The sequence below is a fragment of the Pseudomonas sp. EA_35y_Pfl2_R5 genome (assembly GCF_963970805.1).
Lineage (GTDB): Bacteria > Pseudomonadota > Gammaproteobacteria > Pseudomonadales > Pseudomonadaceae > Aquipseudomonas.
Map to the genome: position 1 here is coordinate 1 of NZ_CAXAOW010000003.1, position 110,745 is coordinate 110,745.

Sequence of the window (110,745 nt, forward strand, 5' to 3'; positions counted from 1 at the left end):
TTTCATGGTGTCGCCAGCCGCTACCTCCCGAACTACCTGGGCTGGCGCCGCATGCTTGAACGCTATCAGCAGCGTATTCAGCCCGTTCACTGTATCCAGGAGGCGGTTGGTCGGACCATGCAACACGCGATTGGGACATAGCCTAATAAAAGCACCCCCTCGGTCGCGCTTATCCAATCGCCGTCTGCAGATTGATCCTGGCCTGTTGCTCGTATCGATCCCGGAAGTGGCTTGTGCTGTAGAGGTGGTCGCGTGTGAGGAGGTGCTTGAGCACTGACTTGCGTTTGATGCGGTACAACAGGCCCGGCACCCAGCTGTATTCGGCGCGTACCTGGCGGTCGTATTCGTTAAAGCGCTCAGGCGTGGCACCGAGTATGGCCAGGTCTATATCGACGAGCAGTTGCTGATCGGCATCGCTGGGTGTGGCGTTATGGCGGGTCGCCATGATCAGGCCGTGAACGCGCGCCTGAGCCTGCGTTGTAGCTCCGCTTGCCGCCAATTCCTGCACGGCCCAGTCGGCGCTGCGCAGTTCATTGTCTGATCCGCGCAGCGCGTAGATCGCATCGTGAAACCACAGCGCGATTTCCACTTCGCCAGGTTCGGCCGCAAAAGCGAGCGCCGCATCGAAATGTTCGAGGCATTCCATGAGATGTTGCTGCGTGTGGTAGTGGCGATGCGGCTCGTTATAAGCGGCCAGCAGGCGTTCGAATAAACCGGCTGGTGCAGGCAGGTTCAGGTTGTGCCATCCGCGTTGCCAGGAGTGGGTGAGGTGGCCATGCGGCGGGGTTATGAGTGGCTTCATGATGTGTCTCAGTAAAAAGTGCTTCCGTGCAGCGCATGCCGACCGATATCAACTTTAGCGGGGCAGGGGCTGGATCTTTTTCACGGCTTCAAGCCAGTCCGAATAGAGTCGCGGCTGCTCGGTATCCATATCCAGCTCCTCCATGCGCTCCTTGTGCTTATTAATTTCCGCCACCACTTCACTGAGGGCACTGGTGTTGCCCTCAAGCTGGTGCATTTGGGTCAGGCCCAGGTGATAGAAGCGCAGCAGCTGCATGGCGGCGGGGTCGCGGGCGGCGACGCCGGCTTTGACGTGGTGCATCAGGTTGGTGATGCGCATCAGACTGCGTTTCAGGCTCCAACCGTATACGGCTGCAGCCATAAAGGGCTGTGGCCAGAGCAGCACGCGCACCAGGGCTACGGTCAGCACTAAGGCTGCGATAACCCCGCCGAGGTTCCAGCGGAAGTTGTCGCCGCCTGGGGTGCCGAACAGCAGCACGGCGCTGCTCGACAGCAGCATGGCCAGGGCGACGAAAATCGCCGCGATAGTCAGGGTGCTACGGCGGGTTTGCTGGCGGTAGATTTCAGGAGTGCGCTGCTGGATTTCAAACATCGGGGCCACGGTAATTCTCACTTGAGCGGTTGGTAGCGGCGTTGCTTACGGCTTGGATTGGGCAGGCCGGGTTTGCCGAGGTATACGCCAAACGCTGCAAATTATGCGCGATTGCCCGGCAACAGGTATCTTCGCCCATCCGTTGACTGCATCGCTTAAGGATTTATCGGGTTTATGAGTCGTACTGTGTTTCAGGCTGTGATTATTTGCGTGGCGGCGCTGTGTTCGAGCGCCGCGTTGGCCAAGGTCGAGGTGCAGGCCGGGCTGCATAAGAGTCTTGGGCGGATACTCGTGGCCAAGGTATCCGAGGATATTGCGCCGGGCGATTACGAGGCGCTGCTCAAGGGCATTAAAGCCAACCCCGGGCAGTATGCGAAGAAGTTCATCATGCTTGACAGCATCGGCGGCAGCTTGTCCGAGGCCATTCGCATGGGGCGCTTGCTGCGGGAAACCGGCTTCGATGCTCTGGTGCCGTCCACCGGGGTGTGCCAGGGCAGCTGCGTGTACCTGCTGGCGGCGGGCCACGCGAAGACTGTGCGCGGTTATGTGGGCATTCACCGGCCGTATTATGCGGGCAGCGATTCTGTGCATTCGGCGTCCGCCTATGGGCCGAGCCGGGGTACTCAGGCTGCTTACTTTAAAGAAATGCAGATTCCGCCGGAGTTGCTTGAGGCGATCAACAGCACCGAGCCACGGCGCATGCGTGTGCTGACGCCAGCGGAGCTGGCGCGCTACCGCTTGAAGTAAAGCAAGCACGGGCGGTCGCAGACCGACGCTGTTTGGCCTTGGTAACCGCGCCCTCGAACTGGACGAGGCCTTGGGGCCCAGTTGCACTTTTTACGCCGATATCCTGCTGGCCCTGGCGCCTGCTAGTTGGCGAACTGCACGGGGCAGCGCTCCGCGCCTTCCAGTTTGCGAATTTCATCGATCACCTGCGACCGTGCGTGGTGCAGCACCAGATGGCGTTGCTGGCTATGCAGGCGGCGCGCTTCCTGATGCAGCATGGTGATGCCGGCGTAGTCGATAAAGTTGATATGCCGCGCATCGATCATCACCCAAGGCGCGCAACTGCGTTGCAGGCGTTGCTGAAGGTAGTGGCAGGCGCCGAAGAAGATCGAACCTTCGATACACAGCCATTCCTGCTCGCCGTCCTGCCACTGGCGTATGCGCGGCTGCGAAGTGCGCTTGAGGTAGACGATCAGTGAAGCCAGCACGCCGGCATAGATGGCGCTTTGCAGCTCCAGCACCAGGGTTGCCAGCACGGTCAGCAGCATCACCAGAAACTCGCTACGGCTTACGCGCTTCAAGGCCTTGAAGGCGTTAAGGTCGAACAGCCCCCAGCAGATCAGCAGAATGCTTGCTGCCATGGCAGGGATCGGCACATAGGCGAACAGTCGGCTGCCGTATAGGGCAAACAGCGCCACCAGCAAGGCGGCGAACACCCCGGCCATCGGCGAGCATGCACCAGCTTGCTGGTTGAGCGCCGAGCGGGTGAAGGAGCCGGCCGACAGCGAGCCGCTGAACCAGGGCCCAATAATATTCGACAGGCCCTGGGCGCGAACTTCCTGATTGGCATCGAGCAGCTGTTGGGACTTATCCGCCAGAGCGCGGGCAATCGACAGGCTGGTGACCAGGCCGAGCAAGCCGCAGGCCACGGCTGCGGGCAGCAGTTGCAGGATGTGTGTAAGGTTGAAATCCAGCAGGGCGAAGGGCGGCAGGCTGCCTGCAAAACGGCTGACCAGCGCGACGTGCTCAAGCTGTTCAGGCCAGGCCACGACCAGCAGGCTGGCGGCAACAATACCAATAAGCAAGGCCGGCGCACGGGGCCACAGACGCCTGCTCAACAGGCTGATGCTTAAGGTGAAAAGTGCTACGGCCAGGGTGCGCCAATCACTCTCGGCCAGGTGCTCGCCCAGGCTGAGCAGGCTCATCAGCGCCGTGGCCTGGCTGGTGACGGTGAGACCAAGCAGGTTGGGCAGCTGACCGATGCCGATCACCAGTGCCGCGCCCAGGGTGAAGCCGAGCACCACTGAATGCGAAACGAAATTCACCAGCGCACCGAAGCGCAGCAGGCCGAGCAGCCATTGGCATACGCCAGCCAGCAGGGTCAGCAGCAGAATTAGGGCGATAAAGTTGTCGCTGCCCGGTGTCGCCATCGGGCTGACGCTGCTGAACAGCACAATGGAAATCGCGGCGGTTGGTCCGCAGATCAGAAAACTGGATGAGCCCCACAGGCAGGCAATCAGCACCGGCACGATAGCCGCGTACAGGCCATATTGCGGCGGCAGCCCGGCGATCAGGGCGTAGGCGATGGATTGCGGCAGCGCCAGGATGGCGCCGTTGAGCCCCGCCAGCAGGTCTTTACCGAGGCTGCGTTTGCTGCAATGCGGCAGCCAGCGCAGAAAGGGCAGCAGAGACTGAAGGAGGAACAATGGCATGCGTGGACTTCTTGTGCGGACGATGGACAAAGCCGCTGCATAGCAGCGGCCCGTCTACTTTAGGGAATCAAGCCGGCCGGTTCAAAGTTTGGCGTTGACTGCGGCCAGGCCATTATCGCCGCTGCGGCTGGTTACACCTTCGAGCCAGCCGGCCACCACCGCCGGATTGGCCTTGATCCAGGCCTTGATCGCCTCATCGTTGCTGGCCTGCTTGCTCAGCACTTTATCCATGATGGCGTTCTCCATCTCCTGGGTGAATTTCAGGTTGCTCAGCAGCTTGCCGACATTCGGGCACTGCGCGGCGTAGCCTTTACGGGCCAGGGTGTTGACGCTGCCGCTGGCGCCGAAGTACTTCTCGCCGCCCTTGAGGTAGCGCATGTCGTACTGCACGTTCATCGGGTGCGGCGTCCAGCCGAGGAACACCACAAACTGCTCGCGTTTCACCGCGCGGCCGACCTGCACCAACATGGCCTGTTCGCTGGACTCGACCAGGCTCCAGTCCTTGAGACCGAACTCGTCGGCCGCAATCATCTTCTGGATCGACTCGTTGGCCGGTGCGCCGGAACCGATACCGTAGATCTTGTGCTTGAATTTTTCGGCATGCTGGTCGAGATCGGCAAAGGTTTTCACCCCAGCCTCATAGGCGTAGGTGGGCACGGCCAGGGTGTACTCGGTGCCGCTGAGGTTTTCCACCACCTGGTCGACTTCACCGGTGGTCACGAACTTGTCGTAGTTGCTCTGCTGCGCCGGCATCCAGTTGCCGAGAAATACATCCACCTGACCTTTCTGCAGCCCGGCGAAGATGATCGGTACGGCCAGGGTCTGCGGCTGCGCCTTGTAGCCCAGACCATCGAGCAGGAAGCTGGCGATGCCATTGGTCACGGCAATATCACTCCAGCCCGGATCGCCGAGTTTCACCGTGGCGCAACTGGCGTCTTCGGCGAAGGTGTAGCTGCTGGTGGCCAGTAACAGGCCGCTGATAAGTGCTGTGCTGAATTTATGCATGGCATATGTCCTCTTAGTTATTAGTTTCGGATCAACGCGGCAGTGGTGTGCAATCAGGGTTGCGGAAAACGGGCGCGACGTTCGAGGTCGTCGAGATCAATGTGGTTGCGCATGTACTGCTGGCTGGCGTCGACCATCGGTTGATGGTCCCAACTTGTCAGGCGGCCGTGGGTCAGGGCGCTGGCAACAAAGCGCCGACGACGTTGGCTGGCCAGAGTGGCCTGATGAATCGCCGGCATATCCCAGCGCGCCTGTGCTTGGTTGATAAAGTCGGCCAGCAGGCTTTGATGCTCGGCGGACCCTGCGAGGTTTTCGCGCTCCTGCGGGTCGTGGCGCAGGTTGAACAGCAGCAGTGGATCCCGTTCGGAGTAGATAAATTTCCACTCGCCCTGGCGGATCATCATCAGCGGGCTGTTACTGCCTTCGGCCATGTATTCACCCAGTACCTCATCATGGCCACCGTTACCCTGCAGGTGTGGCAGCAGCGAACGCCCGTCTAGTGGCAGGTCGGCTTGCAGTGTGCCGCCGGCCAACTCCACGAGGGTTGGCAATAAGTCCATGGTGGATACGCTCTGACTGACCCGGTGCGTGGCGAAGTGCTTCGGTGCATGCACCAATAGCGGCACGCGGGCGGCCATTTCAAACCAGTGCATCTTGTACCAGAGGCCACGCTCACCCAGCATGTCGCCGTGGTCGCCAGAGAACACGATGATGGTGTCATCGCTCAGGTTGCAGTCCTTGAGGGTCTTCAGCAGCTTGCCGATGTTGCTGTCGATATAGCTGCAGGCGCCGAAGTAGGCGCGCCGCGCATCTTTGATCTTCTGCTCGGGCAATGGCTTGTCCCACAGGTCGATGACTTTCATCAGGCGCTGCGAGTGTGGGTCCTGTGCGGCCTGCGCGATGGTGTGGCGCGGCAGCGGGATGTCCTCGTCGCGGTATAGGTCCCAGAACTCGGCTGGGATGGTGTAGGGGTCATGCGGGTGGGTCATCGATACGGTCAGGCAGAACGGTTGCTCGCTGCCACTGCGCACGTGGTCATAGAGGTACTGCTGGGCCTTGAACACCACCTCTTCATCGAAGTCCAGCTGGTTGGTGCGCACGCACGGGCCTGCCTGCAGCACCGAGGACATGTTGTGGTACCAGCTGGCGCGCACGTCCGGTTCGTCCCAGTTCACCGCCCAGCCGTAATCTGCGGGGTAGATGTCGCTGGTCAGGCGCTCTTCATAACCATGCAGCTGGTCCGGGCCGCAGAAGTGCATCTTGCCCGACAGCGCGGTGCGGTACCCGAGGCTTCGCAGGTAGTGGGCGTAAGTTGGTACATCAGCGGGGAAGTCGGCGGCGTTGTCGTAGGCGCCGATCTTCGAGGGCAGCTGGCCGCTGACCAGGGTGAAGCGCGAAGGTGCACAAAGAGGGCTGTTGCAATAGGCAGCATCGAATACCACGGCATCGGCGGCCAGTTGCATCAGGTTGGGCATCTGGATCGGTGAGGCGGCATCGTGCAGCGGTAGAATCGGCGCGGCCATCTGATCGGCCATGATAAAGAGGATGTTCGGGCGTTTCATAGCAGCCGGTATTCCATATAAAAGATTTATGCGACAGTGCTGGCTTGATCATCCGGCTTAGTAAAAGCTGGGTAAACCTGCCGTCAGTAGATGCATTGGATAACCTGAGCTTATGTTTGAGCGCATCGATGGAGTGTCATTGGATGTGCTGCGGGTGTTCGAGTCCGCCGCACGCCAGCTGAGTTTTACTGCCGCTGCCAGTGAGCTGGGCACCAGCCAGCCGGCAATCAGCCAGCAGATCAAACGGCTGGAACAGCAACTGGCCACGCGCCTGTTTGATAGGGTTTACCGGGGCATTACCCTTACCGATGCCGGCGAGCTGTTGCTCAGTTATGTGCAGGATGGTCTGCAAAGTCTGGATGCCGGCCTGTTGGCGGTCACCGCGCAACAGCAACATGAGGTGCTGCAGGTGGCCACTGATTTTGCCTTTGCCGCGTACTGGTTGATGCCGCGCTTGCAACGCTTCCACCAGTTGCACCCGGAGGTGGATGTCAGCCTGATTACCAGCGAGCGTGATCAGGGCACATTGCCGGCGGAGATCGATGTGGCGATCAACTTCGGTGATGGGCGATTCAAGCATGCCGAGGCGCAACTGATGTTTTGCGAAGAAGTGTTCCCGGTGTGTAGCCCGCAACTGCTCAAGGGGCAAACGCTGCCTTTGCCACCCGCTGCGCTGGCTAGTTTGCCGCTGCTGCATTTGCGCCCGGAGAACCGCTCGCGCTGGTTCGATTGGGCGGGGCTGTTTCGCGCCTTTGGCCTGCAGCAGACGCCGAGTCCTGGCAGCCTGCGTTTCGATAACTACACGCTGCTGATTCAAGCAGCTATTGCCGGGCAAGGCGTGGCCATCGGCTGGCGGCACCTGGTCGATGAACTGCTGACGCAAAACCTGCTGTGCCGGGTCGGCGATGAAGTTGCGCATTCAGAGATGGGCTATTACCTGGTGCTGCCTGAGCGCAAACGTCGTCAGCGTTTGACTCAGGTGTTTGTTGATTGGCTACAGGTCGAGCTGGCCAAGGGACCGGGGAGGTAACTGCCCCCGGCCGTCAGATCTGGCTCGCTTACGGCAAGCTATTTGCGCTGCCATTTACCTTCAAGCTGGATGTACTGTCCGGCCGGCGTTTTATCGATGGCTTTCTGCCCAGCAATCGCTTCCACATCGCTGAGCTGGATGCCGTTCTGCGCCGCCAGCTTCTGGTATTCGGCGCGGCGCGCCTGGTTGATCAACAGGGCGATTTCGGCGGCCTGGCCGCTGTTACTCACCACACCCAAATAACCATTGGGCATTTCGCCCAATTGGCCGCTGGCTTTGGCGTTGCCCAGGGCGGACATGGCTTCGTTGAGGTTCAGGGCTACGGCCGGCAGGCTCAGGCTGAGCAGCAGCAACAGGCTGGCAAGGCGTTTATAGAGGTTCATGCTCGGGCTCCTTAGAACAATCCGCTGGATTCGCTGAACATGCTGTCCAGGGCTTTATCCACCTTGATATAGATTTCGTGCTCGATCTTCACATTGAGGTTGATGTTGATCGGCGCGTTGGGCATCGCCAGCTGCACGGTCGGGGTACAGGCCGTGCTGAGTAGCCCTAGTAGCAGGACGGCGAAACAACTACGCAAGCGCATGGCGCTTCTCCTTGGTCATGGCTCTGTTGGGGCCGTTTTGGCATTGCGTTCCAGCATACGCTGTTGCACACGCTGCTTGATGATATCGCTGACTTTGTCGGTCAGTTGCAGGCTGGCCAGCAGGGTCGGAATGTCCTCTTCCAGATTGATATTGAAGTGGATCGGCCGGCCCTGTTCGATGGCCGGATTCTGCCCCTCCAGGCGCATGGCCAGCGCCAACTTGCCTTGCTGATCGTAGTTGACTTGGCTGCTCAGGGTCGTAAAGCGAAAATCCTCCAGCGATTGGGTCACCAGTTGCATCGCCGGGTTGCTGCGGCCCAAGGCGCGGATACGTTCTGATTGGAACTGCAAGCGCCCACCGGGTTCGCGGGCTGCCAGCTGGCCTTGTTCGATGGTTATGCCTTGGCTGCTGATCTGCAGCGGCAAACGACCATCGAGGGTGCCTGTGCCTGCCAGCCCCTCTGTGGGGTAGAGGGTAAACAGCTGCTCAAGTTCCAGGCCCTGAACCTGTACGGGGAATAGCAGCGGCTCTGCGGCCAGGCTCCATTGGCCGGGTGCCAGTTGCAGCTTGCCGCCCATCAGCGCTGCTTCGACCTGGCGCAGCTGGAGTTGGCCTTGGGTCGGTGTTTGCAGCGCCGCGCTGTAGCTGCCGCTGAGCTGTACTGGGCCCAGCGGTATGCCAGGGTTGGCCTGAGCCAGCCGCAGCTCGCTCAATTCAAGCTGCAGCTGTTTGGGGTCGACTCGCACATTGATACGGCTGTCCAGGCCCTCCAGTGCGGTACGGTCATAAATCCCGTCCAGGCCCTTGCCGGTGAGTTCGAGTTTGACCGTGGGCAGCTGTTGATCACTGGCTAGGGTCAGGCTGGCGTTGGCATTCAGGCGACCGTTGTTCAGGTCCAACAGGGCAGGCCAGGCGGTGAAGCTGTCTTTTAAAGGGTTGCCGCCGCGCAGAAACAGCTCTGCCAATTGCGCTTGTAGGCTTAGGCCCTTGGTGCTGTTGTGCCGCGCCTGCAGCTTGAGTTGCAGTCCGGCATCGTTGCGCAGCGTGCCGTCCAGCTCCACCTGCACTTGGCTGGCATTCACGGGCCCTTTCCAGTGCCAGCGCTGGGGGTGTAATTGCCCATGCTGCAGCTGCGCACTGAGGTCAAGGGGACCTTTTAATTGCCAGTCTTGCAGCGCGCCTGCCGCCAGTTGTGCCTGCAGTTTCAGCCCGTTGCTACTGGCCTCAAGTTGCTGCGCCTGCACATCCGCACCGCGCAGGTGCTTCAAGCTGAGCTGTGAGCCTTTGTCGAGGGCAAGATCCAGCTGTTGTGCATCCAGAAACGCGTCGAGATGCAACTGCGCCTGCAGTGCGCCGATCTTCCAGCCGGCTAACTGAAATGCCGGGGTGGATGCGCTAAGGCTGCCACCCAGCAGCTGCAGCCCCCAAGGCATGCCATTGGCCAGGATCAACGTGCCCTTTAACTCGAATTGGCTACGCCCTTGGCCACTCAGCTGAAGTTGCAAGGGCAGGGCACGAGCAATCAGTTGTGCAGCCAGGTTGTCGGGTGTTTGCGTGGCCGGAATGGTGAGCTGCAACGCTTCGGGGTGCAGCTCTATCGGTACGTCGCTAATCAGGTCACTGGCAATCTGTTTGAGGTGGAGTTCGGCGCTTAGGCTATCGGCCAGCCACTGTCCATCCAACGCCTTGGCGGAAAGATCGAAGCGACCCTGCAACTGACCAATAGCGGGGATTGGCCACGGCTCCGGCAGGTCGGCGCTGACCTGCAATTGGCCGCTGACCTGCTGCAGCTGCGCCAAGTTAAGCGGGCCAGGCGCAAGCTGTAGCTGCCATCGCCCTTTAAGTTGCGCGGCCGTCGGCGCCCCCGGAAACTGGCCTGCAGCGGCGGGCAGCCATTGGCTTAGCCAGCTGTGCAGCGCTTTGCTTTGCTGCAAGTCGCCGGTGAAATCACCTTGCCAGAGTTGCCCGACGGCACTCTGTTGCAGGCTGCTGCTAAGCCGCAGCTGTGGTTCTTGATTGATCGCCAGGTTTAGTTGCAGCTCTGCCGCTGCACCGTCGTCCTGTAACTGCACGTGCCAGTTCAGTTGGTCCTGCTGGTGCTGCAGGTTGAGCTGCGCATCAAGCCACTCTGCATCTTTGACGAGCAACAGATCGCCCAGCAGTTGGCAGCGGGTGTCGGGGCAGGGCAGCTCGATCTGCAGTGCATCGATCTGTAAGCGTTGCGGCAATAGGTTGATAACGTCGCTGAGCTGCTCCAGTGGCAGCACAAAATCTGTGCGTTCGTCGGCTGCTGGCGCTGGTTGAGAGGGCAGGTACAGTTGCAGGCCCGTGATCTGCACCTGCTGCCAGAAGGGTAGCGTCAGGCTGAATCCACTCCAGCGCAATTGCACCTGTTGCAGCTGCAGTGTGCCGCTGGGGTGCTGCAGGCTGAGTTGTTCAAGCAGGATGCCCTGGGTGGATAGGCCCAGGCCGCGCCATTCGAGGTGTTTGATCTGCTCGCGTTCGAGCAGGCGGCTCAGGCTCAGATAACTGTAAGTGCTGAGCAGTATGAGCAGTAAAACCAAGCAACTGATAAGTCGCAGCCAGGTGCGCCGGCCGGGCATAAGCACTGATCCATAGTGAGGAGTTGCGTGGCAGGGACGTTAACCCATGTCTGGCAGGCTGCCAATCACAGGTTATTCTGTGCTGTGCAATCACATCATCTAGTGGTAGTTTTGCTGTAAACAGACATTGAGAGGTAGGAGGCCGTGATGAGCGCATTGATTCGACCGGTTGCCGACGCCGATGCGGTGCTGGCCAAGGCGCTGTTCAATACCCGCGAACAACTGGGCCTGACCCAACAAGAACTGGCGGACATCATTGGCGTACACCGTACAGCCATTTCACGCTGGGCCGAGGGTGGCCTGCGTGTGCACAGCAAGACTGGTGAACTGGCCCTGCTGCTCATTCGCGTATACCGCTCATTATTTGCCCTGTTCGGCGGCAACCTGGCGGATATGCAGCATTTTCTGCGCACCGATAACCGCCATCTGGATGCGCCGCCCTTATCCCTGATGATGCAGGTGCAGGGGCTGGTGCGGGTGGTCGAATACCTCGATGCGATTCGTGGCAAAGGCTAGAGCGCGCTGCACCCAACAATAATAAAGTTAAGGACAACGCCCCCTCATGGATATTTGGCAACACTGCCAAGGCCCGGCCCAGATCAAACCGCTACGTGGACGTCTGGTGCGTCTGGTCGAGAGTCAGACCCAGGTCGCCACCCTGCAGCTGGTGGATACTCTTGCCGAGCAGGCGCTCCTTGAGGAGTTGCTGGAAACCAGCAAGCCGCCGTTGCCGCAGAGCGCCGAGCCGCTGCATTACCTGCTGAAAACCCCATTCCGTTATCCGCCGCTGCGCTGGGGCTCGCGCTTTGGTTCAGTGCATGAGCCGAGCCTGTTCTATGGCGCGCTGCGTATCGACACCGCTATGGCCGAGGCGGCCTATTACCGCTTTCTGCTCTGGGATGGCATGAGCATCGCGCCGCCGAGTGGGCGCATCCTTTCCGAGCATTGCACCTTCGAGGCGCGCTATCAGGTTGAGCGTGGCATTCAGTTGCAGCATCCGCCGTTTGCGGACTTCCAGGCTGAGCTCTGTCATGCCAGCGCTTATCAACCTTGCCAGGCGGTGGGCGCAGCCATGCGTGAGGCAGGAGTTGAGGCATTTGAATACCGTTCGGCGCGTTGCCTGTTGGCGGGTAACAATGTTGCGCTATTCGTTCCTGGCGCTTTGGCAGAAAAGCGCCCGCGCAATCTGCTGAGCTGGCTTTGCGAAACCACCGATGAGTATGTCGCCTTCAAAAATGCCCAGGTTCCAGATACCCCCAGAGTATTCCGCCTGGATGCCTATCAGGTGGATGGCCGCCTGCCGCGCCCGGCTTAGGGTCGATGCCGTTTCGCAGCAATGCGGCCGCGACGAAACGGCATCAGACCCTATATAGGGCGGCTTTCTCAGGGCGTTTTGCCCTGAAAAAGGGCAGTGTGGCGGCGTGACGCAGCGACTTGTGCACAATTGCGATGCGCCTTGTCAAGCAGGATGCATTGCTTGACGTAAACCTTTGATTCTTTTTATTGATTTTATAAGCCAATGAAATATATGGTTTTTTTGTGCTGGTGAAAAAACCACCAGTTTGACCTTGGGCCCCATGCCATAGGCGCTGAGAGCGCTTGCTCCCATGTTATCCACGAAGTTATCCACAGCTTCTGTGGATTAAGCCCAGCGCTTGCTCTAGACCGCAGGTTGGCGCTTTTTGCAAGGCTTTACCTTGGCGAAAAAAGGAGTAGAGTTGCGCGCCTTTCCGGCTACCTCTGTTTTTTATGCCTCGCGCGATCACTCGATTACCTATCGCTGCAACCACTGTTCCTCGCCTGCCCACTCGTGTGGCGCTCTGGCTCCTGGACAGTCCTCGACTCGGCCATGCTCCCAGCGTCAAACGCTTTGCCGGGCATTTGCTCAAGCAGCCTGCCTTACAGGGTGTGGTGCAGGCGCAGAGCCGACTGGGGCAAATGCTCTGCCGTGATTGCGGCAACCCGCGTGATCGGCGCATGGGCTTTGAGCTGTTGCGTCAGGCTGCCCGCGCTGGTGATATGGGTGCCCAGCTGGAGCTTGGTCAGCTGTATAGCCAGCCGCGTAATAGTGAACCGCAGCAGGCCCGCCATTGGCTGGAGCTGGCTGCGGGGCAGGGTTCGCCAGAAGCGCAGCAACTGCTTAAACGGCTATAGAACCCGCTCAAAGCCTGCTGAGCGTCGGTCCTGCTGCGTTAAAAACAGGCTCGCGATCCTTTGAGCGGGCTCCGACGCAAGGGTCGCTCTGTAAGAATACTGGTTATACTGCCAGTGCTTTTATGCGGAGCTGCTTATGCCCATCGATCTGTCCACTGCACTGGCACCTGCGCTGCTCGGTTTTGCCAGCGCAGCACTTCCTCTTCTCTATATGGCTTGGTCGCTGCAGCGGCGTCTGGCTAGTCAACAGCTGGAGTTCAGCCTGCTGCAGGAGCGCTTGAATAACGCGCAGCTGGCCCATGCCGGCATCGCGGCGCAACTTGAGGACTGCCGCGAGGAGGTCGCCGAGGTCGGCGAGATCAAGGCTGATCAGCAAGCCGAGCTGGCGGCGCTGCGCCGCGAGGCTGACTTGTTGCAACAAGAGCGGCAAATTGCCCGCGAAGCCGCCCAGACTTGGGCCCGTCAGCGCGAACAGCAGGAAGGCGAAATCCGCCGTCTGGACGCCCAGCGCGCGGCCCTCAGCGCCGAGCTCAAAGAACAACAGGACAGCCATCAACAGCGCCTGAGCGACCTGCAAGGCTCGCGTGATGAGCTGCGCGCGCAGTTCGCTGAATTGGCCGGGAAGATCTTTGATGAGCGCGAGCAGCGTTTTGCCGAGACCAGTCAGCAGCAGCTCGGCCAGTTGCTCGACCCGCTCAAGGAGCGTATCCAGTTCTTCGAAAAACGTGTGGAAGAAAGTTATCAGCAGGAAGCCCGCGAGCGCTTTTCCCTGGGCAAGGAGCTGGAGCGTTTGCAGCAGCTCAACCAGCGTCTTGGCGATGAGGCTACCAACCTGACCCGCGCCCTCAAGGGCCAGAAAACCCAGGGCAACTGGGGCGAACTGGTGCTGGAGCGGGTGCTGGAGCACGCCGGCTTGGAGAAGGGACGCGAGTATCAGACCCAGGTCAGCCTAAAGAGCGCCGATGGCGAGCGCTTCCAGCCGGACGTGCTGATCCAGTTGCCCGGCGACAAGCAGGTGGTGGTGGACGCCAAGGTCAGCCTCACCGCTTACCAGCAATATATTGCTGCCGAGGACGACGCGAGCCGGCAGCTGTCGCTCAAGCAGCATGTACTGTCGCTGCGCAGCCATTTGAAGGGCTTGTCGCTCAAGGACTACCAGCGACTGGAAGGCCTGCACAGCCTGGATTTCGTCCTGCTCTTTGTGCCGATCGAAGCAGCCTTCGCCGCAGCATTGCAAGCCGATCCGGGTCTGTTTCAGGAGGCCTTTGATCAACATATCGTGATCGTCAGCCCGACTACGCTGCTGGCTACCTTGCGGGTGATCGACAGCCTGTGGCGGCAGGAACGGCAGAGCCAGAACGCCCGCGAGATTGCCGAGCGCGCCGGGGCGCTGTACGACAAGTTCGTCGCCTTTATCCAGGATCTGGATGAAATGGGCGCACGCCTGCAGCAGCTGGATAAAGCCTATGCCGGCGCGCGTAACAAGCTTTGTGAAGGTCGCGGCAATATCATCAGCCGGGTGGAAAACCTCAAGCTGCTCGGCGCCCGTGCCAGCAAGAGCCTGCCTACCGAGTTGCTCGAACAGGCCGCCGGGGTGGTGGTGCTGGATGATGAGGCGGCCGAGTAGGGCGGTATTACTGCCCGTGGTAGCGGCGGGAACGCCTCATTCATGTCCGCGCGGACGCGGACCATTTCGCGGCCGTGGGCCGCTCCTACAGGGCCAGCGTCTGTTCCTTCAGTGCGCGTTGCGCCGCAGGTGAGTTGGCCAGGTAGTCCAGCGCCACGCGGATATCGCCTTCGCTGCGTGGGTGATAACTGGGGTTGAAATAGCGCAATACTGAGCTGCCGATACTGCCCATGCGCGGCAGCAAGCCACGCTTGCCCAGGTGGTACCACAGGCGCAGAAAGCCTGGACGGTAACGGGTGACCGGGTCCTGGCGCATCATGGTTTTCATCCCGGTGCTGAACAGGAAGATCAGCGCTGGCGTGGCAATCAGCATATATACCCAGCGCATCAGCAGGCTGCCGCCGATATGTACGTGCAGGTCATGGGCCACGCTGCGGTGTTCGACTTCCTCTGCACCGTGCCAGCGCAGCAGGTCGAGCATTATCGGGTCGGCGTGATCCAGGCTGCGGGTGGTAATGATCCAGTCGCCCAGCACACAGGTGAAGTGTTCCACTGCTGCGATCAGGCCGACCCGCTGACGCAGCCACCAGGGCTGCAGGGCGCGGCTGATGGCGTTGTTGCCGAGGGGAAAGTCGCACAGCACGCGCTCGAATAGCCAGTGAATCGGCCCGGTGAACGGCGTTGGGTCGATGCCGTGGCGCAGCAGGTAGGGCGTTAGCGCGCTGTCGTGGGCACGGGCGTGTTGCGCTTCCTGTTTGACGAAACCTTGTACGTCTTCGCGCAACTGCGAGTCGGTGACGAGTGGCAGGGCCTTGTTGTAGACCCGGCAGAACCAGAACTCTCCAGCCGGCAGAATCAGGTGCAGGCTGTTCATGATATGAGAGGCTTCCGGCTCGTTCGGTACCCAGTGCAGCGGTGTGTTGGCAAAGTCGAAGCGTACTTTGCGTTGTTCCAGGCGGTGCTGTTCGCTCATCTCGACTCTCCTTATCAACTCGTCAGATTCACGCGGGCGGGCGTATTGCTGCCTGCGCCGCTTTGTACCTGAGCGGTGAACTCACGCAGCCAGGCTGCCAGTTGCAACGGCTCGGCCAGCAGTTGCCAATGCCCGGCATTTACCTCGCGCCGTTGCAGTTTCGGCGCCCAGTGCTGCAGCTGGTCGAACAGTTGCGGGCGCACGAAGCGGTCGCGGGTCGGCACGATCAGTTGCACAGGCACCTGGGTGTGGCGCTGACGCGGCTGCAACAGGCTGCGGATAAAGTTGGCGCGGTACAGCTTGACCCCGTGCACGCCATCGGAGCGTTGGCTGCGGCTGATCGGCACATTGCGTAGCCCTTCGACCTTGCGCAGCAGCTGCGGCCAGGCGCGGTCAAGGCCCAGACTCCAGGTCAGCTCGGGCAGCAGTGGGGTGTGAAACAGGGCGATATACCAGGAACTGAGCAGTTGTCCGAGCACCTGCAGCAGCGCGCGCGGAGTCTTCTGTTTGAGCCGGTCGCGCATCCAGTGGCCGACATGGTCCAGGCAAGGCCCGGAGATGCTGGTGTAGGAGGCCAGCAGAGGTTGAATTCGTGGTTCGGTAACCGCCTCCCAGGCCTGAATCGAACCCCAGTCATGGGCCACCAGGTGCACCGGCTGGTAGGGGCTGAGGGCCTTGATCACCGCCTCCAGATCATTGGCCAGTTTCTCCAGGTGATAGTCCAGGCGCTTGCGTGGAATATCCGATGCGCCAAAGCCACGCACGTCGTAGGCAATGATCTGGTAATCACCTGCCAGTTCGCGCACCAGTGGCAGCCAGATTTCGTGGCTGTCCGGGTAGCCGTGCACCAGCAGCAGAGTCGGGCCGTTTGGCTTGCCCCAGCGATAGGCCGCCAGCTGCACGCTATCGCCCTGAACCCACAGCTGTTCGGCCTGCAGCTCTTTATATGGCAGCACTGCTGGCGCGTTCATACGGCTGCCTTAAGCAGAGCGAGCGTTAGTGAGTAGCTCTGGGTGATAAAGGCGAGGTCGATGGGCATGCGGCGTCTCCGGATTGTCATGGCTGACCGTTACATCATTGGATGTCGCGGGCAGTGTTGGACGCTCGGGAGGTATCTGCCTAGCCAACTTTTGGGCTAACAGCAGGGCCTGTTACGGTGTTACTGAGGCGGTTGTAACCCCTCTGCAATAGGGCTATGCGCGGGTTGTGCGTGGGCAGATGAGCTGCTTGGCAAAGCAAGTCCAGCCCTTGGTTGGGGGCGTTTTACAGGGGCGGCTATGCGGGCAGCAGTAATGCCGCCGCGCCGGCCAGCAAGCCGGCAGCCATCACCGGCAGGGTCATTAGCGCCAGTTTGCGGCCACCGATCAGCGCGACCAGAAAGCCTTTTACCAGGCTGTTGCTTAGCGCTGCGAGAAAGATTCCCTGCACCGCTACCTGAGCATGCAATTCGCCCTTGGCGCTGCGGGCTAGCGACAGGGTGATGGCATCCACATCGGCCAGCCCCGAGAGCAGCGCCACCAGATAAACGCCGACATCGCCCAGCCAGTGTTGCGCGCCTTCGACCATCAATAGAATCAGCGCCAGCAACGCGGCAAAGCGCAGCGCCGGGCGCAGCTCGAAGGGGTTTTTCAGCGGCGGTTCGGCTTGTTCTTTACTCTCCGTGCCGGCGCGGCGGTAGTACAGCAGCGCGCCGCCCGCGTATACCAGAGTGGCGATGCCCAGCGGCCAGGCCAGCTGAGGCAGCAGGCTGGCATTGACCAGGCCAACCTCAAGCAGGATGCGCGGAAACATCAGCGCCGAGGTGGCGAGCAGTCCGCAGGCCAGAATGGCTTGTAGATTGCGGCCTGCTGCCAACCGAGCCAGGGTCACAGTCATGGCGGTGGAAGACACCATGCCGCCGAGTAGAGACGTGATCAACAGGCCGCTACGCATCCCCACCAGGCGAATTGCGACGTAGGCAGCAAAGCCGATACTTGCGATCAGCACCACCATCCACCAGATGGCGTAGGGATTGAAGGACTGCCAGGGGCCGTAGCCCTGGTTGGGCAGCGCCGGCAGCAACACCAGGGAAATAAACAGCAGTTTCAGTGCGCCAGACAGTTCCGCTTCGCTGAGCCGTTGCAGGGCACTGTGTAACGACTGTTTAAGGCTCAGCAGCAGGGCCACCGTTACGGCACCGCCTGCAGCCAGTCCGGCATAGCCGGCCATGGCCATACTGCCGAGCAGAAAGGTGATTAGTAGAGCCACTTCGCTGGTCAGGCCCAGATCACCCAGACGTTGCAGTTCGCCAAAGTAAGAGGCAATCACCAACAGGGCGAAGCCGGCGAAGCCGGCGAAGATCGCCGCCCAAGCGACCACGCCGAAGTGCTTGCCCAGGAGCATGGCGAAGGCGCCGAGCAGGCTGCTCAGGGCGAAAGTGCGGATTCCCGCAACCAGCTGGGAGTCCTCGGTATTACGCCCCTGCCAACCGCGTTCAGCGCCAATCAGCAGGCCGGCGGCCAGGGCACTGGCGAAATTCAGCAGGGTGTCGAGGGCTTCCGGCATGGGCGCGTCCTGGGTGAAGAGTGCTGGCAGTTTAGCCAGCGAGTACCTGGCTGTATTGCGGTAGGTCAGTTTGCGCTGTTATCCCTGCGCAAGATTGTTCAAGACGGCGCGGCCGCAATGCGCCAGGCTGTGCAGCAAAGGAGGGCGCATGAGCCGTTTACAGCAGTTTCTCTATGGAGTTCGCGACAGTATCCCGATGATTGTCGGCATTCTGCCGTTTGGTCTGATCTATGGCGCGCTGGCTAGCCTGGCTGGGCTGAGCCTGGGGCAGGCGGTCGGTATGTCGCTACTGGTGTATGCCGGCTCGGCGCAGTTTATTGCCATCAGCCTGCTGACCCTGGGCAGTGGCGCAGTGGTGATTCTGCTTACCACGCTGGTGGTCAATCTGCGCCATGTGCTCTACAGCGCGGCGTTGCAGCCTTATGTCGGCAGGTTGTCGCAGCGTTGGCGGGTGCCGTTGGCGTTTGGCTTGACTGATGAAACCTTCGCCGTGGTGCAGCGCCGTTACCTCGCCCGTGGCATGACCGAGCACGGCCAGTGGTATCACGCCGGTGTGGCGTTGGCGCTGTACCTGTCCTGGGTGTCCAGCTCGCTGGTCGGTGCGCTATTTGGCCAGAGCGTGCCGAACCTGGCGGGTTGGGGCCTGGACTTCGCCATGCTGGCGACCTTCATAGGCATCGTGGTGCCGGCGCTGCGCAGCCAACCGCAGATCGCTGCTGCCCTTGTAGCCGGTGCGGTGGCGCTGCTGTGCCACGCCTGGCCTTACAAGCTGGGGCTGATGGCGGCTGCCCTCAGCGGTATCTCGATTGGCGTATGGTTTGAGCGCGGTAAAGCGCCGGTCACTGCCGGGGAGGGCGCCTAATGGATATCTGGCTACTGATTTTCGGCATGGCGCTGATCACCTTTGCGATTCGCTACAGTCTGTTCGCCTTTCCCGATCTGTGTTTCCCGCCGCTGGTGCGTCAGGGCCTGCATTACGTGCCGACCGCCGTGCTGAGCGCCATTGTGCTGCCGGGCATGCTGATTCCCGATGGTCAGCAGTGGGCGTTCAGTCTGGACAATGCCTACCTGTTGGCCGGGCTGGCGACTATTGCCATCGCTGCGCTGACTCGGCATCTGCTCGCTACCATCGGCGGCGGTCTGCTGGTGTTCTTTATAGTGCGTTGGTTGTTGGGTCAGTTGCCCCTGTAAGCAGGGTTATTTGCCCCCTGCATTTGTAGAAAATGCAGCAAAAGGTATGTTTCGCTGTGGCTTTGTGAGGTGTTCTTGCAGTCAAATGCCTGACAACCCGCTTGGCCACTGCAGACAGGTACACGGACGATGACCGAACAATCACAATTCGCATTGCTGGGTAAAGAGCGCTTTTTGCCGTTTTTCATCACCCAGCTGTTGGGTGCTTTCAACGACAACATCTTCAAGCAATCACTGATTCTCGCCATTCTGTTCAAGATCAGCTCCGGGGCCGACAAGGCCTTGCTGATCAACCTCTGCGCACTGCTGTTTATCCTGCCGTTCTTCCTGTTCTCGGCCCTCGGCGGCCAGTTCGGGGAGAAGTTCGCCAAGGACTCGCTGATCCGCAAGATCAAGCTCGCCGAGATTGTGATCATGCTGCTCGGCGCCGTCGGTGTGCTGCTCGGCAACCTGCCAATAATGCTCGCGGTGCTGTTTGCCATGGGCACCCAGTCGGCGCTATTTGGTCCGGTGAAATATTCGATCTTGCCGCAGCACCTCGAAGAACAAGAGCTGGTGGGTGGCAACGCGCTGGTGGAAATGGGCACTTTCCTGGCCATTCTCGCTGGGACCATTGGTGCGGGCATCATTATGGCCAGCAGCGGCTACGCGCATATCGTCGCGGCCTGTGTGGTGCTGGTGGCGGTCCTCGGTTATCTGGCCAGTCGCGGTATTCCTGCAGCATCAGCGGCGATGCCGCAGCTCAAGCTGGATTGGAACATCCTGCGTCAGTCCTGGCTGATCATGAAGCTTGGCCTGGGCCAGCGTCCGGCGGTGTCGCGCTCGCTGGTGGGCAACTCCTGGTTCTGGTTTCTCGGCGCGGTGTACCTGACGCAAATACCGGCCTACGCCAAAGAGTGGTTATACGGCGATGAAAGCGTGGTCACGCTGATCCTCACCGTGTTCTCGGTGGGCATCGCACTGGGCTCGATGCTCTGTGAACGCATGAGCGGGCACAAGGTGGAGATCGGCCTGGTGCCATTCGGCTCGATCGGCCTGACCCTGTTCGGCATTCTGCTCTGGTGGTTCTCCGGCGGCTTCCCCGAAGCAGCGGCGGCGCATGACTGGCTGGCGGTGCTGAGCATTGGCCAGGCCTGGTGGATTCTCGGCTCGATTCTCGGCATCGGCCTGTTCGGCGGCTTTTATATCGTGCCGCTGTATGCGCTGATCCAGTCGCGCACGGTGGAGCATGAGCGGGCGCGGGTGATTGCGGCCAACAACATCCTCAATGCGCTGTTTATGGTGATCTCGGCGGTTGCCTCGATCCTGTTTCTCAGCGTCGCCGAGCTGTCGATTCCGCAGTTGTTCCTGACCATTTCGCTGATGAACATCGCGGTCAACAGCTACATCTTCAAGATCGTTCCCGAATTCAGCATGCGTTTTATGATCTGGCTGCTCAGTCACTCGATGTATCGGGTTGAGCACAAGGGGCTGGACGCGATCCCGGATGAAGGCGCGGCGGTGCTGGTGTGCAACCACGTGTCGTTTGTCGATGCGCTGCTGATCGGCGGTGCGGTGCGCCGGCCGGTGCGCTTTGTCATGTACTACAAAATCTACAACCTGCCGGTGCTCAACTTTATCTTCCGCACCGCCGGCACCGTGCCGATTGCCGGGCGCAACGAAGACCTACTGATCTATGACGCCGCGTTCAAGAAAATCGCCGAATACCTGCGCAATGGCGAAGTGGTGTGCATCTTCCCTGAGGGCAAGTTGACCACCGATGGCGAGCTGAATGAGTTCAAGAACGGCATCGAGCGCATCGTCGAGGCCAACCCGGTGCCAGTGATTCCCATGGCGCTGCAGGGCTTGTGGGGCAGCTTCTTCAGCCGTGACCCGCACAAGGGCTTGTTCAAGCGCCTGTGGTCGCGCATCACCCTGGTGGCCGGTACGCCGGTTGCGCCCGAGCTGGTCAAGCGCGAGTTGCTGCAGGCCCAGGTGGCTGAGTTGCGCGGTGAGCGGCGTTAAACCGCAGAGATGAAAAAGCCCGCCAATTTGGCGGGCTTTTTTGTGCGTTTTGAGTGGCTAGTGGCTGAGTTTTAGCCCGATCAGGCCACAGACGATCAGCGCCACGCTGGCGATACGCAGCAGCGTCACGGCCTCGCCAAACAGCATGATGCCGGCAATCACCGTACCCACGGCGCCAACACCGGTCCAGATTGCATAGGCGGTGCCCAGCGGCAATTCCTTCATGGCCAGGCCAAGCAATGCCAGGCTGACGATGATCGCCGCAACAGTCAGGAGAGTGGGGAGAGGGCGGGTAAAGCCGTCGGTGTATTTCAGGCCAACAGCCCAGCCTACTTCGAACAGGCCGGCCAACAGCAGAATGGACCAGGACATACAAACCTCCAAAACCAATAGAGGGGCCGTCCCGTGGTGATCACTCGCAGAGTGGTGAGGTCGTCCTCACGCTGTGCAGTATTTTGCACATTGGCGGGGTTAGGGCAAGCTGCAGAGGACCAGTGGTTCCTCTGCAGTCGTGCAGCGGTTTAGATCCCCTGCGGAATCTCTTCACCGCCCAGGGCTTCGAACAGCGCCGGGAGGAAGTCCACTAAGGTCAGCATCATCAGGGTGAAGCTGGCGTCCTGCTGGCCGAGGTCGTCGTCACCGCCGTCTTGTTCGGCCTGATCTTGCAGCAGGTCTTCGAAGCGCAAGCGCTTGACCACCAGCTTGTCGTCGAGCATGAAGGACAGCTTGTCCTGCCAGGCCAGGGACAGCTGAGTGACCTGCTTGCCTGAGCTCATGTGTAGCTGGATTTCGTCGCTGGTCAGGTCCTGACGCTTGCAGCGCACTACGCCGCCATCTTCATGGGTGTCACGCAGTTCGCACTCATCCAGCACATGGAAATCTGGCGCTGCTTGCTGAACTTTGACCCAGTCGGTGAGGGTCGCGCTGGGTGCGATCTTCACGGTCAGTGGGCGTACCGGCAGCGAGCCCATAGCTTCACGCAGGGTCGACAGCAGGTCTTCGGCGCGCTTGGCGCTGGCCGAGTCAACCAGGATCAGACCCTGTTTCGGCGCGATGGCGGCAAAGGTGGCGGATTTGCGGATAAAGGCGCGTGGCAGGAAGGTCTGCACGATGTCGTCCTTGAGCTGGTCGCGCTCCTTCTTGTAGACCTTGCGCATCTGCTTGGCTTCGATCTCGTCGACCTTATCCTTCAGCGCATCGCGCACCACGCTGCCGGGCAGGATGCGTTCTTCCTTGCGCGCGGCAATCAGCAGGAAATCACCGCTAACGTGCACCAGCGGCGCATCGCCGCCTTTACCGAAGGGCGCGATAAAGCCATAGGTGCTGAGTTCTTGACTGGCGCACGAGCGGGCCGGTTTGGCTGAGAGGGCCGTTTCGAGTGCCTCGGCATCAAACGGGATGTCCTGAGTGAGGCGATAGACCAGCAGGTTACGAAACCACATAAGAGGGTGTATCTCCATTAACAGACCTGCCGGCAGCGGCAGGTATCACAAGTCGTCAGTGCCCTATGCGGGTGCTGTATCAGGTTGGCCGCAGCGCTATGACCCGTTGGGCAACCTGTGTGTTGCATTCGGGGCGCATTATTCCCCCGAGTGGTGCCTGAGGCCAAGTCTGCGCTAAGCCTTTGCTGCATCAATAAAAAATTTTCAAAACAGTGCTTGCCAAGGTGAAGATCGCTCTCTAGAATGCGCCCCACTTCGAGAGTGAAGGGTGATTAGCTCAGCTGGGAGAGCATCTGCCTTACAAGCAGAGGGTCGGCGGTTCGATCCCGTCATCACCCACCAACTCGCTTTTTGAAGTTACGCGCAGCGGTAGTTCAGTCGGTTAGAATACCGGCCTGTCACGCCGGGGGTCGCGGGTTCGAGTCCCGTCCGCTGCGCCATTTTTCTCCTCGCTTCATCCCCTCTGTGACACATCGCAACGCCTCGCACAATCCTTTCTGAATAATCCGCTAAACATCTGAACTTATACGCATTTTCTGCCTCCTAACACGGTAGCCAGTGATCGCGACAGCCTGCTAAGCTCGCGCTTTCACACCATTAGCCCTAGGGCGCACCGGACAAGGAACAAGCATGAAACAGCATCGTTTAGCAGCGGCGGTCGCCCTGGTAGGTTTGGTTCTCGCGGGTTGCGATTCACAAACCAACAAAGTCACCCTGGAAACTCCGGCACAGAAAGCGTCCTACGGCATTGGCCTGAATATGGGTAAAAGTCTTGCTCAGGAAGGCATGGACGACTTGGACTCCAACGCCGTTGCCCAAGGCATCGAAGACGCCATTGGCAAGAAAGAGCAGCGTCTGAAAGATGAAGAGCTGATCGAAGCCTTTGCTTTCCTACAGAAGCGTGCCGAAGAGCGCATGGTTGCGCTGAACGAAGAGTCGTCCAAAGCAGGCAAAAAATTCCTCGAAGACAACGCCAAGCGTGATGGCGTAGTGACCACTGAATCGGGTCTGCAGTACGAAGTCGTGAAAAAGTCTGACGGCGCCCAGCCGAAAGCCACTGACGTGGTGACTGTTCATTACGAAGGCAAGCTGACTGATGGCAGCGTGTTCGACAGCTCGGTTGAGCGTGGCAGCCCGATTGATTTGCCAGTTAACGGTGTGATCCCTGGTTGGGTTGAAGGCCTGCAACTGATGCACGTTGGCGAGAAGTACAAACTCTACATCCCAAGCGAGCTGGCGTACGGCGAGCAGAGCCCGACTCCGGCGATTCCAGCCAACTCGGTGCTGGTGTTTGATCTGGAGCTGATTGCGATCAAAGACGCAGCCACTCAAGAGTAACGTCTAGCGTTTCCCGCAGCGCCCCGTCTCGACGGGGCGTTGTCGTTTCTGCGGGTCACAATCTGCACTTTTCGCTTGACTGGAGGGTCTTAAACGATATGTGTAGGGTGTGGGGTGTTACGGTTATGCACATTTCGCAGATTGGCCGTGACGGGTTAGGGTAACTCTCTTGCAGAAACCCTTTGCCATTTTTAACTCATTGATTTATATGGTCTTTTGCTGTGTGGGCAAAAAATGTCCGATCTGTGGTGAGGCCGCATGGGCTGGGCGTTTGCCAGGGTTATCGAGAAACTGTTCACAAGGTTATCCACAGCTTTAGTGGATAACCATAGCCAGCCCAGCGGGTGCGCGGGGTTGCTAGGAGAAAGCGATGAAAGCACCGAAAAATTTCGCGCGTTACCAGTTTTTGGCTAAGCGTTTCCTCAAGGCCGGACGGTTACCAGCGTTGCTTTTATCTGTCGCCCGAAAGCGTGAAAAACTTGGTAATGGCTTTGCCGAGTTGGCCGGCCAGCTAAAGCTGTTGCAGGCTCTTTGTCTGGCTTGGTGGCGCGGTGAGTATCGGGCCATCGATTCTCGAGCATTACTGGCCGTGGTGGCGGCTTTGCTGTATTTCGTTACGCCGCTGGATGCGATACCGGACTGGTTGTTTGGTTTCGGCCTGGTTGATGATCTGGCTGTGCTGGCCTGGGTGTTACGCACCTGGCAGGAGGAACTGGCTGCGTTTCAGCAGTGGCGCGCGGATCAGGCTCCAGAGGTGTTGCAGATCGTTGAGCGGTTGCCAGAGCTGGATGAATCGCTAGCGCCGCTGCAAGGGCGCGTGGAGTAGCGCGGGCGATGAATCAGGTATCGTTGAGCATCTGCTCGATCAGACCTTGGTCGCGCAACTGCTGCAGTGTCTTGTCCAATAACTCAGTGCTCACCGGCAATTGCGGGCTGTAGGTGCAATGCATGTCGTAGCGTTCGATCACCCAGGGATTTATCTGCAGCGGTGCATCCGTACGCTTGGCCAGTTGGAAGTTCAGCGGCCTGCGCATGTCGATGATCGCGTCCAGGCGTTGTTTGCGCAGTAGATTAAGCCCGGCGCTGTGGTCGCGCAGGTCCTGACGGATGATTTGCTTATTAGCGAATGCCGCCATTAACTCGCTGCTATAGACATATCCCAGCTGAGTGCCGAGGGTCTTGCCGCGTAGTTCATGGAAACTGTTGATCGGCGCATGCTGACGGTGCAGTAGCAGTACATCTTCTTCTCTGTAGAGGGGGGCGGACCAGCGATAGCGCTCGGGTTTGTCGATCCATTGCGGGTTGCTGTTACAGATCACATGAATGCGCCCGCGCTGCATATATTCGTCGATGCGCCTATTTGGGGTTTCGACAAACACTGCTTTGTAGCCGAGCTGCTGGCTTGCCAATAGGCCTAGTTTGTAAATGAAGCCACCGCGCAATTGCTGCTCGTGCACATCGACATAGGGCATGCCGTCAGCCGTGGCGAAGCCCCAGCGCAACTCATCAGCGCAGGCCCAGCCACTGCAGCCAATCAACAGCATGGTTATCAGTCTGCGCAAAGCCTGCCCTCAACTGCTGCTGAAATCATAGGGGCAGTATAGATCACGCTCTTTCTCGTGCCGGGCTGTTAAGATGACCGCCTGTTCTGGAGTTGCTGAGAGTGATGGAAGTGCTCTGCATGGAGATTTACAGATGAATGTGCAAGTGATCGAGCGCGATGGCCAGCCGGAGTACGCAGTGCTGCCTTGGGCGCAGTATCAGGCATTGCTGCAGGCCGCTGGGCGCACGCCTGAGGTGGCCGCGGTGGTGGTTGATGCTAGTAAGCCGGCCTTGAGCCAGTTGACGGCCCTGCGCGAAGCCAAGGGCATGAGCGCCGAACAGCTGGCGCGTAATGTCGGTATCAGCCCGCATTACCTGAGCATGATCGAGAGCGGCGAACGCCAGCCGGACGCCGCCATCCAGCGTGCGCTGGCTTGGCATCTTGGGGTTGATGGGTGGGAGGCGCAGTCTTGAGCGTAAGCATCAGTCGACAACATTGGCAGGCGTTGCTTGATGAGCTCGAAGATGCTCAGCGTCAGCGTCACCTGCTGACCTATCGTGCGTTGATCGAACGTCTGGCCTTGCCCAGCCCGGCCATGCAGACTTTAGCCGCTGCACTAGAGCACCTGGCCGCCCTGGATGCGCGTGCTGAGCGCCCGTTGCGTAGCGCATTGGTGATCAGTCAGGGGGCAAGCCGCTTGCCGCGCACCGGTTTTTTCGAATGCGTTAGTCGGCTGGGGCGTTTTAATGGTGCCTCCGATGGTATCGCCGCAGCCTCCTGGCATGCCGCCGAGGTGGCCCGCGTGTTCGAGTTCAGCTACCCGGAAGACGCCTGATGTTCGGCGCGCTGCGTGCGCGTATCGGCTACCTGCTGGCGCGCCGTCTGTTTCACTGGGGCTGGCTGGTCAAGCAGCCGCGAGCTTGGCGTTGGATGGAAGGGCAATTCGCTCGCATGGCTAACTTGGGTGATACCCAGGCGCAAAGCTTCTACGGGCATATTTTGCTGTTTCGCGGCCAGGGCTTGGGCGCACGTGATGAAGGGCGGCGCCTGCTTGGTTTGGCGGCCAAGGCCGGCGATGCCAAGGCGGCCTATCAACTTGGCGTTTTGAGTCTATCTGGTGATACCCAGCACGCTGTGGATGCGCCAAAGGCCATCGAATGGTGGACGCTGGCTGCACAGGGAGGCCACCCGGCAGCTGCCTATCGCTTGGCTGAGTTATACCGCAGCGGCGCTGCGGATGTTGCCGCTGATACTGCGCTAGCTGAGCATTTTGCCGCACTGTCCAACCGCCTCAGCGGCCTCTGATTTAGCAATCTGACTTCTGCCATCAGGCCGCCGTATCCGCCTGAGTGTCGATAATATGCAGGCTGTAACCCGGCACGGCCTTGGCATGACGCTTGGCCTCTGAGGCCATCGCCGCCAGCTGGCTGGCATCCAGCTGCGCACATTGCTCGGGGTGGACATGTACCACTCCTAGAGACAAGGACAGCAGCGCATATTCCTGGCGTTTGCCGTTGCGGTCATGGGCGACAAAGCAGCCCGCATGCAGGTCTTCTTCACGGTAGAAGCGTCGGCACTGACTCTGGAAGTCCTCCAGCAAGCGATTGAGCCGCGCGCGCCAGTCCTGTGAGCCGAGCACCAGCAGAAAGTCATCGCCACCGATATGGCCAACAAAGTCCCGCGTCGGGTCGACCCGCTCATTCAGGCACTGCGCCAGACTGAGCAGCACTTCATCGCCCTTGGCATAGCCGTAGATGTCGATGAGGGGATTTCACTATTTTGTCTGCATGCCAAAAGACCTAACGTTAATCGACCTAAAAGCTTATGTAGCTAAACACTTTAAGCGAATCCTGCTGCAACCGGTCGCAGCTGTACGGTGGTGACAGATGAGAAAGGGCTAGGAGCAGACATTTTTATTAGTGGAAATAATCTGCATACCTCCTCATTGACCTTAGGCTCAAGGCGCTATCCAGCGTCAACCTGCAAAGCAACGCTATACCACTTGGCATCGAAGAAATCTGCGGCTTCTATAGCCGGTGGGAGGAGGCTGGAAAATTCAGCCATTTTTTCCACTCCAAATGCATAATGGCATTATGCCCCTGCTGATTAAACGCAGACCCGAAGAATTGAATACTGCTCAAGGATGACCGAATGAGGTATCTAACGTCACTGTTCGCCAAAATACGCTCGATGAGCGTTTCAAAAAAAGGCTTTTCGAGCGTTACTGAAAATTCACCTAAAGATGAGACTTTTTTCGATCTCGCACCTGTAGATAACGTAAATGACAATGGCACGTATCGTCACGCTCTTGAATTTGCGATGCAAAATCCGGCAATTAGGAATATTGCTTTAACAGGGCCCTATGGGTCGGGGAAGACCAGTGTTATTAAAACATTTGAAAGAGAGTCTCAATATAAATTTTTAAATATTTCATTGGCTACTTTTAATGACCCTGGTTCAACGGATGATTCGGGAGAAGTCTCTGGAGACGTTACAGTTAAAGTTGAACGAAGTATTCTTCAGCAAATGCTATATGGCGCAGAAACTTCGACGCTACCCTATTCGAGATTTAAGAGAATATCAAAGCCGCAAAGATTGGACTGGAATGCAGTGGTTTTCGTCGGGTGGCTTGTTGCATGCGGTTACTTGTATATGAATTTTAAAGATTTTTTAACTGCTAAGGGAGCAGAAGATCTAAATCTTACCCTTGTTTTTACTGCTGCTTTTGCATTTCTTTACTTGGCAAGACTGATTTCGAAATCCTTACAAGCATCACACTCGCTTTCGATAAAAAAACTTTCTTTACAGAATGGTGAAATCGAACTGGATAATGTTCCAGAAAGCTCGATATTGAATAAACATCTAGATGAGATAATCTATTTCTTTGAGGAAAACGATTATGATCTTGTTGTATTTGAGGATCTGGATAGATTTGGTAATCCTGAGATATTCATCAAGCTTCGTGAGATAAATAAAATAATTAATGATGGGCGTATGCATAAGAGAGGTTTTTTTGATTTTGGCTTTCTTAAGCCGATTAAGTTCTTGTATGCAATCAAGGATGATGTGTTTTTTAATCGTGATAGGGCGAAATTTTTTGATTTTATTACACCTGTGATACCGATTATAAATAATTCAAACTCGCGTGAGATGTTCGCTCAGTGCGTGAAACCAAAAAAATCAGAAAAAAATATTGATGGGCGTTTCTTAAGCGAGGTTTCGCTATATTTGGATGATTTTCGTCTAATCAAAAATATTAGTAACGAATTTCTCATATACGAAAATAAAGTAGGTGGCAAACCTAATCTAAATAAGCTGCTCGCAATTATTATTTATAAAAACATCTATCCACGAGATTTTGAAGCACTGCACCATGGGAGGGGGGCGCTCTTTTGTATAGTCGATAGGCGTGCAGAAGCGATAGCAATAGCAGCTGCCGAGTTAGATTCAGAAATCCAGAGAAAGAAAGAAGAAGTTCGCGCGTCAGAGAACGAGCTATGTCAAAGCCAGGAAGAGCTTATTAAGATTTTTTTGGGTGAGCTTTGCAGAAAATATACCGCAAATACTATTGCAGGGGTCTATGCGAGTGAGAATTTATATTCTTTCGAGCAGCTTCTAGAGTGGGATAATTTTCAGAAATTATTCAGCGAGAAGAAACTTAGAATTCAAGTAAATGTTGCTCAGTATTATGGCAATACGCAGCAAGACGTAGATTTAGGATTCTCCTTCAGGGAGTTTGAGGAAATAGCTATACCTGGCTCAAAATTTGAAAGTAGGCATGCACGTATAAAAGATAAGAATGCTCAGCGTCGCCAGCAGTTAAACTTTGAAATTGATAGGCTAAAAGAGCAAAAGTCTGAATTTGCAAGAAGGCCGCTGCGAGAAATTTTGCAGGGGGCGGGACTTAGAATTGATGAAATAGCAAAAGACGCGGGGGTAGACGACTCAAGACTGCTGAATTATCTAGTCGGTAACGGTTATTTGGATGAGACTTATAATTTATATATCTCGATATTCCATGAGGGCCGTATGTCACGTAATGACTGGAATTTTATCCAAACTATCCGTGATTTTAGAGTTGCAGAACCACTCGCTCCTATCGATAACCCTAAGGAAGTGGCTTCCGAAATGCGTGACGAAGATTTCGGAGCGGAATACGTACTAAACGTAATTTTAGTAGATTACCTATTACAGCCTTTCATCGAAAATAGATCGAAATTAAAAAGCGCTATCGAGTTTATTTCCAAGAACTTTAATGATTCTGAAGAGTTCTTTGTAGCATATTGGTTGTCTGGTAAGAGTATAGGGGGTTTTACTCGCGCTATAGCCGATGGATGGCACGGTTATGCAATGACAGCTATAGAAAGTGATCTTGCAGTTAAACATGTTGCCGCAATCCTTACTTATGTTGAGCCAAGTCATATAGCAAATAAAATGAATATTGACTTTGCTATAAGTAAATATCTCTCAAGCCACCTGGCTCTTGTGTATTCAGAGAATGTTATGCTTCACCATAGCTATAAAGCACTTGAGCTTATGTCTGTCAAGGTAGCCAGTTTGCAAGATATATGCGAGCTTGAGGGTCTTTTTGATTTTATTGTAAATGCCTCTCTTTATTCGTTAACAGTGGAGAACGTTAGTCTTGTCCTCACAAAATTTCCTGCAGAGGCGGAGCATACACAAAAATTATTAGTTGATCGTGATTTTGCTAATTACACTTCGATTAAGTTATCTGGTAGTGAGCCTCTAAAGAAATATATTGATGGTAATTTGAACTCTTATTTAGTCGATGTTTCTATGGCGATGAAGGATAACCTGGAGGAGTCAGAATCATCGATTTTGGAAATTATTAATCATTCAGGTGTTGATGAGGAGCTGGCTATTCAGTTTGCCCTTAGGCAAAAAAATGTCTTTAATAGTTATGAGAAAATTCCGTCTTCGATGTGGGGCGGATTATTGTTTGGTGGTCGCATAGATATTAATTGGAATAATGTATTGACGTATTATTCCGAGGTGGAGGTGGATGCTGAACAACTAAGTACCTTGCTTGATCGTGAGGATGTATACGCTAAATTGTCAAAGTCAAAAATACCAAAAGTCGGCACTGAGGATGAGAGGTGTTTGGCCCTTTCACGATTCATAATAAATAATTCAGATATCGGTATCAGAAGTTTTGAGATGCTTTGCCAATCTGTACCTTATGTTTTTCAGAGTTTCCCTAAAGAAATACCAGATGATCGGAAACTGATTCTCGCCAGCCGTGGAGTTGTCAGCTTAAATGAGACCTCTTTTATAGATTCTGCGACGGTGAGCGGACTTAAAGCGGCTTTGATAAAGGCACATTTCTCGACTTATGAGGAAAACTCCGAAAACTTCGCATTGGATATTTCAAGTAAAATTGAATTGCTAGAGGCTGGTATCACTGCGGATCAGACTAGTCTCATTATCAGTCGCATTGCTATTGGAGAGATTCTGACTAATCCGAGCGCTACGGAGGTGGTCGGTCGAGTATTGGCTTTCCCTGAAGGGTGTAGAAAAGACGTCGACCAAGAAATCGTATCTCATTGTCTTGTAAATACAGAAGATCAAAAGTCACGAAAAGGAATTCTCTACAATTTTGTAGATGTGCTGACAAATGAACAAATTACGAATGCACTAATTTTATTGCCTGAGCCGGAGTGTCTCTTCGTTAAGCCAAACAATCGAGTTCGCATAGAAAAAACGGAGAGAAATTTGCTGTTTGTTAAGAAGCTTGTTAGTAGGGAAATTGTTTCATCCATTACCGAAGAGCCAACGTTCATTCGAGTCAATGCCTTCCGTAAAGGATTGCTATCTTTTCTCGGGGATTCGCAATGAGCTTTTTGAGTGTGGTTAATTTTATGGCGACTGATTGCTCAGCTTAGTTTATTGGAATAGATATGATTTTATTTGGTGTTTGCCGCTCTTCCAGATAGGCAGTCGTCAATTGGGAGTGGGTGATGTATATGATGCTGGGCTTCGCTAGTGTGAGTGTTAAATTTAAGTCTTATGATTATTCTCCATGGGCGAGGGTGTTATTGGCCACTTCAGACGCATCAATCAGGTGCTTGGGGCTATCAACGTCGAAGCGTTTATAGTTCGCGAGTTAGAGCATCTGGCCATTCTCTACCAGTCGTCACAGTGGCGTGCGCCGATAACGTCACTCAGGAGCAGCGTATTTTGGCGTCAACTCAAAATTTTCCTCGATGGTGGACACGATCATTGATATCAGTCCTCCTAGCTGCTCGTCGTTTTCACTAATCGTGCCGTTCAGCTCGTTGAACGGCTTGAAGTTGTCGATATCCACATAACACACCACGGCTTCGCGGCTCTGCTGCAGTAAGCGGGTCAGGCACTGCTGGATTGGCACGTTGCCTGGCAGCAGCGTCAGCGGATTGGCGTAGCGGGCCTGCTGGATTTTCAGTTCGGTAATCAGTTTGAGTACGTCGATTACCCGACCAAGCCCTACGTAGCAGCCGTCCTCCATGATGATGAAGTCTTCTTCGATGCGCTGGCGGGCGCGGCTGGTGAGCAGACGGCTGACCTGTTGCAGAGACTGTCCGCATTCCACCGCCAGGTAGTCATCGCTCATCAGGCGGCTGATCGGTTTGCGGGCGAACAACTCATTGGCAAAAGGCTTGAGTAAGGTCTCTGCCAGCGAGTGACGATGCACGATGCCGACGGGTTGTTGCACCTGATTGAGCACCGCTAGCGAATTCAGGTTGGCCTGGGCGCGAAACATTTCCAGCACCTCGCAGATGGGGGTGCTCAGAGCCACGGCTTGCTGTGTGTTAAGCAGGTCGCGCAGGTCGCTGGCCTCTTCGCTAAGCGGGCTGCTGCTTGCGGTGCTGGGTAGCAAGTTGACGGCGTCTTGCGGCGGTTGCTCCTGCGGGCGACAGAGCAAGTAACCCTGGATCAGATCGACGCCCATTTCCGCTAGCACGGCGAGTTCCTCGGGCAGTTCGATGCCTTCGGCGATCACTTGGGCGCGGGAGGCTTTGGCCATTTTCAGAATTGATTCAACGAACTCGCGTTTGACCGCATCTTGATGAATGCCGTCGATAAAGTGGCGGTCTATCTTCACGTAATCCGGGCGCAGCTCGGACCAGAGGCGCAGGCTCGAATAGCCGGCGCCGAGATCATCCAGGGCGATGGAAAAACCCATGGCGCGATAGTGGTGCAGGGCGGTGTCGAGCAAAGCGAAGTCGTCGGTGGGCGATTGTTCGGTCAGTTCGATCACCACCTGGCTTGGTGGAATGCCCAGGGTTTGTAACAGTTGTAAGGTGCGTCCCGGCTGGTGTTTGGGCTCCATCAGTGAATCGGGCGATACGTTGAGGAACAGCTTGCCTTCAAGCTTGAGCTGGCTGAAGCGCTGGCAGGCATTCTTGCGGCAGAGCAGTTCCAGCTCGCTCAAGCGCCCGGCGCTGCGCGCCACAGCGAACAGATTGATCGGCGAGTGCAGGGCACTGTTGGACGGGCCGCGACTAAGGGCTTCATAACCGAGTAAGCGTCGCTCGGAGAGCGAAAAAATCGGTTGAAACAGACTGTGCAGGTCGCCATTGGCGAGGATGCTGTCCAGCGCGCTGAACTGCTCGGTGACGATCATGGCGGCTCTCTGTGCATAAAAAACGGGGGACTGGTATTGCTACCAGTCCCCCGTATTTCACGACAGTTTGATGACTCTTTGATGACGCCTGCGGTTTACTTTTTGGCCAAGTGCGTGTTCAAGCCCAGGTAATCGAGCAGGATGCGACCGCTTTCGGTGAGGTAGGCGTCGTCTTCCGGTTTGGTTTTCTTGTCTTCCAACTGCAGTGCGTCTTCGTCTTCTTCCTTGAGTTTGCTTAGCAGTGCTTCGCCTTTGGCTTTGCGGCGGCTGTTCTCGATGGTCAATTGTTGGCCTTCGATATCTGTCTGCTGGGCGCGGCGTTTGGTTTCATTGAGACTGACGGTGTTTTCTGCCATCAGCTTCTGCGCCAGTAGCAGGCGCTCGCGGGCGAAGGTGAAGTCAGGATTCTGCGCGGTACGGGTTTCATAGCGGCTTTGCAGTTCGGCCAGGAACGGTTTTATCGGGTCCAGTTCCGGTTTGACCGCCGGCTTGATGCTGTCCCACGGCAGGGCTTCGGGCAGGGCGCTTTCGCCGATTTCCTTGGTGTCCATGATGTCCGGGTACTGGATGTCGGGGATCACGCCCTGATGTTGTGTGCTCTGCCCGGAAACGCGGTAGAACTTGGCCAGGGTCAGCTTCAGTTCGCCATGGTTAAGTGGCTGGATAGTCTGCACCGTGCCTTTGCCGAAGGTCTGGCCGCCGAGAATCAATGCGCGGTGGTAGTCCTGCATGGCACCGGCGAAAATCTCCGACGCCGAAGCCGACAGGCGATTGACCAGCACGGCCAGCGGGCCTTTGTAGTAGATACCGGTGTTCTCATCGGCCAGTACATCGACACGGCCATCGCTGTTGCGCACCAGTACGGTGGGGCCCTGGTCGATAAACAGGCCGGTCAGCTCGGTGGCCTCTTGCAGCGAGCCGCCGCCGTTGTTACGCAGATCAATCATCACACCGTCTACTTTTTCCTTCTCCAGCTCGGTGAGCAGGCGTTTGACGTCACGGGTGGTGCTTTTGTAGTTCGGATCGCCGGCACGGAAGGCTTTGAAATCCAGGTAGAAGGCCGGAATCTCGATCACCCCAAGTTTGTAGTCACGGTTCTCGTGCTTGAGGTTGAGGATGGTCTTCTTCGCTGCTTGCTCTTCCAGCTTGACCGCCTCACGGGTGATGGCAACCACTTTGCTGGTCAAGTCGTTTGGCGCATTGCTGGCTGGAATCACTTCCAGACGTACTTGCGAGCCTTTCGGGCCTCGAATCAGCTTAACCACTTCATCCAGGCGCCAGCCGATCACGTCGACCATTTCCTGGCTGCCCTGTGCCACGCCGATAATCTTGTCGGCCGGGGATATCTGCTTGCTCTTTTCCGCTGGGCCGGCCGGTACCAGGCGCACGACCTTGACGTGTTCGTTGTCGCTTTGCAGCACGGCACCAATGCCTTCGAGCGACAGGCTCATGTTGATATCGAAGTTTTCCGCATTGTCCGGCGACAGGTAGGTGGTGTGCGGGTCATAGGACATGGCAAAGGCGTTGATATAAGCCTGGAAAACGTCTTCACCACGGGTTTGCTTGAGCCGTGCGAGCTGGTTGTTGTAGCGCTTGGTCAGCAGTTCTTGAATCGCCTTGGGCTCTTTGCCAGCGATTTTCAGGCGCAGCACCTCATCTTTGACTCGCTTGCGCCAAAGGTCGTCGAGCTCGGCGAGATCCTTGACCCATGGGGCGTTTTCACGGTCGATCAGCAGGCTTTCATCGCTGTCGAGATCAATCTTGTCGACACCCTTTTCAAGCATACTCAGGGTGAACTGCAGGCGGCTCTGTAAACGTTCCAGGTGGCGTTTGTAGATGGCAAAGCCGGGTTGCAGATCGCCGTTTTTCAGCAGGTCGTCAAAGCGCGTGCGCCATTGATCGAACTCGGCGATATCGGAGGCAATAAAGTAGCTACGCGAGGGATCAAGCATCTTCAGGTAGCCCTGATAGATTTTCTCCGAGCGCTCGTCGTTCAGCGGTGGCTTGTTGTAGTGATGGCGCTTCAACAATTCCACGACGTTGAGGCTGGCGATGACCTGCTCGCGGTCAGGCTGCAGGTATTCCCAGGAGTCGTCACTGGTGGTTTTCGCCGCGAGCGGCAGGGCGCTCAGGGCAAACGAAAAGGCGAGGGTGACGCTAAGTAGGGTTCGCTTCATGCTAATTCGACGTGTGGGCAGTTGATAACGCATATTAGGCCGTCTTTAAGGGCGCCAGGTTCCATCGGCGCAATGCAAAAGCCCGGTGGTCAGTGCCGGGCTCGGTTCAAATGCACTATGGAGGCAGCGTGAAGGCATTGCAAGGCGTTGAAGGCCGTGTGGAATGGGCAGAATACCCAGCGCCGGTCTGTGATGTAGGGGAAATTCGTATCCGTGTAGCGGCCGCTGGGTTGAATCGTGCTGACTTGCTGCAACGCGCCGGTCTTTATCCGCCACCGCCTGGCGCCAGTGAGGTGCTTGGGCTGGAGTGCGCCGGTGTAGTCAGTGAAGTGGGGGCCGGTTGCGACTGGAAAGTCGGCGACCGGGTTTGCGCATTATTGACCGGTGGCGGCATGGCCGAGGAGGTGGTGGTCGATGCGCGGCTCGCCTTGCCAGTGCCCGAGGGCATGACGCTGGCCGAAGCGGCGGCGTTGCCCGAGGTGTACGCCACGGCCTGGCTCAACCTGTTCCAGCTGGCTGCATTGAAGCCTGGGCAAAAGGTACTTCTGCACGCTGGCGCCAGTGGCGTTGGTTCGGCGGCCATTCAATTGTGCAAGGCCTTTGGCAGCCCGTGCTGGGTCAGTGTCGGCTCCGCTGAACGGTTGGCCTACTGCGAGAGTCTGGGGGCTCAGGGCGGTGTATTGCGCAGTGATGAACACTTGCAGGCACTGCGCGATTTTGCCCCGTTCGATGTGATTCTCGACCCGGTGGGTGGCAACTACGCCTCGCTTAACCTGGATTTGCTGGCTGTAGATGGCCGCTGGGTAAACATCGGTTTGCTCGGTGGGCGCAAGGCTGAGCTCGATCTGGCGCTTCTATTGAGTAAGCGTATTGCGTTGATCGGTTCGACACTGCGTAATCGGGATGAGCAGTTTAAGGCCGATTTATTGCGCGATTTGCAACAGTTTGTATGGCCGCTATTCGCAGAAGGGCGGCTTAAACCGCAACTTCAGCAAGCCTATGCACTCACCGATGCCGAGTCGGCTTTTGCGGTGTTGGCGACTAACCAGGTCAACGGCAAACTGGTGCTGGTAATAGATCCGGCACTAGTCTGACGCCGGTAGTCGATTGGCTTAATCAATCGGAATCATGGCGGCAATCAATAAGCTTTTTTTGCCCAAGGCGCTAAAATGCGCCCTGTAAATTTCTCACCCTCAATAAGGAACCAGAGATGAATCTCATCAACACCCAAGTTCAACCGTTCAAGGCTAACGCTTTTCACAACGGCAAATTCATCGAAGTGACCGAGCAGTCCCTGAAAGGCCAATGGTCGGTGCTGATCTTTATGCCAGCTGCCTTCACCTTCAACTGCCCGACTGAAATCGAAGACGCGGCCAACAACTACGCTGCGTTCCGCGATGCTGGCACCGAAGTTTACATCGTCACCACCGACACCCATTTCTCCCACAAAGTCTGGCACGAAACTTCGCCAGCTGTTGGCAAGGCTGAGTTCCCGCTGGTGGGTGATCCGACCCACGCACTGACCCGCGCTTTTGGCGTGCATATCGAAGAAGAAGGTCTGGCCCTGCGTGGCACCTTCCTGATCAACCCGGAAGGCGTGATCAAGACCGTTGAGATTCACTCCAACGAAATCGCTCGTGACGTATCGGAAACCCTGCGCAAGCTGAAAGCTGCTCAGTACACCGCTGCTCACCCAGGCGAAGTGTGCCCAGCCAAGTGGAAAGAAGGCGAGAAGACTCTGGCTCCTTCGCTGGACCTGGTTGGCAAGATCTAAATCTGCCAACACCCTCCCTGAGCTAACCCTCGGGGAGGGGAGTACTTAGCGCTGTCAGGGTCGCAACCCGACCCTCGTGGTGCCCGATGCCCGGGCGCGATCCGCCCGGGCATTTTATTGCCTGCCATTTTATGGCGGCACCCTGCAGGCCGTCGCTACGCGACGTTAAAAATTGTTCCTGACAATTTTTTATTGCCCAGAATTTTTGTCATTGAGGACTATCCGCCATGTTGGACGCTAACCTGCAAACCCAGTTGAAGGCCTACCTGGAAAAGGTCACTCTGCCGTTCGAGATCGTCGCGTCCCTCGATGACAGTGCGAAATCCCAGGAGCTGCTTGAACTGCTCCAGACCATCGTCGGCCTTACCGACAAGATCACTCTGAAGACTGATGGCAGTGACGCCCGTCGTCCGTCGTTCTCGCTTAACCGTCAAGGTGCAAACATCGGCCTGACCTTCGCCGGCATTCCCATGGGCCACGAGTTCACCTCGCTGGTACTGGCGCTGCTGCAGGTTGGCGGCCATCCGTCCAAGTTGGATGCCGAGACCATCGAGCAGATCAAGAGCATTGAAGGCTCGTTCGAGTTCGAAACCTATTACTCGCTGTCCTGCCAAAACTGCCCGGACGTGGTTCAGGCGCTGAACCTGATGGCGGTGCTTAACCCGAATATCCGTAACGTGTCGATCGACGGTGCGCTGTTCCAGGAAGAAGTCGAGCGTCGCCAGGTGATGGCCGTGCCGAGCATCTACCTGAACGGTGAAGTGTTTGCTTCCGGACGTATGGAGGTGAAGGAAATCCTCGCCAAGATCGACACCGGTTCCGCCAACCGCGATGCCGAGAAGATGAGCGCCAAGGAAGCCTTCGACGTGCTGGTGATCGGTGGTGGCCCAGCCGGTGCCGCAGCGGCCATTTATGCCGCGCGTAAAGGTATTCGCACGGCGATTGCCGCCGAGCGTTTCGGCGGCCAAGTGCTGGACACCATGGCTATCGAAAACTTCATCTCGGTGAAGGAAACCGAAGGGCCGAAACTGGTGCGCGCCCTGGAAGAGCACGTGCGTGAGTACGAAGTCGACATCATGAACCTACAGCGCGCTAGCGCTTTGGTTCCAGCGAGCAGCGAAGGCGGCTTGCATGAGGTGAAGTTCGACAATGGTGCGAGCCTCAAGGCCAAGACTGTGATTCTGTCGACCGGCGCGCGCTGGCGCGAGATGGGTGTGCCTGGCGAGCAGGAATACAAGGCCAAAGGCGTGTGTTTCTGCCCGCATTGCGACGGTCCGCTGTTCAAGGGTAAGCGCGTAGCGGTGATCGGCGGCGGTAACTCTGGCGTTGAGGCTGCGATTGATCTCGCCGGCATCGTCGCCCACGTAACCCTGCTGGAGTTTGCCGACACCCTGCGTGCCGATGCCGTGCTGCAGAAGAAGCTCTACAGCCTGGCGAACGTCACCGTGATCAAGAGCGCGCAGACCACCGAAGTCAAAGGCGATGGCCAGAAGGTCAATGCGCTGGTTTACAAGGACCGCACCACCGAAGAGCTGCATAGCGTCGAGCTGGAAGGCATCTTCGTGCAGATCGGCCTGCTGCCTAACACCGACTGGCTGAAGGGCAGCGTAGAGCTGTCGCGTTTCGGTGAGATCATCATCGACGCCAAGGGCGCCACCAATATCCCTGGTGTGTTTGCCGCCGGTGACGTCACCACCGTGCCGTACAAGCAGATCGTGATTGCTATGGGCGATGGAGCCAAGGCCTCCCTGAGCGCCTTCGATCATCTGATTCGCAGCTAACAAGCGAGATCTTTGCGTCACACAAGAGCGGGCAATCTTTACGGATAGCCCGCTTTTTTGTGCTCTGCCATCAGGCGGTTAGCGGTCCTCTTCAGGTGTTTATACGTCTCAGGCGTCTACGGCATAGCCGTCGATAGTTTTTATTACGGCCGACATATAAAATTTATATTATGTGTGTAATATTAGTTGGCGCACTATACCTCCAGATAGCTTCACTACCCCGCATACCCCAGGAGACGCACCATGAGCACGCATAACGAGAAAGGCACTGCATTGATCACTGGCGCTTCGTCAGGGATTGGCGCCACCTACGCCGAGCGCCTGGCGCAGCGCGGTTACGACCTGCTGCTGGTGGCCCGCGATCTGCCGCGCCTGCAGGCCCTGTCTGCGCGTTTGACCGAGCAATATGGGGTAAAGGTAGAAGCACTGAAGGCCGACCTCACAGACAAGGCTGATCTGCACGCGGTGACCCAGCGCCTGCGTACCGACAAGGCCATCAGCCTGCTGGTCAACAACGCCGGCATGGCCATGAACGGTCAGCTTGCCGAGGCCGACCTCGACACCGTTGATCGCATGATTCTGCTCAACGTGGTCTCGCTGACTCACCTGTCCACCGCAGCCGCTGCCAACTTCACCGCCGCCGGGCGTGGGGCAATCATCAATATCGCCTCGGTGGTGGCCCTGGCGCCGGAAATGTTCAATGCCGTATACAGCGCCACCAAGGCCTATGTACTGAGCCTGACCCAGACCCTCAATGGTGAAGTGAAGGCGCAGGGCGTGCAGGTGCAGGCTGTATTGCCCGGCATTACCCGCACCGAGATATGGGAACGCAGCGGTATGGATGATTCGGCACTGCCGGCGAGCATGATCATGGAGGTCGGCGAGATGGTTGATGCGGCGCTGGCCGGTTTCGACCAGGGCGAGCTGATCACCATTCCATCGCTGCCTGATGCCGCTGACTGGCAGGCCTTTACCGATGCCCGCGGCAAGCTGGCACCGAACCTGTCGCACAGCAACGCGGCTGCTCGTTACAAATAAGCCGCTGGCTGTAACAACAAAGGCCCTGGCTGGAGACAGTCAGGGCTTTGTTGTGGGCACTAATTTTCTGCAATCAGGCGCTTTGCGCTGCGTCGCCGGTGTTCTGTTCGATCAGCAGGCGGCGGGTGGTTTTCAGCAGCCGGTCAGACAGTTCCGGATCGCTTACGCTGCGTGACAGCAGCAGGGCGCCCACCATGGCGCTAAGAATCAGCACGCTCTGCTCATCGGCATGCTCAACGCCAAGGCCGGCTTCGATGGTTTGCAGACGGTCGCGGATCAGCTCATCGGTCACCGGGCTGGGTGCGCCGCGCTGGCCCAGCTCGGCGGACATGGTCGGCAGCGGGCAGCCATCGCCCGGATCGGCGCGGTGGGCGGACGACAGGTAACCGCTGATCAGGCGGGTCAGCGGTTTATCGCTGTTGGCCATCTCGCTGGTGACCGCCGTCAGCTTGTCAGCGCTGTGGCGCAGGGCGGTTTCTACCAGCTCATCTTTCGATTTGAAGTGGGCGTAGAAGCCGCCATGGGTCAGGCCCAGGGTTTTCATCAGCGGCTGCAGGCCGGTGGCACCAACGCCGTCGCGACGGAACAGGCGCGCGGCCTCTTCGATGATGCGCTGATGGGTCTGGGCTTTGTGGTCTTCGGAATAGCGCATGGAGTACCTGGCCGCTGGTTTCAGATGTTGCCTGCCATCTTACTCGCTTCGACCCGGTGTTTCAGTGCCGGGTGTAGGCGCTGTCCCAGGCATGCTGAGAATCAGGCAGGTGGTTGAGCCGACGGCGTACAGGCGGTCGTCGACATCGTAAATGCGCCCTTCGGCCAGCGCGGTGGTGCGGCCGATATGCACGATGCGGCCTTCGGCGCGGATCGGCCCGACCTTGGTGCTGAGGGCGCGGATATAGCTGATGCGCAGATCGGTGGTGGTGTAACCCTGGCCGCGCTGCAACTGGGTGTGGATGGCGCAGCCCATACAGGAGTCGAGCAGGGTGGCTGCATAGCCGCCGTGCACGCTGCCCAGCGGGTTGTAGTGGCGTGCATCGGGCGTGCCCTGGAAGACGAAGCGCCCGGACGACCATTCCAGCGGGACGAAATCCAGCAGATGGCCGATGGGCGGCGAGGGCAGTTCACCACGGCCGATGCCGTCAAAGAATTCCTGCGGCAACAGCTCGCTGACCTGCGCCAGGCTCATGCTGCCGGGCGCACCAAGGCTGGCGCGCATGGCCTGTTCGGCGGTGAGCCATTCGGCCAGTTTTTCTTCGCGTGATGGGATGCTCATGGATCAGGCCTCGTCGGATAGTGGCTTTAAAATTACAAGCATAATTTAATTATTTATATTATGGTTGAAATATTAGTGTTTGGCGAGCCACGCCAGCCCGTGATCACAGGACCCACGCCCATGCATCCCTATCCCTTGCCGTCGCGCAGCCTGCTGCTGATTTTGGTGGCCCTGACCGCCCTTGGAGAGATTTCCACTCAGCTGATCATCCCCAGCCTGGGCGTTATCGAGCTGATCATGACGGCCCGCCCCGGCAGCAGCCTGCTGGCTCTATCTGCTTTCGTCGCCGCCTTTGGCCTGGGTCAGTTGTTGCTCGGTCCGCTGTCGGATCGCATCGGCCGTCGTCCGGTGTTGATCGCCGGGTTGCTGGTTTATCTGCTCGCCACCTTGTGGATGCTGCTGGCCAGCAGCATGGGTGAATTTATTGCTGCCCGCGTGCTGCAGGGGCTTGGGGCTTGCGCGGCATTGGTTCTGGCGCGGGCCATCGTTCGCGATGTGTGGCAGGCGCAGGCTGGGCCTGCATTGGCGCTGACGGTGATTGGCATGCTCTGCGCCATCGTTCTGTCGCCGATGCTGGGCGGCGTGCTGACGCTATATGGCGGCTGGCGCGCGCCGATTGCCTTGGCACTGCTGATCGGGGTTGCCATCGTTGTTGCAGTGTTGGGCCTGTACCGCGAAAGCAATCGCCAGCTCGATCCGCAGGCCGGGCAACTGAGCAGCTTGGCCGGCAACTATGCCGATCTGCTGCGCGCCGCCTCGTTCCGCGCGTTGGCCCTGACGCTGGCCTGCACCTATGGCGCGATGTTTGCGGTAGTTGCCGGCTCTTCAGCTGTGTATATCGGCCTGCTGGGGCTGAGTCCGGCGCAATACGGCATCACCTTCGCGGCAATTGTTTCGGCGCTGATCGCCGGCGCGCTGTTTACCCAACGGCGCATTTTGCAGCTGGGCCCCGAGAAGATAGTCGGCATAGGTGCGGCACTGGTGGTAAGCGGCGCCCTGGCCACTTTGGCGATTTATCTGCTGTTTGGTTTGTCATTGCTCGGCCTGTCGTTGCCCCAGGTGTTGGTCACCTTGGGCGGTGGCATGTTGCTGCCGGCATCGGTGGCTGGCGCGGTGATCCCCAATGCCCACCGCGCCGGTCTGGCCGCAGGCTTTATGGGCTTTGCGCAAATGGCCGGCGCCACCTGCAGCGGCGTCTTGCTCAGCCTGCTGGCGGATGGCTCGGCTTGGCCTATGGTGTTGCTGAACACTTTATTCGCCGTCGCGGCGTTCTGCGCCTTCCACCTGCTGCGCCCACGGCCGGCAGCGAACGCGGCCCTGGTTCGCTAAACCCTAGGAGCAATTCCATGAGCAACTATGACGTGCTGATCATCGGTGGCGGCCCAGGCGGCTACAACGCGGCTATCCGTGCCGGGCAACTGGGCCTGAAAGTCGCCTGCATCGAGGGGCGCGAGACCCTGGGAGGCACCTGCCTGAATGTCGGCTGCATGCCGTCTAAGGCGTTGCTGCATGCCTCGGAGTTGTACGAAGCGGCGACCAGCGGCGAGCTCAATAACCTCGGTATCGAGGTCACGCCAACGCTCAATCTGGCGCAGATGATGAAGCAGAAGGATGAGAGCGTAACGGCCCTGACCAAGGGCATCGAATTTCTGTTTCGCAAGAACAAGGTCGAGTGGATCAAGGGCTGGGGTCGTTTGAATGGGCCGGGCAAGGTCACGGTGACCCTGGCCGATGGCAGCGTACGCGAGCTGCAGGCCAAGGACATCGTGATCGCCACCGGCTCGGAACCGACGCCACTGCCTGGAGTGACGATTGATAATAAGCGCATCCTCGACTCAACCGGTGCGCTGGCTCTGCCCACGGTGCCCAAGCATCTGGTGGTGATCGGGGCCGGGGTGATCGGTCTGGAGCTGGGCTCGGTGTGGCGGCGTCTGGGCAGTGAAGTGACAGTGGTGGAATACCTCGACCGTATTTGCCCCGGCCTGGATGATGAAACCGCGAAAACCCTGCAGCGCACCCTGAGCAAGCAGGGTATGAATTTCAAACTGGCTACCAAGGTCAGCGCCGCTAAGGCTACCGCCAAAGGCGTGACCCTTGAGCTGCAGCCCGCTACTGGCGGCGCTGCCGAGCAACTACAGGCTGACTATGTGCTGGTTGCCATTGGCCGCCGCCCCTATACCGCTGGCTTGGGTTTGGAAACCGCGGGTCTCGCCACCGACAAGCGCGGCATGTTGGAAAACCGGCAGCACCGCAGCAGCGTGCCGGGCATCTGGATTATCGGTGATGTGACCTCCGGGCCGATGCTCGCGCACAAGGCCGAAGATGAAGCGATCGCCTGTATCGAACGGATCGCCGGGCATGCTGCCGAGGTCAATTACGAGGCGATTCCCGGGGTGATCTACACCAAGCCGGAAGTCGCCACCGTGGGCAAGACCGAGGAGCAGTTGAAGGCTGAAGGGCGCGGCTACAAGGTCGGCAAGTTTCCCTTTACCGCCAACAGCCGGGCGAAGATCAATCATGAGGCCGAAGGCTTCGTCAAAGTGCTAGCCGATGAGCGCACCGATCAGATTCTCGGCGTGCATATCATCGGCCCCAGCGCCGGCGAGCTGATCGGCGAGTACTGCGTGGCCCTGGAATTCAGCGCTTCGGCTGAAGATATTGCGCTGATCTGCCATCCGCACCCAACCCGCTCGGAAGCGCTACGCCAGGCGGCGATGAGTGTGCATGGCTGGGCCATGCAGGCCTAAGTCTACTTACAGTCTGCTGCGCGTCGGCCCTGCTGCGTTAAAAGCAGGCTCGGAATGCTCATGTACAAAAGTACACTCCGCTTCCTTGCCTGCTTTGACCAGCCGGAGGCTGTTACTAACGTAGCGCCTTGCATGGCTCTGCTCGCAAGACTTCAAAAAGATTCTTAAAGCCCCAAAGCATTACGTGCCAAAGCGTTGCAGCTGCATTTCCTGTAATCGGCTAATGGTGCGGCGAAAGGCGAAGCTCAGGTAGCCCTCGGTATAAAGTTCGGCGAGCGGTACCTGGGCTTCGAGGTACAACGGCACCTTGCGGTCGTAGCACTCATCCACCAGAGCAATAAAGCGCCGCACGCTGTCATCCTTGACTGACAGGGCGGGCAGTTGCCGATCACCGGCCTGCACACGCTCAACGCTATCTTCGGTGCCTCGGGCTATCTTCGCTGCGCGTTGTGGGCTGCTCAGGTTCGGCACCTCGCTGAGCAAAATGGCCTGGAAACGGTCGCATAGGGCGATAAAGTCCGGCGCGGCCAGGGGCTGTTCGCAGAGGTCGGTAAAACGGCACCAGAGCACGCCATCGCAGTGACGCAGTGCCTGCACGCTGCGGTTCCCAAGGATTAGGGGCTGATCACTGCTGGGTTTGCCTGCGGCCAACTGGCTAAAAGTCCGGCTCAATACGCTGGGCAGCCCAGGCGTGGCGACCCAGTAACGAGTATGCGCGGTGCCCGGGTGCAGGCGATGGTCTTCCTCACCGTTGATGCTTACCACCTGCATATGCCGTTGCAGGGCGGCTACCGCAGGCAGAAAGCGCTCGCGGTTGAAACCTTCGGCATACAGCAGTTCTGGCGGCTGGTTCGAGGTGGCGACCAGCACCATGCCCTGTTCGAACATCACCTGGAACAGACGGCCGAGAATGATCGCATCGCCAATATCGCTGACAAACAACTCGTCAAAGCACAGCACGCGTACTTCATGGCTTAGCTCCACCGCCAGCGCCTGCAGAGGGTCCGGCGTACCCGTGAGCTGAAACAGGCGCATATGCACCCAGCGCATAAAGTGGTGAAAATGCTGGCGCCGTGCCGGGACCTTCAAGCCTTTGTAAAAGCTGTCCATCAGCCAGGTCTTGCCACGGCCAACCGGCCCCCACAGATACACCCCGTTGATCGGATGCGCCGGTGTGGCCTGGTGCAAGGCCTGATGACAATCGTGCAACGCCTGGGCAGCTTGCCACTGCGCCGGGTCGGACTTAAAACCGTCGCGGTCGATAGCCTGTTGGTAGGCTGCGAGCGGAGAGCTGCAATCCATCAATGCGCTCCGATGCGTTTGTGCATGCATGCCGCGCTGGCGGGGCAGAGGTTAGAAAACTCTGCCGTTTGGCGAATTACCTCAGGCACGTCAGCCCGATCAAGCAAGCTGTAGCCATGGTGGGTAAAGAACGCTTCTGCGGTATTGGTCAGCAGGTACAGCTCACGTACACCCAGTTGCTGTGCATAGGCTTCGATCTCGGCGACCAGTGCGCCGCCATAACCCTTGCCGCGCGTCATTGGGCTGACCACCAGTGAGCGCAGCAGTGCTGCCTCATCGTAAGGTTGTAGGCCAATCAGCGCTTCAAGTGCATGCTCCGGGCCGCTGGCGATAAAGTGGGCGAAGTGCTCAGTCTCTAGATCAGCAGTTGGCAATCCGGCAGCTGCCAGCAGCGTTTTGGCGGACTCAGTCGGTGGGTTACGGTAAATGTTCATGGGAACCATTGGGGCGAGACATTTGGATCGACATAGTGCTCGCACTTTAACTGAGCGTTTAGCAAAAGACCCACAGGCGTGGGTCTTTGCATTCTACAGAGCGTTATCAGCGCCAGCTAAGGACTGGCCAGCCAGCCTGCTGCGCATGCTCCAGCAGCGTGGGGTCGGGGTTGACCACATAGGGTTTGTCGACCACCTGCAGCAGCGGCAGGTCGTTGCGTGAGTCGGAGTAGAAGTAGGCGCCATCGAGCACTTCGCCTTGTTCTTGCAGCCAATCACGCAGACGGCTGACCTTGCCCTCGCGGTAGGTCATTACGCCCTGGGTACGGCCGCTGTAGTGGCCATGTTGAACTTCCAGATCGATGGCCAGCACTTCCTCGATCTTTAAACGTGCGGCAACGGCGCTGACCAGGAAATGCGCTGAGGCGGAAATCACCAGTACCCGGTCACCGGCGGCGCGGTGGTTGGCCAGGCAGCGGGTGGCGTCGCTATAGAAAATCGGCTCGATCACGTCTTCGACAAAGGGCTCTACCACATGGGCGACTTCTTCCGGCGTGCGACCCACCAGTGGCGACAGGGTGAAGGCCATATAGTCCTCCATGGCTAGCTCGCCGGCAGCGTATTGGCGCATCAGCTCCTGTTCATGGGCGATAAAACTGTCGGCGTCGGCCCAGCCAAGTTTGACCATTTCCTGGGTCCATAGGCTGGCGCAGTCGCCGCCGATCAGGGTTTCGTCCAGGTCGAAAATTGCCAGGGCCATCAGGCCACCTCACAGATAGCGTTGTCTTCAATGTTCAGGTTGATGTGCTGACCACGGGCGTGCAGGTCAGCGGGGGAGCGATTGAGTACATCCACCAGCAGTTCAACGCCACGGGCTTCGACGCTGTAACGGATTACGTTGCCGAGCAGGCGGTGGCTGCGAATGTGTCCTTCGATGCTGCCTTGTGCGCCGATCTGGATAGCCTCCGGGCGAATCGCCACGCGGCTATGGATCGGCCGCAGCAACAGGCGGCTGGCGGCATCGGCGTCGAGCAGGTTGTAGTTGCCGATGAAACCGGCGGCAAAGGCATCGGCCGGCGCGGTGTAGAGGGTTTCGGCGTCGCCGCTCTGGACGATCTTGCCGCCGTTCATCAGGAAGATGCGGTCGCTCATGACCAGCGCTTCTTCCTGGTCATGGGTGACGAAGATGGTGGTCAGGCCCAGCTCCTGCTGGATGTTGCGGATCTGCTCACGCAGATGCTTGCGGATACGTGCGTCCAGCGCTGACAGCGGCTCATCCAGCAGCAGCAGGCGCGGGCGGGTGACCAGCGAGCGTGCCAGGGCGACACGTTGGCACTGACCACCTGAGAGCTGTGGTGGGTAGCGGTTGGCAAAGTCATTCAGCTCGACCAGTTCAAGTACCTCCTTGACCCGTTGCTCAGCCTCACTGCCTTTGACCTTCTGCATGCGCAAGCCAAAGGCGACGTTTTGCTGCACGGTCATGTTGGGGAACAGCGCGTAGCTCTGGAACACCATGCCGATGCCACGCTTTTGCGGGGCAACGGGTACCAAGTCTTCACCGTCGAGGAGAATCTGCCCGCCATTGACCCCGGTTAATCCGGCGATGCAGCGCAGTAGGGTGGATTTGCCGCAGCCAGATGGGCCGAGCAGGGTGATGAATTCACCCTTGGCAATTTCGCAATTGATATCGCTGAAAATCGAGGTGGCACCGTAGCTTTTATGCAGGCCTTGAATACTCAGATAACTCATGACTTGTCCTTATTCAGGCGGTTGGCCGCCCAGGTCATCAGCAGCACGAACATAAAGTAGGAGATCACCAGGGCGCTGGTGAAATGACCACTGTCGTTACGCATGTTGTAGAGGTACACCTGCAGGGTCTCAAAGCGGCTACCGACCAACAGGTTGGCAAACACGAACTCGCCAAAGAGGAAGCTGAAGGAGAGGAAAATCGAAACCATCATGCCCTTGCGCAGGTTGGGCAGCACCACCATAAAGGCCGCGCGCCACGTGCTGGCACCCAGCAAATGGGCGGCGTCCATCAGGTCGCGCAGGTTGATCGCTTGCAGGTTGTTGCTGATCGCGCGGTACATAAACGGCAGGGCGATGGTGAAGTAACAACCAATCAGGATCCACGGCGTGCCGAGGATCGGCAGCGGGCCACCGGCAAACAGCTGCATCAGGCCCACCGACGAGACCACTGGTGGAATGGCGAACGGCAGCAAAATCAGCACATTCATCACCGCGTCGAGCTTGGGGAAGTGATAACTGACCACGAACAGCAGCGGCAGTATCAATACCAACGACAAGGCCAGTGCGGCAAAGCACACCAGCAAAGAGCGGCCGAAGGCAGACAGAAAGCGCGCATCGGTCCACAGCGCCACGTACCACTTGAAGGTCAGCCCGCTGGGCAGAATGGTCGCCGACCAGCTGGTGGCCAATGAGTAGATCAGAGTGCCCAGCAGCGGCATAAGCAGAATCAGCATCAAGGTGTAGACCACCAGCTGATGGAACAGCTGGGAGCGTTTTTCAGCGTGGGACATGGTAGCTCCGGCGCAACAGCCATTGGTGAACGATGGTGATCAGGGTCATCAGACCGACCAGAATCATTGCCAGGGCACTGGCCATATTCGGGTCGAGGAAGATGTCGCCGGAGACCATGGCGGCAATACGGATCGGCAGAATATTGAAGTTGCCGGTGGTCAGCGCATACACCGTGGCATAAGCGCCCAGGGCGTTGGCCAGCAGAATAACGAAGGTGCCGAGCAGTGCTGGGGTCAGTACGGGGATGCCGATATGCCGCCAGAACTGCCAGTTGCTCGCGCCAAGTAACTCGGCAGACTCGCGCCAGTCTTCACGCAGGGCATCGAAGGCCGGGTAGAGCAGCAACACACCGAGGGGGATCTGGAAGTAGGTGTAGAGCACGATCAAGCCGGTCTTGGAGTAGAGGTTGAAGTCCTCAATGATCCCCGCCTGCTTGAGCAGAATGGTCAGTGCGCCGTTAAAACCCAGCAGAATGACAAAGGCAAACGCCAGCGGTACGCCAGAGAAGTTGCTGGTCATGTTGGAAAACGCCATGACGAAGTCGCGCAACTTGCTGTCGACCTGGCGCAGCGAGTAGCTACCTAGGATGGCGATGCTGATGCCAATCAAGCTCGACCAGAACGCCACTTCCAAGCTGTGGCGCATCGCCTGGCGGTAGAACGGTGAGGCGAAGGCCTGCTGGAAATTGCCCAGGCCCCAGCCCTCGGCGGTATGCAGGCTGTTGCTGGCGACCCAGAGCAGTGGGGCGATCTGAAAGGCGATAAAGAACAGGGCAAAGGGCAGCAGGCAGAGCAGCGCCAACCCTTTGCCGCGTAGGGCAGATATCATGCGAGGAGCTCCCGGCAGACAGGTTTGTCGTGGGCCACGCCGAGCAGCTCGCAGACCGTACCGCACAACTCCAGCTGTTTCGGCTGGGCGTTGGGGTTGAGGCTGAAGGCGCTGCCGAGTACCAGCAGCGGCACTTCGCGTTCTTCCGGCAGCAGGCCGTTGTGGCTGCGGTCGTTGTTCATGCCGTGGTCGGCGGTCACCAGAACCTGGTAGCCGGCGTCGAGCCAGGGCTGGATATATTCGGCCAGCAGCACATCGGCCATGCGTGCGCTGTTGCGGTACTGCGCGCTGTCGAGGCCGTGCTTGTGGCCGGCGTCGTCGATATTCATCGGGTGCACCAGCAGCAGGTTGGGCGTATGGCGCAGGCGCAGGCTTTCTGCGTCGGCGAACAGGTGCGAATCCGGGTAATGGTCGGCGTAGTAAAAGTGGCCGTATTGAATCGGCAGCGCCGCATCGTTGGTATGACGATCACGGGCTGCCTGAAAAGGGGAACGGTTATACAGCTCGCTGACCCAGTGATAGGCCGCCGCTGCGGTAATCAGGCCAGCATCGCGGGCGTAGTGGAACATGCTGCGCTGTGTCGACAGGCGCGCTACATCGTTATTGACGATGCCGCTGTCGATGGGCGCAACACCAGTCAGAATCGCTTCATACAGCGGGCGTGACAGCGCTGGGAGTTCACAATCGAGCTTGTACAGCGCGGCTCGCCCAGCCTGGCAGTAAGCCTGCAGATGCCCCAGCGCATGCTGAGCCACCTGATAGCTCAAGCCATCCAGAACCACGAGGATGACGTTGTGCGACATGATTGAAAGCCTTAGCAACCGAATCGGCCCCGGAGTGTATCCGGGGCCAGATTGCGTTAGTTCATATTGATGATGACGTGTTCCTGCCACAGACGCGGCAGTGCTTTGGAGGTGGCTTCCCAGGCAGCAGCATCCTTGATTGGCTGCACCTTGGCGTATTGCTCCTGCGGTAGCAGCTTGGATTGCACGTCGGCTGGCAGGGTCAGGTGCTCGGCGCGGATCGGTCGGGCGTTACCCTTGGCCAGGTTAATCTGGCCGGCGTCGCTGAGGATGTACTCACGCGCCAGTTTGGCCGCGTTGGGGTTTTTCGCCCATTTGTTGATGATGGTGCTGTAGCCGGAGATCACCGAGCCATCGGACGGGATCAGCACTTCGAAGCGGCTTGGGTCGATCTGGTCGCGGTAGCTCAGACCGTTGAAGTCCCACACCACGCCGACTTCCACTTCGCCTTTTTCCAGGGTCTGGATGGTCGGGTTGGCCAGCGACAGACGGCCTTGTTTGGCCAGCTCGCCGTAGAAATCCAGCGCCGGTTGCACGTTGCTTTCATTACCACCCATGGCGATGGCGGCAGCCAGTACGCCGTTTACCGCTTGTGCGGCGGTGCTGACATCACCGGCAGAGACTTTGTAGGTGCCGGTTTTCAGGTCCGCCCAGGAGCGCGGGATGTCCTTGACCAGTTGCTTGTTGACGATAAAGGCGATGGAGCCGGTGTAGGCCAGCATCCAATGACCGTCGGTGTCCTTGGCCCAGGTTGGAATCTGCTCCCAGGTGCTCGGCTTGTAGGCTTGGGTAACACCCTGCTGTACGGCAATGGGGCCGAAGGCCGCACCGACGTCGCCGATGTCTGCGGTGGCGTTTTCCTTCTCGGCGGCGAACTTGGCAATTTCCTGGGCCGAGCTCATGTCGGTGTCCATATGCTTCAAGCCGTATTTCTTCTCCAGATCAACCCAGGTGTCCTTCCAGTTGGCCCAGCTGTCCGGCATGCCCACGCTGTTCACCGCGCCCTCAGCGCGCGCGGCCTTTTCCAGTGCTTGCAGATCCGTTTCAGCAGCCATGGCCGAGGTGGCCAGGGCGATGGCTGAGCCCATCAGTGAAGCCAGCAGCAGTTGTTTCATTGGAAACTCCTTTGCGATTGAAGTGCGTGCAGTGAAAAGTTCTGGTCTAGATCAGCAAGACCCAGGCCAATTTAGGCTTGTTAAATGACAGTTTTATGTATTTTGGTCATTTACCGGCTTCAGCCGGGTTGCACAAACTGGCGCACCACTAGCGTAGACCATCAACAAATTCAGTCATGTATGGTCTGCAAGCCAAGTTTTATCAGCTTTTACTGGTGCTGAAAGAAAGTTGTCATGGCGTGGTCATCAAGACTGCTTAAACTTGAAATATGGGTTTTACCGCTGCACTCACAGGTTGACGCCCCGAAATGGGGCTGGACTAGTCCAGTTATGGAGGTCTTGATGCGCGATGAAGCGCCGCGGGCAGTCACAGCTATCTGCCGGGCATTGGAAGAGCAGATCGAACACGGCCTGTTGCCATCGGGAAGTCAGTTGCCGGCCGAGCGCAAGCTCAGCGAGGTATTCGATACCACGCGCATCACCCTGCGCGAGGCACTGGGCCAGCTTGAGGCCCAGGGGCTGATCTACCGCGAGGAGCGTCGCGGCTGGTTTGTTTCGCCACCGCGCGTGGCCTACAACCCGCTGGTGCGCAGCCACTTTCACGCCATGGTCGGCGAACAGGGCCGGGTGCCGGCCACCGAAGTGCTGAGCGCGCGGCTGATTCCCGCCAGCGCCGAGATCTGCCAGCTACTGGCCTTGCCGGCGCTGTCCAGCGTCTACCAGATTCGCCGTGCACGGCGGATCGACGGCCGCCTGGTGTTGTATGTCGAGCACTACCTCAATCCGAATTACTTCGCCGGCATTCTGGATTTCGACCTGACCCGTTCGCTGACCGAACTGTATGCCAGCGAATACGACATTCATTACGGCCGAGTGCGCTTCGATATGGTGCCCACGGCGTTGCACAGCGAAGCCGCGTCAGCGTTGAAAGTGGCGGTAGGCAGCCCGGCGCTGCGTATCGTGCGAATCAACCGCGACCAGCATGGCCGGCTGATTGACTGCGATCTGGAGTTCTGGCGCCACGACGCTCTGCATGTGAGCGTCGAGGTACCAGAGTGATGGCTATCTAAGCGACAACCTGGCTTTGCTGTACTGGTGAAAACTCCAGAGTTTCGCCATCCAGTGGTACGCGTAGGTGCTCACAGATTCCCCGGCGAGTGGCCTCTTGCAACAAGCCTGCGCGAGTCACCGGGCAGTGGTCGAGGGCTTCCAGGTGGTTGGCGACGATGATGCCGCTGCTGAGCTGGAGTGCTGTGAGAATCTCGGCCTGACCCATGATGATGTCGCCGCCTAGGTCGAAGCGTGCACCGCCTGCCGGTAACACGCTGACTGTCGGTGCCAGCTGCGTCAGGCAGTGGCGAACGTCTGCAGTGAGCAGGGTATCGCCGGCGATATAGAGGCTGGGTTCCTGTGGAATCTGGATGAAATAGCCGTAGCCGTGGGCCATCAAACTGCCGATAAAGCCCTCGCCGTGTAGGCAGGGAATCGCCTGGATAGTGCCGTTGAAGAAGGCCCCGCCGCTCTGGCTAGGCAGCTCCTGCACATTAAGCCGGCGCTTGCGTAGGTAATCCGCATCCTCCGCCATGCACAGCACCGGGATATTGCGCTCGCGCAGCCAGCGGATGGCGGCTCGGTCGAGGTGGTCAAAATGGCCTTTCTGGCAATGGGTGATCAGACAATGAGTTACACGCTCCAGATGCTCACTAGCGTTGCCTGGTAGCTCGACCAGCGGGTTGCGTCGCCGCCGGGCCAGGTACTTGAGCGCGGGCAACTGGCCCTGGGCGGCCAGCATGGGGTCGACCAGCAGACGAACTTCGCCGAATTCGACGATCAGGGTGGCATTGCGCAGTTGAGTGATTTTCATGGTGACCTCCGAGGCAGGAGTGGCCATTGTAAAAATCCGCCTGCGGGATAAAGATGGCAGAAATTGCCATAAATCGGACATTTCATGCCTGTGCAGAGGATCGGTCTGCTGCTATACCCCGGTTGCATGCCAGCGGGCCTGTTTGCTTTCGCCGACCTACTGACGGCGGCCAATCGGCGCGTGGGTGAGCTGCGCTTCGAGCTGTGTTGGCTGGGCCTGGACAGTGAAGCGGTTGATTGTGCCCAGGGCATGCGCTTGCAGCCGCAGAGCAGCCTGGCCCAGGCCGGCTGCAGCGCTGTGCTGATTCCCGGACTCTGGGCAGATTCTGAGGCGATGATCGCCCAGGCGTTGGGCGCCAACCATGCCTTGATCCGGGCGCTAAGCCAGCTACCGCGTACAACGCAATTGTGGAGCTACTGCACCGGCGTCTGCTTGTTGGCGCAGAGCGGGCGTTTGCAGGGTGAGCGCGCGACGGCCACCTGGTGGCTGGCGTCCAGTCTGCAGAAGCGTTTTCCCCAAGTGGAGTGGCAGTTCGAGCAGACCCAAGTGAGCAATCGTCTGACTGCCACGGCGTCCGGGGTCAGCGGTTACCTGTCGATCGCCCGGGCGCTGATCGAGGAGCAGCTGGGCGCGCTGCTCTATCGCGAGATCGCCACGCTGATGGTGTTGCCGCGTCCAGAGCCGGCGACGCCGGTGTTTCGTTCCGTTGGCTTGATGCAGCAGACCGAGCCACTGTTGCGCCGCCTGCATCTGTTGGTAGAGCAACTGCCGGCGCAGCAGCTGAGTGTGCAGCGGCTCGCTGACGAGTTGGCCGTTTCCGCACGGACTTTGGCGCGTCAGGTAAAGGCGTTAACCGGCCTGGCGGTGGCCGATCAGGTGCGCCTGATCAAACTTAACCAGGCCGGCGAGCGGTTGACCCTCACGATGGACTCGATCAGCCGGATCAGCGACTCCCTGGGTTATAGCGATGAGTCCAGTTTTCGCCGTACCTTCAAGCATGTCACCGGCCTGACCCCGGCGGCTTACCGGCAGCAGTACAAGCGCTAGCTGCCACGCACCGGAGTAACGATCAAGGCAGCTCAGGGCTGGCGTAGAACGCCGTCAGCACTTTCACTAGGTGCGCTAGGTCATGGCTGCCGGCCAGTTCGCGGATCGAGTGCATGGCGAAGGTCGGCAGGCCGATATCCACGGTGCGTACGCCCAGCTGGCTGGCAGTGATCGGACCGATGGTCGAGCCGCAGCCCATGTCGCTGCGGGTGACGAAGCTCTGCACCGGCACTTCATTTTCCAGGCACAGATGGCGGAAGAACCCGGCGGTTTCGCTGTTGGTGGCGTAGCGCTGGTTGCTGTTGATCTTGATCACCGGGCCGGCATTGAGCTTGGGTCCGTGGTTTTGATCGTGTTTGTCTGCGTAGTTGGGGTGCACGCCGTGGGCGTTATCGGCCGAGACTAGCAGCGAGCGCTGGATGGTGCGCACGAAGGCATCGCCGTCCGGCAGTACGCGGCGCAATACCTGTTCGAGCATCGGGCCGTCGGCGCCGCAGGCCGAGCAGGAACCGACTTCCTCGTGGTCGGTGCAGACCAATACGCAACTTTCTTCATCCGGCGCGGCCAGCAGCGCCTGCAACCCGGCGTAGCAGGACAGCAGGTTGTCCAGCCGCGCGCCGGCGATAAAGTCGCCATTCAGGCCAATCACCGCCGCACTCTGGGTATCGTAGAAGCTCAGCTCGTAATCGAGCACCGCATCGGCGCTGAAGTCGTGTTCGCGCGCCAGTTGATCAGTGATCAGCGCGCGGAAATCGGCCGGCTCATCGGCGGATACCTGTGCGAGGATCGGCGGCAGCTCGATCTGCTGGTTGATCGCCCAGCCCTGGTTGGCTTCGCGGTTGAGGTGAATAGCCAGGTTGGGAATGATCGCAATCGGGCTTTGAAAATCGATCAGCTGGCTTTCTACTTTGCCGTCGCGGCGGTAGGTCACCCGGCCGGCCAACGACAGGTCGCGGTCGAACCAGGGCGCGAGCAATGCGCCGCCGTATACTTCGACGCCGAGCTGGAAAAACCCCTGCTGCTGCAGCTCTGGTTGCGGTTTCACCCGCAGGCACGGGCTGTCGGTATGTGCGCCAACCAGGCGAATGCCGCCTTCCAGCGGGGCGCGTTTGCCCAGTTTGAAGGCGATGATCGAGGAGTCGTTGCGCGTCACGTAATAGCGGCCGCCAGCCTCGGTGTGCCAGCTGGCGCGCTCGTCCAGGTACTGAAAACCGGCCGCTTCAAGACGCTGAGCCAGGCTGGCGGTGGCATGAAAAGGGGTTGGCGAGGCCTTGAGGAACTCGATCAGGCCTTGATTCAAATCTTCGCGCATAGGGCACTCCAGACGGCAATCGGCCGAGTTTAGCGGATTTGCCTAGCGCTTTGGGCTGCCGCGCTCGACAGATCAGCGCGCGATGCTGACCAGGCTGAGCAGATAACCGTCGAACTCGCCGAACTGGCCTTCCAGCTCACTGCCGGCAGGCCAGTCCGCATGCAGGTCAATCAACAGGCGCATACGCACTTTATTGTCGGCGTCGACACTGAGCAGCTCGGCATCTTGAAAATAGAAGTGCTGCAATACCTGCGGGTAGAGTGCCTTGAACAGGCTTTCCTTGAGCGAGAAGATCAGGCTGATGCGTGGCGCACGTTGTTCAGTTGGCAAGGCTTCCAAGCGGAACAGCTCGGCTGGGGTGAGGATCTCGCCAGCCAGGCGTTCGGCGCGGCTGGCCGGCATGATTTGCTCGATATCCAGGCCCAGGCCGCGCCAATCTGTGCTGTTACCTACCACGGCGCCGGCCCAACCGCTGCCATGGGTGATGGAGCCGACTATACCGGCTGGCCACTGCGGTGCGCGGTCTTCGCCACAGGCTGGAACTGCCGCGGTGCCAGTCAAACGCAGCAAGGCCTCACGTGCACATAGGCGTCCGGCCAGGTACTCGGCCTGGCGCTTGGCCGCGCCGCGCACGGGCTCGACTGCGCAGCGGTTGAAATCCGCCGCATCCAGCAGGTCGGGGCTAAAGCGGGTGCTGATCAACTGCACTGACGGCAGTTGGTGCGGCAATGGCCAGTGGTCATTCAGCGGGCTGCAGCAGTGTGGTAAGTAGGCTGTATTCATCTGCCTATTCTGCCGCGCGGCGCTTTGTACGGCCAGCCGGCGGGGCGTTTACATTTCTTTGCAAAGCGGCAACAAAGCTAAACGGAGTTACCCAGGCTTTTTTGCCACACTGCGGCATGCGTTTCTTCGGGGACGCAGGTGAGGTTGTAGCTGGTACGGGCGTGAGGCTTGTGCCGGCATTTCTCTGAGAATGAGTACGGGAGCCCGATTGGGCTCCCGTTTTTTTATGCCTGCCATTTATGGCCGTCACATCTTTGGATGTGGCGCTAAAGATTGGCTAGACAGGCGCCAGAGGTTGTCTGCAACGGCGAGTGGCAAGTACCGGCTGTGCAGGGCTAATCCTCACAAGGTTTGAGCGCAGCCATACCCCAGGCTGCCGATGTGATGACGCTTAGCGCAGCGTGACTTGCCCACCCTTCGTGCTCAGCTCATCAGCACCAGATAAACCACCACCATGAGTGCAATCAGGCCCAGCCATATCAGGGCGTTGGTCCTGCTAAGTCCAATGATGCCGGCGCCGCGCATGCGAATTGGCGGGTTTTGGTCGAGGTAGGTATTTATCTGCTCTTGGGCTGCTTGCGGGCTGACGCCCTGGTTCAGGCTAAGCATGCGAATGGCCTGGTCGTGATCGCCGCGTTGTATGGCCTGCAGAACGGGCTCGGGTAGTTGGCTCATTAGTCATTCCTCCAGTCGCGATAGTCGTTAGAGGTCGCTGACCGGCCAGGGTTCGGTACTTTTCTTTATCAGCATTAAAACGCTACACGGGTACCCATTTGTGGAGCTTCCCTTCAGGTATCAAAGGTCTACACTGCGAGCAATAAGAAAAAATAAAGTGCCATCCACTGGCCGCCGATGGAGACATCATTCCGTGCATCTGAACCGGGCGTTAAGCCTTCTGGTTGCCGTTGTAGTTGCCTGTCTGAGTCTTGAGGTTTTGGCGCAACCAGAGCCGACTGAGATCACTCCAGCGGCCAATTTTCAGTCCCATTTCCAGTACTGGGAGGACACCGCAGGCGACGCTCAGATTGATCAGGTGGTCAACCTACCGGATGATCGCTGGTCCCTGGTTGCTAATGGCAGCGCCGCCTTCGGCATTACGCAGTCGGCTTACTGGTTGCGCTTTGCCGTACGTAATCAAACCCCACTGAACCTGAACTTGATTGCCGAGCTGGGCTACTCCCAGTTGGACGACGTAGTGTTCTACGTCTATGCCGATGGCGCACCCGTCAAGGAATTGAAAACCGGTGATAGCCGGCCTTTTTATCCACGTGACGTGGATCACCCGAGCGTATTGTTACGCCTGTCCCTGGCTTCCGAAGAGATGCAGACTGTCTTTGTCCGGGTCGCGACGGCCGGGTCTATGATCGTTCCGCTACGTATCGCGCGCGAGCAGAGCTTTTTTGAAACCGCCGCCTATGAGTTGAAGCTGCATTTTTTCTACTACGGCTGCATTTTCGTCATCATCTTGATCAACCTTGCGGTGTACCTGAGCCTGCGGGAAAAGCTGTATCTCTACTACGCCCTCGCGCTCCTTGGTTATTTGCTGTTTTTTGCCTCCATCAAAGGCTTCAGCTTTCAGCACCTCTATCCCCAGTCGCCGGCACTGCACGCCAAGGTGCTGCTGGTGTCGATACCCGCCCTGGCGCTGTTTTCCCTGCTGTTCTGCCGGGAGTTTCTGAATACCCGAATTAACAGCCCGCGGCTGGATAAAGTGCTGATCGGCATGATGGTCTTCGAGCTGCTGTTCCTCTTCTCCGCACCTTTTCTCGACTATCAGCGGGGTATCCAGCTGGCCTCGTTTTCTGCGCTGTTCTTTTTCTCGCTGCTGCTGGTCGCTGGCCCGGTGGTCTGGGCGGCAGGTGTAAGGGCCGGGGCATTTTTTACCCTGGCGTGGACGCCCTTGACGATCGGGGTGCTCGCAACTGCGGGTAGGGCGCTCGGGGGCTTTCCCGAGAATTTCTTTACCGAGAACGGCATGCAGATAGGCTCTGCGCTCGAAGCTTTTATCCTGACTCTGGCGCTGGCGGACCGGCTTTATCGTGAACGGGAAGACAAGATCGCCGCCCAGGCCGCCAGCCTGCAGGAGGCGCAGTCGCGCAGTATCGCGCAGAACCTGCTTACCGAGGCCCTGACCCACGACCCGGTGAGCGGGTTGCCCAACCGCAACCGCTTTGAGTGGATGGTGGATCAGCAACTGCAGCAGGCCCCTGAGCGCCGATATATGGTGGGGCTTGCGCGGATCACACGGTTGGATGAAATCAATCGCACCCTTGGCTTGGCCAGGAGTGAATGGATAATGAAGTGTGTGGCGCAGCAGATGGTTGAGTTGGCTGCGGCTCTGCCCTTTATTCAAGCCATTCGTGATGACCAAGGCCGCGAAGAGCGGGTTTATCACCTATCGGGCGACTGTTTTTGCTTGCTGGTTGACATAGACAAGGCCGGAAACGATTTTTCAGCCCTCAACACTGCGTTGAGGCGTTTGGCCGAGCCGATATGGTTGGATCACCTGGCCATTGAACTGCAACCTAGCTTCGGCGCGGCCAGTTATCCCGAGCACGGCCAATCTGCCGCCGAGCTTATCCGCAACGCCCATGTCGGCATGGAAATCGCCCCCCGGGACGGTAACCAGACCGGCATCTATTCGCCCAAGTACGATATTTATAACGAGAGCCGCCTGACCCTGATGGCGGACCTGCGCAATGCCCTGCAGCAGAACCAGATCATGCTCTATTACCAGCCCAAGCAGGATCTCAAAACCGGGCAGATCGTCGGTGTGGAGGCCTTGATTCGTTGGCACCATGCTGAGCGGGGCTGGGTAAACCCGGCAGATTTCATACCTCTGGCCGAAGACACGGGCATGATCACCCAGCTGACCCGATGGGTCATCGGCCAGGCCACGAGAGATCTGGCGGAACTGCACAATGACAACCCCCAATTGAGCGTCGCCATTAATGTTTCCGCTCGCGATCTGGAGTCCAGCGAGCTTCGGGATGTACTGGATCTGGCTCTGCAGCAGAGTGGCCTACAGGCGCGCGCGCTAACCTTGGAAATTACCGAAACAGCCGCCATGCTCGATCCTCTGCGCAGCCTGCAGGCGCTGAATGGTCTGGCTGAACTGGGCTATCAGATATCCATCGACGATTTTGGCAGCGGCTATTCCTCCCTGTCCTACCTCAAGCAGCTGCCGGCCTCGGAACTGAAGCTGGATCGCTCGCTGATTGAGGATATCTGCATCAGTGAAAGCGCCGATGTGATTGTCGCCACTGCCATCCAGATGGCGCGCAGCCTAGGCTACCGGGTTGTGGGTGAAGGGATTGAAAACGCCGAAACGGCCCTGCGCCTAAAGGCCAATGGCTGCGACCTGCTTCAGGGATTTTGGCTGTGCAGGCCTAAGCCGATCAGCGAGCTTAAACAATGGTTGCAAGCCTTCGAGGCGGACGAGCGCGCGGTTCGGTCATCGGGTCCATAGGCTGGCGCGTTTTCGCCCTCAGGTTCTGTTAGTCCCAATCCCCAATCTTGCGCGCTGGTCCAGGGTGAAAGCGCGACAACAATTTGATAGGTATCGCGTTGCTCAACCCATCTACTATTTTGTCGATCCTAACTCTCCTGCGCTCGATAAGCGCCTGGCGTTAGCCCCGTCCATTTCTTAAACGCCCGATGAAACGCCGACGGCTCGGAAAACCCCAGTTGCTCAGCAATATCCTGAATCGCCAGCTCATCGCGTCCCAGGTGATAAATCGCCAGGTCGCGGCGCAGGTGGTCTTTCAACTCCTGAAAGCTCGAGCCTTCCTCGCGCAAGTGGCGGCGCAGGGTTTGTGGGCTCATATGCAGTTGCTGGGCGACGGCGTCCAGGTCCGGCCAGTTGCTGCAGTCGCGGCCGAGCAGGCGGCGGATTTGGCTGATCAGGCTGTCGCCGCCATCCGGGCGGGCTAGCAGGTCGGCGGGGGAGTGCTGGAGAAATTGCTTGAGTGTGCGTTCATCCTGCAGCAGCGGCATGGCCAGGTAGCGCGCGTGGAACAGCAGGCTGGTGCGTCCAGCTGTAAAGCGTCGGGTGCAGGGGAATAGCAGTTCGTATTCGCCCGCGTGGGCGGGTTGGCTATAAGTGAAGGTGGCTTCTTCCAGGCGGATGCGTTGACCGATCAGCCAGCTGCCGAGGCGATGCCAGATCACCAACAGGCTTTCCACCAGAAAATGGTCGGGGTCCCACAGGGTTGAGTCGTCCACGCTCAGGCGTGCCCAGTCGCCTTCACGCTGGATGCTGATGGCCGGGGCTTCGGGGAACAGGCTGTAGAACAGCGCGCCGCGGCCCAGGGCTTTTTCCAGTGAATGACAGTGAATGATCGCGTAACACATCATGGCGAAGGTGCCGCGTTTGCTGCGCAGGCGGCCGAAGCCCAGGTATTCGTCGTCGAGGCTTTCCCACAGCAGTTGCATAAGGCGGGCGAATTGCTCAGGGGCGATGCGTGCACGGGGCTCGTCGAGCAGCGCCGGTTGGATGCCCAGTTGGCGCAGCAGCGGCGTGCAGTCGTGGCCCTGGCGTTCGGCGCCGCGCAAGGCGGCGCGGACAAAGTGGCTGGCGATGGTGCGTTCGCGCATGACGGTTCCTAGTGGGTTAGCAGGCCGTTGAAAAATGTTGGCGAGGCAGGCAAGACAAGGCAAAAACGGCCGAAAAAGCGGAGTTAACGTGCTGTAAATGAGCATTTGATTCGCTTCGCTCCCCTCTATGGGGCCGCGCTGAAGCGCGTTCAGCCTTACGGCTGTGAGGGCGTTTTAACGCAGTATTGCCAACGCAGGTAGTTTTTCAACGGCCTGTTCGCCGATGGTAGGCAGCTGACTGCGCCGCCGACAAGCCGGTCGAGCGATTGGGTCAATCCAGGCTGAGCGCATGGGTCATTGAGGCAGCGGGGGCGTGGGGCCTAACCTGCTGCACGACTTCAGCTCAGGGAGCACAGCCGCATGCAGCGCCTTATTTTCGACACCGAACACAACATGTTCCGCGACGCGTTCGCCGCCTTTCTGAAGAAGGAAGTGGTGCCGCATCAGGACGAATGGGAAGCGGCCGGCGTGGTCAGCCGCGAGGTGTGGAAGAAGGCCGGCGACATGGGCTTTCTGCTGCCGTGGGCGGATGAGGAGTACGGCGGTGCCGGGCTCAAGGACTTCCGTTACGAGCAGATCATGTGTGAGGAACTGGCGAAGATTAATGAGCCGGGCTTTATGCTGCCGCTGCACTCGGCGCTGTGCGGCCCCTATATCGCCGAATACGGCAATGCCGAGCAGAAGGCGCGTTTTATGCCGGGCATTATCAGTGGCGAGTTGATTCTGGCGGTGGCGATGACCGAGCCAAGCGCCGGTTCCGACCTGGCAGGCATGCGCACCAGCGCGGTGGAGCAGGGCGATCACTATGTGCTCAACGGCTCCAAGGTGTTTATCTCCAACGGCTTACTGGCCGATGTGGTGATCGTCGCGGCCAAGACTGACCCGGCCAACAAGCACGCCATGGGCCTGTTTCTGGTCGAGCGCGGGATGGAAGGTTTCGAGCGCGGCAAGAACCTGGAAAAACTCGGCATGAAGAGTCAGGACACCGCCGAGCTGTTCTTCAATAACGTCAAGGTGCCCAAGGCCAACCTGCTGGGTGACGCCAAGGGCGGCTTCTTCTACCTGATGAACATGCTCGCCCAGGAGCGTCTGACCAACGCCTGTGGCGCGGTTGCCGGTGCCGAAGCGGCGCTGCAAACCACCATCGATTACGTGCGCGAGCGCAAAGCCTTCGACCGGCCGATTTCGCACTTCCAGAACACCCGTTTCAAGTTGGCGGAAATGCGCACGCAGATCGACGTGGCGCAAGTGTTTGTCGACCGCTGCGTGATGGATCACAACGAGAAGAAACTCACCCCGGAAGTGGCCGCCGAAGCCAAGCTGTTCACCACCGAGCTGCTGTGCAAGGTGGTCGATGAGGGCGTGCAGCTGCACGGCGGCTGGGGTTATATGTGGGAATACCCGATCTGCAAGATGTACGCGAACGCACGCATCCAGCGCATCTTCGCCGGCACCTCGGAGATCATGAAAGAGATCATCAGCCGCGGTATGAAGCTTTGAACAGCAGGGATTTCAACCGAGGTTAGGTATCAGTTACATGTCCTGTAGGGTGGGTTAGCCGCATGTCAGCATTGCCAGGCACTACGCCACTCAGGCTGCGGCGTAACCCACCATCGACGCAACGCGTTCTATCGCCTGGTGGGTTACGCGCCGCGCCACTATCGCATTTGGATTATCGAACAGTATTTAGCGTCGCTAACCTGCGCGGTCCGTCCCACCCTACAAAGCGCGATAGTGAATGTCCCGGGAGTTAATCGAGTGAGTACCGAGTTGCTGTTCAAACGCTAAGGTTCATCTCGGCAAAACAATAAGAACGAGGGATTGTGATGACGGATCAACTGCCCCTGGAGCGCCTGGCGCTCTGGGTTGAAAAACGTCCCGATGCGGTCTGGCTCAGCCAGCCGGTAAACGGTCAGTGGCATGACTTCACCTGGACCCAAGTGGATGACCAGGCGCGGCGCATGGCCACGGCCTTGCAAGCGCTGGGTTGCACACCGGGTGATCGAGTCGCGCTGCTGGCGAAGAACTGCGCCGAGTGGATCATCGCCGATCTGGCGATCATGCTCGCCGGGTTGATCAGCGTGCCGTTGTATCCGCTGCAGTCGGCCGAGAGCATCGACTATGTGCTGCGCCATTCGCAGTGCAAGGCGATCTTTCTCGGCAAGCTGGATGAACCGGCCAAGCTCGCGCCGGGCATCCCCGCTGAAGTCATGCGCATCGCCATGCCGTACCCGACCATCGAGGCCAACCACGGCTGGCATGCCTTAGTGGCTGCGCATCAGCCGTTACGCGATGGCCACACGCAGTCTCCGGATGAACTGCTGAGCATCCTCTACACCTCAGGCACTACCGGGCAGCCTAAAGGTGTAATGCTCTCGGCCAAGGCTTTTGCGATTGCCGGCGGGCGTTCGGTAAAGGAGCTGCAGATTACCGAGCAGGATCAGTATTTCTCCTACCTGCCGCTGTCCCACGCCGCCGAGCGCTTTCTGGTGGAGATGAATGCCCTGTACAGCGGCGGGCGGGTGGCCTTTGTCGAGTCGTTGGAGACCTTTGCCAGTGATCTGCGCCATGTGCGGCCGACCGTATTCTTCTCCGTGCCGCGCCTGTGGACGCGCTTTCAGCAGGGCGTGCTGGAAAAACTGCCGCAGCCCAAGCTGGCGCGGCTGCTGAGTATTCCGCTGATCGGCGGCCTGGTCGCGCGCAAGATTCGCAAAGGTTTGGGGCTGGACCGGGCGCGCATTCTGGTCAGCGGCGCAGCGGCGATTCCGCGTGCATTGCTCGACTGGTATCAGAGCATCGGCATCACCATCTGCGAGGGCTACGGCATGACCGAGCATCTGGCCTATGGCTGTTTCAACCGGCCGGGGCAGGTGCGCTTTGGCACGGTGGGCCGGCCGATGCCGGGTAATGAATTGCGCATCGCTGAGAATGGCGAAATTCTCCTGCGCTGTCCGAGCCTGATGCTGGGCTACTACCAGGACCCGGAGAAAACCGCCCAAACCATCAGCGATGGCTGGCTGCACACCGGTGACAAGGGCGAGGTGGATGCGGCCGGTTACCTGAAAATCACCGGGCGGGTGAAGGATATCTTCAAGACCAGCAAGGGCAAGTACATCGCCCCAGCGCCGATTGAAGGCGAGATCGCCAAGAACCTCTGGGTCGAGCAGGTGTGCCTGATGGGCAGCAATCTGGATCAGCCCCTGGCCCTGATCGAACTGTCGCCGGCGGCCCGCGAGCACGCCCGTGAACAGGTGGCGGCTGATCTTGCGCAGACTTTTCAGCAGCTTAATGCCCAGCTTGAAGCTCACGAACGCCTTAGTCACTTTGTGCTGGTGTCCGAGGCCTGGACCGTGGATAACGGCTGCATGACCCCAACCATGAAAATCCGCCGAAACGTGCTGGAAACGCGCTTTGCCGACCAATTAAATGAGCTGGATGCCAGACAGCCGCTGCATTGGCAGTGAGCGCTGGGTAGCCCGGATGTAATCCGGGAATCTGTTGATATTCCCCGGATTGCATCCGGGCTACGGGATTGAGTTCCCAGAGGAGCTGTTATGCAAGGCCCGCTGTCGTCACTGAAAGTGCTGGATTTCTCCACCCTGTTGCCCGGGCCGTTTGCCTCTTTACTGCTGGCCGATATGGGCGCCGAAGTGCTGCGGGTTGAGTCGCCTTCACGTATGGATCTGGTGCGTGTACTGCCGCCTCACGATGGCGGCGTGTCGGCCAGCCACGCCTATCTCAACCGCAACAAGCGCTGTATCGCCCTGGACCTGAAACAGCCCGAGGCGGTGGAAATGGTCAAGCAGCTGGTGGCCGAGTACGACATCGTCTTGGAGCAATTCCGTCCTGGAGTGATGGACAAGCTCGGCGTGGGCTACGAGGCGCTGAAGGCAATCAACCCGAAGCTGATCTATGTGTCGATCACCGGCTACGGCCAGAGCGGCCCGTACAAGGACCGCGCCGGGCACGACATCAACTACCTGGCCCTGGCCGGTATCGCCAGTTACACCGGTCGACGCGATACCGGGCCGTTGCCACTGGGGATTCAGGCGGCGGATATCGCCGGCGGCTCGCTGCATGGGGTAATCGGCCTGCTCGCAGCGGTGATTCAACGCCAGGCCACCGGGCAGGGCCAGCAGGTGGATATCAGCATGACCGACTGCGCCTTCAGCCTGCACGGTATGGCCGGCGCGGGCTATCTGGCGGCGGGCGTAGAGCCAGCGATGGAAAACCAGGCGCTCAATGGCGGCAGCTTCTACGACTACTACCGCACCCGCGACGGCCGCTGGTTCTCGGTCGGCAGTCTGGAACCGCAATTTATGCAGCAGTTCTGTGCCGCTATCGGCCGCCCGGAGCTGGCGGCGCGTGGACTTTCGCAGAAGCCTGAGGATCAGCAGGCGCTCAAGCGTGAGATTGAAATCGAGTTCGAGAAACGCGATTTCGCCGAGTGGGGCCAGGTATTCGCCGGGCTGGATGCCTGCGTGGAGCCGATGCTCAACCTCAGCGAGGCAGTCGAACACCCGCAGATTAAGGCCCGTGGCCTGGTCACCGAAGTGCCGCGTGCAGGCAACGCGCCGCAGACGCAGATCGCCTGCCCGATCAAATTCTCCAGCGGCTTGCCCGCGCCCCGGCATATCGGCGCAACCCTGGGCGCGCATACCAGCGAAGTGCTGACGGAGCTGGGCTACAGCGCCGAGCAGATCGCCCAGTTCAAGGCGGCCAAAGTCGTAGCTTGAGGCAGTTGGCGAGTCCTCCTTGCAAGGGCCACTCGTCAAACGCTGATTTTTCCGGCATAAGCCTGGGGCATTCGAGCCAGCTGACTGTTCGGGAACGAAAAATATGTATCACGGGGAACGCTTCAACGCCTGGACCCATCTGGTCGGGGCGGTTCTGGCCTGCGCGGGGGCGGTATGGCTATTGGTGCTGGCGAGCCTGGATGGCGAGCTGCGCAAGATCATCAGTGTGGCGATCTATGGTCTGACGCTGGTGCTGCTTTACAGCATCTCGACGCTGTATCACAGCGTGCAGGGCCGGGCGAAGGTGGTGATGCGCAAGCTCGATCACCTGTCGATTTACCTGCTGATTGCTGGCAGCTATACGCCGTTCTGCCTGGTGACCCTCGAGGGCACGTGGGGCTGGACGTTGTTTGGCATCGTCTGGACGCTGGGCATCATCGGCATGCTGCAGGAGATCAAGCCGCGTTCCGAGGCGCGCGTGCTGTCGATTGTGATCTACGCGGTGATGGGCTGGATTGTGCTGGTCGCGGTCAAACCGCTGATTGCCGCGCTGGGCATGGCAGGTTTTATCTGGCTGGCCGGCGGCGGGGTGCTATACACCGTGGGCATCATCTTCTTTGCCTATGACAGCCGCTTTCGTCACTGGCATGGCATTTGGCACCTGTTCGTCATGGGCGGCAGCCTAATGCATTTTGTCGCGGTATTGCGTTACGTCCTGTAATTCAAACGGGGGTTATTCGACGCGCTGTTCGCCGGTATAGCTCAAGGTTACCTTGCAACGCCGGCAGTAGTAGCGCCGACCTTTGCTGACCAGGGAATGGCGTTGGGCCGAGAAGGGATATTCTCCCTGGGGGCAGCTGCAACGGTAGATATAGCGGCTGACCGTGCGCCGCTGCACGGCATAGCTGTGGCAGCGACTGGGTGGCAGCTCATACACGCCGCGCATAATCAGCTGCCATTCCTCACCATGGGGCTGAATCTTCAGGCCGAACAGCTGATGGGCAATCAGGTGCGCCACTTCGTGGGGCACGGTCTGCTTGAGAAAGTCTTCGCGGTTTTCCCGGTACAGCTGCGGGTTGAAGCGCAGCTTGTTTTCCGTCAGGTGTGCCACGCCAGCTTTCTGCCCACGCAGCTTGAAGCTCACCTCGGCGCGGGCAAAGGATCGCTTAAAGAAAGCTTCGGCTTGTTGATAACAAGCCTCGACACGGGCGTGGAGTTGTTCGGGCATGGCTAAAGGTGCTGAAAATCACGGGGTGGCGATTATGCCGCAAGCGTGGTTTCCGTGCAGGCATCACTCGCGGCTAGGCTCCAGCACACGTTCTTCTTGGGAACTGTAGCCTTGGTCTTGTTGCACGCTGCGCTCGTAAGTTGGCTCGAGTGTGTAGGTCCAGAACAGGATCATGCTGACCATGATGGTGACCACTACGAGCAAAGCAATAGCCCAGGTCGATGCCGCGTAGAGAAAGCCCTGGTAGTGGCTGATGCGCATAAAACGTGGCAGACCGCTGTAAAGCAGGTAGCTGGCAAGCGCACCGGCAATCAGCAGGACCGTAATGGCCACCCAGCGGCTTGGATAGAGCGCCCCGAGTCCGGCAAGAAAGAAGGGCGTGCAGGTATAGGCCATAAAACCGATGCACTGGTTGAGCGTTGGCCTGGCGTCGAAGGTGCGCGACATCCAACGCAGGAAAAATCCCATGATGGCGGTGCCGATGATAATCGACAGATAAAGCAGCACACTTAGCTGTAAGGCACTGGGCATGTCCAAACGTACACGTTCCCGGTCCACCAGGCTCCATCCGACCCAATAGGTGCCGATAAACATGCATACCGCGGGCAGTAGGCTGAACAGCAACAGATAGGGGAGGTAACTTTTACTGTTGTGTTCTTCATCTTGGCGAATGGCCGCCCAGGCTTGGTCGGGGCGTGTGATCAGGGCGTAGAAATTCGCAAACATGGGGACCACCATCTGTCACCGGCGCGGCCTTTCCGCTGCCTCACAGAGTTTTGGAACCAGCATCTCCCCTTGGGGTTCAACCAAAATGCCAGCGCCCCCTAGCCACCATTGAAAAGGCCGCCCGTAGGCGGCCTGATGATCATTGCCACGCTTTTAGCTGGTGTAAACCGGTCCAACTCCAAAGCCCCAAAGAATTACCGAGCTGGCAATCATCGCAACCAGTACCACCAGCCCCACTGCCAGTACCGAGCTGGAGAACATAAAGCCTTCATCCTCGGGTATGCCCATAAAGGTCGGTATCCCGACATAGAGCAGGTATACCGTGTAACAAATGGCCGCCGTGCCCACCACCATGGCCAGCCACAGATGTGGATAGAGTGCTGCCAGCCCGCCGATAAACAGCGGTGTTGCGGTATACGCGGCAAATACCACGCACTGGGTCAGATTTGGACTGGCGTCGTAGGTGCGCGCCATCCAGTGGATAAAGGCTCCCATCACTGCTACGCCGACAAGCATTGCCAGGTAGGTCATGACGGTCATTTGTAGTGCACTGGCCTCGGTTAGCATCACCGGCGCTCGACTACCAATGGCCCAGCCAACCTGGGTGGTGCCAATGTAGGCCGAGACAGCGGGGATGGCCGCAAGAATCAGAATATGAGTGAGGTACATGTGGCTGATGCTTTCTTCTTCGCCACGGATTTCCTGCCATTCCTGGTCGGGATGGGTAAATAGCCCCAAAACATGATGGATCATGTCAGATCTCCTGTTGTTATAGCGGCCGTCCCCCAGTACAGCGCCTGAACCGCATGCACAGCGTTATCAGGTGCGTTACCAAACCTATGCGACCGTATGTCGCAGTATAGGCAGCCATTAATGAGGGAAAAGGCAGGGCGTTAGAGCAAATTGGACTCTCAAGCGCGGCCGTAATAGCGTTCGAGGATTTCCATGGCCTTGTTGATTGACTGCAGGCGCGCCGTGTTGCCGCCGCGATCGGGGTGATGGAGGCTCACCAGTTGTCGGTAGCGGTGCTTGATAGTGGCGAGATTGAGCGTCTGCTCGCATCCTTCAAGTTCGAACAGTTCCAGCGCTGCCTGTTTGTCTTCGCTGCCATGCATGCGCGTCCAGAAGCTAAGCAGCAGTTTGGCCACATCCTGTTCGTCGGTGTCGTTGAGCTGGCTCAGGTCGAGGTAATAGTCGCGTAGCGGGTCGTGTTCGCTCAGTTCCGCGCTGCCGGGTTGATAGGGCAGCAGCTGGATATTCAGTGCGCTGATCTGCAGATAACCGCTCTGCGCCGCCCACAGCCTTTCACGCAGGCGATAGAGGGCATTGAATAGCAGAAAATGAGTGCGAAACAGCGCCAGCTTGTCGGTCAGCGGCAGATTGGGGATATGCACGCACTGGCGGGCTTTGAGTAGCTGGATCAATTGATACTCGCCCAAACCCTCAGGGGCAGCGCGCAGCAGCTGATGCAGTTGTTCGGGCAGGTCGAGGCCCGGATCGAAGTCGTCGTTCATCGGCGCAGCCTAGCATTTCACTTTGATTGGGGTAGGGCGCGTCACGCTTTCTGGGTAAAATGCCGCACTTTTCGTAGCCTCCGGATTCCAGCGCACCATGGGCACCCTCTCGGTCAATCAGAACAAACTGCAAAAACGCTTGCGTCGTCAGGCTGGCGAAGCCGTTGCCGACTTCAACATGATCGAGGATGGCGACAAGGTCATGGTCTGCCTGTCCGGCGGAAAGGACAGCTACACCATGCTCGACGTGCTGCTGCACCTGCAGAAGGTTGCGCCGATCAAGTTCGAGATCGTTGCGGTGAACATGGACCAGAAGCAGCCAGGCTTCCCCGAGCACGTGCTGCCGGCTTATCTGGAGTCCATCGGTGTGCCGTACCACATCGTCGAGAAGGACACCTACTCGGTGGTCAAGGAGAAGATCCCGGAAGGCAAGACCACCTGTTCGCTGTGTTCACGCCTGCGTCGCGGCACCTTGTACACCTTTGCCGATGAGATCGGTGCGACCAAGATGGCCCTGGGGCATCACCGCGATGACATCCTGGAAACCTTCTTCCTCAATATGTTCTACGGTGGCACCCTCAAGGCCATGCCGCCCAAGCTGCGTGCCGACGACGGCCGTAACGTGGTGATTCGTCCGCTGGCCTACTGTAACGAGGCGGATATTGAGGCTTACAGCCAGCTCAAGGAATTCCCGATCATCCCGTGCAACCTTTGCGGCTCTCAGGAAAACCTGCAGCGCCAGGTGGTCAAGGAAATGCTCCAGGACTGGGAGCGCAAATCGCCGGGGCGCACCGAGATCATGTTCCGCGCCCTGCAGAACGTGGTGCCATCGCAGCTGGCTGACCGCAACCTGTTCGACTTCAAGAGCCTGAAAATCGATAACAGCGCTACGCCGCGCTTTCTCGATGTAATGAACCTCTGACGTAGGGTGGATGACGCTTTATCCATCCACCGTTTCGCGGACGTCCAGGTGGACGAGAAAAGCGTCGTCCACCCTACCGTTCACCGCCCTGCAAGGACTGCCCGATGCGCGATTACAAATGGCTTAACGAGTACTGCCTGAATCGCTTCGGCTCGGCCGCCGCGCTGGAGTCGATCCTGCCGCAGCCGAGCAGCCCTGAGGAGTTGCGCGCGATCAGTGATGATCGCTACCTGTCGGTGCTTAGCCTGCGGATCTTTCGCGCTGGCCTCAAACACAGCCTGGTGGATGCCAAGTGGCCGGCTTTCGAGGAGGTGTTCTTCGGCTTTGATCCGGAGAAAGTCGTGCTAATGGGCGCTGAACGTCTGGAAAGCCTGATGCAGGATGCGCGCATCATCCGTCACCTGGGCAAGCTCAAGAGCGTGCCGCGCAACGCCCAGTTCATTCTTGACGTGCGCCAGGAGAAGGGCAGTTTCGGCGCCCTGATTGCCGATTGGCCGATAACCGACATTGTTGGTCTGTGGAAATTCCTGGCCAAGCAGGGCAGTCAGCTCGGCGGCTTGTCTGCACCGCGCTTCCTGCGCATGGTCGGCAAGGACACCTTTATTCCCAGTGACGATATGGTCGCTGCGCTCAAAGCGCAGAAAATCATCGACAAGCCACCGACCAGCCAGAAAGACCGAGTGGCAGTGCAGGCTGCGTTCAATCAGTGGCATGCCGAAAGTGGCCGGCCACTGTGTCAGCTATCGGTGATGCTGGCGCATACGGTCAACCACTGAGCAGGTGGGTGGGAGTAGGGTGGATGATGCTTTCCATCCACCATGGCGATGTTGCGGTGGACGAAAAGAGCGTCGTCCACCCTACGCATGAGGGTTCGAGATGGACGAGATCATTACCCGCGTTGCCCAGACAATCAAACAGGCTGAGCGCATTCTGCTGATCACCGGTGCAGGGTTGTCCGCCGACTCCGGTTTGCCCACCTATCGCGGCCTCGGCGGCTTGTATAACGGCCACACCGCCGAAGGCTTGCCGATTGAGCAGGCGTTGTCCGGTCCTATGCTGCAATGCGATCCAGCACTGTGCTGGAAATACCTGGCGGAGCTGGGCAGGGCCTGCCTGGGCGCGCAGGCCAATGCCGGGCATTTCGCTATCGCCGAGTTACAGCGCAAGAAGTCGCAGTGCTGGCTACTGACTCAGAATATTGATGGTTACCACCGCGCAGCGGGCAGCCCGATGGGGCGGGTGATCGAAATTCACGGCGAGTTGGCCCCGTTGTATTGCCAGTCCTGTGGCGCTGTCGACGCCGAGCTGGCTGAGCATCTCGAGCGGCCGCTGCCGCCCCGATGCGCGCAATGCGCTGGAGTGCTGCGCCCGCCGGTGGTGCTGTTCGAGGAAATGCTCCCCGAGCGAGCTATCGATACGCTCTACACCGAGGTACGCAAAGGCTTTGAGGTGGTGATCAGCATCGGCACCAGTGCGAGCTTTCCGTATATCGTTGAGCCGCTGCTGCGTACCCGTCAGGCGGGTGGCTTTACCGTGGAGATCAACCCGCAGCGCACCGACTTGAGCGGCCGGGTGGCTGTGCATATACAGGGGCGGGCGTTAGATGTTTTACCGGAACTACTGAGTCACATTTAGAGCCATAGAATTTGCAAATGCATGTCATAGAGGGCATAGTCGCGCTCTTGTGAAATTCATCGACACGGTCGTGCCCATGCTAAAACGCCTCGCACCCCTCGTGCCCATCGCACTCTCCCTGGTTTTGGCTGCCTGCGCCAACCATGGCCCACAGCCGGAGCTGGCAAACCAGCCTGCAGTGTTCTCCTCGACAGACCTTGCCGAGTTCGACGAACAAGCCAAAGAAGCGGCTCTGGGCGACTTCTCTGAAGACAAATCCTACAAACTGCCGCAGCTGGCTGACAGCATTCTGACTCATGGTCTGTCGCTGGTGGGCACCCGTTATCGTTATGGTGGCAGCTCGGTGAAGTCGGGCTTCGATTGCAGCGGCTTTATCGGTTATCTGTTCAAGGAAGAGCTGGGCATGAAACTGCCGCGCTCGTCCCGCGACATGATCAATATCGATGCTCCGCTGGTGTCGCGTGACGAGTTGGAGCCGGGCGATCTGTTGTTCTTCAGCACCAATGGCCGAAATCGTGTCAGTCATGCCGGCATCTACATGGGCGATAACCAGTTTATCCACTCCAGCAGCAGCCGCAGCGGTGGTGTGCGAGTTGATAGCCTGGATGATCGCTACTGGTCACGTACCTTTATCGAAGCCAAACGAGCCTTGGCGCTGGCTCCGAGCGAGTCGGTCGTGCGTCACCCCTGAGCCTATCAGCGGCGACTGAATCTGTTCGGTCGCTGCGATTAACGGATACTTCAGGCGCATCTCGATAGTTTTCAATAGCCTGCCAAGCAAAGCTAAAGCTTGCACTAGGATGTGCAAGCCGGCAGAGTAGGGCGCATCCCGGCTCAGGATCGCTCGTCCATGACCGCTATCGTCCGTTTCAGCCTGCTGGTACTTGTCGCGCTGCTTAGCGCTTGCTCCAGTCGCGCCCCCGCTCCAACTCCACAACCTGTGCATGCGCCAATCGGCGGCTTTAACGGCAATGCTGAGGATGTGCTGTTTCGCGCCCTAGGCTTGGTTGGTACACCCTATCGCTATGGCGGCAATACCCCGGACGGCGGCTTTGATTGCAGTGGCCTGATTGGCTACGTCTACCGTGATGCGGCGGGCATCAGCCTGCCGCGCTCGACCCGTGAACTGATCAGCATGCGTGCTCCAACTGTCGGTCGCGACCGCCTGCAAAGTGGTGATCTGGTGTTTTTCGCCACCAATGGCGGCAGCCAGGTCAGTCACGCCGGTATCTATGTCGGCGATGATCGTTTTGTGCATGCGCCGTCCAGCGGTGGCACCGTACGCCTGGACAGCCTGAGTAATACGTATTGGCAGCGCACCTACCTGAACGCCAAGCGCGTATTCACCCCGGAACTGGCGCGCAATCCCTGACAGTTTTGGTTTGCAGAGGGAGTAGGCATGACCAATCGAACGCTTAATCTCGATTCAGACCTGTACCAATATCTGCTGGATGTCTCCCTGCGTGAAACACCGCTGCTCAAACGTCTGCGTGAGGAAACCGCGCAGCTGAGTATGGCGCGTTGGCAGATTGCCCCCGAGCAGGGTCAGTTTATGGCCTTGCTGGTGCAGCTGACGGGCGCGCGGCGGATTGTTGAGGTCGGCACCTTTACCGGCTACAGCGCCATCTGCATGGCCCAGGCCATGCCTGAGGGGGGGCGGCTGATCTGCTGTGATATTCCCGGCGAATACAACGCCACGGCTGAGCGTTACTGGCGCGAAGCGGGGCTGAATGGGTGCATCGAACAGCGTTTGGCGCCTGCGCTACAGACCCTGGCGGAGCTAGAGGCTGAGGGGTTGGCTGGCAGTATCGATCTGCTGTTTATCGACGCGGATAAGGCCAACTATCCGGCCTATCTGGAACATGCCCTGCGTCTGGTGCGCCAAGGGGGGCTGATTCTGTTCGATAACACCCTGTGGAGCGGGCGTGTGCTTGAGGAAAACCCCGAAAGCGCCGATACCCGAGCGATTCAGGCGCTCAACCTGGCGCTGCGTGACGATCCGCGCATCGACCTGTCCCTGTTGCCATTGGGCGATGGCCTGAGCCTATGCCGTAAGCGCTGAGCCCGTATGCCCGAGCCAATTCGTCTACCCGAGCAACCCGCTGTCTGCGAGCTCTGCGCCCGCGCGGCTGTTTTGACACGTCATCACCTGATCCCCAAGGCGCTGCACAACAAGGTCTATGTGCAGAAACGCTTCGGCAAAACTGAGCGTATCAGCGCCACGCTCTGGGTCTGCCGCGCCTGTCACAACCAGATCCACCGCTTGTTCAGCGAAAAGGAACTGGCGCTGACCTACAACAATCGCGACAGCCTGCTCAGTGATGAACGTTTGCGTACCTTTGTCGAGTGGTTGGCGAGCAAGCCTGCCGGTTTCAACCCGCGGCATTGAACTTCTGCGCGCAGTCATCGCTGCTGTCGCACGCGTTCAGTCGTCCAGGTGGATGATTCCGGCCCGTACGGCATAGATAACCAAGCTGGGGAGGTCATTGATCTGCAGGCGCTTCATGATTTGCGCGCGGTGCGCCTCGACGGTTTTCACGCTCAGTTCCAGCCCTTCGGCGATTGCCCGGGTGGAGACGCCACGACTGATAAGCCGCAATATCTCGATCTGCCGTTGAGTCAGCGCGTGTTCATGCGACGCCTGTGTGCGCGACAGGGCCTGCGCGATCACCGGTTGGGCGATAGCGGAGCTTAGATAGCGTTCGCCACGGTCGATCGCGTTAAGCGCCATATGCAGTTCGGAGATGGCGGCATCCTTGAGCAGATAACCGTGGGCGCCTGCTCCAAGTGCGGCGAGCACGACCTGGGCTTGCGAGTGCATCGAAAGCATCAATACCCGCGAATCTGGCGCGACGCTTTGCAGATCCTGTAACGCGTCGATTCCGCTGGTGCCATCCAACGAGACGTCCAGCAGGATGATATTGGGCTGCAGCTCCTCGGCTAGGGTAATCGCGTGTTGGGCATTCTGCGCTTCACCGACTATTTCGTAATCGGGCAGGTCGTGGATCATCGCCCTGACGCCCGCACGAATCAGCGCATGGTCGTCGACCAACAGCAGCCGACAGCTCATCCGTCGGCTCCTGTCGCGGTACGTTGTTCTTCGGTAGCGGTGACTTTATTGATGGCGGTGTGCGCGGCTGCTCGATAGGTTTGGCAACCTTGCCACGCAGCGACCATCGGTAGCGGTCGAGTCATGGTTCGCCTATTTGCTGCGATGGATCTATTGAAAGTGAGTGGCTTGGGCCATAAAGGTTCGACTGGATTTTCTGTGGCGGGATGCGCTGAGAGGCATCGACTGCTGACACAGCACTACGTGGCTTGAGTGCCACCCGGCTGCTTGTGAGAAAGCGTTTTGCGGTGTTTTTGCTTGTTACCCTGGCATATAGCACGAGTAGCACCTGCCTCCCTGCGGCTTAACAACGCGCGTACTGCACGATCAACTTAGGCAGATTATTCAGGGATTCGCAAGTTTGCGCCGCATTCATGCGTAGCGCTTCTTTGGGCATACCGAACACCACGCAGCTGGCTTCGTCCTGGGCGACGGTCCTGGAACCGGCCTCGCGCATGGCCAGCAAGCCGCGGGCGCCGTCGTCACCCATGCCGGTCATGATCACCCCAAGCGCATTTTGGCCGGCGTGCTTGGCCACGGAGCGGAACAGCACGTCCACCGATGGCTTGTGCCGGTTTACCGGAGGACCGTCGAGTACCTCGACGAAATACTGCGCGCCACTGCGCTTGAGCTGCATATGCCGACCGCCGGGGGCGACCAGCGCCAGGCCGGACCGGACCCGGTCCATGTGCCGCGCCTCGCGCACTTCGATGGCACAGACCTGGTTCAGCCGCTGGGCGAAGGCCGCGGTAAATTTCTCCGGCATGTGCTGGACGATGACGATACCGGGGCAATCCACCGGCAACTGGCGCAGCACCACTTCCAGGGCCTGGGTGCCGCCGGTGGACGTGCCGAGGGCCACCACCCGGTCGGTGGTGGAGATCAAAATCGGTGCTGACGACGCTTCCGTCGTACGGGGCGTTTCGCGCGCTGGTGGCGCCGCGCCGCTTCGCGCCGGCATCGCGTGGGGATGGCTGCGTGCGGCGATTTCAATCTGCTTGATCAGCTCGCCCGAGAGCTGTTGCAGGCTCTCCTTGAGGCCGACCTTGGCTTTGGTGAAGACGCCAACAGCGCCCGCCGCCAGCGCTTCGAGGGTGATGGCCGCGCCCGCTTCGGTCAGCGTGGAGCAGATGATCGCGGGGGTCGGGTGCTCGGCCATGATCTTGCGCAGGAAGGTGATGCCGTCCATGCGCGGCATTTCCACGTCGAGCACCAGCACGTCGGGCCAGCGCTTGTGCATTTTTTCCAGGGCAAAGATGGGATCGGCCGCCTGGCCGATCACCTCGATGCTGGGGTGATTGGCCAGGCAGGCTGTCAGCACCTGGCGCACCAGTGCCGAGTCATCGACGATAAAAACCTTGATCATGCCGAATCCTTCATAAGCGTTCGAATACGGATGGGCGTACGTTACGCAGCGGCAGGTTCAGGCCATGCAGACTTTCCGCATGGCCGATGAATAACAGGCCGCCTGGACGCAAGCGTTCAACCAGGCGGGTGACAATTGCCCGCTTCTCGTCGGCGGCGAAGTAGATCAGCACATTGCGCAGGAAGATCACATCGAACGGGCCGAGCTCCTGGGGCAGCGGCCGGGTCAGGTTGACCTCGGCGAAGCTCACCCGCTGGCGCAACGGCTGTCCGACGCGAAACAGCCCATCGCTGTCGCCGATGCCGCGCAAACAGTGGCGCTCTAGCCAGCCGGGGGGAAATTTCTGCGCCTGTTCGAGTTTGTAGGTGCCCTGACGCGCCTGGTTCAGCACGCGGCGGCTCAGGTCGCTGGCAAAGATCGACCAGTCGCCCTTGGCCCGCTCGCAGGCGGTCATGGCCATGCTGTAGGCCTCTTCCCCCGATGAGCTGGCCGCGCTCCAGAGTTTCAGCGGGCCGCGCTGCTGCGCCAGCCAGTCGCCGAGCACCTGGAAATGCTGCGGCTCGCGAAAGAAATAGGTTTCGTTGGTGGTCAGCAGGTCAATGACCTTGCGTCGCTCTTCCTGTTGCTGCGGGTCTTCCAGCAGGCGCAGGTAGTCGGCATAGCTGGTCAGCTCCAGGCTGCGCAGGCGACACATCAGGCGGCCGGCCATCAGCGTGCGCTTCTGCTCGGCCATGACGATTCCGGACGCCTCCTGCATCATCTGCTGGAGGCGGCGGAAATCGTGGTCGCTGAGTTTGGGCAGGTTGCTAGCCGGCATCAGCCAGCCTGCTGGGCCAGGCTCAACTGGCGAATATCATCCAATGAAAGCACCCGGCGCACGTCGAGAATGATGGTAAAGCCGCGGTCGTCGCGGGCCATGCCGGAGATGAAGTCGGTGCGCAAGCCTGCGCCGAACGGCGGAGCTGGTTCGACCTCGTCCGCGTCGATATCCAGCACCGCGTCCACCGCATCGACCACCAGGCCGATGCGCTGTACCTGATCATCCAGCGGCAGCTCGATGATCACGATGCAGGTGCGCTTGCCCGGCTCGGTCAGCTCCAGGCCGAAGCGTGCCGCCAGGTCGAGTACCGGCACCACGTTGCCGCGCAGGTTGATGACCCCGTGGATAAAGCTCGGCATCATCGGCACCGTGGTGATCTGCCCGTATTCGATGATCTCGCGGATCAGTTCGATGGGCAGGGCGAAGCGCTCCTTGCGCACCCGAAACGACAGGTGCTGGATGCTGCCGGGGGCGATTTCCGCCAACAGCGCGTGTTGTGAGTTCATGGCGGTCGGCCTCAATTGAAACTGACAAATTGGCCTTCATCTGCAAGCGCCGGAGTCGCCTTGCGGGCAACTTCGCGGTGCAACGGACGGACGTTGTTCGGCCGCGGTTCGACGCGCTGGGTTTTGCCGGCCGGGGCGTTGTCCAGGCGGAAGTAGCTGATCAGTTCCTGCAACTGGCTGGCCTGGGCGTTCATCTCTTCGGAGGTGGCTGCCAGTTCCTCGGAGGCCGAGGCGTTCTGCTGGGTGATCTGGTTCATCTGACCCATGGCGATGTTGATCTGGCTGGCGCCCGTGCTCTGCTCCTGGGAAGCCGCGGTGATCTCCTGAACCAGGTCCGAGGTCTTCTGGATGTTCGGTACGATTTCATCGAGCAGGCGTCCGGCCTGTTCGGCCAGTTGCACGCTGTTGCTCGCCACGCCGCCGATTTCCTGGGCGGCTACCTGGCTGCGTTCGGCCAGCTTGCGCACTTCGGCAGCCACCACGGCGAAGCCTTTGCCATGGTCGCCGGCACGGGCGGCTTCGATGGCGGCGTTCAGGGCCAGCAGGTTGGTCTGGTAGGCGATGTCGTCGATGATGCCGATCTTGTCAGCGATCTGCTTCATCGCCACGACCATTTCACGTACGGCGCGGCCGCCTTCGACGGCGTCGTTGGCCGCTTTGCCGGCAATGCCGTCGGTGATCTGTGCGCTTTCGGTGTTCTGCGAGATAGAGGCGGACATCTGCTCCACCGATGCGGTGGTTTCTTCGACGCTGGCGGCTTGTTCGGTCGAGGCCTGGCTCAACGATTGCGAGGTGGCGCTGACTTCTTCGGAGGCCGACGATAAGGAATCGGCAGCGCTGCGCACATCCCCCATGACGCTGCGCAGGCGCTCGGTCATGTTCTGCATCGAGGCAAGCAGCTTGCCGGTTTCATCACGGCTGTCGACCTCGACCTGTACGCTGAGGTCGCCGGCAGCCAGGCTGTCGGCCACGGCAACGGCGCGGTTGAGCGGACGAACGATGCTACGGGTGACAAAGATGCCGATGGCAAAACCAAGCAACGCGGCGATCACCACCAGGCCGATCATCTGGGTGCGCGAGTTGAGGTAGATGCTGGTGATTTCATCACTGGCTGTGCTGGCGCTTTTGCGGCGGTATTCCACCACGTCGCTGAGCAGGTCATCGACCACCTTGCCGCGTTGCATGAGTGCTGGCATCAGGTCGCTGACCGCGGTGCGTTCGACGAGCTGACCGCTGCCGAGGTGCATGCTGAGTACCTGCTCAAGCACCTGGTTGTACTGCTGCATGGGTTCGGCGAGCTTGCCGATCACGGCGCGACCTTCGTCGGTGGTGAAGCTCGCCGTTGCCTGCTCGACCAGGGCTGTAGTGTCCGCCATCGCTTTGCGACTGGCCTGCGCGGCCGCATCGCGTTCTTCAACGGTGCTGGCGAGCAGCGAGCTGCGCAGCGCCCGGCCGGCGATGATCAGGGTGTAATTGGCATTCTGGATGGTATTCAGGCCAACCAGGTCGCGTTCATACATGTCGTTGGACAGGTCGTTGACGTGGGACAGGTTGCGGATGCCGATCAGGCCTACCGCGATGGTCAGGATAACCACCAGGGTAAAGCCGGCAATTAGGCGTACGCCGATCTTCATGTTTCGAATGAATTGCATGGTGGTTCTCCTAGATGCCCTTGAGCTCTTGACGCAGGTGTGGGGTACGGGTCTCGGCCGACTGGCCGTCGATGTTCTGTTGCAGGTGGCGGAACAGGCTGGCGATATCGAGGATCAGGGCCACTTGCCCGGAGCCCAGGATGGTGGAGCCGCTGATGCCCTGCAGGTGCTGAAACAGCAGGCCGAGCGGCTTGATAACGGTTTGCAGCTCGCCGTGCAGGCTGTCGACGATCAGCCCGGCCTGGTGCCGGCCGAAGTTGACCACGACGATGTTGCGGCGCTTGCTGCGGCTGGTCGGCAGGCCGAAGTGCGCGGTCAGGTCGACGCAGGGCAGCGGCTTGCCCCGCAGGCTCAGGTGGCCGTATTTGCAGTCTTCGAGCTGATGGTGATCGAGCTCGAGGCATTCGGTTACCAGGTCCAGCGGAATAACGAAATATTCCTCGCCGAGGTTGACCAGGAAGCCGTCGATGATCGCCAGGGTCAGCGGCAGGCGGATGCGGAAGGTGCAGCCGATGCCTGGCCGCGAATCGATCTCGATGGTGCCGCGCAGGGCGTCGATGGCGCTGCGCACCACGTCCAGGCCGACGCCGCGGCCGGACAGGTCGGAGACGGCTTCGGCCGTGGAAAAGCCGGCGGCGAAGATCAGCATGTGGATGTCATGTTCGGCCAGGTTGGCCTGCGCATCGATCAGCCCGCGGGAAACGGCCTTTTCGCGGATGCGCTCGGTATTCAGGCCGTGGCCGTCGTCGGCAACTTCGATGACGATCATCCCCGACTCGTGAAAGGCGTTCAGGCGCAGATGGCCTTCGGCAGGCTTGCCTGCGGCCAGGCGCTGTTCGGCAGACTCGATACCGTGGTCGATGGCGTTACGCACTAGGTGCGTCAGCGGATCGGCTAGCTTGTCGATCACCGACTTGTCCAGCTCAGTGTCGGCGCCGCGTATTTCCAGGCGGATGTCCTTGTTCAACTGCTGGCTGACATCGCGAACGACGCGGTGGAAGCGGTTGAAGGTGTCGCCGATTTCGATCATGCGCAGCTTCAGCGCCGCTTCGCGAATCTGCTCGACGTGCTGGTTGACCGTCTGCGCGCTTTCGATGCACTGGCTGTTGCCCTGGGTCTGCGCATGCAGCTGGGCGCCGGCGGCGCTGATCACCAGCTCGCCGACCAGGTTGATCAACTCGTCGAGTTTGTGCGCGGCGACGCGGATCTGGGTGTTTTCCTGGGCCTTGCGCTCGCGTGAGGATTGTTGCTTGGCCAGTGCCGCATTGACTGCCTGCGGCGCCACCAGGCCTTCCTCGACCAGAACGGCGCCGAGGGCCGGCTTCAGCTCATTGGCTTCGGCCTGTACCGCCAGCCCTTGTTGCAGCTCGTGTTCGGTCAGCAGACCGCTGGCAACCAGGATGCTGCCGATTCGTGCGTCGGTCTCTGGCAGCTCGTGGATCAGTTGCAGGTAATCGTCGAGTGCGCTGTTGGGCGGCAGGATACGCAGGGTGCAGAAATCGCGAATAAAGGCGAATACGTCCTCGATTTCCGCCTTGCTTGCCTCGCTGCACAGGTCGATTTCGAAGCCCAAATAGCACTGCTCTGGATCGAGCTCGTCGAGCGTTGGCAAGGTGTCGTCGATCACCTGCAGATTGAGGATCTCTCCCAGCTGTTGCAGGTAGCGGATAAAGCCCGCAGGGTCGAAACCGTTGCGCAATAACTGGTTGTCGAAGCGCAACGAAATATGCCAGACGCCTGGGGCGTTACAGTCGGCGCAGCGCGCGATACGGCCGCGATTGCTGCAATCTTCTTCGATAATATCGATCAGCGCCGGTGCGATGGTTCCGCCGCCATGCTCGTTGAGCGCTTCGAGCAGCTCGCTCTGGTGGCTGGTGTCGACCGGCAGCTCACCGCTGTCCGCATCAATCAGCTCGACCATCGAGGCGATTTCGTCCAGGCAGCGCAGCATTACCGAGATCAGCTCAGGGGTCAGGCTGCGCTGGCCGTCGCGCACTGCCATCAACAGGTTTTCCAGGTGGTGGGTGAAGCTCACCAGTGGCGTCAGGGAAAACAGCCCCGCCGAGCCTTTGAGCGTGTGCATAGCGCGGAACAAGCCGTTGATCGCTTCCTGATCCTCGGGTTGCTGATCCAGTTGTAACAGGTACTCCTCGGCCTGTTTGGTCAGGTCGCGGGCTTCCTCGATGAAGCCCAGCAGCAGCTGGCTCCATTGTTCTCCATTGAGCATCGCGTGGTCCTGTCAGACTGAGGGGGAGGCGCGGTACAGGACCTGCAGACGCAACAGGTCGAGCAGGTCACGCAACTCGGGACCGGGCTGCAGCAGCTGCAGCTCGGCGCTGTATTGGCGCAGGTGTTTGTCCAGGGCCAGCAGCAATTGCACGCCAGCGCTGTCGAGCTCTTCCAGCGCCTGAATATCGAGCGTCCAGACCCCGGGTGCAGGTTCGGCGACAGCCGCCAGCAACGCCTGGTGAGCGTCGCGGGCTTCGTAGATGGTCAGACTGCCGCTGAGGCTGTAGGCGGCCGTGTCGTGAGTGGTCAGCTGGTACATATCAGCTGGCCAGCTTGTCGACGGCCGCGAGTAGCTGCTGCGGCTGGAAGGGTTTGACAATCCAGGCTTTGGCGCCGGCCGCTTGCCCCTCGGCCTTCTTGCCCTGTTCGCTCTCAGTGGTGAGCATCACGATTGGTGTGAAGCGGTACTCATTACGGGTTTTGACCTCCTTGACCAGGCCGATGCCGTCCAGGTTGGGCATGTTCACGTCGCTGATGATCAGATTGATCTTTTGCCCATTGAGCTTGGTCAGGGCGTCGCGCCCGTCGACCGCCTCGATAACCTGGTGGCCTGCGCCGGTCAGGGTCATCTTGACCAGTTGGCGCATGGAGAGGGAGTCATCGACGATCAGAATGGTTTTTGCCATGGCACAGGCTCCGGCTTACGAAGAGAAAAGCGTCAGAAAAAGGTGACTTCGGTTTGGCTGGCACGGCCAGCCTTCTTGACGCCGCGTTCTTCGTCGGTGGTGAATTGGCGGCGTAATTCGTCAAGCCATTGCTGCGGCTTGGCGATGATCGGGTCCTGCTGTTCGATGGCGCGTTGCAGGCGTTCGAGATCGAGCTGAAGATGGTCGAGCATCTGATCGGAGCGGTCCTGGAACTGCAGGCTGACGATGATTTCCTGCAGGGTGCTCTGGGTGGAGCGGGCGTCCTGTTGCAGTTCGCGGGAGGTGTCGGCGAGTGCTTCGAGGCTGTGGCTGAGACCCTTGATGATGTCGCCCGAGACCTGGTCGAGGTAGCGCAGGTTGCTTTCCTCGCTGCTGGAAAGCTCCTCAGCGGCGCTCACCGTGGAGCGGATCGCCTTGTTGATCTCGCCGACCTTTTCCACCATGCGCTGACCGGTTTCCGCGGACAGGCTGGAAAGCTTGCGCACCTCGTCGGCGACCACCGAGAAACCGCGGCCATATTCGCCCGCACGGGCTGCCTCGATGGCGGCATTGAGCGCCAGCAGGTTGGTCTGGCTGGCGATGTCCTGAACGTGTTTGGACATCGCCTGCAACTCGCTGGCGTAGCTGTTGAGGTGGCTGATGGTGGCGAGCAGTTCATTCTTGTGCACGCTGGCGGCGTGGAAGGCGGTGGTGACTTCGTCGAGACGCCGCTGCGCCTGCCGCAGGCTGTCGGTCATGCCGGCGTTGCCGGTTGCGCTGTCAGAACGGCTCAGGGTCTGCTCCAGGTGCTGGCCAAGGCTGGCGAAGCGCTCGAACAACTGGCCGACGTTGAGGGTCAGCAATTGCCTGACCTGTCCCAGGTTCTGGTTCCAGGCCGGCAGAACGGCGCTCAGCAGAGGTTCGCAATCTGGTGACGACGGCGCCTCGACAACCTCGATTGGCGGCGCGACGGCGACGGTTTGCGGCCGCAGGAACAGCGCGGCGATTGCCGTGAGCAGGGCGCCGACGCCACTCACCCACGGCAGGCCGAAGCCAAGCCCGGCCAGACAGATGACGATTCCCAACCAGAGAGTGCAATAGGTCAACACGGCGAGCTTTCCCACGAGTTCGAATGCTGGGAAAGATAGGAGTTCGCCGTGGCAACGGAATATAGGGGAAACCCCTACACGGCCTAGGGGTTTCCATCTGAAGGCCCGAACAATCGGCGTTTGACGCCCAAACCCGAACTCTCTACCCTTCGCGCCTTGTAACAGGTGCCCCCAACGCTGTGCGTGTGGGGGTGAAACTGGGAAGTCGGTGCGTTGTGCGTTTACGCCAGTCATTCCGACGCTGCCCCCGCAACGGTAAGTGAGTCAATCGCCGCAAGTGCCACTGTGCTGTATGCATGGGAAGGCGCGGTCGAGAGCCTTGACGGTTCGCTCACAAGCCCGGAGACCGGCCTGTTGCAGTCCACGGCATCGCGGAGGGCGATGGCTGGCGTGTGGTTTGCGCTGTGCGTGAACCCGCGCTTTCCCTATCCCCGCATGCTTTTTCCAGCCAGATCGCCCTGTGGCGGTGGAGCAGTGCGATGACTGAATCGATTGAGCGTGACGCCCGGCACAAGGCGCGCATGGCCCGCAAGAAAGCCCTGATCGATGAAAAGATTGCCCAAGCCCAGGACGAATACGGCCTGCTGCTGGTGCACAGCGGCAATGGCAAGGGCAAGAGCAGCAGCGCCTTCGGCATGGTCGCCCGCGCCCTGGGGCACGGCCTCAAGGTTGGCGTGGTGCAATTTATCAAGGGCGCGGCCAGCACCGGCGAAGAAGCCTTCTTTCGCCGTTTTCCCGATGAAGTCAGTTATCACGTAATGGGCGAGGGCTTTACCTGGGAGACCCAGGATCGCCAACGCGATATCGATAAGGCGCGCGAAGCCTGGGCGGTAGCGGCGCAACTGCTGAATGACTCGGCCATTGGCCTGGTGGTGCTCGACGAGCTGAATATCGCCCTGAAATACGGTTATCTGGAGCTCGATGCGGTGCTCGCCGATATTGAAGCGCGGCCGCTGCTGCAGCATGTGGTGGTAACTGGTCGCGGCGCGCTGCCAGGGATGATCGAGGCAGCGGATACCGTGACCGAGATGAGTTTGGTCAAGCACGCCTTCAAGGCCGGGGTTAAGGCGCAGAAGGGAGTGGAATTTTAATGAGCCACTCGGCTGCCCGCCAATGCCCCGCGCTATTGATCGCCGCACCGGCCTCCGGCCAAGGCAAGACCACTGTGACCGCTGCCCTGGCACGTTTGCACGCGCGCCAGGGTAAGCGCGTGCGGGTGTTCAAGTGCGGCCCGGACTTCCTCGACCCGATGATTCTCGCCCGCGCTAGCGGCGCACCGGTGTATCAGCTTGACCTGTGGATGGTCGGTGAGGCCGAGAGCCGTCGCTTGCTGTGGCAAGCGGCGGGCGATGCCGATCTGATCCTGATCGAAGGGGTGATGGGCCTGTTCGATGGCACGCCGTCGGCGGCTGATCTGGCGCGACACTTCGCCGTACCAGTGCTAGCGGTTATCGACGGCTCTGCCATGGCGCAGACCTTCGGTGCCATGGCCCATGGCCTGGCGACTTTTCAGTCTGATCTGCCATTCTCCGGGGTGCTCGGCAACCGGGTCGGCAGTGTGCGGCATGGCGAGATCCTACGCGATGCGCTGCCGGCCTCGATTCACTGGTACGGCGCCTTGCCGCGCAGCGCCGAAGTCGGCTTGCCGAGCCGTCATCTGGGGCTGGTACAGGCAGGCGAACTGGCTGACCTGGATGCACGCCTGGACGCCGCCGCCGATGCCCTGGCCGCCAGCGCCGATACCAGGCTGCCGCCCCCCGTCAGTTTCGCCGCGCCTGAACAGGCCAGGCCCGCGCCTTTGCTTAAGGGCGTGCGCATTGGCGTGGCGCGCGACAGCGCCTTTGCCTTTCTCTACCAGGCCAACCTCGATCTGTTGAACGAACTGGGCGCTGAGTTGAGGTTCTTTTCGCCGCTCAGCGATCAGCAACTGCCCGATATCGACAGCCTGTACCTGCCTGGCGGCTACCCGGAGCTGCACCTGGCTGCACTTGAAACCAACCAGGCCATGGCTGAGGCGATCCGTGCGCACCATGCTGCCGGTAAGCCAATCCATGCTGAGTGCGGCGGCATGCTCTATTTGCTCGACAAACTGACCGACAAACAGGGCGCCAGCGGGCAGATGCTCGGCTTGCTAAATGGCGAGGCGACTCTGCAACCGCGCATGACCGCCATGGCCTTGCAACAAGCGGAGCTGCCGGAAGGGCTGCTGCGCGGCCACAGCTTCCACTACTCGGCACTGAGCAGTGAGCTGCAACCGCTGACCCGTGGCGAGTGCCCGAACTACAAGCGCACCAGTGAGGCGGTCTATCGCCAGGGCCGGATGACCGCCTCCTATATCCACTTCTATCTGCCATCCGACCCGGTTGCCGCTGCCGCGCTGTTTCTCCCTGGAGCGCCGGCATGAGCGAGCAGGCCTTTAGCCCTGATGAGCGCGCGGCGGTTTACCGCGCTATCGCCGAACGCCGCGATATGCGTCATTTCAGCGGCGGCGAGGTAGCGCCCGAGCTGCTTGCGCGCCTGCTGGAGGCCGCCCATCAGGCTCCCAGTGTCGGGCTGATGCAGCCTTGGCGGTTTATTCGCATCACTCGCCCAGCGTTGCGTGAGGCGATCCACGGCCTGGTGGACGAGGAGCGCCTGCGCACAGCCGAGGCGTTGGGCGAGCGCAGCGATGAATTTATGCGGCTTAAAGTCGAGGGTATTCGCGACTGCGCCGAGCTGTTGGTGGTAGCCCTGATGGGGGGCCGTGAGGCCCATGTATTTGGCCGGCGTACCTTGCCGGAAATGGACTTGGCGTCCTTGTCCTGCGCGATTCAGAACCTCTGGCTGGCCGCCCGCGCCGAGGGGCTGGGCATGGGCTGGGTATCGCTGTTCGAGCCACAGGCCCTGGCGGATCTGCTCAACATGCCGACCGGCAGCAAACCGCTGGCCGTGCTGTGCCTGGGGCCAGTGACGGAGTTTTATGAGGCGCCGATGTTGGTGCAGCAAGGCTGGGCCGAGCCAAGGCCATTGAGTGAATTGCTTTTCGAGAACCAGTGGGGCACGCCATGAGCCTGGTTCTCAGCACCTGCGCCGGGGTTGCTCTGGATGCCGTGTTTGGCGAGTCCAAGGGTTGGCACCCGCTGGTGGCCTTTGGTCGTATGGCCGAGCGCATCGAGCAGCGTTTCAATCCGGCCGGGCGCGGTTGGCGCAGTCATGGTGTCAGTGCCTGGTGCCTGGCGGTGTTGCCGCTGACCCTGCTGGCCTGGTTGCTGAGCCAGATTAGCGGGCTGGGCTGGGCGGTGGAGATTCTTGCGCTATACGCCGCCTTGGGTTTGAAAAGCCTGGGTGAACACGCCATGCCGGTGGCCCAGGCGTTGCGTCTGGGTGATTTGCAGCTGGCGCGGGAGCGGGTTGGTTATATGGTCAGCCGCAATACCGCGCAGCTGGACGCTACGGGCGTGGCCCGCGCGGGCAGCGAGTCGGTGTTGGAAAACGGCAGCGATGCGGTTTTTGCCGCGCTGTTCTGGTTTGTTATTGCCGGTGCGCCAGGCGTGGTGTTGTACCGCCTGAGCAATACCCTGGATGCCATGTGGGGCTATCGCAACGAGCGTTTCGAGCGCTTCGGCTGGGCCGCAGCGAAGATCGACGATGGTCTCAATTACCTGCCTGCGCGGTTAGTTGCCCTGACCTATGCCTTGCTTGGTAAAACTATGCTGGCGCTGCGCTGCTGGCGGACCCAGGCGCCGCTCTGGGACAGCCCCAACGCCGGCCCGGTGATGGCGGCCGGAGCTGGGGCGCTGGGCGTCAGCCTGGGCGGCGCTGCGGAATATCACGGCGAGCTGCACGTACGGCCTGAACTGGGGGCGGGGCCGCCACCCAGGGCGCGCGATATCGAGCGGGCACTCAATCTAGTCAATGGCGGCGTGCTGCTGTGGTTGGTGCTACTGCTGTTGTGGGGCGCTTTTTATGCTTGAGCATGGTGGGCGTCTACGTGCTGCTGCGCTGCGTTATGGCATCGCCCTAGCGGACTGGCTGGACCTGTCCACCGGCATCGCGCCTTACGGTTGGCCGCTGCCGGCGATTCCCGCCAGCGCCTGGGCGCGCTTGCCCGAGCAGCAGGACGGCCTGGAAATCGCCGCGCGCGATTACTACGGCGTGAGCAATCTGCTGCCGGTGGCGGGCTCCCAGGCGGCGATTCAGGCGTTGCCGCGTTTGGTGCGGGATGCGCGGGTCGGCATCGTCTCGCCTGCCTATGCCGAACACGCGGCTGCCTGGCAACGCGAGGGCCATCGCCTGCTGGAACTTAGCGAAGGCGGCATCGAGCGAGCGCTGGAGCGCCTGGATGTGCTGCTGCTGATTAACCCGAATAACCCGACTGGCCGGCGTATCGAGCCCCAGCGCCTGCTGGAGTGGCATGCACGTCTGACCGAGCGCGGCGGTTGGCTGGTGGTGGATGAAGCCTTTATCGATTGCACGCCTGAGTTCAGCCTGGCGGCCTTTAGCGAACGGCCGGGGCTGATCGTCCTGCGCTCGTTCGGCAAGTTTTTCGGTTTGGCCGGGATCCGCCTGGGTTTCGTGTTGGCTCAGCCGACCGTACTGGAACAGCTGGCCGAGCTGCTCGGGCCATGGGCGATCAGTGGGCCGAGCCGAGTGGTGGCCATCGCGCTGCTGCAGGATCACGCCGGCCAGCATTTGCAGCGTGAACGTCTGTTGGCCGATGGCGAACGCCTGGCCGCGCTGCTTAGCGCACAAGGTTTTGCGCCGACGGGTGGTTGTGCGTTGTTTCAGTTTTGCTGCACAACCGTTGCTGCAGAACTGCATGAGTTTCTTGCGGCGCAAGGCATCCTCACTCGGCTGTTTGCTAGCCCGCTAAGCCTGCGCTTTGGGCTGCCGGCGGATGAAGCCGGTTGGCAGCGTTTGCAGCAGGCCCTCGCAGCTTTTGCCAAGGAATCAGCATGAGCACATTAATGGTGCAGGGCACCACTTCGGACGCTGGCAAAAGTACGCTGGTAACTGCGTTATGCCGCTGGCTTAAGCGTCAGGGCGTCAGCGTGGTGCCGTTCAAACCACAGAATATGGCACTTAACAGCGCAGTCACCTCCGATGGTGGCGAAATCGGGCGCGCTCAAGCGGTACAGGCCCAGGCTGCCGGGTTAGCGCCGCATACCGATATGAATCCGGTATTGCTCAAGCCCAATAGCGATACTGGCGCCCAGGTGATTATCCACGGCCGCGTCCTGAGCAGCATGGATGCCGTTGCTTACCACGACTACAAGACGGTGGCGATGCAGGCGGTGCTGCAGTCTCACCAGCGCCTAAGTGCCGCTTATCCGGTGGTGATGGTGGAGGGCGCTGGCTCGCCTGCCGAGATCAACCTGCGCGCCGGTGATGTCGCCAATATGGGCTTCGCAGAAGCGGTGGACTGCCCGGTGATTCTGATTGCCGATATCGACAAGGGCGGCGTATTTGCCCATCTGGTTGGCACCCTGGCGTTGCTTTCAGAAAGCGAGCAGGCGCGGGTGCAGGGCTTTGTGATTAACCGTTTTCGCGGTGATATCGCCCTGTTGCAGCCTGGGCTGGATTGGCTGGAGCAGCGCACCGGTAAACCGGTGCTCGGGGTATTGCCCTATCTGATGGACTTCCACCTGGAAGCCGAGGACGCCATCGATATTCGTCAGAGCGCCAAGGCGGCGAAGGTGATCAAGGTGGTGGTGCCGGTATTGCCACGCATCAGCAACCACACCGATTTTGATCCGCTGCGCCTACATCCCCAGGTTGAATTGACCTTTGTCGGCCCTGGCCAGCCAATTCCAGGCGCTGACCTAATTATCCTCCCGGGCTCGAAAAGCGTGCGCGCCGACCTGGCGTTTCTCCGTGAGCAGGGCTGGCCGGCGGCCATCGCTAAGCACTTGCGCTACGGCGGCAAGCTACTCGGTATCTGCGGCGGTTTGCAGATGCTCGGTATGCAGATTGATGATCCCCATGGCCTGGAAGGCGCAGCAGGCTCAAGCCCAGGACTGGAGCTGTTGGAGTTCAGCACCGTGCTGGAGCCGGAGAAGCAGCTGCGCAACGTGCGTGGCCAGCTTTGCCTGGAAAATGTGCCGGTCAGTGGTTACGAGATTCATGCCGGGGTTAGCTCTGGTCCAGGTTTGAATGCGGCTGTGCGGTTGGATGATGGCCGTGCCGATGGTGGCCTGAGCGCGGACGGCCAGGTGCTCGGCACCTATCTGCATGGTCTGTTTGAAACCCCGGAGGCGTGCAACGCATTGCTGCGCTGGGCCGGCCTGCGCGAGGTGCAGACAGTGGATTACCACGCCTTGCGTGAGCGCGATATCGAGCGTCTGGCCGATCTGGTCGAGGCGCATCTGGATACGGTCCGGCTGCGCGAGTTATGTGGAGTAGGCCATGCGTGAACTGATTCTTGGCGGTGCCCGTTCCGGCAAAAGCCGCCTGGCCGAGCGGCTGGCGGCCGAATCTGGCCTTGCGGTGACCTATATCGCCACCAGCCAGCCGCTGGATGGCGAGATGAATACACGTATTCAGCATCACCGTGAACGTCGTCCGGCGCATTGGGGCCTGGTGGAGGAACCGCTGGCTCTGGCCCGTGTGCTGCGTGAGCAGGCTGGCGCGGACAAGTGCCTGCTCATCGATTGCATGACCTTGTGGCTGACCAATTTGCTGATGCTGGATGATCCGGCGCGCCTGAGCGCCGAGCGCGATGCGCTGCTGGACTGTCTGAGCGGCTTGCCGGGGCGGATTCTGCTGGTCAGCAATGAAACCGGCTTGGGCGTGGTGCCATTGGGCGAGCTGACCCGCCGCTATGTCGACGAGGCGGGCTGGTTGCATCAGGCTTTGGCTGAGCGTTGTGAGCGCGTGGTGTTTACCGTGGCGGGTCTGCCGATGGTTCTCAAGGGGAAAGCGCTATGAGTGAGCAATGGTGGCAACAGGGCTGTCAGGCGCTGGATATACCGGCACGCACTAAGGCCCAGGCGCGCCAGCAGCAGCTGACCAAACCGACCGGCTCGCTCGGCCAGCTGGAGCAGTTGGCCATCGATTTGGCGGCCATGCAGGGCAGCTCACGGCCGCAGGTCGAGCGGCTGTGGATCAGTATTTTTGCCGGCGACCATGGAGTGGTCGCCGAGGGCGTATCGGCATTCCCCCAGGCCGTCACCGGGCAGATGCTGCGCAACTTCGTTAATGGCGGCGCGGCGATCAGCGTGCTGGCCAAACAGCTGGACGCAACGCTTGAGGTCATCGACCTGGGCACCGCGCTACCGCTGGAACCGCTGCGCGGCGTGCGTCATCTGCATATCGGCGCGGGTACGGCGAACTTCGCCCAGGGCCCGGCGATGACTGCCGCGCAGCTACTCATGGCCCTGGAGGCCGGCCAGGCCAGCGTGCAGCGCGCCCGTGAAGCCGGCAGCCAGCTGTTTATCGGCGGCGAAATGGGCATCGGCAATACCACCGCCGCCACGGCCATGGCCTGCCTGTTGCTGGAGTGCCCGGCGCAGGCATTGGTCGGTCCGGGCACCGGTCTGGATAGCGCGGGTGTGGCGCACAAAGCCGAAGTCATCGAGGCTGCCCTGAAATTGCATCGCCCGGCTATCAGCGAACCCATCGACATCCTGCAACGCCTCGGCGGCTTCGAGATTGCTGCGCTGAGCGGCGCCTATTTGACCTGCGCGCAGCAGGGCATCACCGCCCTGGTGGATGGTTATATCTGCAGCGTTGCCGCCTTGCTGGCGGTACAGCTGAATCCGGCTTGCCGTGAATGGCTGCTGTTTGCCCACACTGGCGCCGAGCCCGGCCATCAGCGGGTGCTCAAGGCGCTGCAAGCCGAGCCTTTGCTCGATCTGGGCCTGCGCCTGGGCGAGGGCAGTGGGGCGGCCCTGGCCGTGCCGCTGCTGCGACTGGCTTGCAGCCTGCACAACGAGATGGCCACCTTTGCCGAGGCGGCGGTGGCCGAGCGCCCTGCATGACGGTCTATCTGGAACTGCTGCGCCACGGTGAAACCGAGCTGGGCGGTGGCCTGCGTGGCAGCCTCGATGATGCCCTGACCGAAACCGGCTGGGCGCAGCTGCGCGCGGCGGTGGCCGACGGCAGCCGCTGGGATCGGCTGATCAGCTCGCCGTTGCAGCGCTGCGCGCGCTTTGCCGAAGAACTGGCCGCACAGCACGGCGTGCCGCTGAGTCTGGAACCAGATCTGCAGGAGCTGCATTTCGGCGCCTGGGAAGGGCGCAGTAGCGCCGAACTGATGCAGACCAGTGCAGACGATTTGGGCCGCTTCTGGAGCGATCCTTATGGTTTTACCCCGCCGGATGGCGAGCCGCTGCTGGTGTTTGAAGCGCGGATATTGAGCGTGTTGCAGCGTCTGCAGGCGCGCCATACCGGCGAGCGACTGCTGCTGGTGACCCATGGCGGGGTGATCCGCCTGTTGCTGGCGCGCGCCCGTGGCTTGCCGCGCAATGATTTGCTGCAGGTGGCGGTGGGGCATGCCGAGCGCTATCAACTGTGCCTGGACGAGCAGGGCGAGCTGCGGGAGCGCGCATGACATCCTGGTGGATTGCCTTGCAATTTCTTACCCGCCTGCCGGTGACCCTGGCTGGCATGCCGACGCCTGAGCAGATCGGCCGTTCGTTGCTGTTCTATCCACTGGTGGGGCTGCTGATCGGCCTGTTGCTGCTCGCCGCGCAACAACTGCTGGGCGATAGCGCTGTGCTGTTGCAGGCGGCGTTATTGCTGACCTTGTGGGTGGGCATCAGCGGTGGACTGCACCTGGATGGCCTGGCCGACAGCGCCGATGCCTGGGCGGGTGGCTTTGGCGATAAAGAGCGCACCCTGGCCATTATGAAAGACCCTCGCAGCGGGCCGATTGCGGTGGTGGCGCTGGTGCTGGTGCTGTTGCTCAAGTTTGTTGCCTTGGCGACGCTGCTTGAAGCAGGGTCTGCGTCTAGCGCCTTGCTGCTGGTCCCGCTGCTTGGGCGTAGCGCACTGCTGGCGCTGTTTTTGACCACCCCCTACGTGCGTCCCGGCGGCTTGGGCCAGGCCATGGCCGAGCATCTGCCGCGCACGCTCGGCTGGCGTGTGCTGATCGCCAGTGCGCTGCTTTGCGTGTTTTGCGGCGGGCTCTCGGGATTACTGGCGGTGGTGGTTGCGTGTGCGCTGTTCTGCTTCGTGCGGCGCCTGATGTGTCAGCGCATCGGCGGTACCACTGGCGATACCGCCGGTGCTCTGCTGGAAACGCTCGAGTGCGTTGTACTGCTGGGTTTGGCTATCAGCGCTTAGCCTATGGGTGCAAGCCGAGCGCGTTAAGAGAGCGCCAGCGCGTTGCATTCATCAGCGCAGCGCTGGCAGGCCTGAGCGCACTGCTGGCAGTGCTCGTGTTGGTGCTTCATACATTCTTCGGCGCAGGCCTGACACGCGACCGCACAAAGCCGGCAGAACTCATCGACCAGGGCGCTCTTGCGGGCCATCAGCACTTGCGCCAAGTGGCACATATCCGCGCAATCGCGGTCGAGTCGAATACACGTGGCCATCATGCTCACGTCGTTTTCCTCAAGGCAGGCCGATGCGCAGGTCTCACAGGCAATTGCGCAAGCGCTGCAGGCTTGCATGCAGGATGCGTATTGGGACGAACTCATGGTCATGTTCTCCAATAGTGGGTGAGTTCTGTTTGACCGGCGTGACGTTAGGCGTGTTCAGGTTTTTTCGGCGATGGGGGCTCGCTTTACGGGTTGTTTATTGGTCGATGGTCGACTTGTTTTAACGCTCGCCTGGCGTCACTCTCGGCGATCTGATTGATCGATCAACTAATTCAACGACTATTTGAGCTGTCAGGGAGGCAGGGAGCATGAGGACAATTGGGCGCGGCAGTATGTGGATACTGCTCGGTGCATCGCTGATCCTGGCGCTGTCGTTGGGCATCCGCCATGGTTTTGGCCTGTTTCTGCCACCGATGAGTGCTGAGTTCGGCTGGGGACGCGAAGTGTTCGCCTTCGCCATCGCCCTGCAGAATCTGGTCTGGGGCCTGACCCAGCCGTTTACCGGCGCGCTGGCAGACCGTTTCGGCGCCAAACGTACGGTGATTGTCGGTGGCGTGCTCTATGCCATTGGCCTGGCCTGCATGGGCCTGGCCGACTCACCGCTGAGCCTGTCGTTGAGCGCAGGTCTGTTGATCGGCATCGGGTTGTCCGGCACCTCGTTCTCGGTGATTCTCGGTGCGGTGGGCCGCGCTGTGCCGATGGAGAAACGCAGCATGGCTATGGGCATCGCGGCTGCGGCGGGCTCCTTCGGTCAGTTCGCCATGCTGCCCGGCACTTTGGGGCTGCTCAGCTGGCTCGGTTGGTCGGTGGCGCTGATGGCCCTGGGGTTGCTGGTAGCTTTGATTGTGCCGCTGGCGGCGATGCTTAAGGACACACCGCTACCCCTTACCGGCCAGGAGCAGACGCTGGGTGAGGCCTTGCGCGAGGCTTGTAGCCACTCAGGCTTCTGGCTGTTGGCGTTGGGCTTTTTCGTCTGCGGTTTTCAGGTGGTGTTTATCGGCGTGCATTTGCCTGCCTATCTGGTCGATCAGCATCTGCCGGCCCTGGTCGGCACCACGGTGCTGGCGCTGGTGGGGCTGTTCAATATCTTCGGCACCTATATCGCTGGCTGGCTGGGCGGGCGGATGTCCAAGCCGCGCCTGCTCAGCGCTTTGTACCTGGCGCGAGCAGTGGTGATTACGGCGTTTATCCTGACGCCGCTGACGGTGTGGAGCGCATATGCCTTTGGCGTGGCCATGGGCCTGCTGTGGTTGTCGACGGTACCGCTGACCAATGGCACGGTGGCGACCCTCTTCGGCGTGCGCAATCTATCGATGCTTGGCGGTATCGTCTTTCTGTTCCACCAGCTCGGGGCGTTTCTCGGCGGCTGGATGGGTGGTTATCTGTATGACCATACTGGCAGTTATGATCTGGTCTGGCAGATTGCTGTACTGCTCAGCCTGCTGGCCGCCGCGCTGAACTGGCCAGTACGCGAGTTGCCCGTGGCACGCTTGCAACAACAGGAGGCGAATGCATGAATACCGACTATGGCTGGAACACCGCGCTGGTGATGGCCGGCATGCTGGCCCTGGGCCTGGCCTGGTGGGGCTGGCTGCAAAGTGGCCTCGCATTCTTACAGCTGGGGCTGGGTGTTTGCTGAGTTCATTATGGTGATTCGTATGTGGCGTTTATCCCTGCTGGTTGTCGTTCTACTTAGCGCCTGGGTTGGTTCGGCGCATGCGGCTGAATGCCCGGCATTGTTGCAGGGCGAGGTGCAGAAGCTGCGCAGCGAGGAACGTATCGACCTTTGCGCGCAGTTTGCCGGCAAGCCGCTGGTGGTGGTCAATACCGCCAGTTTCTGCGGCTTCACCCCTCAGTTCAAAGGCCTTGAAGCACTCTATCAGCGCTACAAGGAGCAGGGCCTGCAGATCCTCGGCGTGCCGTCTGATGACTTCCGCCAGGAGGCTGACAGCAGCGAAGAAACCGCCAAGGTCTGTTATGTCAATTACGGCGTGACCTTCCCCATGAGTGACACCCAGCGCGTGACCGGTAGTGATGCGTTGCCGCTGTTCAAGGAACTGGCCGCGCAGAGTCAGGCTCCGCGCTGGAATTTCTCCAAGTATGTGATCGATGCCCAGGGCAGGGTGATCGCCAGCTTCCCCAGCACCACCACCCCGGATGATTCGGCATTCTTGGCCGCCGTTGAGCAGGCGATTGCTTCGCAGCACTGAAACCAGGGTGGGGTAAAGACTCACCCATCTGGGCGATAGCTCACTTCCCAGTACCTCCTTAAAGTTGTGAGTACGCCGGACGCAGTTTCCCGGCGTGCCAACAAGAAAAATAAGGAGGCACCCATGCGTCGCGTTATTACTACTGCTCTAGCTGCCTGCGCCCTGGTCGGCGCGGTTGAGGCCCAGGCCAACTACACCAAGACCAAATACCCGATCGTACTGGTACACGGGGTGACCGGCTTCGATACCATCGGCGGTCTGATCAACTACTTCCACACCATCCCCTGGAACCTCGAGCGCGATGGCGCCAAGGTCTATGTGGCCAGCGTTTCGGCGCTAAATGACAGCGAGCAGCGCGGCGCCGCGTTGGCTAAGCAGATCGTGCCATGGGCCGGCGCCAATGGCGGCAAGGTCAACCTGATTGGTCACAGCCAGGGTTCACCGACCTCGCGCGTCGCCGCCTCGCTGCGTCCAGATCTGGTGGCCTCGGTGACGTCGGTCAACGGCGTCAATAAAGGCTCGAAAGTCGCCGACGTGCTGCGCGGGGTGATTCCACCCAATAGCGGCATCGAGGGTGGCGCCAATGCCCTGGCCAATGCCCTGGGCGCGGTGATCAACCTGCTGTCCGGCAGCAGCAATCCACAGAGCGGTATCGATGCGCTGAAAACCCTGACCACCGCCGGTACCACTGCGCTGAATGGTCGCCATCCGTGGGGCGTGAATAGCAGCAGCTACTGCGCCAAATCCACTGAAGTGCACAATGTGCGTGGGCACAACATCCGTTACTTCTCCTGGACCGGTAATACCTCCTACACCAACGTCTTCGATGCGGTCGATCCGTTCCTGGCGATCACCGGGCTGGCCTTTGGTAGCGAGAAGAACGACGGCCTGGTCGGCGTTTGCTCCACTTACCTGGGGCAGGTGATCGGTGATGGTTACAACATGAACCACGTGGATGCGATCAACCATCTGTTCGGTATTCGCGGTTGGACCGAGCCGGTTTCGCTGTATCGCCAGCATGCCAACCGCCTGAAAAACAAAGGCGTCTGACCGTCGCACAGCGGGCTGCGCCATGCAGCCCGCAATCTGGAGGTCATATGGCCCTGTCGCTGCGTTCAACTGTTCCTCCCCTGATACTGGCCGGCAGCGTTGTCGGCCTTACGCTTTATTGGCAATGGCCAGCCACTGTTGCGCCCCTCTCGCCTGCCATTCCTGCTGTTGTCAGTGCGCCTTTGTCTGTTGCTCCCAGCCCTTTGCTGCAAAGCGCCAAAACCGACGTATCAGCTGCTAGAGCGCCGGCAAGCCTGCCGGGTTTGCAGGGCACCGAGGTGGATGGCGAGCTGAAAGCGGACAGCGCCGGTAATCTGCAGCTGAACCTAGCACTGCGCGATTATCTGGATTACTTCCTCAGCGCCGCCGATCAAGCTGGCCTGGAAACCGTGGTCGAGGTGATGCTGGTCGACGCCCGTGGGCGTTTGCCGGAGCCAGCCCTGGGTCAGTTTATCGGCCTGCTGGGCGATTATATGGATTACAAGCGCGCCAGCCTGGCGCTGTTGCAGCAACCCTTGAGCAGTGCCCAGCAAAGTACCCCGGATGGCCAGTTGGTTGCCTTGCAGCGGGCCTTCGAGCAATTGGCGCAGCTACGTCGGGCACACTTCTCCAGTGCGGCGACCGAAGCCCTGTTCGGTGCCGAAGAAGCCTACGGCCGTTACACCCTGGACAACCTGGCGCTGATGGCCCGTGATGATCTCAGTGAGCACGGCAAGGCCCTGGCGCAGGAGCGTTTGCGCGCCCAGCTACCCGAGGCCATGCGGGCCAGTGAAGAGCGTCAGGCCCAGGCCCAGGCGTTGCAAATCGAAACAGACAAACTTTGGCAGGAGGGTGCCAGCGAAGAGCAGGTGCGTCAGCTGCTTGCCTTGACCTATGATCCACCCACGGTCAAACGCCTGCTCAGCGAGCAGCGTAACGAGCGCGCTTGGCAACAACGTTATGCCACCTACCAGCAGGAACTTGCCGCTTTGCAGGGCAATGGCCTCAGCGCTGCGGATCAGCAGCAGGAGCAGCAGCGTTTGCGCCAGCGTCTATTCAGCGCCGAAGATCAGCACCGGGTGGAAACCTATGACGCCATTGCCGCCAAGCAACAGGACAATCAACCGCCCGAGCTGTAAGCCATGAGCCTGGAGCGTCAGGAAGCGCTGCTACTGACCCAGCAGCGCCGCGGTTACCGCCGGCTGCGTTTTACCAACGTGCTGGAAGATGGTTTTGTTGAGCACCGGGTTCAGCGTATTCGGCGCCGACTGTTGCTGATCAGCAGCACTGCGGTGATCTTTCAACTGGTCTACACCGTCCTCGATCTATTGCTGCTGCCCCTTAACGCCAGCCTTGCCACCCTGCCAGTGCGATTGCTGGGCATATTCGCCGCGCTGCTGTCCTTCTTCTACTGTCGCCGTTCGCAGAGTCCGCCGCGACGCGCCCTGTTGGTCTATGTGGCCGCTTACGCCTTCAACGGTGTTTGCGTCGCGGTGATCATTCATCTGTGCTGGAGTCTGGGCGTCGCCATGCCTTATGACGGGCTGTTTCTGGTGCTGCTGTTTGGCTACGTGCTGCTAGGCGTGTCGTTCCGCGCGGTCAGCCTGGCGTCCTGGGGTGTGTGCGGGCTGTTCCTCTGGATGGGGCTGATCGCCACGGGTGGCAGTGTGGCACTGGGTTATCAGGGCCTGTTTCTGTTTTGCGCCAATCTGATTGGCAGTGTCGGTGCTTATCTGCAGGAGCACGGTCAGCGTGGCGCCTGGCTTAATCTGCGCTTGCTTGATTTGGCGCGGCAACGTGCCGAAGCCGATGACGCGCGCAAACTGCGTCTGTTGGCCGCCGCCAGCCATGATCTGCGCCAACCATTGAACGCCATGGGCCTGTACGCCCAACACCTGCTGGAGCAGAACCAGGACCCCGGCGTGCACCGCATCAGCAGCCGTCTGGCGATTGCCGTGGAGCAGCTCAGCCGGCTGTTGCAGTCGCTGTTCGACTACACCCGTCTGACCCTGCCCGGTGGTGTGCAGGCCAAGCCAGAAGTGTTTGCCTTGCGCCCCTTGCTGGCGCGCCTGAGCGGTGAAAGCCGCGCCGAGGCCGACGCCCAGGGTGTCGAGCTGCAGCTGCAATGCCCCGACCTCTGGGTGCGCAGTGATCCGCTGCTACTGGAGCGCGTGTTGCGTAACCTGCTGAGCAATGCTTTGCGCCATGCTCAGGCGCGGTATATCTGGTTGCATGTTCATGCCGAACAGGGCGTGGTGCGGCTGGAGGTGGGTGATGACGGCCAGGGTTTGAGCGAGGAAGAACAGGGCCAGGTGTTTGAAGAGTTCCGCCAATTGGACAACCCCGGCCGCAATGCCGAGCGCGGGCTGGGCTTGGGCTTGGCTATCGTCCAGCAATTGGCGCAGTTGCTGGGGCATCCGCTGCAGCTGGACTCGGGCCCAGGCGAGGGCGCGCGCTTTATTCTGCAGTTGCCGCAGGCTGCAGCCGGCGAGTGGCAAGCACCCGCGGCGGTTGCTGCGGCATTGAGCGGACGGGTGTTATTGCTGGAAGACGATGCAGCGGGCCGTGAGGCGCTGTCCGGTTTGTTGCAGCGCTGGGGATGCGAGGTCTGGGCTTGCGCCGACCCTGCTGAGGCCTTGCAGTGTTTACCCGAGGCGCAGCCGCAGGTGCTGATCAGCGACTATCGTCTGGCAGCCACCGAGGACGGCTTGCGCGTTATCGAGCGTTTACGTGAAGAGTCTGGGCGCATGCTGCCGGCCCTGCTGATTACCGCTGATGTCAGCGCCGACCTGCAGGAGCGCTGCACCCGAGCTCATGTCATTTTGCTTGGCAAACCGCTGCTGCCAGCCCGTTTGCGTCAGGCCTTGGCTGTGCTGTTACCGGCCAATTTGGCGGATAGGAGCTGTTCAACGTCTGCGAGCTAGAGACTTGCAGTAACAGCCGGGGCTGTTACTTACGTAGCGAGGAAGCGGGCTGGGCTTGCACACGAGTTTACGGGTGTAAATGAGCACTACTCGTTTCACTCGCCCTTCGGGTTGCGCTAAATCGCGTTAGCCGCAAGCGGCTTCTGACCGGGCTGGCGTACCAGCCTGCTTTTAAAGCAGCAGGGCCGACGCGCAGCAGCGTTGAATAGACGCCTACAGCCAGCCCCGTTGCCGCGCCGCACTAACACAGGCCGTTCGGGTATGCACGGCAAACTCCTGAAACAGCGATTTCAGATGGGTTTTCACCGTGTCCTCGGAGACGCCCAGCTGACGACTGATGGCCTTGTTTGGCAAGCCTTCGGCGAGTAACTGGAGGATTTCCATCTGCCGGGGTGTGAGCTGTGGTTTGTCGCCCGTCTGCGGCACGGGCAGGGTTTCGCCCAGCAGTACGCGGGTCACCGCCTGGCGCAGTTCATCGCTATTGGCACTTTTCGGGATAAAACCCAGCGCACCGGCTGTCAGTGCGGCCTGGGCGTCCAGATTGGAGTCACTGGCGCTCAGGATTGCCACTGGGGTCATGCGGCCTTGTTGTTGCCAGCGTTGCAGCAACTCCAGGCCCGGCATATCGGGCAGGCGTAGGTCGAGCAGAATCAGGTCGAAGGTGGCGTGTTGCAGGCAGGCTTCGGCGGCGGCAGCGGATTCGGCGGTGTGAATCTGCAGGTCGGCGCAGAGCGGGGCGAGGGCCAGGCTAAGGCCATCGAGAAAGATCCGGTGGTCATCCACCAGTAACAGGCTGAGCTGTTCGGGCAGGGCAGTGCAGAGTGCAGTCATAGGGCTGTCTCAGGCGGCGTTATTATTTTTGTGGACGCCGCGCGAGTTTAACCCAAACCGCTGGTTGATTTAGAAGCGGTACGTCACTTGTGCGCCCAGGCCGTGAGCCGTGTTTTTGTAGGTGGCGCGGTAGTCATCCCGCTCGATGTGAGCGTCGTCTTCCATCAGGTAGGAGTAGGCCAGGTCGATGGTCACATCATCATTCGGGCTCCAGGCTGTGCCCAGGCTGAGGATGGTGCGGTCGCCGGTGGGGATGCGTGGCGAACGGTCGGCGTTATTGGTCGGCGACTGGTCTACGGCCAGGCCGGCGCGCAGGGTCCATTGCGGGTTCAGTTTGTAGGCCGCGCCCACGGCGTGCGCCCAGGTGTCGTGCCAGTTCTGTGGTTCACTGATGCTGCTGAGGTTGCCTGCTAGCAAGCCGCCTACGCCTTTGTTATCAGCGCGAATCTCTTGCAGACGGCTCCAGCGCGTCCAGGTGCTGCCGGCGTATAGAGTCCAGTCGGCATCCAGTTCGTGAGTTACCGAGAAATCTACCGATTCCGGGGTGGTTAGCTCCAGTGACGCGTCGTAGGTCCCAGCCGATGAATCAATGACAAAACCGGGGCCTGAAACCGTGGTATCGCCTTTCAGGCGGTAGTCCACTTTGGAGTGATAGGTCAGGCCGAAACGCGTTTGTGGGCTGATTTCAAACAGCACGCCGACGTTGTAACCCAGCGCGGTGTCATCACCCTTGATTTCGACCTTGCCGTCACCTGCACCGGGAATCGGGTTGTTGATGGCCGAGGTCAGCTCGCCGTCGATACGGTTGATGGTTGGGCCAAAACCGATCGACAGGTGCTCATTGAAGCGATAGCTCAGGGTCGGTTGCAGGGTAATCACCCGAACTTCGCTGCGGTCGCCGTGGTAGCGGCCCTGGAAGTTGCGCTCATAGTCGGTCACCAGGCCAAACGGCACGTACAGGCCCAGGCCGAAGCTCCAGTTGTCGTCCAGTGGCTTGACGTAATAGCCCATAGGCGCGCCGACAAACGGCACCATGTCGCCGTCATTGCTGCCGCTGGCTGAGCCGCTGGCGTTGTCGATATCGGTTTTTGCGTGGATCAGGGCAATGCCGCCGCTGACTTGTTCACGCTTGATACGCGCCATACCGGCTGGATTGCCGAATACGGTGCTGGCGTCATCGGCAGAGGAAGAGCGGCCGGCGAAGGCGGTGCCCATGTTGCTGACGCTTTGTTCGTTGATGGCAAAGCCGCTGGCAAAGCCATGGCTGGCGGCAGAGGCAAGGGCAAGGGACAGGCAGGTCTTGACGACTCTTCTAGTCACGGTGGACTCCTAGATTTTAGCGGGGGCGGAAACTAACAACTTTTCCTGACCCTTGCCAAGCCTTTGAAGTTCCCGAGATAGAGCGCTGTATGCCTTTAATCTGAGGCTATTTCCTGCTAACTGCGCTGAAACTTGTCGGACAATATTGGGCCTCTGCCTTGGCCTCAGGCCACCTGGCTAAGGCTGCCGATGCAGCGTTGCCAGGCGGCGATAAAGTCCTTGGTACGGCCGTGGGGCCTGAACACCCGGCGCCAGACTTGCGCCATGCCGAGCAGGTCATCGGCGGCCGGCAGTTCGCGCTGCTCGGCTTCGATCAGCATCCAGGCAATCGCCGTGGCGTAACGCAGGTTGACGGTCAGTTCCAAGTGCGGTGCGGCGAGGAAGGCATGCTGGCTGGCGAGGCCGCGTACCTGGCTGGCGAGATCCGGGTCTAGCGCCAGGTGTTGATCCCAGAGCTGTTGGTGGCGCAGGGCGGCGATGCGATAGAGGCCGTGGCCATGTTTATCATCGAGGGCCGAGCCGAGCCCGGATTGGCTGGCAGCGGCACCCAGTAACAAGGCTTCGGCGGCGTTGGAGTGGCGGCCCAGATAGAGCAGGGTAGGGCGGATGACGTACTGGCTTAACTCGCAGGCGGCAATTCCCATAAAGCCCTCGGCGGTAAGTGACCGGTGGGGCCGGGGCGCTGGCAGCTTCGAGTTATTCTGATAAAGGCCCCACCGGGAGCGGGGTTAGCCGCTCATGTTGAAGTGTAGTGCGACCTTTCTTCTGTAAAGGGCTGTTTTTAAATTGTTTTCGGCTTTCGGTTATTGGCTATATTCCAGTTGGTACTTAACCACGGCTGGCTGGCGTTAGCCACATGGCCAGCCTGCCCGAACTGAAATCAGTCGCCAGTGGCCACTGGACGGGTTGGGTCGGTGATCCATTCGCTCCAGGAGCCTGCATACAGCGGCGCCAACGGGTAGCCGGCCAGGCACAGGGCGAACAGGTTGTGGCAGGCCGTCACACCAGAGCCACAGTAGGCCACCAGTTCACTGGCCTGGCGCTCACCGAGATATGTAGCAAAGCGCTGGCGCAGCTGCTCTGGGCTAAGAAAGTGACCATCGCTGTCGAGGTTGTCGGTGAACGCCGCGCACTGCGCGCCTGGGATATGCCCGGCAACCGGATCGATAGGTTCGACTTCGCCCCTGAAACGCGGCAGACCACGCGCATCCAGCAGGGTCATCTGCTGATCACCCAGGCGCTGTTGCAGCTGTGCAACATTGACCAGCAGGCTGGCGTCAGCGCTTGCGCTGAAGGCGCCAGGAGTGGGGGTAGGCAGGTCCTGGGTTAAGGCTCCGCCCGCTTCGCGCCAGGCCTTGAGGCCGCCATCGAGCAGGTATACGCCGTCACGCTTGCCTAGCCACGCCAGTAGCCACCAGGCGCGAGCGGCAAAGGCACCGGGACCGTCGTCGTACAGCACCACTTCGCTGTGATTGTTCAGACCCCATTCGCGCAGACGCTGCAGCAACTGTGCTGGTTCTGGCAGAGGGTGACGGCCGGTGATGCCTTTGTGGATCGACCCGGACAGGTCGCGTTCCAGATCGGTAAACTGCGCGCCGGGGATATGCCCATCGGCATAGCTGCGCTGGCCGTAGGCCAGATCTTCCAGGGCAAAGCGGCAATCGAGAATCAGCAGGTCGGGTTCATCGAGACGGCGCTGTAGCTGGGCGGCGCTGATCAGTTGGGCGAGGGGCATGATGTGCGTCCTTGGCGGTCGGTAAAAGAAAGCAGGCCAGGTTGGAATCTGAAGAGCGTTCTGAGTGGGTGATGCCAGGCCTGATCCGTCTAAGATTGCAAGGGGCAGAGCATAATCGGCATTGGTTCGAAGTTGCCACGGCTTGGTAGCCGATGTCGTTATCAATCTGCGTCGATGGATGCCTGCGCTTGAGTTAGCGGCGTAATTGGGGATATTGATAGCCTCTGACTGGCAGGCGAGATGACCATGGATTCCCTTTTTATGGTGGTGGCTTATACCTTGTTGGCCGGCATGGCAATGCCACTCGGCGCGGGTTTTGCCAGTGTCGAACGTATCCGTCCGCGCTGGTTGGAAAGTGAGCTACGCCACGGGGTGGTTGCTTTCGGTGGCGGTGCGCTGTTGGCTGCGGTCGCGCTGGTGCTGGTGCCGCAAGCGATTGTGCGCTTTGAGCCGGCTGCGGCCGCTCTGTGGTTCTGCGTCGGCGGCGCTGCCTTTATGGGGCTGGATATCCTGCTTGATCGGATGAACACTCCCGCCAGCCAGTTGGCTGCGATGTTGACTGACTTCATTCCTGAATCCCTGGCTCTGGGTGCCGCGTTTGCCCATGGCGGCAAGGGTGCGATGTTGTTGGCCATCCTGATGGCGATGCAGAACCTGCCGGAGGGTTTCAATGCTTATCGCGAGATGAGCCAATCGAGCGGCTACAGTCGCACACGCCTGCTTTCGCTGTTTGCCGCAGTCGCATTGCTTGGGCCAGCTGCTGGCGTATCCGGCTATTTATGGTTGGATGATTCGCCGCAAGTGGTTGCGGCGGTGATGTTGTTCGCTGCTGGCGGTATTCTCTATTCGGTGTTTCAGGATATCGCCCCTCAGGCCAAGCTGAACAAGCATTGGGCGCCGTCGCTCGGCGCGCTGCTGGGTTTCATGCTCGGTATCGTCGGGCATATGCTGACTGGGGGTTGAGCTGCGCCTGCTGTATCGTTCGCCTCTCCTTATTGCACTCCCTCCCCACGAGATCACCATGAAGCGCTTTGTATTGCTCGATACCGCCCCGATTCCCGATGGTTCGGGCGCTCTGTGCCTGTTTGAGTATGGTGAGGATTTTGTGATCAAGATTGCTGGCGGCGATGGCGGTCAGCTGATGAACACACGCATGCATGGTTCTGAAGATGCGTTGGCGGCAATTCCCTGCAAGAAGGTCGCCGGACGGCCGGATTCGCGGGTATTGATCGGAGGTCTGGGAATGGGTTTTACCCTGGCCGCTGCATTGCAGAACCTGGGCAAGACCGCCGAAGTGGAAGTGGCCGAGCTGGTGCCTGGAGTGGTGGAGTGGAACCGCGGCCCGCTGGGCGCCAAGGCCGGTTACCCGATCCTCGACTCGCGTACCCGAGTGATTCAGGACGACGTGGCCAATTGCTTGAAGAGCGCCGATCAGCGTTATGACGCAATCATGCTGGATGTCGACAACGGCCCCGAAGGCCTGACCCAGAAACGCAATAGCTGGCTGTATTCCGCCCAGGGCCTGCAGCGCTGCTACCAGGCGCTGCGCAACAAGGGCGTGCTGGCGGTGTGGTCGGCGAGTGCCGATCGAGTATTTAGCGACAAGGTGCGCAAGGCCGGTTTCAAGGTCGAAGAAGTGCAGGTCTATGCCCATGGCAACAAGGGCACCCGGCATACCATATGGATCGCGGAAAAGATCAAATAGGCACATGCCGAACACAAAAAAGCCCGCGCAGCTAAGCAGTTGCGCGGGCTTTTTTTGTGTGGGTTGCTTAGCGAAGCTTTAGTTTGCCGATGCGGTCGTTGTCCAGGCTGCCAAAGTACAGATAGTCGCCCACCGGTTTGACCGAGGTGATCATGCGCAGGTGGGTGCCGCTGGTGTCGTGCAGGCTCTGGGTGATTTCGCCTTGCTCGTTGAGGGCGATGGCAAAACCGTAAGGCACGGCCTTGGGCCAGAAGGCGCGCGGCAGTTTGGCCAGTTGCGCTTTCGCCCACGGCGAGCGGTGCAGCATGTCGGCGTCGGCTTTGCGCGGGGTCGGCAGGGCCACCCAGAAGGTGCCGTTGCGGTCGCCCTGCAGGTTGTCCGGCAGGCCCGGCAGGTTGTCGATAAAGATATCGTGGGTGCCGGCCTTGTCGCCGCTCAGCCAGTAACGGGTGATGCGGTAGCGGTAGGTTTCGTTGACCAGCACGAAGTCCTCATTGGCCGACAGCGCCACACCGTTGGCGAAATACAGGTCCTTGAGCAGCACCTTGGTTTCGCCGTTGGCCGGGTTGTAGCTGAGCAGGCGGCCATGGGGGCGGGCTTCGAGCAGGTCGAGCAGATAGTCGGGCTGTTCGAAACGCTGGCTGGCATCGCTGAAGTAGATGGTGCCGTCGCGGGCGATATCCAGATCGTCGGTGAACTTGAAGGCTACGCCTTCGGCTTCGGTGGTCAGTACCTTGATCTGTCCCTGGGTGTCGATGCTGAGCAAGCCCTTGTAAGCGTCGGCGACGATCAGGTTGCCGGCGGTGTCAAAGTCCATGCCCAGCGGGCGGCCTTTGGTGTCGACAAAGGTTTCCATGTTGCCATCGGCTTTGATGCGCACGATTCTGCCGTCATGCAGGCCGGCGTACACCAGGCCCTGGGCGTCTACGGCAGTGTCTTCCGGGCCATGCACCTGGCCGCGGCCGAGCAGTTCGGCCTTCATCAGGGTGTCGTTGGGTTCCAGTACGCCGGTCATCGGCGGGATGGCCGGGGCTTCCCAGGCCAATGGATCAATCGGGCTGGGCGTGACGGCGAGGTAGATCGCCGCCGCAGCAATCAAGGCCACAAGCAGGCCAAACAGTGTCTTCATTGTTGTTATTCCCTGTGATGAAGGTGAGCAGATGTAAGCGCCGGCCAGATTACAGGGTTCATTTGCATCTGTGATGCCCCGGGGGTAAATGGCCGGCAAATGCCCGGCACGGTGTCCGGGCATATATACTGCGCGGCATTCTTGATGGGAGAGCCGCGTGGCGATTGATATTCAGTGGATTGGTGATGACGCCAGCCTGGCGCAGCATTGTGCAGCCTGGCGCACGCTGGCGTTTGTGGCGGTCGATACCGAGTTTATGCGGGTCGACACCTTTTACCCGATTGCTGGCCTGCTGCAGGTCAGCGAAGGCGAGCGGGCTTACCTGATCGATCCGCTGTTGATCAGCGACTGGGCGCCCTTTGCCGAGCTGCTGCAGGACCCTGCCGTGGTCAAGGTGCTGCATGCCTGCAGCGAAGACCTGGAAGTCTTCCTACGTCTGACTGGCAGCCTGCCCACGCCGCTGTTCGACACCCAACTGGCGGCTGGTTACCTCAACCTGGGTTTCTCCATGGGCTATTCGCGCCTGGTGCAGGCGGTGCTGAATATCGAGCTGCCCAAGGGTGAGACCCGCTCCGACTGGCTGCAGCGGCCCTTGTCGGCCACCCAGGTCAGTTATGCCGCCGAAGACGTGTTGCACCTTGCTGAGGTGTATGCACAGCTCAAGGCGCAGCTGTCCGACGAGAAATACGCCTGGGTGCTGGAGGATGGTGCCGAGCTGGTCAACAACCTCAAACGCGAAGTCGATCCCGAGTTGGCCTACCGTGAAGCCAAGCTGGCCTGGAAACTCTCCCGGCAACAGTTGGCCGTGCTGAAAGCGCTGTGCACCTGGCGTGAAGGCCAGGCGCGCAAGCGCAACCTGCCGCGCAACCGGATTATCCGTGAGCATTCGTTGTGGCCATTGGCGCGTACCCAGCCGGACAACCTGGTGGCCCTGGCACGGATCGAGGACATGCACCCGAAAACCGTGCGCCAGGACGGCGAATTTATTCTGCAACTGATCAAGCAGGCGGCAGCTACCCCGGCTGAGGATTGGCCCGAAGCCTTGCCCGAGCCCTTGCCGCTGGAAGCCACGAGCCTGCTGAAAAAACTGCGCGCCATTGGTCAGCGCGAAGGCGAGCGGCTGAACATCGCCCCGGAGCTGATGCTGCGCAAGAAAACCCTCGAAGCCCTGCTGAAAACCGGCTACCCGAATGGGCCCTACCAGCTGCCGGAGTCGCTGCGCGGCTGGCGGCGTGAATTGATGGGTCAGGCGCTGCTTGATTGCCTGGCTGCAACCGGAGAGTCCGCGTGAAACGTATCTGCTCAATCTACAAAAGCCCACGCAAGAGCGAGATGTACCTCTATGTGCTGCGCAGCGATGGCCTCAAACGCGTGCCGGAGAACCTACTGCTGGCTTTCGGCCCGCCGGCCCTGGCCTTCGAGATGGTGCTGACCCCTGAGCGCGTTCTGGCTCGCGAAGACATCCACAAGGTGCTGGCCAACCTCGACGAGCAGGGCTACCACCTGCAGATGCCGCCACCGGAAGATGAATACATCGAGCATCTGCCGGACGAGTTGCTGCGCCGTAACGACCCGATGTAACTGCCATGCCCGCCACTGCGAATGCCCCACTGCGTGTATTGATTGGCGAAGCCGAGCACGCGCTGTATGCCGAACTGCTGCGCCTGCAGGCTCCTGAGCTTGAGCTGTGCGGCAGCGATCGGCCGGCCGAGTTGGCCAAATACGCGGCGAGCTGCCCGTTATGGCTGGGCCAGCCGGATCTGCTCGCGCCGCTGCTGCGCCAAGGCGCTAAACCCCAGTGGCTGCAATCGACCTGGGCGGGCATTACGCCGCTGCTCGCCAAGGACTTACCAACGGATTACGCGCTAACCCGCGCCGTGGGCATTTTCGGTCAGGTAATGGCCGAGTATGTGCTGTGCCATCTGCTGGCCCATGAGCGCCAGTTGCTGGCGCGTCTGGCCGCTCAGGTCGAGCAGCGCTGGGACAATCGGCTGCCGCGCAGCCTGGCCGGGCGCAAGGTACTGATCGTCGGCACCGGTGATATCGGCCTGAGCGTGGCGCAGTTTCTCGCACCGTTCGGCACCGAGCTGCTCGGCATCGCCAGCAGCCCGCGCCACCTGCCGCTGTTCCGTCAGGTGGCGGGGCTCGACGAGCTGCCGCGCCTGGTGGGCGAGGCCGATTACCTGATCAACCTGCTGCCGGATACGCCAGCCACCCGTGATGTTTACGACGCAGCGCTATTCGCCGCCTGCAAGCCCAGCGCGCTGTTTATCAATGCCGGGCGCGGTGTGGCGGTGGTCGATCAGGCGCTGGTCAGCGCCTTGCAACAGGGGCAACTGGCAGGTGCGGTGATTGATGTCTGCCGTGAAGAGCCGCTGCCTGCTGGCCACCCATTTTGGGATGCGCCGCGTCTGTTGCTGACCGGGCATAGCTCGGCGCCGACTGATCCGCGTCTGCTGGTGCAGCTGTTTGTCGATAATCTGGCGCGCTGGCAGGCAGGTTCTGCACTGCGTGGGCAGGTGGACTTTGCTCGCGGTTATTGATGTTTCTAGAATCTGTTTACGATCTCGCGAGCTAGAGTTCTGCAAGGCAAACACAGGTGAGGACGCGGAGTGTACGAGTTGTACATGAGCATCCGAACCTGTGTTTAACGCAGCAGGGCCGACGCGCAGCAGATCGTAAACAGATTCTCTAGACCATTCGGCTCGCCACCCTTGGCCGCCGCCGGCCCAGCCGCTAGACTGCCGGCCTTTTCGCCCCTCACCGTACCCTCGCCATGGCCGCCAAAGTCGAACCCTTCTGGAAACGCAAAACCCTCGAACAGCTGGATCAGGACGAGTGGGAATCGCTGTGCGATGGCTGCGGCCTGTGCTGCCTGCAGAAACTCGAGGATGAGGACGATGGCAGCGTGTATTACACGCGCATCGCCTGCAAACTGCTGGACCTGCAGACCTGCCGCTGCACCGACTACAGCAACCGGCGCAAATTCGTTGCCGATTGCATCCAGCTCACCCCGGCCCAGGCCGACCAATTCCAGTGGCTGCCACCGACCTGCGCCTACCGCCTGGTCAGTGAGGGCAAGGATCTGCTGCTCTGGCACCACCTGGTGTGCGGCGACCCGGAGCAGGTGCACAAACAGCGCATTTCCCAGGCTGGGCGCATGCTTAGCGAAAACAGCGTGGCCGAGGATGAGTGGGAAGATCATATGATCTTCCGCGCCGGCTGAGAGGATGTTTACAAACTACTGCGCTCGGCCATTCTGCGTTGAAATTAGCCTCAACAAACCGCTTGCGGCTAACGCGCTTTAGCGCGACCCGAAGGGCGAGTGAAACGAGTAATGCTCATGTACAACTCGTACACTCCGCTTTTTCGGCTTCTTGACCAGCCGGAGGCTGTTACTAACGTAGCGCCTTGCTTGGCCGTCGCTCGCTACGTTTGTAAGCATCCTCTGAACCTCGCCTGCAAATGCCAGCCTAAACTCGCCTGAACCATTCAATTGCACTGTGGAGCCTTGCCATGTTGATGCGCCGTTTGCTGCTGTCCGTTGTTTTGCTGAGCCTGAGCACGCCGCTATGGGCGAAGAAGGTCGATCTGGATTACCGCGTACGCTTTCTGCCAGACGCTGAGCAGGCCGAAGTCAGCCTGACCCTGGAAGACGGCGCGCGAGTGATCAGCCTGGCGTTCAACCTGGGTGAGCAGGGCGCCTACAGCGACTTCAAGGCCGACGGCGAGTGGACACAGAACAGCCCTGAGCAGGGCACCTGGAAACCGGGCAAAGGTAAGTCAACCCTGACTTACCGCGTGCGTATCAATCATGAGCGCAGCGCGGGACGCTTTGATGCGCGGATCACCAAGGACTGGGCTCTGTTGCGCGGGGATGACCTGGTGCCGGCGGTCAAGCTGCGTCAGGAAGATAAAACCGAGTTGGTCTCGCGTCTGCAATTCGACCTGCCCAAGGGCTGGAAGAGCGTCGAAACCGGCTGGCCGCGTATCGGCAAGAACAAATTCCGCATCGACAACCCACAGCGCAAGTTCGATCGCCCGACTGGCTGGATGGTGGCCGGCAAGGTCGGTACGCGCCGCGCCAAACTGGGTGAAACCGATGTGGCCATCGCCGCGCCAGTGGGCGAGGGCATGCGCCGTATGGATGTGATGACCCTGCTGACCTTTATCTGGCCGCATGCCCAGGAAGTGTTTCCGCGCGACCCGGCCAAGCTGCTGATTGTCGGCGCCGGCGACCCGATGTGGCGCGGCGGCCTGTCGGCCACCAATTCCTACTACATGCACAGCGCCCGCCCGCTGGTCAGCGAGAACGGCACCAGTTCCCTGGTGCACGAACTGGTGCATGTGTTCAGCCGGATCAAGACGCGTGATCGCAGTGACTGGATCACCGAAGGCCTGGCCGAGTACTACGCCATCGAGCTGATGCGTCGCGCCGGGGGCCTCAGTGAGGAGCGTTACCAGAAAATCCGCGAGCAACTGATCCGCTGGAGTAAACCGGTCAAAAGTCTGCGCACCGACGACTCCAGCGGCCCGGTGACCGCCCGCGCGGTGTTGCTGCTACAGGAGCTGGATCGGGAAATCCGCCAGGCCACCAAAGGCACCACCCAGCCGCGTTCGCTGGATGACGTAACCCGCGGCCTGATGCGCCTGGACAAAGCAACCACCCAGGATTTTATCGAGATCAGCGAAAACGTCATGGGCGGCGCCTCCGACGTGCTGGATAACAAGCTGTTGCGCTAGCCCCGCCCCTGGGTAAGCATGCGGCGCAGTTGCCGACCTGGAGCCCCGCATGCGCCGCCTACCGTCTCTCACTGCCTTGCGCACCTTCGAGTGCGCCGCCCGCCACGCCCACTTTGGGCGGGCGGCGGCCGAGCTATGCGTCACCGACAGCGCAGTCAGTCACCAGATCCGCCAGCTGGAAGAACAGCTCGGCACGCCGCTGTTTGCCCGCGAAGGGCGCCAAGTCGTACCGACGCCTGCCGCGCGGCGTTTGCTGCAGCGCTTGCAGCAGGCTTTCGAACTGATCGGTGAGGCGTGTGATGAGCTGCGCGATCCTGGCTCGCAGGCGGTGCTACGTATCGCGGTAACGCCCGAGCTGGCGCAGAAGTGGCTGGTCAGCCGGCTGGCCGACTTCAGCGACCGCTATCCGCAGATCACCCTGCATCTGCACGAACAGCCGCTGGAAGCCAGTCTGCCGAGCCCGGATATCGATCTGGCGATCACTTATGGCACCGGGCCCGAGGATGCCAGTGCCTACTTCGTGCGGCCGCTGCCGACCCTGCAGTTCTTTCCGGTGTGCAGCCCCAGCCTGTTCAACCAGGGTGGCCTTAAACATCCGCGTGATCTGGCCCGCCACGGCCTGCTGCACGATGATCAGGACGGCAAGACCTGGACCGCCTGGCTGACCACCCATGCCGGTGATATTCAGCCGGCGCGTCATCTATATCTGGGGCACGCGGGCCTGGCGCTGGAAGCCGCGGCGCAAGGGCAGGGCGTGGCCATGGGCGACAATCTCACCGCTGCCGAAGACTTGGCCAGCGGCCGTCTGGTGCGGCCGTTTAACGCCAGTGTGGCAGCGCTTGGGCAGTATGCGCTGGTCTGCGAACGCATTCGTCTGGAGAAACCGG

The 110,745-nt window shown here is 59.8% G+C and carries 108 protein-coding genes, 2 tRNA genes, 3 pseudogenes and 1 riboswitch (1 of these 114 only partly in view); of the genes and pseudogenes, 62 read left to right on the forward strand and 51 right to left on the reverse strand.

What is annotated here, in order from left to right; all coding sequences use genetic code 11:
- Window positions 1-141, forward strand: a pseudogene (locus AACX99_RS07190) (IS1595 family transposase); the annotation flags it as partial.
- A 28-nt stretch (window positions 142-169) separates the two neighbouring features.
- On the opposite strand, the gene AACX99_RS07195 reads toward AACX99_RS07190, so the two are convergent.
- Entirely contained in the window at window positions 170-802 is a 633-nt protein-coding gene (locus AACX99_RS07195) for an HD domain-containing protein (protein ID WP_339410596.1), read from the reverse strand.
- 54 nt (window positions 803-856) lie between these two features.
- Window positions 857-1,393, reverse strand: a complete 537-nt coding sequence (locus AACX99_RS07200) for a DUF3087 domain-containing protein (protein ID WP_339411442.1) — start codon at window positions 1,391-1,393, stop codon at window positions 857-859.
- 174 nt (window positions 1,394-1,567) lie between these two features.
- Here AACX99_RS07200 and AACX99_RS07205 point away from each other — a divergent pair, with 174 nt between their 5' ends.
- Entirely contained in the window at window positions 1,568-2,140 is a 573-nt protein-coding gene (locus AACX99_RS07205) for a hypothetical protein (protein WP_339410597.1), read from the forward strand.
- Window positions 2,141-2,262: 122 nt separating this feature from the next.
- On the opposite strand, the gene AACX99_RS07210 is transcribed toward AACX99_RS07205, so the two are convergent.
- The 3 genes from AACX99_RS07210 to betC form a co-directional block, all read right to left on the reverse strand.
- Window positions 2,263-3,831, reverse strand: coding sequence for a SulP family inorganic anion transporter (locus AACX99_RS07210; protein WP_339410598.1), 1,569 nt, complete (start codon window positions 3,829-3,831; stop codon window positions 2,263-2,265).
- Window positions 3,832-3,912: 81 nt separating this feature from the next.
- A complete protein-coding gene (choX, locus tag AACX99_RS07215; protein WP_339410599.1) occupies window positions 3,913-4,836 on the reverse strand; it encodes a choline ABC transporter substrate-binding protein in 924 nt (307 codons plus the stop codon).
- A gap of 53 nt (window positions 4,837-4,889) precedes the next feature.
- Window positions 4,890-6,398 (reverse strand): choline-sulfatase, encoded by a 1,509-nt coding sequence (gene betC, locus AACX99_RS07220; protein ID WP_339410601.1) that lies wholly within the window; start codon window positions 6,396-6,398, stop codon window positions 4,890-4,892.
- Window positions 6,399-6,510: 112 nt separating this feature from the next.
- Here betC and AACX99_RS07225 point away from each other — a divergent pair, with 112 nt between their 5' ends.
- Window positions 6,511-7,428 (forward strand): choline sulfate utilization transcriptional regulator, encoded by a 918-nt coding sequence (locus tag AACX99_RS07225; protein WP_339410603.1) that lies wholly within the window; start codon window positions 6,511-6,513, stop codon window positions 7,426-7,428.
- Window positions 7,429-7,466: 38 nt separating this feature from the next.
- Here the strand turns inward: AACX99_RS07225 and AACX99_RS07230 are convergent, their stop codons facing one another.
- From AACX99_RS07230 to AACX99_RS07240, 3 genes are read right to left on the reverse strand one after another with little or no spacing between them, the layout of a single operon-like run.
- Complete coding sequence (locus tag AACX99_RS07230) at window positions 7,467-7,811, reverse strand: YdbL family protein (RefSeq protein WP_339410605.1); 345 nt, start codon at window positions 7,809-7,811, stop codon at window positions 7,467-7,469.
- An 11-nt stretch (window positions 7,812-7,822) separates the two neighbouring features.
- Entirely contained in the window at window positions 7,823-8,014 is a 192-nt protein-coding gene (locus AACX99_RS07235; RefSeq protein WP_339410607.1) for a YnbE family lipoprotein, read from the reverse strand.
- A 15-nt stretch (window positions 8,015-8,029) separates the two neighbouring features.
- The gene (locus AACX99_RS07240; RefSeq protein ID WP_339410609.1) at window positions 8,030-10,618 is read right to left on the reverse strand and encodes an intermembrane phospholipid transport protein YdbH family protein; all 2,589 of its coding nucleotides are present in this window, start codon (window positions 10,616-10,618) and stop codon (window positions 8,030-8,032) included.
- Between the two features lie 147 nt (window positions 10,619-10,765).
- Between AACX99_RS07240 and AACX99_RS07245 the strand changes: the two genes are divergently transcribed.
- The 4 genes from AACX99_RS07245 to rmuC all read left to right on the forward strand — a co-directional run bounded on the left by AACX99_RS07245 (window position 10,766) and on the right by rmuC (window position 14,399).
- Window positions 10,766-11,134, forward strand: coding sequence for an antitoxin Xre/MbcA/ParS toxin-binding domain-containing protein (locus AACX99_RS07245; protein ID WP_339410611.1), 369 nt, complete (start codon window positions 10,766-10,768; stop codon window positions 11,132-11,134).
- Window positions 11,135-11,180: 46 nt separating this feature from the next.
- Window positions 11,181-11,933 carry an RES family NAD+ phosphorylase gene (locus AACX99_RS07250; RefSeq protein WP_339410613.1) on the forward strand — a complete coding sequence of 251 codons (753 nt, stop codon included), beginning with the start codon at window positions 11,181-11,183 and terminating at the stop codon, window positions 11,931-11,933.
- A gap of 434 nt (window positions 11,934-12,367) precedes the next feature.
- A complete protein-coding gene (locus AACX99_RS07255; RefSeq protein ID WP_339410615.1) occupies window positions 12,368-12,772 on the forward strand; it encodes a tetratricopeptide repeat protein in 405 nt (134 codons plus the stop codon).
- Between the two features lie 262 nt (window positions 12,773-13,034).
- Entirely contained in the window at window positions 13,035-14,399 is a 1,365-nt protein-coding gene (gene rmuC / locus AACX99_RS07260; protein WP_339411444.1) for a DNA recombination protein RmuC, read from the forward strand.
- A gap of 85 nt (window positions 14,400-14,484) precedes the next feature.
- Here rmuC and AACX99_RS07265 read toward each other — a convergent pair whose 3' ends face one another.
- The 3 genes from AACX99_RS07265 to AACX99_RS07275 all read right to left on the reverse strand — a co-directional run bounded on the left by AACX99_RS07265 (window position 14,485) and on the right by AACX99_RS07275 (window position 17,916).
- Window positions 14,485-15,372, reverse strand: a complete 888-nt coding sequence (locus AACX99_RS07265; RefSeq protein ID WP_339410617.1) for a metal-dependent hydrolase — start codon at window positions 15,370-15,372, stop codon at window positions 14,485-14,487.
- Between the two features lie 14 nt (window positions 15,373-15,386).
- Entirely contained in the window at window positions 15,387-16,343 is a 957-nt protein-coding gene (locus AACX99_RS07270) for an alpha/beta fold hydrolase (protein ID WP_339410619.1), read from the reverse strand.
- Window positions 16,344-16,647: 304 nt separating this feature from the next.
- Window positions 16,648-17,916 carry an MgtC/SapB family protein gene (locus AACX99_RS07275; protein WP_339410621.1) on the reverse strand — a complete coding sequence of 423 codons (1,269 nt, stop codon included), beginning with the start codon at window positions 17,914-17,916 and terminating at the stop codon, window positions 16,648-16,650.
- Window positions 17,917-18,064: 148 nt separating this feature from the next.
- Between AACX99_RS07275 and AACX99_RS07280 the strand changes: the two genes are divergently transcribed.
- The 3 genes from AACX99_RS07280 to AACX99_RS07290 all read left to right on the forward strand — a co-directional run bounded on the left by AACX99_RS07280 (window position 18,065) and on the right by AACX99_RS07290 (window position 21,111).
- On the forward strand, window positions 18,065-18,778 hold the full coding sequence (locus AACX99_RS07280) for an AzlC family ABC transporter permease (protein WP_339410623.1): 714 nt from the start codon (window positions 18,065-18,067) through the stop codon (window positions 18,776-18,778).
- Window positions 18,778-19,107 (forward strand): AzlD domain-containing protein, encoded by a 330-nt coding sequence (locus tag AACX99_RS07285; protein WP_339410625.1) that lies wholly within the window; start codon window positions 18,778-18,780, stop codon window positions 19,105-19,107. The genes AACX99_RS07280 and AACX99_RS07285 overlap by 1 nt, the downstream gene beginning before the upstream one ends.
- A gap of 129 nt (window positions 19,108-19,236) precedes the next feature.
- Window positions 19,237-21,111 (forward strand): MFS transporter, encoded by a 1,875-nt coding sequence (locus AACX99_RS07290; RefSeq protein ID WP_339410627.1) that lies wholly within the window; start codon window positions 19,237-19,239, stop codon window positions 21,109-21,111.
- A gap of 57 nt (window positions 21,112-21,168) precedes the next feature.
- On the opposite strand, the gene sugE is transcribed toward AACX99_RS07290, so the two are convergent.
- Complete coding sequence (gene sugE, locus AACX99_RS07295) at window positions 21,169-21,483, reverse strand: quaternary ammonium compound efflux SMR transporter SugE (RefSeq protein ID WP_339410629.1); 315 nt, start codon at window positions 21,481-21,483, stop codon at window positions 21,169-21,171.
- Window positions 21,484-21,632: 149 nt separating this feature from the next.
- Window positions 21,633-22,553 carry a recombination-associated protein RdgC gene (gene rdgC / locus AACX99_RS07300; RefSeq protein WP_339410631.1) on the reverse strand — a complete coding sequence of 307 codons (921 nt, stop codon included), beginning with the start codon at window positions 22,551-22,553 and terminating at the stop codon, window positions 21,633-21,635.
- Between the two features lie 266 nt (window positions 22,554-22,819).
- Between rdgC and AACX99_RS07305 the strand changes: the two genes are divergently transcribed.
- From AACX99_RS07305 to AACX99_RS07320, 4 genes are all read left to right on the forward strand, one after another.
- A tRNA-Val gene (locus AACX99_RS07305) sits at window positions 22,820-22,895 on the forward strand.
- Between the two features lie 21 nt (window positions 22,896-22,916).
- Window positions 22,917-22,993: transfer RNA gene (locus AACX99_RS07310), tRNA-Asp, on the forward strand.
- A gap of 190 nt (window positions 22,994-23,183) precedes the next feature.
- Window positions 23,184-23,891, forward strand: coding sequence for an FKBP-type peptidyl-prolyl cis-trans isomerase (locus tag AACX99_RS07315; RefSeq protein ID WP_339410633.1), 708 nt, complete (start codon window positions 23,184-23,186; stop codon window positions 23,889-23,891).
- Between the two features lie 370 nt (window positions 23,892-24,261).
- Window positions 24,262-24,717 carry a YkvA family protein gene (locus AACX99_RS07320; protein WP_339410634.1) on the forward strand — a complete coding sequence of 152 codons (456 nt, stop codon included), beginning with the start codon at window positions 24,262-24,264 and terminating at the stop codon, window positions 24,715-24,717.
- A 13-nt stretch (window positions 24,718-24,730) separates the two neighbouring features.
- On the opposite strand, the gene AACX99_RS07325 is transcribed toward AACX99_RS07320, so the two are convergent.
- Window positions 24,731-25,453, reverse strand: coding sequence for a substrate-binding periplasmic protein (locus tag AACX99_RS07325; protein ID WP_339410635.1), 723 nt, complete (start codon window positions 25,451-25,453; stop codon window positions 24,731-24,733).
- Between the two features lie 133 nt (window positions 25,454-25,586).
- On the opposite strand from AACX99_RS07325, the gene AACX99_RS07330 reads away from it, so the two are divergent.
- Genes AACX99_RS07330 through AACX99_RS07340 form a run of 3 tightly spaced genes read left to right on the forward strand, consistent with a single transcriptional unit; the run spans window position 25,587 to window position 26,739 of the window.
- On the forward strand, window positions 25,587-25,907 hold the full coding sequence (locus AACX99_RS07330) for a helix-turn-helix domain-containing protein (protein ID WP_339410637.1): 321 nt from the start codon (window positions 25,587-25,589) through the stop codon (window positions 25,905-25,907).
- Window positions 25,904-26,269, forward strand: a complete 366-nt coding sequence (locus AACX99_RS07335; RefSeq protein ID WP_339410638.1) for a hypothetical protein — start codon at window positions 25,904-25,906, stop codon at window positions 26,267-26,269. The genes AACX99_RS07330 and AACX99_RS07335 overlap by 4 nt, the downstream gene beginning before the upstream one ends.
- On the forward strand, window positions 26,269-26,739 hold the full coding sequence (locus AACX99_RS07340) for a sel1 repeat family protein (RefSeq protein WP_339410640.1): 471 nt from the start codon (window positions 26,269-26,271) through the stop codon (window positions 26,737-26,739). Before AACX99_RS07335 ends, AACX99_RS07340 begins: the two co-directional genes overlap by 1 nt.
- Before the next feature lie 22 nt (window positions 26,740-26,761).
- Here the strand turns inward: AACX99_RS07340 and AACX99_RS07345 are convergent.
- Window positions 26,762-27,202: pseudogene (locus AACX99_RS07345) on the reverse strand (diguanylate cyclase domain-containing protein); the annotation flags it as partial.
- Window positions 27,203-27,585: 383 nt separating this feature from the next.
- On the opposite strand from AACX99_RS07345, the gene AACX99_RS07350 reads away from it, so the two are divergent.
- Complete coding sequence (locus tag AACX99_RS07350) at window positions 27,586-31,290, forward strand: YobI family P-loop NTPase (RefSeq protein WP_339410641.1); 3,705 nt, start codon at window positions 27,586-27,588, stop codon at window positions 31,288-31,290.
- A gap of 400 nt (window positions 31,291-31,690) precedes the next feature.
- Here AACX99_RS07350 and AACX99_RS07355 read toward each other — a convergent pair.
- Window positions 31,691-33,058: pseudogene (locus tag AACX99_RS07355) on the reverse strand (EAL domain-containing protein); the annotation flags it as partial.
- A 95-nt stretch (window positions 33,059-33,153) separates the two neighbouring features.
- The gene (locus AACX99_RS07360) at window positions 33,154-35,235 is read right to left on the reverse strand and encodes a carboxy terminal-processing peptidase (RefSeq protein WP_339410642.1); all 2,082 of its coding nucleotides are present in this window, start codon (window positions 35,233-35,235) and stop codon (window positions 33,154-33,156) included.
- Window positions 35,236-35,363: 128 nt separating this feature from the next.
- Here AACX99_RS07360 and AACX99_RS07365 point away from each other — a divergent pair, with 128 nt between their 5' ends.
- From AACX99_RS07365 to AACX99_RS07380, 4 genes are all read left to right on the forward strand, one after another.
- Entirely contained in the window at window positions 35,364-36,329 is a 966-nt protein-coding gene (locus AACX99_RS07365; RefSeq protein ID WP_339410643.1) for an NAD(P)H-quinone oxidoreductase, read from the forward strand.
- 116 nt (window positions 36,330-36,445) lie between these two features.
- On the forward strand, window positions 36,446-37,009 hold the full coding sequence (gene ahpC / locus AACX99_RS07370; protein ID WP_339410645.1) for an alkyl hydroperoxide reductase subunit C: 564 nt from the start codon (window positions 36,446-36,448) through the stop codon (window positions 37,007-37,009).
- 227 nt (window positions 37,010-37,236) lie between these two features.
- The gene (ahpF, locus tag AACX99_RS07375; RefSeq protein ID WP_339410647.1) at window positions 37,237-38,790 is read left to right on the forward strand and encodes an alkyl hydroperoxide reductase subunit F; all 1,554 of its coding nucleotides are present in this window, start codon (window positions 37,237-37,239) and stop codon (window positions 38,788-38,790) included.
- A gap of 243 nt (window positions 38,791-39,033) precedes the next feature.
- Window positions 39,034-39,828: an SDR family NAD(P)-dependent oxidoreductase gene (locus tag AACX99_RS07380; RefSeq protein WP_339410649.1), complete on the forward strand. Its 795-nt coding sequence runs from the start codon at window positions 39,034-39,036 to the stop codon at window positions 39,826-39,828.
- A 73-nt stretch (window positions 39,829-39,901) separates the two neighbouring features.
- Here AACX99_RS07380 and AACX99_RS07385 read toward each other — a convergent pair whose 3' ends face one another.
- Both AACX99_RS07385 and AACX99_RS07390 read right to left on the reverse strand, forming a co-directional pair.
- Complete coding sequence (locus AACX99_RS07385; protein WP_339410651.1) at window positions 39,902-40,480, reverse strand: TetR/AcrR family transcriptional regulator; 579 nt, start codon at window positions 40,478-40,480, stop codon at window positions 39,902-39,904.
- Between the two features lie 39 nt (window positions 40,481-40,519).
- A complete protein-coding gene (locus AACX99_RS07390) occupies window positions 40,520-41,101 on the reverse strand; it encodes a PaaI family thioesterase (RefSeq protein WP_339410653.1) in 582 nt (193 codons plus the stop codon).
- A 120-nt stretch (window positions 41,102-41,221) separates the two neighbouring features.
- Between AACX99_RS07390 and AACX99_RS07395 the strand changes: the two genes are divergently transcribed.
- Together AACX99_RS07395 and lpdA are read left to right on the forward strand one after the other, a co-directional pair.
- Window positions 41,222-42,430 carry an MFS transporter gene (locus AACX99_RS07395; protein ID WP_339410655.1) on the forward strand — a complete coding sequence of 403 codons (1,209 nt, stop codon included), beginning with the start codon at window positions 41,222-41,224 and terminating at the stop codon, window positions 42,428-42,430.
- Window positions 42,431-42,447: 17 nt separating this feature from the next.
- The gene (gene lpdA, locus AACX99_RS07400) at window positions 42,448-43,848 is read left to right on the forward strand and encodes a dihydrolipoyl dehydrogenase (protein WP_339410657.1); all 1,401 of its coding nucleotides are present in this window, start codon (window positions 42,448-42,450) and stop codon (window positions 43,846-43,848) included.
- 180 nt (window positions 43,849-44,028) lie between these two features.
- Here the strand turns inward: lpdA and zapE are convergent, their stop codons facing one another.
- From zapE to AACX99_RS07440, 8 genes are all read right to left on the reverse strand, one after another.
- Window positions 44,029-45,150 carry a cell division protein ZapE gene (gene zapE / locus AACX99_RS07405; protein WP_339410659.1) on the reverse strand — a complete coding sequence of 374 codons (1,122 nt, stop codon included), beginning with the start codon at window positions 45,148-45,150 and terminating at the stop codon, window positions 44,029-44,031.
- Window positions 45,150-45,584 carry an arsenic resistance N-acetyltransferase ArsN2 gene (gene arsN2, locus AACX99_RS07410; protein ID WP_339410661.1) on the reverse strand — a complete coding sequence of 145 codons (435 nt, stop codon included), beginning with the start codon at window positions 45,582-45,584 and terminating at the stop codon, window positions 45,150-45,152. The genes zapE and arsN2 overlap by 1 nt, the downstream gene beginning before the upstream one ends.
- A 106-nt stretch (window positions 45,585-45,690) precedes the next feature.
- Window positions 45,691-46,344: an HAD family hydrolase gene (locus tag AACX99_RS07415; protein WP_339410663.1), complete on the reverse strand. Its 654-nt coding sequence runs from the start codon at window positions 46,342-46,344 to the stop codon at window positions 45,691-45,693.
- Window positions 46,344-47,333 (reverse strand): ABC transporter ATP-binding protein, encoded by a 990-nt coding sequence (locus AACX99_RS07420; protein ID WP_339410665.1) that lies wholly within the window; start codon window positions 47,331-47,333, stop codon window positions 46,344-46,346. Before AACX99_RS07420 ends, AACX99_RS07415 begins: the two co-directional genes overlap by 1 nt.
- Window positions 47,330-48,124 carry an ABC transporter permease gene (locus AACX99_RS07425; protein WP_339410667.1) on the reverse strand — a complete coding sequence of 265 codons (795 nt, stop codon included), beginning with the start codon at window positions 48,122-48,124 and terminating at the stop codon, window positions 47,330-47,332. The genes AACX99_RS07420 and AACX99_RS07425 overlap by 4 nt, the downstream gene beginning before the upstream one ends.
- On the reverse strand, window positions 48,111-48,950 hold the full coding sequence (locus AACX99_RS07430) for an ABC transporter permease (RefSeq protein ID WP_339411446.1): 840 nt from the start codon (window positions 48,948-48,950) through the stop codon (window positions 48,111-48,113). The genes AACX99_RS07425 and AACX99_RS07430 overlap by 14 nt, the downstream gene beginning before the upstream one ends.
- A complete protein-coding gene (locus AACX99_RS07435; RefSeq protein WP_339410669.1) occupies window positions 48,950-49,756 on the reverse strand; it encodes an alkaline phosphatase family protein in 807 nt (268 codons plus the stop codon). Before AACX99_RS07435 ends, AACX99_RS07430 begins: the two co-directional genes overlap by 1 nt.
- Window positions 49,757-49,812: 56 nt before the next feature.
- Window positions 49,813-50,871, reverse strand: coding sequence for an ABC transporter substrate-binding protein (locus AACX99_RS07440; protein WP_339410671.1), 1,059 nt, complete (start codon window positions 50,869-50,871; stop codon window positions 49,813-49,815).
- A gap of 342 nt (window positions 50,872-51,213) precedes the next feature.
- On the opposite strand from AACX99_RS07440, the gene AACX99_RS07445 reads away from it, so the two are divergent.
- Window positions 51,214-51,930, forward strand: a complete 717-nt coding sequence (locus AACX99_RS07445) for a UTRA domain-containing protein (RefSeq protein WP_160015038.1) — start codon at window positions 51,214-51,216, stop codon at window positions 51,928-51,930.
- A 7-nt stretch (window positions 51,931-51,937) separates the two neighbouring features.
- On the opposite strand, the gene AACX99_RS07450 is transcribed toward AACX99_RS07445, so the two are convergent.
- Window positions 51,938-52,735 (reverse strand): MBL fold metallo-hydrolase, encoded by a 798-nt coding sequence (locus AACX99_RS07450; protein WP_339410677.1) that lies wholly within the window; start codon window positions 52,733-52,735, stop codon window positions 51,938-51,940.
- Window positions 52,736-52,819: 84 nt separating this feature from the next.
- On the opposite strand from AACX99_RS07450, the gene AACX99_RS07455 reads away from it, so the two are divergent.
- Window positions 52,820-53,782, forward strand: coding sequence for a GlxA family transcriptional regulator (locus tag AACX99_RS07455; RefSeq protein ID WP_339410679.1), 963 nt, complete (start codon window positions 52,820-52,822; stop codon window positions 53,780-53,782).
- A gap of 22 nt (window positions 53,783-53,804) precedes the next feature.
- On the opposite strand, the gene AACX99_RS07460 is transcribed toward AACX99_RS07455, so the two are convergent.
- The 3 genes from AACX99_RS07460 to AACX99_RS07470 all read right to left on the reverse strand — a co-directional run bounded on the left by AACX99_RS07460 (window position 53,805) and on the right by AACX99_RS07470 (window position 56,552).
- On the reverse strand, window positions 53,805-55,094 hold the full coding sequence (locus AACX99_RS07460; RefSeq protein ID WP_339410681.1) for a M18 family aminopeptidase: 1,290 nt from the start codon (window positions 55,092-55,094) through the stop codon (window positions 53,805-53,807).
- A 72-nt stretch (window positions 55,095-55,166) separates the two neighbouring features.
- Window positions 55,167-55,877: a 4'-phosphopantetheinyl transferase family protein gene (locus AACX99_RS07465; RefSeq protein WP_339410683.1), complete on the reverse strand. Its 711-nt coding sequence runs from the start codon at window positions 55,875-55,877 to the stop codon at window positions 55,167-55,169.
- A gap of 423 nt (window positions 55,878-56,300) precedes the next feature.
- The gene (locus tag AACX99_RS07470) at window positions 56,301-56,552 is read right to left on the reverse strand and encodes a hypothetical protein (protein WP_339410685.1); all 252 of its coding nucleotides are present in this window, start codon (window positions 56,550-56,552) and stop codon (window positions 56,301-56,303) included.
- 100 nt (window positions 56,553-56,652) lie between these two features.
- Between AACX99_RS07470 and AACX99_RS07475 the strand changes: the two genes are divergently transcribed.
- Window positions 56,653-59,346 carry an EAL domain-containing protein gene (locus tag AACX99_RS07475; protein WP_339410687.1) on the forward strand — a complete coding sequence of 898 codons (2,694 nt, stop codon included), beginning with the start codon at window positions 56,653-56,655 and terminating at the stop codon, window positions 59,344-59,346.
- Window positions 59,347-59,474: 128 nt separating this feature from the next.
- Here AACX99_RS07475 and AACX99_RS07480 read toward each other — a convergent pair whose 3' ends face one another.
- Window positions 59,475-60,473: an AraC family transcriptional regulator gene (locus AACX99_RS07480; RefSeq protein ID WP_339410689.1), complete on the reverse strand. Its 999-nt coding sequence runs from the start codon at window positions 60,471-60,473 to the stop codon at window positions 59,475-59,477.
- 360 nt (window positions 60,474-60,833) lie between these two features.
- Between AACX99_RS07480 and AACX99_RS07485 the strand changes: the two genes are divergently transcribed.
- The 4 genes from AACX99_RS07485 to trhA all read left to right on the forward strand — a co-directional run bounded on the left by AACX99_RS07485 (window position 60,834) and on the right by trhA (window position 65,930).
- On the forward strand, window positions 60,834-61,973 hold the full coding sequence (locus AACX99_RS07485; RefSeq protein ID WP_339410691.1) for an acyl-CoA dehydrogenase family protein: 1,140 nt from the start codon (window positions 60,834-60,836) through the stop codon (window positions 61,971-61,973).
- Between the two features lie 326 nt (window positions 61,974-62,299).
- A complete protein-coding gene (locus AACX99_RS07490) occupies window positions 62,300-63,937 on the forward strand; it encodes an AMP-binding protein (protein ID WP_339410693.1) in 1,638 nt (545 codons plus the stop codon).
- 90 nt (window positions 63,938-64,027) lie between these two features.
- Window positions 64,028-65,209 carry a CaiB/BaiF CoA transferase family protein gene (locus AACX99_RS07495; protein WP_339410694.1) on the forward strand — a complete coding sequence of 394 codons (1,182 nt, stop codon included), beginning with the start codon at window positions 64,028-64,030 and terminating at the stop codon, window positions 65,207-65,209.
- Window positions 65,210-65,312: 103 nt separating this feature from the next.
- Window positions 65,313-65,930, forward strand: a complete 618-nt coding sequence (gene trhA / locus AACX99_RS07500) for a PAQR family membrane homeostasis protein TrhA (protein WP_339410696.1) — start codon at window positions 65,313-65,315, stop codon at window positions 65,928-65,930.
- 12 nt (window positions 65,931-65,942) lie between these two features.
- Here trhA and AACX99_RS07505 read toward each other — a convergent pair whose 3' ends face one another.
- From AACX99_RS07505 to AACX99_RS07520, 4 genes are all read right to left on the reverse strand, one after another.
- Window positions 65,943-66,437, reverse strand: a complete 495-nt coding sequence (locus tag AACX99_RS07505) for a SprT family zinc-dependent metalloprotease (protein ID WP_339410698.1) — start codon at window positions 66,435-66,437, stop codon at window positions 65,943-65,945.
- 63 nt (window positions 66,438-66,500) lie between these two features.
- Window positions 66,501-67,163, reverse strand: coding sequence for a Yip1 family protein (locus AACX99_RS07510; RefSeq protein WP_339410700.1), 663 nt, complete (start codon window positions 67,161-67,163; stop codon window positions 66,501-66,503).
- Window positions 67,164-67,316: 153 nt separating this feature from the next.
- Complete coding sequence (locus AACX99_RS07515; protein ID WP_339410702.1) at window positions 67,317-67,916, reverse strand: Yip1 family protein; 600 nt, start codon at window positions 67,914-67,916, stop codon at window positions 67,317-67,319.
- 158 nt (window positions 67,917-68,074) lie between these two features.
- Window positions 68,075-68,677: a DNA-J related domain-containing protein gene (locus tag AACX99_RS07520; RefSeq protein ID WP_339410704.1), complete on the reverse strand. Its 603-nt coding sequence runs from the start codon at window positions 68,675-68,677 to the stop codon at window positions 68,075-68,077.
- A 97-nt stretch (window positions 68,678-68,774) separates the two neighbouring features.
- Between AACX99_RS07520 and ttcA the strand changes: the two genes are divergently transcribed.
- The 7 genes from ttcA (at window position 68,775) to AACX99_RS07555 (ending at window position 73,623) form a co-directional block, all read left to right on the forward strand.
- Window positions 68,775-69,599, forward strand: coding sequence for a tRNA 2-thiocytidine(32) synthetase TtcA (gene ttcA, locus AACX99_RS07525; protein ID WP_339410706.1), 825 nt, complete (start codon window positions 68,775-68,777; stop codon window positions 69,597-69,599).
- Between the two features lie 104 nt (window positions 69,600-69,703).
- Window positions 69,704-70,375 (forward strand): DNA-3-methyladenine glycosylase I, encoded by a 672-nt coding sequence (locus AACX99_RS07530; protein ID WP_339410707.1) that lies wholly within the window; start codon window positions 69,704-69,706, stop codon window positions 70,373-70,375.
- 100 nt (window positions 70,376-70,475) lie between these two features.
- On the forward strand, window positions 70,476-71,234 hold the full coding sequence (locus tag AACX99_RS07535; RefSeq protein WP_339410709.1) for an NAD-dependent deacylase: 759 nt from the start codon (window positions 70,476-70,478) through the stop codon (window positions 71,232-71,234).
- Window positions 71,235-71,310: 76 nt separating this feature from the next.
- Window positions 71,311-71,925, forward strand: coding sequence for a C40 family peptidase (locus tag AACX99_RS07540; RefSeq protein WP_339410711.1), 615 nt, complete (start codon window positions 71,311-71,313; stop codon window positions 71,923-71,925).
- Between the two features lie 159 nt (window positions 71,926-72,084).
- On the forward strand, window positions 72,085-72,606 hold the full coding sequence (locus AACX99_RS07545) for a C40 family peptidase (RefSeq protein WP_339410713.1): 522 nt from the start codon (window positions 72,085-72,087) through the stop codon (window positions 72,604-72,606).
- A 27-nt stretch (window positions 72,607-72,633) separates the two neighbouring features.
- A complete protein-coding gene (locus tag AACX99_RS07550; RefSeq protein ID WP_339410714.1) occupies window positions 72,634-73,296 on the forward strand; it encodes an O-methyltransferase in 663 nt (220 codons plus the stop codon).
- 6 nt (window positions 73,297-73,302) lie between these two features.
- Window positions 73,303-73,623, forward strand: a complete 321-nt coding sequence (locus AACX99_RS07555) for a hypothetical protein (protein ID WP_339410716.1) — start codon at window positions 73,303-73,305, stop codon at window positions 73,621-73,623.
- Window positions 73,624-73,659: 36 nt separating this feature from the next.
- Here the strand turns inward: AACX99_RS07555 and AACX99_RS07560 are convergent, their stop codons facing one another.
- From AACX99_RS07560 to AACX99_RS07600, 9 genes are all read right to left on the reverse strand, one after another.
- The gene (locus AACX99_RS07560; RefSeq protein WP_339410718.1) at window positions 73,660-74,304 is read right to left on the reverse strand and encodes a response regulator transcription factor; all 645 of its coding nucleotides are present in this window, start codon (window positions 74,302-74,304) and stop codon (window positions 73,660-73,662) included.
- Window positions 74,305-74,647: 343 nt separating this feature from the next.
- Window positions 74,648-75,709, reverse strand: a complete 1,062-nt coding sequence (locus AACX99_RS07565; RefSeq protein ID WP_339410720.1) for a protein-glutamate methylesterase/protein-glutamine glutaminase — start codon at window positions 75,707-75,709, stop codon at window positions 74,648-74,650.
- Between the two features lie 10 nt (window positions 75,710-75,719).
- Window positions 75,720-76,526 (reverse strand): CheR family methyltransferase, encoded by an 807-nt coding sequence (locus tag AACX99_RS07570; RefSeq protein WP_339410721.1) that lies wholly within the window; start codon window positions 76,524-76,526, stop codon window positions 75,720-75,722.
- Window positions 76,526-77,035 carry a chemotaxis protein CheW gene (locus AACX99_RS07575; protein WP_339410722.1) on the reverse strand — a complete coding sequence of 170 codons (510 nt, stop codon included), beginning with the start codon at window positions 77,033-77,035 and terminating at the stop codon, window positions 76,526-76,528. Before AACX99_RS07575 ends, AACX99_RS07570 begins: the two co-directional genes overlap by 1 nt.
- Before the next feature lie 11 nt (window positions 77,036-77,046).
- Window positions 77,047-78,687: a methyl-accepting chemotaxis protein gene (locus AACX99_RS07580; RefSeq protein ID WP_339410723.1), complete on the reverse strand. Its 1,641-nt coding sequence runs from the start codon at window positions 78,685-78,687 to the stop codon at window positions 77,047-77,049.
- A gap of 10 nt (window positions 78,688-78,697) precedes the next feature.
- On the reverse strand, window positions 78,698-80,914 hold the full coding sequence (locus AACX99_RS07585) for a chemotaxis protein CheA (protein ID WP_339410724.1): 2,217 nt from the start codon (window positions 80,912-80,914) through the stop codon (window positions 78,698-78,700).
- Between the two features lie 12 nt (window positions 80,915-80,926).
- Entirely contained in the window at window positions 80,927-81,235 is a 309-nt protein-coding gene (locus AACX99_RS07590) for an STAS domain-containing protein (RefSeq protein WP_339410725.1), read from the reverse strand.
- A 1-nt stretch (window position 81,236) separates the two neighbouring features.
- On the reverse strand, window positions 81,237-81,602 hold the full coding sequence (locus AACX99_RS07595) for a response regulator (protein ID WP_339410726.1): 366 nt from the start codon (window positions 81,600-81,602) through the stop codon (window positions 81,237-81,239).
- 32 nt (window positions 81,603-81,634) lie between these two features.
- Window positions 81,635-82,360 carry a methyl-accepting chemotaxis protein gene (locus AACX99_RS07600; RefSeq protein WP_445261852.1) on the reverse strand — a complete coding sequence of 242 codons (726 nt, stop codon included), beginning with the start codon at window positions 82,358-82,360 and terminating at the stop codon, window positions 81,635-81,637.
- Window positions 82,361-82,857: 497 nt separating this feature from the next.
- Window positions 82,858-83,080: riboswitch (cobalamin riboswitch) on the forward strand.
- 110 nt (window positions 83,081-83,190) lie between these two features.
- Here AACX99_RS07600 and cobO point away from each other — a divergent pair.
- The 10 genes from cobO to AACX99_RS07650 are packed head-to-tail and all read left to right on the forward strand — an operon-like array spanning window position 83,191 to window position 91,975.
- Window positions 83,191-83,802, forward strand: coding sequence for a cob(I)yrinic acid a,c-diamide adenosyltransferase (gene cobO / locus AACX99_RS07605; RefSeq protein ID WP_339410730.1), 612 nt, complete (start codon window positions 83,191-83,193; stop codon window positions 83,800-83,802).
- Window positions 83,802-85,115: a cobyrinate a,c-diamide synthase gene (locus AACX99_RS07610; RefSeq protein WP_339410732.1), complete on the forward strand. Its 1,314-nt coding sequence runs from the start codon at window positions 83,802-83,804 to the stop codon at window positions 85,113-85,115. Before cobO ends, AACX99_RS07610 begins: the two co-directional genes overlap by 1 nt.
- A complete protein-coding gene (gene bluB, locus AACX99_RS07615; protein ID WP_339410734.1) occupies window positions 85,112-85,759 on the forward strand; it encodes a 5,6-dimethylbenzimidazole synthase in 648 nt (215 codons plus the stop codon). The genes AACX99_RS07610 and bluB overlap by 4 nt, the downstream gene beginning before the upstream one ends.
- Window positions 85,756-86,664, forward strand: a complete 909-nt coding sequence (gene cbiB / locus AACX99_RS07620; RefSeq protein WP_339410736.1) for an adenosylcobinamide-phosphate synthase CbiB — start codon at window positions 85,756-85,758, stop codon at window positions 86,662-86,664. The genes bluB and cbiB overlap by 4 nt, the downstream gene beginning before the upstream one ends.
- The gene (cobD, locus tag AACX99_RS07625) at window positions 86,657-87,649 is read left to right on the forward strand and encodes a threonine-phosphate decarboxylase CobD (RefSeq protein WP_339410738.1); all 993 of its coding nucleotides are present in this window, start codon (window positions 86,657-86,659) and stop codon (window positions 87,647-87,649) included. The genes cbiB and cobD overlap by 8 nt, the downstream gene beginning before the upstream one ends.
- Complete coding sequence (locus AACX99_RS07630; protein ID WP_339410740.1) at window positions 87,646-89,103, forward strand: cobyric acid synthase; 1,458 nt, start codon at window positions 87,646-87,648, stop codon at window positions 89,101-89,103. Before cobD ends, AACX99_RS07630 begins: the two co-directional genes overlap by 4 nt.
- The gene (gene cobU, locus AACX99_RS07635; RefSeq protein ID WP_339410742.1) at window positions 89,096-89,617 is read left to right on the forward strand and encodes a bifunctional adenosylcobinamide kinase/adenosylcobinamide-phosphate guanylyltransferase; all 522 of its coding nucleotides are present in this window, start codon (window positions 89,096-89,098) and stop codon (window positions 89,615-89,617) included. The genes AACX99_RS07630 and cobU overlap by 8 nt, the downstream gene beginning before the upstream one ends.
- Window positions 89,614-90,669: a nicotinate-nucleotide--dimethylbenzimidazole phosphoribosyltransferase gene (cobT, locus tag AACX99_RS07640; RefSeq protein ID WP_339410744.1), complete on the forward strand. Its 1,056-nt coding sequence runs from the start codon at window positions 89,614-89,616 to the stop codon at window positions 90,667-90,669. The genes cobU and cobT overlap by 4 nt, the downstream gene beginning before the upstream one ends.
- Complete coding sequence (cobC, locus tag AACX99_RS07645; RefSeq protein ID WP_339410746.1) at window positions 90,666-91,241, forward strand: alpha-ribazole phosphatase family protein; 576 nt, start codon at window positions 90,666-90,668, stop codon at window positions 91,239-91,241. The genes cobT and cobC overlap by 4 nt, the downstream gene beginning before the upstream one ends.
- Window positions 91,238-91,975, forward strand: a complete 738-nt coding sequence (locus tag AACX99_RS07650; protein ID WP_339410747.1) for an adenosylcobinamide-GDP ribazoletransferase — start codon at window positions 91,238-91,240, stop codon at window positions 91,973-91,975. Before cobC ends, AACX99_RS07650 begins: the two co-directional genes overlap by 4 nt.
- A gap of 23 nt (window positions 91,976-91,998) precedes the next feature.
- Here AACX99_RS07650 and AACX99_RS07655 read toward each other — a convergent pair whose 3' ends face one another.
- Window positions 91,999-92,331, reverse strand: coding sequence for a four-helix bundle copper-binding protein (locus AACX99_RS07655; RefSeq protein WP_339410748.1), 333 nt, complete (start codon window positions 92,329-92,331; stop codon window positions 91,999-92,001).
- Between the two features lie 209 nt (window positions 92,332-92,540).
- Between AACX99_RS07655 and AACX99_RS07660 the strand changes: the two genes are divergently transcribed.
- From AACX99_RS07660 to AACX99_RS07685, 6 genes are all read left to right on the forward strand, one after another.
- Window positions 92,541-93,749, forward strand: a complete 1,209-nt coding sequence (locus AACX99_RS07660) for an MFS transporter (RefSeq protein ID WP_445261843.1) — start codon at window positions 92,541-92,543, stop codon at window positions 93,747-93,749.
- Entirely contained in the window at window positions 93,746-93,871 is a 126-nt protein-coding gene (locus AACX99_RS07665) for a hypothetical protein (RefSeq protein WP_304865155.1), read from the forward strand. Before AACX99_RS07660 ends, AACX99_RS07665 begins: the two co-directional genes overlap by 4 nt.
- A 19-nt stretch (window positions 93,872-93,890) precedes the next feature.
- Entirely contained in the window at window positions 93,891-94,442 is a 552-nt protein-coding gene (locus AACX99_RS07670) for a glutathione peroxidase (RefSeq protein ID WP_339410752.1), read from the forward strand.
- A gap of 123 nt (window positions 94,443-94,565) precedes the next feature.
- Window positions 94,566-95,492: an esterase/lipase family protein gene (locus AACX99_RS07675; RefSeq protein ID WP_339410753.1), complete on the forward strand. Its 927-nt coding sequence runs from the start codon at window positions 94,566-94,568 to the stop codon at window positions 95,490-95,492.
- Between the two features lie 47 nt (window positions 95,493-95,539).
- On the forward strand, window positions 95,540-96,610 hold the full coding sequence (locus AACX99_RS07680) for a lipase secretion chaperone (RefSeq protein WP_339410754.1): 1,071 nt from the start codon (window positions 95,540-95,542) through the stop codon (window positions 96,608-96,610).
- A gap of 3 nt (window positions 96,611-96,613) precedes the next feature.
- Window positions 96,614-98,395 carry an ATP-binding response regulator gene (locus tag AACX99_RS07685; RefSeq protein ID WP_339410756.1) on the forward strand — a complete coding sequence of 594 codons (1,782 nt, stop codon included), beginning with the start codon at window positions 96,614-96,616 and terminating at the stop codon, window positions 98,393-98,395.
- A 213-nt stretch (window positions 98,396-98,608) separates the two neighbouring features.
- Here the strand turns inward: AACX99_RS07685 and AACX99_RS07690 are convergent, their stop codons facing one another.
- The 4 genes from AACX99_RS07690 to AACX99_RS07705 all read right to left on the reverse strand — a co-directional run bounded on the left by AACX99_RS07690 (window position 98,609) and on the right by AACX99_RS07705 (window position 102,281).
- Entirely contained in the window at window positions 98,609-99,226 is a 618-nt protein-coding gene (locus tag AACX99_RS07690) for a response regulator transcription factor (protein ID WP_339410758.1), read from the reverse strand.
- Window positions 99,227-99,295: 69 nt separating this feature from the next.
- On the reverse strand, window positions 99,296-100,546 hold the full coding sequence (locus AACX99_RS07695; protein ID WP_339410759.1) for an OmpP1/FadL family transporter: 1,251 nt from the start codon (window positions 100,544-100,546) through the stop codon (window positions 99,296-99,298).
- A gap of 164 nt (window positions 100,547-100,710) precedes the next feature.
- On the reverse strand, window positions 100,711-101,190 hold the full coding sequence (locus AACX99_RS07700) for a hypothetical protein (RefSeq protein ID WP_339410760.1): 480 nt from the start codon (window positions 101,188-101,190) through the stop codon (window positions 100,711-100,713).
- A gap of 236 nt (window positions 101,191-101,426) precedes the next feature.
- Window positions 101,427-102,281, reverse strand: coding sequence for a sulfurtransferase (locus AACX99_RS07705; protein ID WP_339410761.1), 855 nt, complete (start codon window positions 102,279-102,281; stop codon window positions 101,427-101,429).
- A gap of 246 nt (window positions 102,282-102,527) precedes the next feature.
- On the opposite strand from AACX99_RS07705, the gene AACX99_RS07710 reads away from it, so the two are divergent.
- Window positions 102,528-103,244: a ZIP family metal transporter gene (locus AACX99_RS07710; RefSeq protein ID WP_339410762.1), complete on the forward strand. Its 717-nt coding sequence runs from the start codon at window positions 102,528-102,530 to the stop codon at window positions 103,242-103,244.
- 58 nt (window positions 103,245-103,302) lie between these two features.
- Window positions 103,303-103,986: an MnmC family methyltransferase gene (locus AACX99_RS07715; RefSeq protein ID WP_339410763.1), complete on the forward strand. Its 684-nt coding sequence runs from the start codon at window positions 103,303-103,305 to the stop codon at window positions 103,984-103,986.
- Window positions 103,987-104,053: 67 nt separating this feature from the next.
- Here AACX99_RS07715 and AACX99_RS07720 read toward each other — a convergent pair whose 3' ends face one another.
- Window positions 104,054-105,115, reverse strand: coding sequence for an SMP-30/gluconolactonase/LRE family protein (locus AACX99_RS07720; RefSeq protein ID WP_339410764.1), 1,062 nt, complete (start codon window positions 105,113-105,115; stop codon window positions 104,054-104,056).
- Between the two features lie 157 nt (window positions 105,116-105,272).
- Between AACX99_RS07720 and rnd the strand changes: the two genes are divergently transcribed.
- From rnd to AACX99_RS07750, 6 genes are all read left to right on the forward strand, one after another.
- A complete protein-coding gene (gene rnd / locus AACX99_RS07725) occupies window positions 105,273-106,406 on the forward strand; it encodes a ribonuclease D (protein ID WP_339410765.1) in 1,134 nt (377 codons plus the stop codon).
- On the forward strand, window positions 106,403-106,696 hold the full coding sequence (locus AACX99_RS07730) for a YcgL domain-containing protein (protein WP_170048768.1): 294 nt from the start codon (window positions 106,403-106,405) through the stop codon (window positions 106,694-106,696). Before rnd ends, AACX99_RS07730 begins: the two co-directional genes overlap by 4 nt.
- 29 nt (window positions 106,697-106,725) lie before the next feature.
- Window positions 106,726-107,658, forward strand: a complete 933-nt coding sequence (locus tag AACX99_RS07735; RefSeq protein ID WP_339411450.1) for a D-2-hydroxyacid dehydrogenase — start codon at window positions 106,726-106,728, stop codon at window positions 107,656-107,658.
- A 233-nt stretch (window positions 107,659-107,891) separates the two neighbouring features.
- Complete coding sequence (locus AACX99_RS07740; RefSeq protein ID WP_160087331.1) at window positions 107,892-108,341, forward strand: YcgN family cysteine cluster protein; 450 nt, start codon at window positions 107,892-107,894, stop codon at window positions 108,339-108,341.
- A gap of 290 nt (window positions 108,342-108,631) precedes the next feature.
- Window positions 108,632-109,858: a hypothetical protein gene (locus AACX99_RS07745; RefSeq protein WP_339410768.1), complete on the forward strand. Its 1,227-nt coding sequence runs from the start codon at window positions 108,632-108,634 to the stop codon at window positions 109,856-109,858.
- Between the two features lie 49 nt (window positions 109,859-109,907).
- On the forward strand, window positions 109,908-110,745 hold the 5' portion of the coding sequence (locus tag AACX99_RS07750; RefSeq protein WP_339410769.1) for a LysR substrate-binding domain-containing protein. Its footprint extends 47 nt past the window's final position; the window shows 838 of its 885 coding nt (coding positions 1-838); the start codon lies at window positions 109,908-109,910; the stop codon falls past the right edge of the window.

Excerpts from the sequence above, each read along its gene's own strand:
- AACX99_RS07195 (WP_339410596.1), bottom strand. The coding sequence starts at position 802 with ATGAAGCCACTCATAACCCCGCCGCATGGCCACCTCACCCACTCCTGG.
- AACX99_RS07200 (WP_339411442.1), bottom strand. The coding sequence starts at position 1,393 with ATGTTTGAAATCCAGCAGCGCACTCCTGAAATCTACCGCCAGCAAACC.
- AACX99_RS07205 (WP_339410597.1), top strand. The coding sequence starts at position 1,568 with ATGAGTCGTACTGTGTTTCAGGCTGTGATTATTTGCGTGGCGGCGCTG.
- AACX99_RS07210 (WP_339410598.1), bottom strand. The coding sequence starts at position 3,831 with ATGCCATTGTTCCTCCTTCAGTCTCTGCTGCCCTTTCTGCGCTGGCTG.
- choX (WP_339410599.1), bottom strand. The coding sequence starts at position 4,836 with ATGCATAAATTCAGCACAGCACTTATCAGCGGCCTGTTACTGGCCACC.
- betC (WP_339410601.1), bottom strand. The coding sequence starts at position 6,398 with ATGAAACGCCCGAACATCCTCTTTATCATGGCCGATCAGATGGCCGCG.
- AACX99_RS07225 (WP_339410603.1), top strand. The coding sequence starts at position 6,511 with ATGTTTGAGCGCATCGATGGAGTGTCATTGGATGTGCTGCGGGTGTTC.
- AACX99_RS07230 (WP_339410605.1), bottom strand. The coding sequence starts at position 7,811 with ATGAACCTCTATAAACGCCTTGCCAGCCTGTTGCTGCTGCTCAGCCTG.
- AACX99_RS07235 (WP_339410607.1), bottom strand. The coding sequence starts at position 8,014 with ATGCGCTTGCGTAGTTGTTTCGCCGTCCTGCTACTAGGGCTACTCAGC.
- AACX99_RS07240 (WP_339410609.1), bottom strand. The coding sequence starts at position 10,618 with ATGCCCGGCCGGCGCACCTGGCTGCGACTTATCAGTTGCTTGGTTTTA.
- AACX99_RS07245 (WP_339410611.1), top strand. The coding sequence starts at position 10,766 with ATGAGCGCATTGATTCGACCGGTTGCCGACGCCGATGCGGTGCTGGCC.
- AACX99_RS07250 (WP_339410613.1), top strand. The coding sequence starts at position 11,181 with ATGGATATTTGGCAACACTGCCAAGGCCCGGCCCAGATCAAACCGCTA.
- AACX99_RS07255 (WP_339410615.1), top strand. The coding sequence starts at position 12,368 with ATGCCTCGCGCGATCACTCGATTACCTATCGCTGCAACCACTGTTCCT.
- AACX99_RS07265 (WP_339410617.1), bottom strand. The coding sequence starts at position 15,372 with ATGAGCGAACAGCACCGCCTGGAACAACGCAAAGTACGCTTCGACTTT.
- AACX99_RS07270 (WP_339410619.1), bottom strand. The coding sequence starts at position 16,343 with ATGAACGCGCCAGCAGTGCTGCCATATAAAGAGCTGCAGGCCGAACAG.
- AACX99_RS07275 (WP_339410621.1), bottom strand. The coding sequence starts at position 17,916 with ATGCCGGAAGCCCTCGACACCCTGCTGAATTTCGCCAGTGCCCTGGCC.
- AACX99_RS07280 (WP_339410623.1), top strand. The coding sequence starts at position 18,065 with ATGAGCCGTTTACAGCAGTTTCTCTATGGAGTTCGCGACAGTATCCCG.
- AACX99_RS07285 (WP_339410625.1), top strand. The coding sequence starts at position 18,778 with ATGGATATCTGGCTACTGATTTTCGGCATGGCGCTGATCACCTTTGCG.
- AACX99_RS07290 (WP_339410627.1), top strand. The coding sequence starts at position 19,237 with ATGACCGAACAATCACAATTCGCATTGCTGGGTAAAGAGCGCTTTTTG.
- sugE (WP_339410629.1), bottom strand. The coding sequence starts at position 21,483 with ATGTCCTGGTCCATTCTGCTGTTGGCCGGCCTGTTCGAAGTAGGCTGG.
- rdgC (WP_339410631.1), bottom strand. The coding sequence starts at position 22,553 with ATGTGGTTTCGTAACCTGCTGGTCTATCGCCTCACTCAGGACATCCCG.
- AACX99_RS07315 (WP_339410633.1), top strand. The coding sequence starts at position 23,184 with ATGAAACAGCATCGTTTAGCAGCGGCGGTCGCCCTGGTAGGTTTGGTT.
- AACX99_RS07320 (WP_339410634.1), top strand. The coding sequence starts at position 24,262 with ATGAAAGCACCGAAAAATTTCGCGCGTTACCAGTTTTTGGCTAAGCGT.
- AACX99_RS07330 (WP_339410637.1), top strand. The coding sequence starts at position 25,587 with ATGAATGTGCAAGTGATCGAGCGCGATGGCCAGCCGGAGTACGCAGTG.
- AACX99_RS07340 (WP_339410640.1), top strand. The coding sequence starts at position 26,269 with ATGTTCGGCGCGCTGCGTGCGCGTATCGGCTACCTGCTGGCGCGCCGT.
- AACX99_RS07350 (WP_339410641.1), top strand. The coding sequence starts at position 27,586 with ATGAGGTATCTAACGTCACTGTTCGCCAAAATACGCTCGATGAGCGTT.
- AACX99_RS07360 (WP_339410642.1), bottom strand. The coding sequence starts at position 35,235 with ATGAAGCGAACCCTACTTAGCGTCACCCTCGCCTTTTCGTTTGCCCTG.
- ahpC (WP_339410645.1), top strand. The coding sequence starts at position 36,446 with ATGAATCTCATCAACACCCAAGTTCAACCGTTCAAGGCTAACGCTTTT.
- ahpF (WP_339410647.1), top strand. The coding sequence starts at position 37,237 with ATGTTGGACGCTAACCTGCAAACCCAGTTGAAGGCCTACCTGGAAAAG.
- AACX99_RS07380 (WP_339410649.1), top strand. The coding sequence starts at position 39,034 with ATGAGCACGCATAACGAGAAAGGCACTGCATTGATCACTGGCGCTTCG.
- AACX99_RS07385 (WP_339410651.1), bottom strand. The coding sequence starts at position 40,480 with ATGCGCTATTCCGAAGACCACAAAGCCCAGACCCATCAGCGCATCATC.
- AACX99_RS07390 (WP_339410653.1), bottom strand. The coding sequence starts at position 41,101 with ATGAGCATCCCATCACGCGAAGAAAAACTGGCCGAATGGCTCACCGCC.
- AACX99_RS07395 (WP_339410655.1), top strand. The coding sequence starts at position 41,222 with ATGCATCCCTATCCCTTGCCGTCGCGCAGCCTGCTGCTGATTTTGGTG.
- lpdA (WP_339410657.1), top strand. The coding sequence starts at position 42,448 with ATGAGCAACTATGACGTGCTGATCATCGGTGGCGGCCCAGGCGGCTAC.
- zapE (WP_339410659.1), bottom strand. The coding sequence starts at position 45,150 with ATGGATTGCAGCTCTCCGCTCGCAGCCTACCAACAGGCTATCGACCGC.
- arsN2 (WP_339410661.1), bottom strand. The coding sequence starts at position 45,584 with ATGAACATTTACCGTAACCCACCGACTGAGTCCGCCAAAACGCTGCTG.
- AACX99_RS07415 (WP_339410663.1), bottom strand. The coding sequence starts at position 46,344 with ATGGCCCTGGCAATTTTCGACCTGGACGAAACCCTGATCGGCGGCGAC.
- AACX99_RS07420 (WP_339410665.1), bottom strand. The coding sequence starts at position 47,333 with ATGAGTTATCTGAGTATTCAAGGCCTGCATAAAAGCTACGGTGCCACC.
- AACX99_RS07425 (WP_339410667.1), bottom strand. The coding sequence starts at position 48,124 with ATGTCCCACGCTGAAAAACGCTCCCAGCTGTTCCATCAGCTGGTGGTC.
- AACX99_RS07435 (WP_339410669.1), bottom strand. The coding sequence starts at position 49,756 with ATGTCGCACAACGTCATCCTCGTGGTTCTGGATGGCTTGAGCTATCAG.
- AACX99_RS07440 (WP_339410671.1), bottom strand. The coding sequence starts at position 50,871 with ATGAAACAACTGCTGCTGGCTTCACTGATGGGCTCAGCCATCGCCCTG.
- AACX99_RS07445 (WP_160015038.1), top strand. The coding sequence starts at position 51,214 with ATGCGCGATGAAGCGCCGCGGGCAGTCACAGCTATCTGCCGGGCATTG.
- AACX99_RS07450 (WP_339410677.1), bottom strand. The coding sequence starts at position 52,735 with ATGAAAATCACTCAACTGCGCAATGCCACCCTGATCGTCGAATTCGGC.
- AACX99_RS07455 (WP_339410679.1), top strand. The coding sequence starts at position 52,820 with ATGCCTGTGCAGAGGATCGGTCTGCTGCTATACCCCGGTTGCATGCCA.
- AACX99_RS07460 (WP_339410681.1), bottom strand. The coding sequence starts at position 55,094 with ATGCGCGAAGATTTGAATCAAGGCCTGATCGAGTTCCTCAAGGCCTCG.
- AACX99_RS07465 (WP_339410683.1), bottom strand. The coding sequence starts at position 55,877 with ATGAATACAGCCTACTTACCACACTGCTGCAGCCCGCTGAATGACCAC.
- AACX99_RS07470 (WP_339410685.1), bottom strand. The coding sequence starts at position 56,552 with ATGAGCCAACTACCCGAGCCCGTTCTGCAGGCCATACAACGCGGCGAT.
- AACX99_RS07480 (WP_339410689.1), bottom strand. The coding sequence starts at position 60,473 with ATGCGCGAACGCACCATCGCCAGCCACTTTGTCCGCGCCGCCTTGCGC.
- AACX99_RS07485 (WP_339410691.1), top strand. The coding sequence starts at position 60,834 with ATGCAGCGCCTTATTTTCGACACCGAACACAACATGTTCCGCGACGCG.
- AACX99_RS07490 (WP_339410693.1), top strand. The coding sequence starts at position 62,300 with ATGACGGATCAACTGCCCCTGGAGCGCCTGGCGCTCTGGGTTGAAAAA.
- AACX99_RS07495 (WP_339410694.1), top strand. The coding sequence starts at position 64,028 with ATGCAAGGCCCGCTGTCGTCACTGAAAGTGCTGGATTTCTCCACCCTG.
- trhA (WP_339410696.1), top strand. The coding sequence starts at position 65,313 with ATGTATCACGGGGAACGCTTCAACGCCTGGACCCATCTGGTCGGGGCG.
- AACX99_RS07505 (WP_339410698.1), bottom strand. The coding sequence starts at position 66,437 with ATGCCCGAACAACTCCACGCCCGTGTCGAGGCTTGTTATCAACAAGCC.
- AACX99_RS07510 (WP_339410700.1), bottom strand. The coding sequence starts at position 67,163 with ATGTTTGCGAATTTCTACGCCCTGATCACACGCCCCGACCAAGCCTGG.
- AACX99_RS07515 (WP_339410702.1), bottom strand. The coding sequence starts at position 67,916 with ATGATCCATCATGTTTTGGGGCTATTTACCCATCCCGACCAGGAATGG.
- AACX99_RS07520 (WP_339410704.1), bottom strand. The coding sequence starts at position 68,677 with ATGAACGACGACTTCGATCCGGGCCTCGACCTGCCCGAACAACTGCAT.
- ttcA (WP_339410706.1), top strand. The coding sequence starts at position 68,775 with ATGGGCACCCTCTCGGTCAATCAGAACAAACTGCAAAAACGCTTGCGT.
- AACX99_RS07530 (WP_339410707.1), top strand. The coding sequence starts at position 69,704 with ATGCGCGATTACAAATGGCTTAACGAGTACTGCCTGAATCGCTTCGGC.
- AACX99_RS07535 (WP_339410709.1), top strand. The coding sequence starts at position 70,476 with ATGGACGAGATCATTACCCGCGTTGCCCAGACAATCAAACAGGCTGAG.
- AACX99_RS07540 (WP_339410711.1), top strand. The coding sequence starts at position 71,311 with ATGCTAAAACGCCTCGCACCCCTCGTGCCCATCGCACTCTCCCTGGTT.
- AACX99_RS07545 (WP_339410713.1), top strand. The coding sequence starts at position 72,085 with ATGACCGCTATCGTCCGTTTCAGCCTGCTGGTACTTGTCGCGCTGCTT.
- AACX99_RS07550 (WP_339410714.1), top strand. The coding sequence starts at position 72,634 with ATGACCAATCGAACGCTTAATCTCGATTCAGACCTGTACCAATATCTG.
- AACX99_RS07555 (WP_339410716.1), top strand. The coding sequence starts at position 73,303 with ATGCCCGAGCCAATTCGTCTACCCGAGCAACCCGCTGTCTGCGAGCTC.
- AACX99_RS07560 (WP_339410718.1), bottom strand. The coding sequence starts at position 74,304 with ATGAGCTGTCGGCTGCTGTTGGTCGACGACCATGCGCTGATTCGTGCG.
- AACX99_RS07565 (WP_339410720.1), bottom strand. The coding sequence starts at position 75,709 with ATGATCAAGGTTTTTATCGTCGATGACTCGGCACTGGTGCGCCAGGTG.
- AACX99_RS07570 (WP_339410721.1), bottom strand. The coding sequence starts at position 76,526 with ATGCCGGCTAGCAACCTGCCCAAACTCAGCGACCACGATTTCCGCCGC.
- AACX99_RS07575 (WP_339410722.1), bottom strand. The coding sequence starts at position 77,035 with ATGAACTCACAACACGCGCTGTTGGCGGAAATCGCCCCCGGCAGCATC.
- AACX99_RS07580 (WP_339410723.1), bottom strand. The coding sequence starts at position 78,687 with ATGCAATTCATTCGAAACATGAAGATCGGCGTACGCCTAATTGCCGGC.
- AACX99_RS07585 (WP_339410724.1), bottom strand. The coding sequence starts at position 80,914 with ATGCTCAATGGAGAACAATGGAGCCAGCTGCTGCTGGGCTTCATCGAG.
- AACX99_RS07590 (WP_339410725.1), bottom strand. The coding sequence starts at position 81,235 with ATGTACCAGCTGACCACTCACGACACGGCCGCCTACAGCCTCAGCGGC.
- AACX99_RS07595 (WP_339410726.1), bottom strand. The coding sequence starts at position 81,602 with ATGGCAAAAACCATTCTGATCGTCGATGACTCCCTCTCCATGCGCCAA.
- AACX99_RS07600 (WP_445261852.1), bottom strand. The coding sequence starts at position 82,360 with ATGACCGACAGCCTGCGGCAGGCGCAGCGGCGTCTCGACGAAGTCACC.
- cobO (WP_339410730.1), top strand. The coding sequence starts at position 83,191 with ATGACTGAATCGATTGAGCGTGACGCCCGGCACAAGGCGCGCATGGCC.
- AACX99_RS07610 (WP_339410732.1), top strand. The coding sequence starts at position 83,802 with ATGAGCCACTCGGCTGCCCGCCAATGCCCCGCGCTATTGATCGCCGCA.
- bluB (WP_339410734.1), top strand. The coding sequence starts at position 85,112 with ATGAGCGAGCAGGCCTTTAGCCCTGATGAGCGCGCGGCGGTTTACCGC.
- cbiB (WP_339410736.1), top strand. The coding sequence starts at position 85,756 with ATGAGCCTGGTTCTCAGCACCTGCGCCGGGGTTGCTCTGGATGCCGTG.
- cobD (WP_339410738.1), top strand. The coding sequence starts at position 86,657 with ATGCTTGAGCATGGTGGGCGTCTACGTGCTGCTGCGCTGCGTTATGGC.
- AACX99_RS07630 (WP_339410740.1), top strand. The coding sequence starts at position 87,646 with ATGAGCACATTAATGGTGCAGGGCACCACTTCGGACGCTGGCAAAAGT.
- cobU (WP_339410742.1), top strand. The coding sequence starts at position 89,096 with ATGCGTGAACTGATTCTTGGCGGTGCCCGTTCCGGCAAAAGCCGCCTG.
- cobT (WP_339410744.1), top strand. The coding sequence starts at position 89,614 with ATGAGTGAGCAATGGTGGCAACAGGGCTGTCAGGCGCTGGATATACCG.
- cobC (WP_339410746.1), top strand. The coding sequence starts at position 90,666 with ATGACGGTCTATCTGGAACTGCTGCGCCACGGTGAAACCGAGCTGGGC.
- AACX99_RS07650 (WP_339410747.1), top strand. The coding sequence starts at position 91,238 with ATGACATCCTGGTGGATTGCCTTGCAATTTCTTACCCGCCTGCCGGTG.
- AACX99_RS07655 (WP_339410748.1), bottom strand. The coding sequence starts at position 92,331 with ATGAGTTCGTCCCAATACGCATCCTGCATGCAAGCCTGCAGCGCTTGC.
- AACX99_RS07660 (WP_445261843.1), top strand. The coding sequence starts at position 92,541 with ATGAGGACAATTGGGCGCGGCAGTATGTGGATACTGCTCGGTGCATCG.
- AACX99_RS07665 (WP_304865155.1), top strand. The coding sequence starts at position 93,746 with ATGAATACCGACTATGGCTGGAACACCGCGCTGGTGATGGCCGGCATG.
- AACX99_RS07670 (WP_339410752.1), top strand. The coding sequence starts at position 93,891 with ATGTGGCGTTTATCCCTGCTGGTTGTCGTTCTACTTAGCGCCTGGGTT.
- AACX99_RS07675 (WP_339410753.1), top strand. The coding sequence starts at position 94,566 with ATGCGTCGCGTTATTACTACTGCTCTAGCTGCCTGCGCCCTGGTCGGC.
- AACX99_RS07680 (WP_339410754.1), top strand. The coding sequence starts at position 95,540 with ATGGCCCTGTCGCTGCGTTCAACTGTTCCTCCCCTGATACTGGCCGGC.
- AACX99_RS07685 (WP_339410756.1), top strand. The coding sequence starts at position 96,614 with ATGAGCCTGGAGCGTCAGGAAGCGCTGCTACTGACCCAGCAGCGCCGC.
- AACX99_RS07690 (WP_339410758.1), bottom strand. The coding sequence starts at position 99,226 with ATGACTGCACTCTGCACTGCCCTGCCCGAACAGCTCAGCCTGTTACTG.
- AACX99_RS07700 (WP_339410760.1), bottom strand. The coding sequence starts at position 101,190 with ATGGGAATTGCCGCCTGCGAGTTAAGCCAGTACGTCATCCGCCCTACC.
- AACX99_RS07705 (WP_339410761.1), bottom strand. The coding sequence starts at position 102,281 with ATGCCCCTCGCCCAACTGATCAGCGCCGCCCAGCTACAGCGCCGTCTC.
- AACX99_RS07710 (WP_339410762.1), top strand. The coding sequence starts at position 102,528 with ATGGATTCCCTTTTTATGGTGGTGGCTTATACCTTGTTGGCCGGCATG.
- AACX99_RS07715 (WP_339410763.1), top strand. The coding sequence starts at position 103,303 with ATGAAGCGCTTTGTATTGCTCGATACCGCCCCGATTCCCGATGGTTCG.
- AACX99_RS07720 (WP_339410764.1), bottom strand. The coding sequence starts at position 105,115 with ATGAAGACACTGTTTGGCCTGCTTGTGGCCTTGATTGCTGCGGCGGCG.
- AACX99_RS07740 (WP_160087331.1), top strand. The coding sequence starts at position 107,892 with ATGGCCGCCAAAGTCGAACCCTTCTGGAAACGCAAAACCCTCGAACAG.
- AACX99_RS07745 (WP_339410768.1), top strand. The coding sequence starts at position 108,632 with ATGTTGATGCGCCGTTTGCTGCTGTCCGTTGTTTTGCTGAGCCTGAGC.